Source organism: Prosthecobacter algae (genome assembly GCF_039542385.1).
Taxonomy (GTDB): Bacteria; Verrucomicrobiota; Verrucomicrobiia; order Verrucomicrobiales; family Verrucomicrobiaceae; genus Prosthecobacter; species Prosthecobacter algae.
Window position 1 is genome coordinate 1 of sequence record NZ_BAABIA010000013.1, and the last position, 109,575, is coordinate 109,575.

The window sequence follows — 109,575 nt, forward strand, 5'->3', positions numbered from 1 at the left end:
CCTGGTAAGGTGACTTACCTGGGGGCCTTGAACAACACGGTTTCGCGCACGCTCACGGTGAGTGTATCAGACGGCAGCCTGAGCACCTCCACCACCAGCACGATCCATTTGGCACCGGTGAATGATGTACCTACGGACATCGCCGTCACGCCTTCAAACGTTCCAGAAAATAATGAGCCAAACGTCGTTGTGGGCACCCTCAGCACCACCGACCCAGATGTGGGGGATACCTTCTCCTACAGCCTTGTGACAGGTGCTGGCGATACGGACAATGGCAGCTTCTTCATCGTCGGAAACATCCTGCGGATCACTCCCGGGGTGGACTTTGAAACCAAGCCTTCTTACTCGATCCGGGTGCGTTCTACAGAGGCGAGCACTGCTTTTATTGAAAAGGCTCTAACCATCAACGTCAGAGACTTGCTGGAACAAGAGATTGCCTATGACGACTTCCGCAGGCCTAGCGACTCGGGCAATGGCTGGTCCACCAACTGGAGTGTGGCTAATCCAGCCGTGGCCAATCTGGTCTATCCGCCTTTGAATTCGGGCGGACAGGCGGCAGGCAGCGGTGCGGGGCAGAGATTCCGTACCTTGGGTGTGGCCCAGACGACTGGGGTGGTCTATGTCTCTGCGCTGCTGAAAGGCGGCGGCTACTGCAACATTGCACTTTTTGATAACAGCCTGGAAAAAGTCTCCTTTGGGGTGGTCTATGATCCTCTGCGGGGAACGTTCAATCCCAACTTTGGCTTGTTCGATGAAACGCGACGATTCGAAGGAGGGGCAGCGATGGTTCCAACCGCCGTGCCTATCGATTCGGCGACCCATTTGATCCTTGCTCGTGTGGATTTAGATCTCAATACCGTGGAAATGTGGCTGGATCCGAATCTGGCTTTGCCTCTGGGAGCGCCGAACTGCACCAGCCGCGCTGGGGTGGCGTCCGGTGGTAACTACGACTTTAACCGAGTGCGGCTCGAAGTGACAGGCACGGCAGTGATGGACGAACCACGCATCATGGCCGGAGATCGCCGGTTTGTGGCAGAGCGTGTGACGAGTGCGTCTATCGCTTCCCCTAGCGTGACCAATGTGAAAAATACCCGGGCCACCCTGGGCGGCGATATCTCTCAGACGGGCGGCACGGCCATCCTGGAACGTGGCGTGGTCTATTCGGCCACCGCCGTCAACAGCAACCCGGAAGTGGGTGGAACCGGTGTTTTCCAGGCCACGGCCAGCGGCACCTCCACAGGCACGTTTACGGTCAATGTGGCGGGCTTGGTCGCGGGTACCAATTACAGATTTAAGGCCTACGCACGCAATGCCATCGGCACGACTTACACCTTAACGACGGGCAGCTTCCAAACGCTTTCCGTGCCTGAATCGATCCCCGGCGACAGCGGTGATGTGATCAGCAATAGCTTAGCCACCGGCGCTGATGGAACATCCACCATCGGCAACTACGGTGTGCTGCGTCGCGGAGGTTTCTTGGCCGAAAATGGTGTGTTTGCCTACCCAGGTTATCTGCTGATGGGTAGCGGCAGCCCTCCGGTCACCACCGCAAACAATTCTGGCATCTGGAAAGTGCAGGGGGGAAATCCTCTCCTGGTCGCCCGCACGGGCACCACAGTGCCTGACGTGCCCGGCGCTTTGTTTGCCACGGTGCCAGAGGTGCCTGGGCTGAGCGAATCTGGCGATGTTTCGATGCTCTCCACCTTGGTTATTGGCAGCGGTGGCGTCACCACGGCGAATGATACAGGTCTGTGGAGTGAAATCGGCGGTGGCGGCCTGCGCCTGCTGCTGCGTGAAGATGACAACATTCCCTCGTTGCCAGGCGTCAAAGTGGGCTCATTTGCCTCTGGCGTGTATGCCACTGCCAGGACTGGAGCCAGCACGGGCGAAGCGGTCTTCTCCGTCACTTACAAAGGAGCCAGCACCAAAACGGCCCTGCTGCGCACCAGCGTCAGCGGTGCTACCACCACCGTCAGTGTGGTGGCGCAGGAAGGCGAGGTCGCTCCTGGTGCCTCACCTGCTGCGAACTATGTGAGTGTGGCTGGTAGCTACAGCGACCCAGGGCGCATGGATGCGCAGGGCAACTTCGTGTATGCAGCCCTGACCACCCCCGGCAACAAAGAAGGTATTTGGTATCAGCCCGTGACTGGCGGCACCCCTAACAAAGTGTTCTTTGCAGGTGAAACGGCTCCTGGCACAGGCGGTGCCACCTTCGCCCGTCTGCAGCGCCCGTCCATGGGCAGCAATGGATTCATCAGCTTCCGCGCCACACTGAACCGCGATGGTGACAATGCCGCCAATGCCCGTAACGACGGTATTTGGAATGGCAGTGCATCGAATCCGGCCAGCTTCACCTGCGTGCTGCGCCGTGGAGATGGCGTGGCGAAAGTGTCGAACCTGCCGGTGGGCAGCTTGGTGGGGAACCCGTGGGGCGGCTGGCTGACCAACAGCAACCTGGGAGCCTGGAGAGCCTGGCTGGACGTGGATGGAGATGGCATCAGCTCGACAGCGGATGGAGACGTGAATGCGATCTTTGCGAACTTGTCAGGAGCGATGCAACTGGCTGTGAAAGTGGGCGATGCGGCCCCGGGAACCGCCGGAGCGAGCTTCAGTGGATTTGACCTACCGATGGTGGGAGGCAACAACCAGTATGCAATCCTGGGGAACCTCACGGGAGGTGACACGGTGACAGGGAATAACCAAGGACTGTGGAAGAGCGGCCCGAATGGAGGAGCGCTGACGCTGGCGATCCGAAAAGGCGCGACCATCACGACCACGGAAGGCCCGAAAGTGGTGACGAAGATCGACGTACCGGGATCCAACCAGACGGACCGCCGCTGGGAACAGCCGGTGATGGACAGCGCAGGCCGGATGGTGGTGTACGTGACGTTTGCCGATGGCAGCACGAGTCAGGTGATCATCCCCTAACGACTAGAATGTCAAAAGGCGCGGCCTTCACGGGTCGCGCCTTTTTTTGTGCAGCGAAGGCTCACTCTGAAAACAGCAGCCATGAGGGTGACTCGGGCCAGGGGCGCGAAAGCAGAATTTGGGCCATTTGGACCGAAGTTAATGCGAATTTGTATTTTGTTGACGATTTACGCTTGTCTTCTCGCTCGAAAACACCTTTCATTGTGTAGGATAAAGAGAAACTAAGCGTCAGTGATAGCTGTCATACCGATGAAAATTCGTAACGTCTCGTTGAAAATGTTGTTCATCATGGCCGTTTCTTATGGCCCGTCACCTCTTCCGCTGGTCGCTCAGACAGCGGAGATGAAGCCTAGGGGCGGTGAACTGGAATTGAAGGCGGAGCGCCTGCCTTAGCAGCTCGTCGGCACGCGCTGGGCCAGCTTCACAGCATGGGGAATGGCCCCGATGACAAAACTGAGGCATTCGACGGCTCCCTGGGGTTTGCCCGGGAGGGCGATGACGAGGGCACGATCCACAATCGCCGCCAAGCTGCGGCTGAGGATAGCATTGGGTGTGATGTCGATGGAGCGCATGCGCATGAGTTCACCAAAGCCGGGGATTTCCACCCGCATGATGCCGCGAATGGCCTCCGGGGTGACATCGCGTACATCCACGCCGGTGCCACCGGTGGTGAGAATGAGGCCACAGCCCTGGGTATTGAGGGAACGGATGGCGGACTGGATGCGCTCCAGGTCATCTGGAACGATGACTTCACCCACGACCTGCCAGCCATAGCCCTCGGACGCTTGGCGCAGGGCGGGGCCGCCGAGGTCTTCATAAACGCCTTGGCTTGCGCGATCGGAGACAGTGATGATGCCGACGGGGATGCTGGACATGGGAGAAATCAGGGGAGGGGAGTTTTGGTTTTGGAAAGAAGGCCGATGTCGGTGATCTGCATGGTTTTATCCACGGCCTTGCACATGTCATAAATGGTGAGGGCGGCGATGCTGACGGCGGTGAGGGCCTCCATTTCCACCCCGGTGGCGGCGGTGGTCTTGACGGTGGCGGTGATGTGCACGGCCTGGGCCTGGAGATCAAAATCCACCGCGACTTTGCTGAGGGGAATCTGGTGGCAGAGTGGGATGAGGTGCTGGGTCTGCTTGGCGGCCTGAATAGCGGCGATGCGGGCCACGGCGAGGACATCGCCCTTTTTGAGGCCGTTTTCCTGGATCAGCCGCAGGGTTTCGGGCAGCAGGAGGATGCGGCCTGTGGCGACGGCTTCGCGCAGGCAGGGCGTTTTGTCAGAGATGTCCACCATGCTGGCTTTTCCAGCATCGTCCAGGTGTGTGAGGGAGGGCATACTTTGATGATGGCAAGACATTGTCCTGTGCTCAAATGGAACTCTCGGGGGCTGGAGTAGATAGAGCGGCCTGGCCTGGGCCGTAATTTGCTATCATGGCCCCCGCTTTTGAAAATCGCTTGAATCGCCGCCTCATGCTTCAGCGCTCAGCGGCGGGTTTTGGTGCCCTCGCGCTGCGCGGTCTCCTGAGTGCCAGCGAGACAGCCGATCCGCTGGCGGCCAAGAAGCCACATTTCCCGGCGCGGGCTAAGCGGGTGATCTTCCTCTTCATGAAAGGCGGGCCGTCTCATGTGGACACCTTTGATCCGAAACCTTTGTTAGACCGGGATCATGGCAAGCCGCTGCCCTTTGCCCTGCCAAGGGTGACCTTTGCGAAAACCAGCACGCTGCTGAAGTCGCCCTGGAAGTTTAAAAACTATGGCGAAAGTGGCCTGCCCGTGAGCGACCTCTTCCCGCATGTGGCGAAGTGTGTGGATGATCTCTGCATCATGCGCTCCCTGCATGGGACGAATCCGGCCCATGGTGGTGCGCTGCTGAAACTGCACACCGGGAGTGACACCTTTGTGCGCCCGAGCCTGGGCGCCTGGGTGAGCTATGGACTGGGGACGGAAAATTCGGACCTGCCCGCCTTTGTCACCATCTGCCCCACCCTGGCGCATGGTGGCGTGAACAATTGGGGCTCGGCCTTTCTGCCTGCCTGGGCTCAGGGGACGCCGATGGGCAATGCGAGCGTGCCTGCGGACCAGGCGGTGGTGCGCCACATTCACAGCCCGCTGAAGGTGCCGGAGTTGCAACGTTTGCAGTTAGACCTGGCCAGCCGCATGAATCGTCAGCACCTTGGCAGCACGGGCGAGCACGCGGACCTAGAGGCGCGGATCAACTCCTTTGAACTGGCCTTCCGCATGCAGTCGGCCATGCCGGAGCTGCAAGACATCGGCGGTGAAACGGAGGCCACGCTCAAGCTGTATGGCCTGGATGATCCGGTGACGCAGAATTTTGGTCGCCAGTGCCTGATGGCCCGCCGCTTTGCGGAACGCGGGGTGCGTTTCATCCAGGTGACGCATAGCGATGCGAATGTGCAGTGGGACCAGCATGGAGATCTTTTCAAAGGCCACACGAAGAACGCGGCGGAGGTGGACAAGCCCATCGCCGGGCTGCTGCATGACCTGAAGTCACGCGGCCTGCTGGAGGATACCCTGGTGGTCTGGGGCGGAGAGTTCGGCCGCACGCCGGTGGCGCAAGGTGGCGACGGGCGCGACCACAACCCCGAAGGCTTCACCATGTGGATGGCGGGCGGCGGGGTGAAGGGCGGCATGGCCTATGGTTCCACGGATGACTACGGCTATTTCGCTACGGAGAACAAAGTCCACATCCACGATTTCCACGCCACCATCCTGCACATCCTGGGGCTGGATCACGAGAAGCTGACCTACCGCTATGCGGGCCGCGACTTCCGCCTGACGGATGTGCATGGGCATGTGGTGAAGGATATTTTGGCCTGATGGGGGAGGGGCATTTGAGAACTCCCGAAGTGGGTTCGTGAGGACTTTGTGCGTCGCGGCGAAAGCCTCGCGATGAATGGTCCGTTTGTTCCCGGCCATGTCTCCTAACCAACGCCTCGTTTCCCTGGATGCCTTCCGGGGTTTTATCATGCTGCTGATGGCCTCTTCGGGCTTTGGGCTGGCGCAGATGGCCAAGGCGAATCCGGAGTCCTGGTGGTGGCAGCAGATCGGCTACCAGGTGTCGCATGTGGAGTGGGTGGGCTGCGCGCTGTGGGATCTTATCCAGCCGGCGTTCATGTTCATGGTGGGGGTGGCGGTGCCGTTGTCGCTTCTCCGCCGCAAGCAGGACGGGCAGGGGTTCTTTGGCCGTTTTGCCCATGCGCTGCTGCGGGCGTTGGTGCTCATTTTGTTAGGCGTGTTGCTTTCGACGAAGGTGGGGGATCCGCAGACAAACTGGATCTTTCCCAATGTCCTGGCGCAGATCGGCCTGGGGTATGTGTTCCTGTTTGTGCTGGCCTCTCTGGGCTGGGAGTATTGTGCGGCGGCGGTGGTCATCCTTTTGGTGGGGGACTGGTACTGGTTTTTCCAGCATCCGCTGCCTGCAGCGGGATTCGACTTTGCGGCGGTGGGGGCCAGGCCCGAAGATCTGATGGACGGACGTTTTGCCCAGTGGAGCAAGCACCTGAATGTGGCGGCAGACTTTGACCGCTGGCTGCTGAACCTTTTCCCGAGAACGGAGCCTTTCATCACCAATGCGGGCGGCTACACGACGATGAACTTTGTGCCTGCGCTGGCGACGATGCTGATGGGGGCGATCACGGGTGAGCGGCTGCTGCGGAGCCCAAAGACGCATGGGCAAAAGGCGGCCATCTTGCTGACGGCGGGCATCGTGTGCCTGCTCATCGGAACGGTGCTGGACATTGTGGCGGTGCCCATGGTGAAGCGTATCTGGACGCCTTCGTGGGGGATGTTCAGCGGCGGCTGGGTCTTCCTGATGCTGTCGTTCTTTTACTGGCTGGTGGAGGTGGCGGGTCAGAGAAAGATCGTCTTCCCGCTCGTGGTGGTGGGGATGAACAGCCTCTTCATCTACGTGATGCACAGTCTGGCCGCAGGGTGGATCCGCGATGCCATTAAAACTCACGCAGGAGCCGGGTTTTTCAGCGGAGCCTGGGCACCGGTGATCGAGCGGTGCAGCGTGTTGGCGGTGCTTTGGTTGCTGTGCTTTTGGTTATACCGCCAGCGTGCCTTTCTGCGTGTCTAAACAAAAACGGCGGTCTGAACCTGGGTTCAGACCGCCGCTGGAAAGCAGGGTCAATGAATCGGTGAGGTGTCGTAGACCTTCACCTGGTCAAAGAACGGTTTGCAGACGTCCACGAAGTGAAGGTGCTTGGGGCATTCCTTCTGGTAGAATTCATGGTCCTGCAGGTTTTTGAAGTGCAGGGTGAGGGAGTAGTTGAAGCTGTGGTCGGTGACGGGCCGCTCCTCGGTGGGGGCGGGTTTGCCGACGAAGCCGTGCTCCAGGTAATCAATGGTCTTGAGGGCGATGAGCTCGTTCTCAAAGGTTTCGACCTGCTCGGCGCTCAGGTCCTTTTTCAGCCAGAAATAGACGTTGTGAATCATGGTGGTGGCATGATGGCACTCCGGGAGGGTGGCCGTCAATAAGCAAGCGCCTTTAGTTCAGGACTTGTCGGCTGTCTTGGCCGCAGGCTCAGGCGGCAGCTTTTCAAAAACCGTCAGCTTGGCCAAGCCATAATAATAACCAAAGACACTGCCCAGCAGGAGAAGAAACGCCACCATGGGCCAGAAGCCTGGAAGCCAGGGCGGGGAAAGACGGCGGCGGCGTGACATGGCTGGCAATGATGGCGAGGAGAGGGAAAGGGAAAGCGAAAAATGCGGGCAGAGCCTGAAGGCTAACGGAAGAGAGCGCCGAGTTTTTTGCCCAGCAGCAGGGCCGCACCGACGATGGTGATGGTGAGGAAGATCATGGCCCAGACCCCGAGGGCGGAGGCGAGGCTGGGGCCATTGCCCAGACCCATGACCAGGAAGTAGATGGCCTTGGTGATGGGAAAGTGGGAGGACTGCTGCGCGAGAATCATCGAGTCGCTGACCTCCAGCATGGCAAAGGCAAAGGCGAGCAGTCCGCCCGCGAGGAGATTCGGAGCGACCAGGGGTAGCGTGATGCGCCAGAGGGCACGCTCCGGCGTGGCCCCGAGGTTTTGCGCGGCCTCCTCCAGGGCGGGGCTGACCTGCTGAAAGCCGGCGGAGGCGGAGCGCACGATGTAGGGCAGGCGACGCACGGCATAGGCGATGACGAGAATGAGGAATGGATCCTCGCCCAGGATGAGCCAATCGAACTGCCGGCCAGGTCGGGTCATGGCCAGATAACCAAAGGCCATCACGACACCCGGCACCGCCAGCGGCAGCATGGCCATGGCATCCAAAAGCTGCCGACCCCAGAGGCGCGTGCGCACATTCACATAGGCCACGCCGATGCCCAGCACCAAGGCGAAGCCGATGGCGAAGACGGAGTACTTCAGGCTGTTGGCGATGGAGCTCAAGGTGAGCTCATGCCCCAGGGCCTGATGAAAATGGTCCAGCGTGTAGGCCTGGGGCAGCACGGTGGCGTACCAGTCATCGGCAAAGCTGAGGAGCACGACACCGAGATGCGGCATCACGGCCAGGAAGGTGACGAAGGCAAAGGCTGCCGTGCAAAGCAGGCCGATGCCGAGAGGCAGGCGAACGGTCTCCCGTGCTGTGGTGGCACGGCCACCCCCGGTGGAACTGGCACGGCCAAAGAACAGTTTGCTGAGGGTGTAAATCAGCGTGCTGAAAACCAGCATGACCACCACAAGGGCATAAGGGAAGGGATTGTCACTGAGGTCATTCAGCGAGCGGAAAATCTGCACGGCAGTGACGCGGTCGTAATCAAACACCAGGGGCACGCCCAGTTCTGTAAAGGCCCAGATGAAAACAATGGTGCCGCCAGCAAAGATGCCCGGCATGATGAGGGGCACGGTGATGCGCCAAAAGCGCTGCCAAGGCGGGCAGCCGAGACTGGCCCCGGCCTCCTCCATGGCGGGGTCGAGATTCGCCAGCACGGCGGCGATGTTCAGGTAAAGAATGGGGTAGAGATGCAGCACCTCCATGACCACAATGCCCAGCATCTGTCCCTCGCCCAGCCAGTCGGTGGGGCGCTGGGCATTCATGAGGCCTAACTGAATGAGCATGGAATTTAGCGCCCCGGCCTGCCCGAGGATGGCCTTGATGCCGATGGCCCCGACGAAAGGTGGCAGCACCATGGGTGTGAGCACCAGGCTGTTGAGCAGGGTCTTTCCAGGAAAGTCATAGCGCACAAACATCATGGCCAGAGGCATGGAGATGACCAGGCAGCCCAGCGTGGTCCAGATGGCGATGATGAAGGAATTGACCAGCCCTTCGCGATAGAGCGGATTGAGAAACACCTCCGTAATGAACTCCAGCGTGAAGCGGTGGTCAGGCGTCTCAAAGGCCAGCTTCACCGTCGTCCAGATGGGATAGATAAAAAAGCAGCCGAAGAAGACGGCCATGATGCCAAACACAAGGAGGGCGAGGGAGCGGGACATCGGGAAAAGGCAGGGTGCTCGTGGATGGAATGACGCTATTCCCCTTTGCGGGCCAGGGTGTGGGCGAGCTCGTAATTGTTGCGGAAGGTGTCGCCCAGGGCGCGGGCGAGCCTTGTTTCGGCGACCTTGTCGCGGGAGCGGACAACCTTGGTGATGTCCCCCACGGCGAGGTCATAACGGATGCTGGTGAGCTCCTGGAACACCTCGGTGGCGCGCGGCGGCTGCTGGCGTGTGATGAGGGTGTGCCAGGCTTTCCGCTGTTCCTGATGTGTGTCCACACACATCACGCGGATGAGGAAACGCAGCGTGCTGAAGGCGGAGGCCGTCCACTCCGGGTGATAGGTGAAGGCCTTGGCCTTTTCATAAGGCATCTCGGCGGCATCGCTCATCAGCAGCAAGTTTTCAGGCTTATAAAAATCCTTTCGGGCGGCGAGGCGACGCAGGGCGCTGCGGGTAGGGCCGCCCGGTGTTCCGCTGCGGTAGGCCCAGATCTTTTGCCCGGCATCGCTGAGGACGAACTCGATGAAGGCCGTGGCCAGCCCGGCCTCCGGGGCACCCCGGAACATGGCGATGGGGTCCACACTCACCGAACTGCCGCCCACAGGCATGATGAAACCGATGCGGGAACTGCCATCCGGACGGCGGGTTTCCTCCTCGGTGGAGCGGCCATAGTAGTCAATGCACATGCCGGCTGCGGCATCGCCACGGGCGACGTCCAGAGGGATCTTGCTGGAGCTGTCGCTGAAGTAGCGGGCATTCGCGCTGATGCGCTGGATGAGGTTCAGCCCACGGGTCCACCCCTCCCGCACTCCGGCGGCCTCAATGTCCTGGGGCGTTTTGAGTTGGCCTGGGTTCTGGGTGAGGCGGGCGATGGCTTCCTGCATCTCCTGCTGGATGAGCATTTCAAAGGCCTTCGTCACCGTGGCGCTGCGCCCTGGATCTGCGAGGGCGAGCTGGCCATAGAGGCGGGGATCTGCCAGGTCGCGCCACTGGGCAGGGTCCTTCTCGATGCCAAGACGGCGCAGCACATCGCGGTTGAAGACGATGCCAAAGCTGGACAGGCAGCAGGCGATCCACCGGTCCTTGCCATCGCGAAAAGGTTCTCCGCTGACCATCTCGGGGATACCCTCGTCACCGAACCAGGCCGGGTGTTTTTGCCGCAGGGCGGCGATGCCAGTGCCGGGGCCGTTTTGGGCCACCAGGGTGCCTGATTCGGCCTGGATCTGAAAGTCATACGCGCCGCCTCCGAAGAACACATCCAGCCCCACGCCCGTATCGGACTTCAGAAAAGCCTGCCGTGCGGCGTCACTGGCCGGGGCCTTGGGGTTCATGAAATTTTGGGCGATGGCAGGTGTCCACGTTTGGCCGAGGGCCTGAGTCCAATGAAGCTGAAAGGCGGCACTGAACTCGGACTTCAGCATCACGGCAATCTCGGAGGTGCCGCCGGGCACACGCCAGTCCACGGCGACAGTTTCACCGGTTGTCTCTTTCCAATGGCGGACGAAGGCTTGGCCGAATTCGGCCCGCAGGCGCTCGGGATGCGGGGTGATGATGACGAGCTTGCGCTCTGCTTTCGATGAAGCGGTGGACTGGCCGGGCTTCAGCAAAAAGGGGCCGAGCAAGGTGACAAGCAGGGCACTAACGATGGCGATTTCTTTGCACCAGCGTCGGAGAAAAGATGGAGCGGCGGCTTCAGACATCGTCCCTCATCCAAGCGGAAGGCGGGGCAAACGGCAACTCGGCATTCTCCTGGTGGCCATCTTTTTCGCGCCGTGACAGGTCTGTCACGGTCATGCGATTGCAAAAAAGCCGTGTTTTCGTCATCGCCACCGTGCTGGAAAACCGCATAATGATCCCTATGCCCGCCCCTGATAATCAGCACGATATTGACATCGCCAAGGTCACCCAGCGTGCCAAGGACATCGAGGACAAGCTGCCCAAGCTGCGCCAATGGATGGAGCAGGGGCAGGTGATCCTTTCGATGGTGAAGGACTACTGGGCTGGCAACTACCGCGAGGTGCCCTACTGGGCCATCAGCGCGGGGGCTTTGTCCTTGCTTTATGTGCTGAATCCGGCGGATGTGATACCGGACATGATCCTGGGTGTGGGCTATCTGGATGATGCCACGGTGGTGGCCTTTTGCCTCAAGCTCATCGAACGAGAGCTGGTGAAGTATAAGGAATGGCAGGCCGCTCGGAAACCTTCCCCACCTGCCAAGGCGGGGAAGGTCATTGATGTCTGACTTTAGTCAGCGGCGGCGGGCATCAGATCCCGGCTGACCTGACGGGCCTCCGGTTCCAGCGTTTCCTTCAGGGCCTTGTAGTGGCTGCCGAGGCGGGTGCGGGTGAGCTTGCCAAAGTAGCGAACCTTGCGCAGCAACTTCTCTGTCTCGGAGGAATTGGCCGCCGTGCCTTTCATCAGCGAGCCTGCATAGGCAAGCGTTGTGGACCAGACAAAGAGCTCTGCGCCGATGTCTACGATGCGGCCTAACAAGATCTGCCGACGTTCAAGTGCCGGACCATTGAGCACCATGGCGTGGAAGAGGGTGCGGGCCAGCTTGTGGCTTTCCCGGGCGATGGCGTTCATGTCGCGGCGGAGCTGCGGGTGCAGGTGATGGGCGGCATGGCCTGCCCCACCTGGCAGCCACATGCGTGGGTACCAGGTGGCGTAGGTTCGGCCTGCGCGGAGGGCGGCCATCGCTCTCTGTTTCAGCGGCAGGGTGGAGTTCACCACTTCGGCACCGATTTTCAGGTGCGGATCCAGTACCTCGCGGGCGATGAAGAGGCGCATGATTTCGCTGCTGCCTTCAAAGATGGTGTTGATGCGGCAGTCGCGGAAAAGGCGCTCCACCGGGTCGGGTCTTTCGCCACGTTCACGGAGGGAATCAGCCGTTTCATAACCACGGCCACCACGGATCTGCATGGTGTCATCTACGATGGCCCAGGCGCGCTCGCTGCCCCAGAGTTTGGCGATGGCGGCCTCCAGTCGCACATCTGCATGTTTGTCGCGGTCCACCAGGGCGGAGACGTAGCGCACCATGGCCTCCATGGCGAAGCTGTCGGCAGCCATGCGAGCCAGCTTGTCCGCGATGGCAGCATGTTTGCCCACGGGCTGGCCCCACTGCACGCGCTCCGCAGCCCAGCGGCTGGAGATTTCTACACAGCGTTTGGCCAGGCCGGTGCAGGCGGCAGGCAGGGTGATGCGTCCGGTGTTCAGGGTAGTGAGGGCCACCTTCAGGCCACGGCCTTCACCTCCCAGGATGTTGGCGCGTGGCACTCGCACGTTATGAAAATGGACCACGCCATTGTAGAGCGCGCGCAGGCCCATGAAGTGGCAGCGGTGGACGATCTCCACCCCTGGCCATGAGGTTTCGACAATGAAGGCGCTGGTGGCATGCGGCTTCTCCGGAGTGGGAGTGCGGGCCATCACAACGATGATGCCGGCCTTGAGGCTGTTCGTGCACCACAGCTTCTCGCCATTTAGCAGGAAGTGGTCTTCTCCATCCGGTGTCGCCACGGTGGACATGCGGGCAGGGTCGCTGCCCACATTGTTTTCTGTCAGGGCAAAGGCGCTGATGATGCCGCTGGCGCACAGAGGTAGATACTTCGACTTCTGCTCCTCCGTGCCGAACAAAATGAGCGGCTGCGGAGCACCGATGGACTGGTGGGCGGAAAGCAGGGCTGCCAAGTTCCCGCATTCACCACCGAGCAGCATGGCACTGCGGGAGTAGTTGGTCTGGGAGAGTCCCAGGCCGCCGTACTTGGTGGGGATCTTGATGCCGAAGGCCCCGAGGTGGGCCAGTTCATCCAGCAGGGTTTCGGGGATCTCTCCCGTGCGGTCGATTTCGTCAGGATCGGCATGCTCATCCAACACCTTTTTCAGGCGGGAGAGGAAGGCATCGCCCTGATCATGATCCTCCACCGACTGTTCTGGGAAGGGGAGAAGTTTGTCGAAATCCGGTGTGCCGAAAAACAGACCTGCGGCGAGGCCAGCGTTGTTGCGTTCATCACGCGCAGCCTCGGCCATTTCGAGCGCCGCCTTTTGGCCAGCGGACATTTTTGACATGTCAATGAGGGCTGCGGGGGGAGGGGTGAGTTCGGTTTTCATAAGGAGGGTGGGCTGAGGTTTCGGGTGGGATGTTCCATCATTGGTTAGGTCTTAGGTATGGCGTCGGGCTCAAAGGCATTGGGCTCGGGCGTGCTGTGCTGGAGCATGCGCAGCTCCACGGCGGCGTTGTCTTCGCCCAGATCATGCATCCAGGACAGCGGCCCGCCGCGGAAGGGCGGGTAGCCGGTGCCCAGGATCATGGCTAGATCAATGTCGGAGGGGTCGCGGGTGAGGCCTTCCTTGGCGCAGCGTGCGGCCTCATTGGCCAGCAGCAGGGCAAGGCGGTGCTGCACGTGCTCGACCACGGCCGGGTCATGGATGACGGGGCATTTTTTGCGCCCGCCTGTGCCGTGCGTGTAGAAACCCTGGCCGGACTTTTTGCCCAGCTTGCCTTCGGCGACCATGCGCTCCAGCAGGGGAGAGGATTGCAGCCTGTCCGGGAAGGCGGCGCAGAGCGTGTGGCCGACGTGGACGGCGACATCCAGGCCGATCTCATCCAGCAGGCGCAAGGGGCCCATGGGCATGCCAAACTCCAGCATGGCTTCGTCAATCGTCTCCGCTGGGATGCTGCTGGCATGCAGGCGCACGGCCTCCATGAGGTAGGGCATGAGGATGCGGTTCACCACAAAGCCGGGGCTGTCCTTCACCACCACGGGTACCTTGCCCAGCTTCTGCACAAAGGCCACGGCGGTGGCGATGACATCGTCGGAGGTGTGGTGGGTGATGATCACCTCCACCAGCGGCATGCGATGCACGGGATTGAAGAAGTGCAGGCCGATGACGCGTTCAGGATGCGGCAGGGTTTCTGCCAGTTCCGTGATGGAAAGGGCGGAGGTGTTGGTGGCCAGAATGGTGTCGGGACCGCTGCGCGCGGCGAGATCGGCAAAGATCTTTTTTTTCAGCCCCATGTCCTCCGTGGCGGCCTCGATGACGATGGGGTAGTGGCTCAGGGGCACACGGGTGTGCTCGGGCTTCAGGCGATCCAGCGTATCATGATGGTCACGGCGGGTGATGGCTCGGCGCTTCAGGCCTTCATTGAGGAGATCATGCACACGGTGCATGCCACGGGCCAGAGCATCCATGCTGACATCCTGCATGAGGACCTGATTGCCACGGCTGGCGACCCAGTGGGCGATGCCTGCGCCCATCACGCCGGCACCGATGACGGCCACGTCATGCACATGCAGGGCGATGCCGCGAGGGAAGGGTTTTTTGGAGGCCTCCTCTTTGCGGAAGAACAGGTCGATGAGATGCTCCGTCTGTGGAGTCAGGGCGAGGTCCAGAATGGCATGGCGTTCCAATTCGAGGGCCTTGTCCAAGGGCAGCACCGCAGCCTCTGTCGCGACCTCAATGGCACGCAAGGGGGCCTGATAAAGGCCGCGTGTTTTTTCCATGACCTGACCGCGCACCCGGTGGGCCAGGGCATTGCGGATGCCGGGCAATTTCCAGAAGCTGTGGCTGATAGGTGGCTCGCGCTCAGGCAGTCCGGAGGCCAGCATTTCGAGGGCGGCTTTTTCGAGCTGTTCACGAGGCACGACTTTGTCCACCAAGCCGTTGCGTTTGGCGGCGGAGGGTTTCAGCAGCTTGCCCGTGATGATCATTTCCAGGGCCGCAGGCAGGCCGAGCAGGCGCGGCAGGCGGGTGGAGCCGCCCCAGGCGGGGATGAGGCCGATCTGGGTTTCCGGTAGGCCGAGGCGTGTGGACTCGGCATCGCTGGCGATGCGGGCATCGCAGGCCAGGGTGAGCTCCAGCCCGCCGCCGAGGCAGGCCCCGTGAATGAGGGCGATCTTTGGCTGGGGCAGGGCGGCAAGGCGGTTGAACACATCTTGGCCTAACGAAATGAGCGTCTCCACCCGGCGGATGGGGGAGCTGCGCACGGCCTTGAGATCGGCCCCAGCGATGAAGATCTTGTCCTTGCCAGAGCGGATGACGAGGGCCTTGACGGAGCTGTCGCGATGGAGGCTCTCCAGGCAGAGGTCAAACTCGCGCAGAGTGGATTCGTTCCAGACGTTGGCTGCGCTGCCCTGCATGTCGAAGGTGATCCAGGCGGTGCCGTTTTCATCCACCGTCAGCCGGAAATGGCAGAGGGACTGGATGCGGCCGGTGACCGTGGGCGGCTTGGGGAAAAAGGCATCTTTCTCCGCCGCGAGGGTGTCGAGCAGATGAGTATTCATAATCGTGGTGGGTTTGAAGGTTCATGAGTTAAACTCGTTCCAGGATGGCTGCGCCGCCCTGGCCCCCGCCGATGCAGAGGCTGACGAGCGCGTGGCGACCCTTGCTTTCATGGAGCTGATCCAGCGCGGTGAGCACCAGACGTGCCCCGGTGGCACCCACGGGATGACCGAGGGCGATGGCACCGCCACGAGGGTTCAGCACCTCGTCGGGGATTTCTCCCAGCGGGGCTTCCAGCCCGGCACGGCGCGCACTGGCGGGGTCCTTGAGGCATTGCAGCACGGCCAGCACCTGGGCGGCGAAGGCTTCGTTGATTTCGACATGGTCCATGTCACTAAGCTTTTGGTTAGTCCGGTGCAAGACGGCATCCATGGCGCGGACAGGGCCCAGGCCCATGCGGCGAGGATCACAGCCGGTATAGGCATAGTCCACCAGGCGACCCAGAGGCTGCCAGCCGTGGCGTTTCACAGCTTCCTCGCTGGCCACCAAAAGGGCCACGGCCCCATCGGTGATCTGGCTGGAGTTGCCGGCTGTGACGGTGCCGTGATGGCGGTCAAACAAGGGTTTCAGACGGGCCAGTTTTTCCAGGCTGCTGTCATCGCGCACCCCATTGTCAGCGAGCACAGGCTCCACACCCCGCCCCATGATATAGAGGGGGGATGTTTCCGCCTGCAGACGGGTGGCTGCGGCGAGGGCGCGCTGATGGCTGCGCAGGGCAAAGGCATCCTGCATTTCCCGGTTGATCTTGTATTCGCGGGCGAGCAGCTCTGCCGTCTCGCCCATGTTCATCTCCACCACAGGGTCCGTGAGGGCCAGTTGCAGGCCGATGATGGGGGCGAAGTCCGCAGGGCGGAAGGCAGTCATGGCGCCGAGCTTTTGCCCCAGGCTGCGTGCCTTGCCAAGAAGGCCAAATTTGTCCGCCGCGCGGCGTGAGAAATAGAGCGGCGTGTTCGACATGCTTTCGGTGCCGCCGACGATGAAGACCTCCCCATGACCGCCGCACATTTTGGCATGGGCGGTGGTCAGGGCCTCAAGGCCGGAGGCGCAGTTGCGATGCACAGTCATCGCGGGCCGGGCCTCGGTTAAACCGGCACGCAGGGCGATGACGCGGGCGATGTTTTGCGCGTGGGCTGGCTGGCCCACACAGCCAAAGATGGTCTCATCTACCGCCTGGGGATCCAGACCGGTACGGGCCAGCAGGGCGGAGACGGCAGCCTTGCCAAGGTCCACCGCATCCAGCCCGGCAAGGCTGCTGCCAGCCCGGGTAAAGGGGGTGCGGATGGCGGAGATGATGTAGAGCGGTTTCATGAAAGGTGATGGGAGAAGGATTTCAAAAAGGGACGAGGCCGATAGGCCCTAGTGCGTGGTCAGGCTGGTCTGGGCAGGCTGCGGGTTCTTGCGCTTATCGAGGATCTTGACCTCCTTGAGCAACCTGCCCACACCGAGCCGTTCGCGGAGGTCGGGCAGGTCGTGGAAGCAAATGGAGTTAGGATGTATTTCCGTGACTTCGGCGAAGCGGCGGTGAATGCGATGCTTCAGGTCTTCGAGGTTCATGCCCGCCTCGGGGGCCACGTGCAGCACCAGTTCGTCCACGTCATGCGGGTCGTTGTTGTGCTTGGCCAGCTCGATCTGCCAAGCGGCGACACCCTTCTGGTCATCGAGCAGGTGCTCGAGGATGTTGAAGTTGACGAGGGTGCCTTTGAGCTTGTCGAGAGTCAGTTCGCGGATCTCGCTGACGCGGCTGATGGGGCCTAGCAGGCGTGGGCAGGTGCGGCCGCAGTGCGGGCAGCGTTCCCAGGTTAGGCCACCTTCGGCAATGTCACCGGTGCGGTAGCGTAGCACCACGGTGCCACGTGCATCCAGCGGGGTGAAGACGATTTCACCGGGGTACCCGGCAGGCACAGGTTTGCCCGTGCGTGGATCCACCAGTTCCATGTAGGCGAGGTCCGGGCTGAGGTGGAAACCGCTGGCGCCGTTTTCAGCCGGGCACTCAGGGAAGGCCATCTTGGCCTCGGTAAAGCCATAGGTGCTGATGACATGCACCTCATCCCCGCCTAGATCATGCACCAGATCCACCAGGCGCGCGCGCAGCCCTTCGGCCACCTTTTCGCCACCGAGGACGACACGCTTGATGTTAGGCCAGTGTTTGCCCTCCTCCACAGCCTGGCGCAGCAGGTGGTAGATGAAGGTGGGCATGCCGATGAGGACATCGGGCTGGATCTTGTCCATGAGGTTCATGTTGCCCTCCGTGCCCAGCGTCTTGCCGCCACCGGTGCTCACCATGAAGGTGCCAAAACTCTGGCCCGCATGGTGCGTCTGCCAGAAGGCCAAGTGAGGGGCGAAAGGGAAGGCATTGATGTGGCGGAAATCCCGCTGGGAGCGCCCGCACTCCATGAGGCGGCGGCCAGCCGTGTCCAGGTTGGCCAGGTCGTGTTTGGTAAAAAGGAAGGGCACGGGATCTGAGGAGCGGCCCGTGGTGCTGGTGAGCATGATGGGGCGGAACTCGTGCTCCAAGGCCTCCTTGGCGGCGGTGCGACCGTGCAGCAGGGCATTCATGATGACACCCCATTCGCGGCGCAGTTCGGCCTCGGCAGGCATTAGCACAAATTCGCGCTGCTGGTCGCGGGGCACGGTGAGGTCACCCTTGCTGGTGAAGGGGGCATTGGCCCAGTCATCGAATGAACGGATGTCATTCGGGTGGAGGTCATGTTCCTTGAACAGGCGCTGGTAATGCGCGCTGTAGGGCAGGACACGATGGGTCAGGTAGTCACGGAGACGACGCAACTGCCATTGCTGCCAGAGCTCAGGCGGCGCAGAGTCCCACGCAGGGGGTGTGGACAGGATTTTCATGGTTGTACTCTTGGTTAGGTGTTGATTTTCCGGTCAGCGCCAGCAGGCGCGGGAGGGCTTCCTCCGCCGCACGGCGACCCGCGCGGATGTAGCGGTCGAAATTTTCAAAGTCGAACCACGTGCTTTCGCAGAAGAAGGGATGGATCACGACATCGGCGTAGCGGCACTCCTTTTCAGCGAGGCCTAGCTGGGCGCACATGAGGGACCTGCGGAAAGTGTCCATCACGTTGCCGTAGGCCAGCAGGTTGATGGGCCTGAGCATGGCGTTCAGAAAGCGCAGCAGGGGGTTCTTTTTGGTGGTGGGTGGGACGAAGGCGGTGTCCTTGCAGTGCAGGATGTCCTGGGTGTTGGGCAGCACATTGACGGCGATGACGGCATCCAGCTTGAAGCGTTCCCGCAGTAAGGTCACGGGCAGGGGTTCCGCCGCACCGCCATCGGTGAATCGGCGGCCCTCGATGTGCACGGGGGCGCAGACACCGGGGATGGCGGCACTGGCGTGGACGGCGACACCCACCGGGCCGCTGTCGAAGACATGGGCAGCCATGGTATCCAGATCGGTGGCCACGACGAGGAGGGGTTTTTCCAGTTCGGCAAAGGTGCGGGCACCCAGGGAGCGCTCCAAATGGCCGCGAATTTTGTTCCCACGGATCAGGCCGGTGGTAGGGGGGAAGATGGGGTCCAATAGCCGAAGCAGGGTGCGGCGATCCTTGATCTCTCGGGCCAGGGATTCCAGGTCCAGGGTGTTAAAGCCAGCCGCGTGCAGGGCACCGACATAGGCCCCCATGCTGGTGCCAGCAATGGCGGCGATGGGGATGTGATTTTCCTCCAGCACCTGCAGCACACCCACATGGGCGAGACCACGGGCACCGCCGCCGGAGAGTGCGAGACCGATGCGGGGCTGGTCCTGCCGGGGCAGGGTGGTGGAGCCACCGGCCATGCCGGGATCTTCCGCATTTCGCATCCATCCGGGGGGAGATGGATTCAAGTTGGGGTTCATATAGGTTACCTCCTTCTTGCTATTTTTGACGGAGGCTGCTGCTGAACTGTTCAACCAGAGGGCGCAAATATAGGTCACTTTAAAAGGCATCCATTCTTTGCGAAAAGACGTACATTGCGCCACATCCCCACCATGCTAAAATTGCGTTCCATCCAAGAGCTTTCCCTGGTGCCCGGTCCTGTGGCCCTGGCCATCGGAGTGTTTGATGGGGTGCACCTCGGCCACCAGGAAGTCATCCGTGCGGCGCAGGAACATGCCGCCCAGCACCAAGGGCAGGCGATCGTGATGAGCTTTGACCCGCACCCCCTCAGCGTGCTGCGGCCCGAGGCCCAGCCGAAGCGGCTGTGCGGCGACCGCCAGCGTGCCCGGCTGCTGGCGGCCATGGGGGTGTCTGGCACGCTGATGTGCCCCTTTACCCGAGAGGTGGCAGAGACCTCGGCAGAGGATTTTGTGAACTCATTGGTTCAGGCTTGTCGGCCGCTGGGCTGCATCTCGGTGGGCTACACCTGGAGCTTTGGCAGGAACCGCAGCGGCAACATCCACTCCCTCATGGACCTGGGGCAGCGGCATGATTTTGCCGTCTATGGCGTGCCTCCCATCCGCCGTGACGGACAGGTGGTGAGCAGCACGCTGATCCGCGATGCTGTGGCCGTGGGCGATCTGGGCCGCGCCAGTGATATGTTGGGTAGAACATACTCTTTGTTAGGTGTGGTGATGGAGGGCAGGAAGCTGGCGCGCCAGCTTGGATTTCCCACCGCCAATGTGCAGCCGGAGGCCGAAGTGCTGCCGCCCTATGGCGTGTATGCGGTGGAGGCCTGTGTGGATGGCGAGTGGCTGCCGGGCATCGCCAATCTCGGCGTGCGCCCCACGGTGGAGCAGGAAGGCGTGCGGCCCTCGCTGGAGGTGAACCTTTTTGACTGGAGCGGTGACCTTTATGGCCAGGACCTGGAAGTGCGGCTGAAGGCCTTTGTGCGGCCCGAGCAGAAGTTTGCGGGTGTGGAGGCGTTGCGCCTTCAGATCGCCCAGGATGTGGAGCAGGCGCGCCTACTTCTTTCTGCCTGAGACCTTGCGCTGCGGATTCAGCGTCATCACGATGGGCCGGTGGTCGCTGGCTTTGTCAAAATCTGCCGCCGTGTGGATGTAGGTGCCTTTGGCCTCCACATAAGGACGCAGGTTGCGGCTAACAAAAAGGTAGTCAAGGCGGCCATACACATCCGCCGCGTCCCAGAAATGGGTCCACACCAAGCCATGCTTATCCTTTAGGTAGAGATCGATCATGTGACCGGGGCTGGAGCGCGAGCCGATGATCTCACTGATGGCGGGTTCATTGCGATGCTCGTTGAAGTCGCCGTAGCTCACGACTTTGGCCTGCGGCTGCGCTTCAAAGATGCGGTCCAGGTGGCGGCGCAGGAGGTGGGCCTCATTCCGCCGCATCAGGGATTCGTCGGCCTCCGGGATGGCGCGTTTGGACTTCAGGTGCACACCTAGGCAGCGGACTTCAAAACCGCCGCCCACATCCACGGTGGCATCCAGGATGCCCCGCTGCATGGGAAAGGTCTCGGCCCCCATCTGATAGCTGAGTTCCCGCTGGGAGTTCCGGGCCGTGATGGGAAAGCGGGAGAGCAAACCCAGGCTGCGGGAGGTATCGCCACCGGTGCAATGTTCCAGGTGTGGCAGATCCAGCCCTTCTTGGCTGAGCCGTGACTGGAGATCTTTGAGGTCTTCCAGGCTGCCGATTTCGCAGATGCCAAGAATGTCTGGCCGGATGTCCTTTAAAAAGGCCACCACTTTGGCCTTCTCCGATTCCGGTTTGGGTGAAAGCGGGCTGTCCTTTTCCCCAAAGGACCGCTGCATCAGCAGCCAGTTTTTGAGGTTGTAGGAACAAAAAACGACCGGTCCAGCCGTTTCCTGGGCCAGTGCCGGAAAGCAGGCGACCAGCAGGCAAAAGAAAACGGCGGGAACGAATCCCCGCCGTTTCATGGTGATTAAAGAGGCGTCCATCGGGCAGCCTCAGGCAAATCAGACGTCTTGGGTGGAAGACACTGGCTGGCGCTTCTCGACCGTCTGAGGGATGGTTGGGCGCTGCACTTCTTCCTGGGCGTTGGTGAGCTCGTGCTCGAATTCTTCGCGGGCTTTTTTGAACTCGCCCATGCTCTTGCCCAGGCTGCGGGCGAAAGTCGGGAGCTTTTTGGCTCCGAAAAGGACGAGAACGAGGATGGCGATGATGATCAGCTCAGGCGTGCCGAGGGGACCAAAGGCGGTGAAAAGGTGATGGGTGTTCATGGCTAAGGATAGTTACGTTTGAATCAGCGACGGTGCAAGCCGACCTTTTCTCCACGTGGGTGGCGGGTTGCACAACTAGGCGGACGATTTGGGGGAAAGTCCGTTCAGGTGTTGTCATCGCTCGTTATGTGGGCTTTATTTCAAATCCGCTCAAAAAATATTCCGTAATTCCCATTTCATTTCCCCCCACGCAATGATCTCCGTCCAAGACCTCACCAAGCATTATGCCGGACGCATGGCGGTGGATCACATCTCCTTTGAGGTGCAGCCGGGTGAGATTGTGGGTTTTCTGGGGCCCAACGGGGCTGGCAAATCCACCACGATGCGAGTGCTGACGGGTTTCATGCCGCCCTCCTCCGGCCAGGTGACAGTGAATGGTTACGATGTCTTCCGCCAGTCGCTGGAGGTGCGCCGTTCCATCGGGTACATGCCGGAAATGGCCCCCCTTTACACCGACATGAAGGTGAAGGAATACCTGCGTTTTCGCGGGGAACTCAAGGGCCTGCGTGGACGGGATATGCGCCGCCGCGTGGGCGAAGTGATGGATCTGTGCTCCGTGGCGGATGTGCGCCGCCGCTTGATCGGCAACCTCTCCAAAGGCTACCGCCAGCGTGTGGCCCTGGCGGATGCGCTTTTGCACGAGCCGCCTCTGCTGATCCTGGATGAACCGACCAGTGGCCTGGACCCCGTGCAGATCCGCCAGGTGCGGGAACTGCTGGCCAGCCTCCGCCCCAAGCATACCATCCTGCTTTCCACCCACATCCTGCAGGAGGTGGAGCAGATCTGCGACCGCGTGATCATGATCCATCATGGCCGCCTGCTGGCCAATGACACCCCGCTGAACCTCACCAAAAAGCTGCGCGCCCTGACGCAGGTGTTCGTGGAAGTGGAAGGGCAGGGGGATGTGGCCGCCGGACTGGAGTCCCTGACGGCGGTGCGCAAGGTCATCGAAGATTCCAAAGATGGCACGTGGACGCGCTACACCCTGCGGGTGGAGCCTGGGCACGATGTGCGCGAGGCGGTGATGAACCTGGCTGCGGCCAAAAACTGGAAGCTGCGGGAACTGCACCGCCAGTTGCCCAGCCTGGAGGATGTCTTTGTGGAACTGGCAGCCTCTGAACCTGTGAAATCCTGACCCCCGCCTGACCGACACGATGAGAATTTTCTGGGTGCTGCTGAAAAAAGAACTGCGCGCGTTTTTCGTGTCGCCGATGGCCTACATCGTCCTGGCCTTGATCATGGTGCTAAACGGCTTTTGCCTGCGCGCCGCACTTTCCCTGCTGGAAAGTGCCCCCAGCGAAGGTTCCATCGTCACCTGGACCTTTGATGCCATCTGGTTTTGGCTGTCCTACTTCTTTGTCTTCCCGCTGCTGACCATGAGGCTTTTCTCTGAGGAGAAAAAGATGGGCACCTTTGAAACGCTCTTCACCGCCCCGGTCCGGGCCTGGCAGGTGGTGTGGGCCAAATATCTCGCCGCAGTCGTCATTTACTGCGTGCTGTGGGTGCCGAGCTACCTGAACTTTGAGCTGCTGGACTGGATCACCGTGGGTCAGATCGAGATGCCACCTGGCGCGATTAAAGGCAGCTACCTCATCCTTTTTGCCATGGGCCTGTTCAATCTGGCCATGGGCTGCCTGGCCTCCGCCCTGACCTCAAACCAGATCATCGCGGCGGTCATGTCCTTCACGGCCAGCCTTTTGCATTTCCTGGTGGGCCTGTTCATCAGCGTCATCGGGCGCCAGGTGAATGAGACCTTTGTGGACATCACCAACTATTTCGCCAGCCGGGAGCACATCCGCACCTTCACCAGCGGTCTCATTGATACCCGGCCCCTGGTTTATTACTCCAGCCTGGCCCTCCTTTTCCTCGCCCTCACACATCAGGTGGTGGAATTCCGCCGCTGGAGGTCCTGAGCCGCGTCGCAGACGATCCCCTTTGCCCTTTTGCCGCAATGCCTGACACCCCGCCAGACTCCAGCCCCCCGCCCAAGCCCTCTCTGCCCAAGAGATGGGGCATCGGCCTGAACGTGGTCCTGCAGGTGATTCTGGTGCTGGCCATCTTCTTTGGCGTGAATCGCCTCAGCTACCGCTACCATGCCCGCTGGGATCTCAGTCCGCAGCAGAGCTTTACCCTGAGTTCGGCCACGCTGAACTATGTGAGCAAGCTGCCCAAGGACGTTTTCATTGCCAATGTCTTTGCCCGCGATTCAAAGATCTTCCCCGATGTGCAGGCCCTTCTGGAAGAGTACCGCATCAATGGCCGTGGTCGTGTCAAACTGCGCTCCATCGACCCCCTGCGGGACATCGAACGCGCCGAGGAACTGAAGGCTGAGACAGGCTTGGCGCTGGACCAAAACGGCATCGTCATCCGGGTGGGCAGCCGCACCCGCTTCATCCGTGAAGAGGAATTGGTGATCCGCGAGACCGGCAACCAAGCGGTGCGGGCCATCAAGGAATTCCGTGGCGAAGACGCCGTCACCTCGGCCATGATCAACCTGATCGAAGGCGGCGAACGCAAATTTTATCTCGTCCTGGGCAAAGGTGCCCGCACGGAGACGGCACTGACGGATGTGATGGCTGCCCTAGGCGGGCTGGGCCGTCAGCAGAATTTCCAGCTTCTGCCGCTGAACTTGGCAGACATCAGCCGCGTCCCGGAGGATGCCGACGGGCTGCTTCTCATCGGTCTGCGCTACGATCTTTCCGAGCGTGAGGTGGAGATGCTGAAAGCCTACTGGGAGAGCAAGCGGGCCGGACTTTTGGTGATGCTGGATCCGGCCGGTGAAACCCCTCGCCTGCATGCTTTCCTCGGCATCAATGGAGTTACGCCGCGCGAGGACCGCGTCCTCTATGCGGAGAGCACCGGTACGGGTACCCGCAAAGAATTTTCCGTGCAGGCCATTTTTGACAACGAGTCCTCCATCACCCAGCCGCTGGCCGCCTCCACCGTCACCATGCCGGGCCAGTCGCAGTCTCTGGACGTGCGTTTTGATGATGAGTATCTGCTGAATCAAAACATCACCGTTCGTGCCCTCATCGGGGCTTCAGACCGCTACTGGGGGGAGAAAAACTACCTCGAGGAGCTCCCTCTCGTGGATGAGGAAGATACCAAGGCCCCCATTTTCCTGGCGGCCTCGGTGGAGCGAGGCAGCGTGGCCGATGAACGTCTGCGAATGGATACCTGCCGCATGGTCGTGGTCGGTAATGCATCCATGCTGGACAAAAAGACCGCCCTGGGGGTCAACCGTGATTTTGTGGCCGGCTGCCTGAATTGGATCCTGAACCGGGAGAAACTTAGCGGTGCCCCGCCGAAGCAAAAGCACAGCTACCGCATCCAGCTCAATCCTCGGCAGAATGAGCTGATTTTCTGGATCACCACCATCGCCATGCCGGGCCTTGTTCTCGGTCTGGGCATGATGGTCTGGGCCTCCCGCCGCGCCGCCTGACACCACCACCATGCACCCGCGTACCACGGCTTTTTTGCTGCTTCTTGTTGTCGCCCTTGGCGCTGTCATCCTCGGGGTCGAACGTTACCTGCCCTCCACCCGTGAGCTTCGGGAAATGAAGAAGGGCCCGGTGAAGTTCAACAAGAGCGAGGTGACCCAGTTTGAGATTGATTCCAGCGGCGGCGATGGCGTCTCCCTGGCTCGTGACAAAGGCATCTGGTGGGTGCGCCGACCCTTCAATGACCATGCCGATCCTGATAAGGTGACCAAGCTGCTAGATGAACTTCTGTCCATTGGCTGGATTGAGCGCGTGCATCGTGCGGAATTTGACGAGGCAGGCTGGGCCAAGACGGCCCTGGATCAGCCCCGGCAAAAGCTACGGCTGATGGTGGGCAGCGATACCGTGCTGGAAGTCTGGCTGGGCTCCGCCGCCGCGATTGAGGGCAGCCATTATTTGGCCGTGCAAAAGTCAAACGACAGCGAGGAGACCGCCTATTACGTGGCCAAGACCACCCTCCCGGACCTGCTCAAACCCACGCCGAAGGACTGGCGGGACAGCAAGCTGGTGCGCTTGGCGGCAGAGCAGGTGACTGGGATCAAGCTCGTCCAGGAAGGCGGGCAGATTGAGCTGGTCCGCGTGCCTGGAAAGGCAGGCTGGATTTTGGCCAAGCCGCTGAGCACCCGTGGCAGCAAGGAGAAGATCGGCGAACTGCTTTCCACCCTCCTCAATCTAGAGATCAAAGATGCGGTGGAAGTCACCACGGGGGCGGCCACCGCCATCGAGGGCGGCACCGCCACGGCGGCCATCAATGGCCAGCCGCTGAAGATCACCCTCACGGCCCAGCAGGATGAAACCACCATCCAGACAGAGATCACCATCACCAAGCCCCAGCCGGATTCGCTGGAGACAAAGGCCACTGTCAGCCACCGCCGCCCGATCTTTACCGTGCTTTCCAAATCGCTGGCGGATCTGTGGTCCCAGCCCAATGACCTGCGCGATCGCATGCTGGCCCGCATCGAGACGGAGGCCGTCGCTGCGGTCCGTATTGATTCGCAGGTGTTTGCCCCGGTGTTGCTGGAAAAGAAACAGGAGTCCTGGTTCCTGCGCCGCCACAACAAGCTGGAGCCTGCCAATGGCGACCGTGTGGCGCGTCTGTTTGAGGCTCTGAACTCCCACCCCATCCGCAGTTATGCCTCAGACTCCGCCGCCAATCTCGCCGGTTACGGCCTGGACAAGCCCTTTTTGACCCTCACGTTCAGTTCGGCCGATGGCCGGGCGATGAAGCTCTTTTTTGGGGCCAATGCAGAGCGCACGGAGTTTTTTGCCAAGTATGAGGCCGAGCCCAGTGTTTACCAGATTGATGCCTCGCTGCTGCCCAGCATTCCGCAGGATGGCATCAAGTGGAAGGGGCTGGGGGCCATACGCTTCACCCAGTTTGCCCTGCGGAAAATCAGCCTCGCCATGGGCACCCAGCCGCCTGTGGAGCTTTCTTATGACCCCACCACCGCGCAGTGGACCGGCGCACGCGCGGGCCGGGACATCACGGCCATGATTGATCGCGTGAAGGCCGACCGGCTGGCCGGATCGCTGGCGAAATTCAATGTTCAGGACTGGTCTGCCGATGCCACCAATGCCATCCAGGCGCTGAAGACACCGGCGCTGCGGGTGGTGGTGACGCTGGGCGAGCCCGGGACGAACACCGGGCCAACCCGGGACATCGAGATGAACTTTTCACCCACACAGCCCGACATGGATACCGCCCTGTATTTTGGCCAGGTGGACAAAGGGCCAGACGTTTTCTACGTCACCCGTTCGTCGCTGCTGGAACTGCTGGCTCCCGTGTTCAAGTCCGAATAGCGGAAAAAACCTGTCCCCACTTGGTTTGCATCCGCAGTTGCGCACACGCACGTTGGTTCTACGTTCTGCGCCCTTTTTTATCGGCCTGCCGCAGGCCAAACCAACCCCATGAGCACCCACGTCAAACTCTACATCCCTGGTCCCGTCGAAGTCAGCCCCGCTACCTTCGCGGCCATGTCCCAGCCCATGATGGGCCACCGTGGCAAAGGCTTCCAGGATCTGTATGCGGAGATCCAGCCGATGCTGCAGACTCTCTTTGGCACCCAACAGCAGGTCTTTCTCAGCACCTCCTCCGCCTGGGGCGTGATGGAAGGCTCCATCCGCAACCTGGTGAAAAAGAAAGTCCTCAACTGCTGCAACGGCGCGTTTTCTGACAAGTGGCTGGATGTCTCCAAGCGCTGTGGCAAGCAGGCAGAAGCCTACCAGGTGGAATGGGGCCAGCCCATCCTGGCCGAAGAGATCGACAAGCGTCTCGCCACCGGTGAGTTCGATGCCGTCACCTTCATCCACAATGAGACCTCCACAGGTGTGCTCAGCCCCCTGACAGAGATCGCCGCCCTGAAGAAAAAATATCCGGATGTCATGTTCATCACGGACTCCGTTTCCGGCTTCACCACCCTGCCGGTGAACTTCGACGAACTGGGCATTGATGTCCTGCTGACCGGCAGCCAGAAAGCCTTCGCTCTGCCTCCAGGGCTGGCTCTCTTCACCGCATCCGAAGCGGCCATGGCCCGCGCTGCCACGGTGGAAGACCGCGGCTACTACTTCGACTTCATCGAGTTCAAGGCCAATGGCGAGAAGAGCATGACGCCGAGCACTCCGTGCATCAGCCTCATCTATGGCCTGCGCCATCAGCTCAAGGCCATGTTTGCCGAAGGCCTGGAAAACCGTTACGCCCGCCACGCCCGCCTCAACGGCATGGTGCATGACTGGGTGCGCCGAAACGGCTTCGAATTCTTCGCGCCAGAAGGCTACCGTTCCAAGTCGCTGACCTGCGTGGCCAACAACAAGGAGATTGATGTCGCCGCCTTCATCGGCCTGCTGAAGAAGAATCACAGCCTCATCATTGATGGCGGCTACGGGAAGCTGAAGGGCAAGACCTTCCGCATCTCCAACATGGGTGATGAGACCGATGAAAGCATTGGTGCCGTTATCGCCGCTCTCGATGACAGCCTTGCCAAGCTGTAATCTGCGTTAAACTCTTTCGTGGCCGGCGGTTTTCTGAAATAAAGATCAGATCATCGCTGGCCATTTTTGCACCGACTTGCCGCCATGTCTTTCAAGCCTCCTGGTCAATGTACCGCCTGCGGTGAATGGGTGCCCCGTGGAGCCGTGGCCTGCGATGATTGCGGGGCCTGTGCCAAATCGGGGTGGAAGGAGAACCGGGAAGTCTATGACGGGCTCGACCTGCCGGATGACGACGACTTCGACTACGATGAATTTGTCAGCCGGGAATTCGGTGCCGCCAAACCGAGGCGCGGCATGAACCGCGAACTTTTCTGGCGCTGGGTGGCCGCGATTGTCTTGGCCGTGATGGTGCTGGGCTATCTGGTGGCGGCGTTTTGAAACTTGCTCACAATGGGTGGAGAATCTGACTGCCCATGCCACGAATCCCCTGGGTTGTGCTCTGGTGAAGATGATTGTAAAAGAGGGCCAGCTTCGCATGTCCCCCGATCTCTCCTCCATCGCCCTCATTGCCGGGAACGGCATTTACCCAGAGACATTTGTCAAAGCCGCACGCCGGGCCGGGGTGCAGCGCCTGGTGGTGGCGGCTTTTGTGAATGAGACGAAGCCGGAACTCGCAGAGATGGTGGATGCCATCGAGTGGTTCCGTGTGGGGCAGCTCAGTAAAATGATATCATTCTTTGTTAGGCAAGGGGTGAAGCAGACGGTCATGGTGGGGCAGATCGCCCCAAAGAACCTCTTTGACCTACGGCCAGACCTGCGGCTGCTGATGATGCTGGCGCGGCTGAAGCAGCGGAATGCGGAGACACTTTTTGGTGCCATCAGCGATGAGATGACCAAGGATGGTATTCACCTGCTGCCTGCCACCACCTTCCTGGAAGATCTCATGCCTGCCCGTGGCCATGTGGCAGGGCCAGCCATCAAGAAACGCCGCTGGGAAGATGCGGACTATGGATTCACGATTGCCAAGGAGAGCAGCCGGCTGGACATCGGCCAGACCGTGGTGGTGAAAAACGGCACCGTGCTGGCGGTGGAGGCCTTTGAGGGGACGAACGAGGCCGTGAAGCGTGGCGGGGCCATGGGCAAAGGCGGAGCCACGATGGTGAAAGTCTCCAAACCCAATCAGGACATGCGCTTTGATGTACCAGTTATCGGCCCGGACACCATTCGAACAGCGGCGGAGGCCGGGGTGGACTTGATTGCCGTGGAAGCAGGGAAAACCTTGTTGTTAGGCCTGGAAGAACTTCGCCAGGAATGCCAACAAAGGAAGGTGAGCGTGATCGCTTTGTAGGACTCCCAGAGGGTTTCCTGAGCGGAATTTTCTAAAAAGAGCGGTAAAGTCTTGATTTATCAGGGTAAAACCGGAAAAAATGAGCGCTTCCCGCTGTGGCGGGTCAAAAACCGAGTTCTTCTTAACCAACCCCATATGTTACTCACAGCCCTCAAAGTAAAACTGGCCGCCATGGTCGCCGTCGCCGGTCTCAACACCGACGAAATGGACAAGCCTAGCGACGCCTTCCAGGCCGTCCTCAAACAGCTTGAAGCCGACCAGAAAGCCGCCTCTGAAAAGCCCGGTTCAGGACCCGACGTCAACGCCTCTTTCAACACTGCTCTGGCCAAGGTCAATGAACTGGCCAAAGCCGGTGACAAAGACGCACTGTATGCGCTCGCCCATTGGGGCGTGCTGAGCAACAGCAACGTCAACGAGATCGTCGAGCTGTACCGCAAGGCAGCCGCCCTCGGTCAGGTGCTCGCCAAGGCCGAACTGGCCCAGGTGCTCCTCCAGGCCGCCCAGCAGGATCCTGAACGTCTGGCCGAAGCCGTGAAGCTCATCCAGGAAGCTGAAGCCGCCAACAACAAGGTGGCCCGCCGCCTTCTGGCCAATCTCCACCTCTCCGGCATTGGCGGTGTGGAAAAGAGCGTGGCCAAGGCCAAGGCCCTGCTGGAAAAAGGCAGCGCTGAAGGCGATGGCGAAGCCACTCTGGGCCTCAGCCAGCTCTATGCAGCCGGCGTGGACGGTCTGCCGAAGGATGAAGCCAAGTCCCTGGAATACCTCATTAAAGCCACCGAGCAGAAAAATGCCGTGGCCATGAGCACCTACGCAGCCCGCCTTTTTGATGGCGATCCTGTCGTCGAAGGCAGCAAGCAGTTGGTAAAGAAAGACCCTGAAGCCGCCCTCAAAATGTTTGAGGACGCCGCCGCGACTGGTTTCGCCGCTGCTAACCGCCTCCTGGGCGCAATCTATGAAAGCGGTCTGGGTGGCAAGACCCGCGACCTGAAAAAGGCCGTGGAATACTTCACCAAGGCTGCCAACGCCAACGATGCCCAGGCCCTCTTCCGCCTCGGCAACTACTTCGAAGCCGGCCTCAATGAAGGTGAAGGCGAGAAGGCTGTCTCCGTGGTGCAGCAGAATGCCAAGAGCGCTCTGGACCTTTACCGTCTGGCTGCCCAGAACGGCCTTTCCGAAGCCTTCTTCAACGTGGGTGTGTATTATGAAACCGGCACTGTGGTGGACAAGGATCCTGAAAAGGCTTTCACCTTCCAGCTTCGCGCTGCGAATTCCGGCCTGCCCCAGGCCCAGCACCGCGTGGCCACCTATTACCAGAATGGCACCGGCGTTGAGCAGGATCTCGTCGCCGCCATGGGCTGGTATCAGCGTGCCGCTGGTTCCAACTTTGCACTGAGCCAGATCGCTCTGGGACAGATGTATGAAATCGGTGCGGGCACCCGTGCAGATCCAGCCGCTGCCGCACAGATGTACACCAATGCTGCCGAGCAGGGCGCACCGATGGCGATGCTTCGCCTCGCTAGCCTCAACGAGCGTGGTCTGGGCACTGCCAAGAACGAGCCTAACCTCGCTCAGGCACTGGCCTACGCCAAGCTGGCCATGGACGCATCCAACAAGGCTGAACTGGCCGTCAAATACCATGACGAACTGAAGGCCAAGATGACCGCAGCTCAGATCTCTGAAGCGACTAAGCTGTATGAGAGCAAGAAAAAGGCGGCCGCAGCTCCAGCCACGCCAGCTAAGCCCGCTGGTTCCGGCAAAAAGTAATTGAAAAAAAGAGCAAAATCAACTTGCCAACATTAGCGCAAACGCTAAGCTCCGGCTCCCCAAACCAGGGGAGCCGGTTTTCTTTTCCGGGGCATTAGCTCAGTTGGTAGAGCGCCTGCATGGCATGCAGGAGGTCAGCGGTTCGAACCCGCTATGCTCCACCAAAAGGTGGTACATTAATAAACCGCCTTTTACTCCACGGCCAGTGCACTGCATCACCCCTCTTTATTTGCATTGTGCAGCTTCATGGCCGATAGAGCCATCCTGACTCCCCAACTAAAAAAATTGTGAGCGAAACGAGACATTCCGAGCCCAAGAAAAAAGCGTCCCTGCTGAGCCGCCTGAAGACAGGCATCAAAAAAGCCATTGGGCTGGGCGATAAAAAGAAGACACCGCAGGCTCCTGAAAAGGCCGAGCCTCACCGCATCGCCAAGATGTTTCCCCATGAGCCATCGGCTCCTGAGGGCAAGACGGGTGAACGCCGCCGCGAACGCGATGGCCCTCGTCGTGAAAGGGGCCCACGCCCTGAGCGCAGTGGTGAAGAGCGCGGCCCGCGCCCGCCACGTGCCGAGCGTCCTGAAGGCCAGGGAGACCGTCCGCCACGTGAAGGCGATCGCCCTCCCCGCCGTGAACGCCCCGAAAGAGGTGACCGTCCAGAACGCGGCGGCGAACGCCCTCGCCGTGGTGAACGCCCCGCCCGTGAACGCGATGCTGGCGACTCCAAGCCCCGCGAAAACTTTGCTGCGCTGCCACCACCGCCTGCACCCCCTGTGCCGGAAGGTCCTTTCCCAGAAGCTTTCCAGGTCCTTGGCCTCAGTGATGCCGTCCTCGCGGCCATTCGTGAGACGGGTTATGAAAAGCCCACCCAGATCCAGGAACGTGCGATTCCTGTCGTGCTTGAAGGCAAGGATGTCGTCGGTGCTTCCCAGACCGGGACTGGCAAGACGGCTGCTTTTGCCCTGCCTACCCTGACCCGCCTCGGTGCTCCTGGCGGCTTCCGCTGCCTAGTGCTGGAACCGACCCGCGAACTGGCCGCCCAGGTGGTCGAGCAGTTTGAAAAATACGGCAAACATACCGGCTTGCGTGTGCTTTTGGTCCACGGCGGTGTTGGTTATGAAAAACAGCGCAGAGGCCTGCAGGAAGGCGTGGATGTGGTGGTGGCCACTCCAGGTCGTTTGCTCGATTTCATGCAGGATGGCACGGCCAATCTGAACAACCTGGAAGTGCTGATCCTCGATGAAGTGGACCGCATGCTGGACATGGGCTTCCTGCCCGATGTGCGCCGCATCGTGGAGCGCACACCCAAGTCGCGTCAGACCCTGTTCTTCTCGGCCACCATGCCGCCCCAGATCCAGACGTTGGCGGAGTTTGCCCTGAAGGATCCGGTGAGCATTGAGATCGGTATCCGTTTCTCCCCTGCGGAGACGGTGAGCCATTACATGTATCCTGTGGCGAGCGATCAGCGCCAGGAACTGCTGCTGGCGATTCTGAAGCAGACTCACATTGACAGTCTCATGATCTTCACCCGCACGAAGGCGCAGGCAGATCAGATCTATGCGGCAGTGAAGGAACAGGGCACTTACAAAGTGGCTGTGATGCACTCCGACATTCGTCAGAGCGAACGCGAACGCGCTCTCAAAGGCTTCCGTGATGGTGAGTTTGAAGTCATCGTGGCAACGGACCTCGCGGCCCGTGGTCTGGATGTCAGCGGCGTCACCCACGTCATCAACTACATGGTGCCGGAGAACTCCGAAGACTACGTGCACCGCATCGGTCGTACCGGCCGTGCCCAGAAAGAAGGCGATGCCTACACCATGTTTAGCGCTGAGGAACTGCCCTACGTGGCCAGCATCGAACGCCTCATCAGCCAGAAGATCGAGCGCAAGAAGCTGGAAGGCTTCAGCTACAAATACACGACCGTGCTGGATGAAGAGGACAAGGCTCGCGCCATCCTTCATGGCCGTGGCAAGAAGAAGCGGAGGTAGTCTGCTTTCTTCCCAGGCGCGCCTCTTCCGGTGAAGACCGCGCTTGCATCATCGGTGGCTGGTGCGAATGCCTCCCGCCGATGTTCGCCCATCTGACACGACTTCGAGAATCCGCCACGGTGGCCCATGTGCTGCCGCTGGCGGTTTTTATGTTGTTAAACAGTGTCCCCGGCTGGTTCCGCATCGAGAACCCCGAGCTGCCCTGGTATCGGCAGGCACCTGAGCACTGGCTTTACCCCGTGCAGACGTTTTTGACGGGGGGCCTGCTCCTCTTTTTTGCGCGTCACTATCGGCTGGCACCGTGGCGTGGTTTGGGACTGGCTGCGGTGCTTGGCATCATGGGCATTGTCTTGTGGGTGGCTCCGGCCTGGCTGCATGAGCGGTTGGTAGCTTCAGGCACCCCTTTACCCAGTTGGGCAGAGTGGCTAGGCGTGGTGGAGCGGAAAGAGGGCTTTAATCCCGAAGTGCTCAGTGCCTGGCCAGCGTGGCAAGGGGCCTCCATCGGCATGCGCTTTGTCCGCATGGTCGTGGTGGTGCCGTTGATCGAAGAGATCTTCTGGCGGAGCTTCCTTATGCGCTACGTCGGGGCAGGGGAGCGTGACTGGCAGCAGGTGCCGTTTGGGCTGCACTCCTGGCGGGTCTTTGGTGTGGTGACAGTGCTGGTGATGCTGGCGCACAATCCGGTGGATTACCTGGGCGCGTTTGTCTGGGGTTCGCTGATGTATTTCGTGGCTGTGCGGACGAAAAGCCTGGGGGCCTGTGTTTTCATGCACGCGGTGGGAAATTTGGCCCTGGGGCTTTACGTATGCCAGACCCGCCAGTGGGGTTTTTGGTAATTCTGCCATAAGACTTGCCACCGGGGGCTAAATGTTAAAAGCTCGCGCCCCAATTCATGAGTCAGCCTGCCGCGCCCCAAGAAATCACCCGCCTGCGGGACCTGTCCTCGCACCAAAAAAAGTCAGGTCTCGCCGCCTGGCTCGGCTGGCTGTTCGATGGCCTGGACATGCACATCTACACGCTAGTGGCCACGCCTTTTGTCGCGGCCCTGCTGATGAAGGATGGCATTGCGGCCCCCTCGGGTGAAGTGGATACGAAGGCTTCCATCATCCAGGCTGCCTTCCTCGTGGGTTGGGCGCTGGGCGGCGGGGTTTTCGGCTGGATCGGTGATCGCCTGGGCCGCAGCCGCACGCTGGTGCTGACCATTCTTTTCTATGCGGGCTTTACCGGCCTCTCCTACTTCTGCACCGAGTGGTGGCACCTGCTGATCTGCCGTTTCCTGTCCGCCCTGGGCATCGGCGGTGAGTGGGCCGTGGGGGCCTCCCTGCTGTCTGAAACTTGGCCGAAGAAATGGCGGCCCTGGATTGCGGCCACGCTGCAAACGGCCGTCAATATGGGGGTGCTGCTGGCCTGTCTGGCCGGATGGCTGCTGAAGGATGATGAAAGCCATCGCACCATCTTCCTGGTCGGCATTTTGCCAGCCTTGCTGACTCTGTGGATCCGCAAGGCTGTGCCTGAAACGGAGGAGTGGGAGGAAGCCCGCAAGGGGACCAAACCGCCGCGCATTGGAGAGCTCTTTGGCAAAAAGGTGGCCGGGACGACGTGGCGCGTGATGATCATTTGTGCGGTGTCCCTCACGGCGCACTGGGCCTTCATGTTCTGGCAGCAGAGCCTCATCCGCGCCCTGCCCGAGGTCAAAAATCTCACGGGGCCGGAGCAAACGAACGCGGTGGTGGTGGCGCTGATGTACATCATGGTGGGCTCCATCATCGGCAACTATGTGGCCGGAGCAGCGGCGAAGATCATGGGTTATCGCCGGGCCATCACGCTGATGCTGCTGGCCTATGGGATCTGTATGTTGACGGCCTTTTCGCAGACATGGACGCACCAGCAGATGCTCTGGTGGTATGCCGTCATTGGTTTGTGCCAGGGCGTCTTCGGCCTCTTCACCATGTGCCTGCCGCCGCTCTTCCCCACGCTGTTGCGCACCACCGGGGCGGGTTTCTGTTACAACATTGGCCGCATCGTCGCCGCCGCAGGCACCGTGATGTTCAAGCTCTACGTCCCGGTGGGCGACTATCGTCTTGCGCTTTACTATGCCGGCCTGCTCTTCATTCCCGCTGCCGCCATCGCGCTGCTGCTGCCGGAGGAGGAGTGAGGTGGAGATTGATTTTTGGGATTGAGTGACTAGGTTCTCCCTATGCCTGTGACTTTGGACACTCTCTACGCCTCCGCACGCGGGCTGCCTGTCATGGATCAGGGGCAACTGGTCTCGTTGCTGTTGGCCGATCTCTCCACGGGCTTGGTCGAAACTCAAGACGCCGAACTGGAAGCGATAGCGGATGAGCGTGAGGCCGAAATGGACACGGATCCGACTGCCACACTTTCCCATGAGGGCATGATGCATTTCATCAACAGTCGCCGTCGGTGAAGGTTGTTTATCACAGGCTTGTGCAGGCCGATCTTGATCAGGCCTGGCACTACTATGAGGAGGCCTCCTCTGGCTTGGGTGATCAGTTTTTCAAAGAGTTTTTGGAGATGATTGCGGCCATTCAGCGGCACCCTCAGCGCTGGGGTTTTGCCAGCCGAGGGCGTCGTCTGGCCCAGTTCAAACGCTTCCCATACAAAATGCTGTACCGCGTGGAGGCTGAGCGGATTAAAGTGCTCGTCGTAAAGCATCAAAAGCGTCGTCCTTCGTATGGAGATGGACGTCACTGATTTTCCGCTGACTTCTCTTCTGCCACCTCATGTTCAAACTCCTCCTTCATCTTCTCTTCGGCAGCGTCTTCGTCTATGCCGGAGCTGTGAAGGCTTGGGATCCGGGGTTGTTTTTGATGGATGTGCGCAGCTTTGATCTGCTGCCAGATCCGTATGCGGCTTGGTTGGCCATGTTTCTGCCCTGGCTGGAGATCTTCTCCGGCTTGGCGGTGATCACGGGTGTCTTGCGCAAGGGAGGTCTGTTGGTCTTGAATGCCAGCCTGCTGGCCTTTCTGGTGGCCATTGGCATCTCCTGGTATCGGGGCATCGACATCCAGTGCGGCTGCTTCGGCAGCAGCGAGGCCAGCAGCAACTATGTGGAACTCATCGTTCGCGATGTGGTCCTGCTGGCCCTGGGGCTTTATCTGCAAATGAAAGGTGGCCAGAAGATCACTTCGCCGCCTTCTTCTTCGCCGGTGGTTTGACCTCCACGCCGGCGGCTTCCATGACGATTTTTTGGAAGGCATCGCGGGGTTTGCCACTATCGGGAACGAGGACGTTTTGCACTAGGAAGACAGTGACGATCTGGCGCTCCGCATCCACCCAGCCATTGGTGGCGAAGGCACCGCCGTGGCCAAAGCTGCCCACGGGCATGGCCCCGCACACGCGTTGGTCCTGGCGGTTCACCTGCCAGCCAAAGGCATAGGGCAGTGGCCGACCACCGGCAGAGGTCGGCGTGGTCATTTCTTGAATGGATTTGGCGGACAGCAGGCGCACGCCTTCCAGTTCACCTCCGGCGGCGATCAGGGCATAAAAGCGGCCCATATCCGCAGCGGTGGAAAACAGGCCTCCGCCCGGCTCCGGCGTGCGATGGACCTCGGCATCGCTGGTGACAAAGGGATTGTAGGCGCGCTGCAACTCATGCGTGTCCTCATTCATCGTGTAGGTACCGGGAATGCGGGCGCGCAGAGTGTCATCCGGATAAAAGTCGGTGTCCTTCATGCCCAGGGGCTCAAAGATGCGCGTGCGCAGAAAGTCGGCGTAGCCCATGCCTGATGCGATCTCGACGATGCGACCAGTCACCGTGGGGCCAAAGCCGTACTCGTAGTCACTGCCGGGCTGAAAGGCCAGGGGTGCTTTGAGCAGCTCGTTCACATAAGCCTTCAGGGACGAGGCACCGTCCGTCGCCTTGCGCGGTGGGAAGGCGATGCCTGCCGTATGGCTCAGCAGGTGCCGCAGGGTGATGGCTTTCTCCGGGGTCGTGCCATCGGCCAGCTTGGCTTCACCCAGGGCAGGCAGCCATTTGGAGGCTGGTTCATCCAGCGACAGCTTGCCCTCTTCCACCAGGATCATGACGGCAGTCGCGTTGATGGACTTGGTCATGGAGGCGATCCAGAACAACGCATCTTTGCCCATGGCCTTGCCCTGGGAGATATTGGCCAGCCCAACAGCTTCGTGATGCACCACCTTCCCCTTTTCCATCACCAGCGTGACGATGCCTGCGGCTTGTTTGGCCTTCACTGCTTGTTCCATGGCAGGCTTGATGGCGTCAAGCTTGGGGGTGTCGAGAGCTGGGAGGAGGCTGGGGAAGAGGGCGATGGAGACTAGAAGGAGGGAGCGGAGCATGGGGTAAGAACGTGGAGGAAGAACAGGCTGTTACAGGGATGCCCATTCAGGGTGAAACTTTCGGTTATTCAGGCTTCTGATGGAAGCTGTCTGCGGCTTTGAGCCACTGCGACAATTCACGGGTACAAAGCTCGATGTTGACTGAACTATTGAGCACCCAAAGGCAGTTTTTGGAGCTGTCCAACCAGGCGCTGCTGCCAAGCGGTGTGCTTAGACCATAGCCTTTCAGCACGGTCTGCGTTGAAGCCATAAAAGGCTGGATCTTGCCAGCCGAAATGAGGTGTTTTGACAATGATTTGGTTTGATCTTTGGTTAGGTGGAAGGCTTTCAACTGCAGAGAGTTGCCTCCTTCGTCTATTTTGGTCGTCTGACTGTCTCTTAGCTGTTTGATCATTTCTTCGGCCTCACTTTCCTCGATTCTTGTCTCCAGCATGCTGAGAGCGACCGGATAATGAACCACCAGTAAAGCGCGTTTGTTCGGCAAGTATTCTGCATAGCATCCCGCTGGAAAGATGAGGCCGTGTCGCTCCAAGTCACTTTCGACAGCATGCCATTGATCGGGATCGGCCTTGGTCTTGGCAAACCAATGCTGGTGCAGGGAATCACTCAAAAGCCAAAGTTGATAGCGAGTCGGGCGGTCTTTGAGTGTGGGATCACGGAAGGCGATCAAAAAGTCTTCGTTGCTGATATTGACCACCATTTGTGCCTCGTCGCAGAGCTGCTTTAAGACGCTGGCTGCAGTCTGCCCTTTTTCCCGGCAGACCAAGGACACCGTCTTTCCTGTGACTTCGTTGGAAACAAACAAAGAAGGCCTCAAGCCCTCTTTCGAGCAAAAATTTGCCCAAAGGTTTAGAGCCTCAGTGACGGGCATCTTGTTCACCTCAAATGAAGACATGGGTAGGGTCTGAATTTTGGTGACCTGTGAAGAGCCGGGAACGGGGCGACGAAAAACAGGCTTCTCATGGTCTCGTTGTTCTAGCATCCTTTTTTGGTATGCCTTCCAGTCAGCATCCGAATGGAAAGGATCGAGACCCCTCAGATCATTGTTAGGCACCACAAATGCCAGGATCAGATAGAGAGAGGCTAAAAAGCTAGGGTGTGGGCGAATCAGCATTAAAACCAACCTACCTTTTTTGAAACCCTGCTGTCCAGGTCTTGGTTTATGTGAAATCTGAATATCGGCTGATAGGCAGCATAAAAAGAGGTGTCACTGCTGAGCAATGACACCTCCTTGAATGTATAAACTGAGTTCTACCTTTGGCTACTTCCGCACCTCGTTCACGAACTCTTCCATGAGGTCCATGGCTTTGACGATGAGCTCTGGGGCGGTGGCGTAGCAGCAGCGGACGAAGCCTTCACCGGCGGCGCCAAAGGCGGTGCCGGGGACGACGGCGACGCTCTTTTTCTCGAGCAGGCCGATGGCGAATTCCTTGCTGGTGAGGCCGGTGCTGCGGATCTCCGGGAAGACGTAGAACGCCCCGCCGGGATTGAAGCAGTGCAGGCCCATGCCATTGAGGCGGCTAACGATGACATTGCGGCGCTGCTCGTAGCTTTGACGCATGTCTTCATAGGCACTGGCACCCATTTTCAGGGCTTCGATGCCGGCCACCTGGCTGAGGATGGGGGCGCAGAGCATGCAGTACTGGTGCACCTTCATCATGGCCTCGATGAGCGGGGCGGGGGCGCAGGCATAACCGAGACGCCAGCCCGTCATGGCAAAGGCCTTGCTGAAGCCGTGCAGGAGCACAGTGCGCTCGCGCATGCCGGGATACTCGACAATGCTCTTGTGCTGCTGGTTGTCGTAGAGTAGCTCGCAGTAGATCTCGTCGGTGAAGACTAACAAATCATGCTTCACGGCCAGGGCGGCGATCTTCTCCAGCTCCTCGGGCGGCATGACGCCGCCGGTGGGGTTGGTGGGAAAGTTCAGGGCAATGACCTTGGTCTTCGGCGTGATGGCTTTCTCCACATCCGCCGCCATGAGGGCGAATTTGTTTTCCTCCCGCGTCTCGACGACCACGGGCACGCCGTAGGCCATCTTGATGCTGGGGGAGTAGGAGACGTAGCAAGGCTCGTGATAGATGACTTCGTCGCCGGGGTTCAGCATCGCGCGGAAGGCGATGTCGAGGGCTTCGGAGACGCCGACGGTGACCAGGATCTCTTTTTTGGGATCGTAGCTCGTGCGGAACTGGTTCTCCACGTAACCGCTGATGGCGATGCGCAGGGATTCCAGCCCGAGGTTGGAGGTGTAGCTGGTCTGTCCCTTTTCCAGCGAGCGGATGGCTGCTTCGCGGATGGGCCAGGGGGTGGGTTTGTCCGGCTCACCGACACCCAGCGAAATCACATCGCTGCGGCCGATGACCAGCTCGAAAAAGTCCCGGATGCCAGAGCGCGGGAGTTCGCGGATCTGGGTCGAAATTTTGCTGTTGTAATCCATTTGGTTGGGCCTCTCAGACTAAGGTCATGGACTGACGGGCAGACGTTCTTCGTCGTCCCCGGAATTCGCGAGGAATCCGGACTGCTTGTAGGCCTTCAACTGGAAGTGGGTGGCCGTGGAGAGCACACCGCCGAGGGTGCTCAGTTTTTCCGCCACAAAGTTCGCCACATCGAGGAGGTCCTTGCCCTCAACGAGCACGGCGAGGTCATAGCCGCCGCTCATGAGGAAGCACTCACGCACCTGGTCGAATTTGGCAATGCGCTTCGCCAGACGGTCAAAGCCGCCTTCGCGCTCGGGGGTGATGCGCACCTCGATCAGAGCCGTGACGCCGCGATGGCCAGCCTTGTGTTTGTCCACAACCGCGTTGTAACCCAGGATCGTCTTGTCCGCCTCGGCCGCTCGCATCCTGCGCACGACTTCGTCTTCAGTGAGGCCCAGAATTTGGGCCAGCTCGCTGGTGGAGCGGTTTGAATTGATTTGGAGGAGTTGAATCAGGGGATCCATGGGAAGCGCAATTTAACGCACCTCTGATATCCTGCACAAAGTTTGTTTAACTTCTCACGGTTGCTTACTGGCAGCACGCGGTGGAGTGGGCCGGTAGCAGCAGCACCACCAGGGCGGGGGCTGCGACGGCGATGTCTGCCCAGACGCGAAAGGCCTCCGGCGACAGGCGGTGGCGGTTTTGCCAGACGATCTCTGTGGCGATGAGCCCTGCGCCGATGGCGAGGCTGAGGGGCAGCAGGGTGGCGGGCAGGTAGTCCAGCGGGATTGCCAAAAGCGCCACAAGGCAGAGGGCGATGGAGCCGCGCAGGGTGCTCTGGGCGCGGCGGCGGTTTTCCTCAGAGTTGGCTTCACGGGCATTGATGGTGGCCAGATTGCTGATGAAAAGCAGGCCCAGGAGGATCAGTTGCACCCAGTTTTCAGGGCCCTCGCTGCCCAGGGTGTGAAAACGGGTCCAGGTGGTGCAGCCGAAGGCAAAGAGCAGCCCGGCGGCGAGCTCCTTGCGGAAGTAATTTTCCAGATTTTCATGCCAGCGCAGGCTGATGAGGATGAGGGTGCCGGTGGCGATGAGCAGCGAGATGGTCACCCGCACGGAAAGCGGGATGGGCAGGGCATTGATGAAGAACAGGAGAAGCAGGATGCCAGCCTGCAGCAGCCAGCGGCGCACGCGGATGCTGGTGACGGAGTAGAGCACCAGGTAAAGTGCGATGGGCAGCACCTGGGTGAGGGAGTGGGCCAGCAGGCCGGAGGGCACCACCCAAAGGGCCAGCCACAGCAGATAGGCCGTGCCTGTGGGGATGACACCCAGCACCAGCGGCCAGCGAAACCGGCGGTAAAACAGGTGGCGCATGCTCAGTGCCGCCTCGGGCACGCCCCAGGCATCCAGCACGCGGTCTGCCAGGTAGATAAGCCACACGGCGAGGCCCAGGCCGGGGAGAACCCCAGGCATGAGGGCCAGGTCATCCATCCGGGCCAGCGCCGCCAGCCACAGCATGGCCACCAGCGGGGCCTCCAGGCTGAGCGTGTGCGGCCACAGCCAGGCGGGGGTGCGTGGGGAAGGGGAGGGATGAGTGGACGCAGCAGGCAAGGGGAGACATGAAGGCTGCTGGCGACGGATTGCAAACAGAGAGACTTTTCCGTTTTCATTTTGCCATTCCTCCTCTTCCATCCCCCCTCCGACATGCCGTACCCGCTTTCCATCGCCATCATCTCCAAAAATGAGGAGGCCAATCTGCGCCGCTGCCTGGCCAGTGCGGTGGGGCTGGCGGAGGAGATCGTGATCGTGGACAGTGGCAGTACCGATGGCACAGCCGCCGTGGCGGCGGAGTTTGGCGCACGCTTTGCCCACCAGGAGTGGCTGGGTTTTTCCGCGCAAAAAAACCTGTGCAACAGCTTCTGCACCCAGCCCTGGATCCTGGCCCTGGACTGTGATGAAGAGCTGTCGCCCGAGCTGCTGGCCTCCATCCGAGCCTTTTTTGACCAGGGAGATGCTGGTCGTTTTGACGCGGCCTGGATGGCGCGGCGGGTTTGGTTCCTGGGCCGCTGGATCCGCCATGGCGACTGGTACCCGGACAAAAAAGTGCGCCTCTTTCGCCGCGACAAAGGCCGCTGGGAAGGCCACGCCAATAGCCAGGTGCATGAGCGCCTGGTGGTGGATGGCCCCCACACCACGCTGAAGGGGGATCTCTACCACTACTCCTTCACCGATATGGCACACTACCTGGACAAACATGTGGTTTACACGGATGTCTTTGCCGATCATGAAAAGGCCTCTGGCCGCGGCTGGTCCGTGGTGGCCGTGGCCTTCCGGCCCTGGTGGCGCTTTGTCCGCGCTTACATTTTTCGGCGCGGGTTTCTGGATGGGTTTCCTGGATTTTGGATCGCGGTGGCCACGGCTTTTTTCACCTTCATGCGCTACAGCCGGGCCTATGAGGCGAAGGTGAGCCGCAAGGCGAGAGATCAGAAAGTCTGTTAAAAAGTTTGTTAGAATGTGCGCTGGGAGTGATACCTGGAAGCCCCTTCAGGGATTCTCTTGAGTGAGGGCTGTCGTTTGGGCCGCCTGCCAGGATTTCTGACCTATGAAAACGCTGCCTCTTCCAACGTCTGTTTTGGAATCACTCGAACCTCGGCTAGCTCCGGCCGGCATTGTGAATATCACCGTTTCTGGAGGCGTGCTGACGCTGACTGGGGACGCAAGTGCGAACAACATCGAGGTGGTGGATACGGGTTTTGGCGCCTGGACCATCAGCGGCGTAGGCACACAGTTCACTCTGAATGGCACGGGGGCGCCTTTCAGCTCCACCACGATTGCCGTGCAAAATTCGATCAAGGCCAACCTGGGCGGTGACAATGACAACCTGCAACTGAACGGCCTGGAAATGAGAGGCACCGTTTCCATCCTTGGCGGAGATGGCAACGATACGCTGAGCCTGTTCCAATGCAGCACGTTGGGGGCCGTCACCTTCGATGGGGGCAACGCCAACGATGACCTCAGCATCGCCGAAGGATTCCACGGCGGCATCACCTTCAAAGGTGGCATCGGGGTGGATACGGTGACGCTGGTGGACTCCACCTTCACCAAAGCGCTGAACCTGAATTTCGGTTCAGGCAACAGCGCCTTCAGCCTTTCTGGTGACACGACACTGCATGGCGGTCTGGCCATCCTGGCCACTGGCATTGCCGGTGATAGTCACAACTATGATGTCTCCAACACCGAACTTATCATCGAGGGATCTGTTTCCATCAAGGCCACGGGGGCTGGCGCGATGAGCCTGCGTCTGGGCAACTTCGTCACCGATAGCATCCGTGTGGCCGGAGGGTTCGCGGTGACAGGCGGCAAGGGGGCGGATTCCGTCATCTTTTCACGGGAGGTGATGATCGGCGGTGCGTTCGCATTCAATGCGGGCGCAGGTGGCAATGGCATCTCATCTTTCGATGTTTCACTGCTGACCTTGGGCAGCTTCAGTTACACAGGCACCACGGGCACCGATGCCCTCAGCCTGACCTCCTCGGGTGGGCAGATCGCCATAGCGAAAGGATTGACGGTCAAGGCGGGTGACGGCTTCAACAGCCTGAATGTCATGGCTCCGTCCGTCACCATTGGCGGGGCTGTCAATCTCGCTGGTGGCGGCGGCGGGGACAGTTTTGCTATCGGCGGTGACTTTGCCTCCATCAACGGAGCTCTCACCTTCAAGCTCGGCAATGGCTACAACACAGGCACTTTTAACCCCGTCGTCGGCAGGGTGGGCAATGTCAGCTACACTGGCGGGACCGCCGAAGATCTTCTGGATATCGGAAAGTTTGACGGAACCTCCACGGCGATCACCGTGCTGGGCAATATCACCAGCGTCATGGGAACGGGCAATGCAGACCTGTCCATCCGCGATGCCTCGGTCCTTGGAAGCATCCTGCACTCCAGCAATGCCACAGTGACCGATAATTTTTACATCCGGGAATCCTATGTCCAGGGCAAGGTGACGGGCAACCTTTTGGGGTCCGCAGGGGCCTATGTCCAGGTGCAGGATAGCATTCTTGACATGGCCTACTCAGTGTCCACCGGAGCCGGTGGGGATGAAGTGGTGCTGGATACGGTCGCTGGCAGCAAAGTCTCCATCTTCAGGGGCGCGGTGAAGATCCTCCTCGGGGCAGGTGATGACATCGTGACCGCTGGGGGGACCGGTGCGGCGGTTAACCGGGGCAGCTTCTTTGAAAGCACCATCCTGATTGATGGCGGGGCGGACAATGACATCGCCAATCTCGAGACCGGTTATTTCAATAGCTTTGCCTTCCCGCTCCAGACGGTGGCGGTGGAGACGGTGAACTGACCTTCGTCTGCACGCATGCTTTCCTGGCGCTCCGGTTTTCCGGAGCGCTTTTTTGTTACAGTCCTGCTTCTAAAGCACTTGCTCTGCGGGCCGCCCATCCCACCATCCGGGGTGCTCTCCCGCCACATTCTCTGTTTCTGTGCTCCTCTATTGCTCCTCGCTAGCTGCATCGGCCCGCCCAAGGCCCCGCGGGTGCGCGAGCCCGCATGGACCTGGCCCGGCCTGACGGAGCGGCGCGTGAGCGTGAATCTGGAGCGTGCGGCGGAGGCCTGGGATGCGATGCAAGATCCACGTGCCAGCCGCCAGGAAAAGCAGCAGGCCGAGGCCGCCTATGAGCGTGCGCTGGGCTTCATGCTGAAGGACTGGGCGCGCGGGGAACTGCCGCGTGATTGGGAAACCGGAACCGTTTTTGAAGGCAAGAAAGGCAGCTATGCGGTGAACCTGCAGCCGGGACCTGGAAATCCCCTGGAGGTGTCGCCCGCGAGCCTAGACCGCCTCATCCTGGCGGATAGGGTGCGCATCTCACGGGATTGTGAACCGGTCATCGAGCCTGGGCTGGGCGTGCCTGTTGTCGGGCAGGTGCTGCATTCGGAAGAACTGGCCGCGAAGTACCCGATGATGCCGCTGAACGGCGCGCAACTGACGCTGACGGCGGTGCTGGAATTTGACCCGCCCCAGGCCGACCAGCCGCGTGCCTGCCACCTGCATTTTTACAATCCTCTGCGCCAGCCCAAAGCGACCGTGGCCGGGCGCAGCACCACGCTGGCGGCGAACTACACGGCCTCGAAGGAGCTGGCGCTCAACGATGGTTTCCTACGCCGTTTTTCCCTCACCGGCCTGCTGTTTCCAGACAAGGTGCTGGACGATGCCGAGCTTTATCGCCTGGAGATTTATGATCCCAACCGCATCCCCGTGGTCTTCGTGCATGGGCTGATGTCAGACCCCCACATCTGGTACAACACGATCAACGCCATCTACTCCGATCCTGAACTGCGGGCGCACTACCAGCCCTGGTACTTCCTTTACCCCTCCGGCATGGCCGTGCCCGCCACCTCCTGGCAGCTCCGTCAATCGCTGGAACAGGCCCGCGCGAGGCTGGACCCGGAGGGCGATGACCCTGGCATGAACCGCATGGTCATGGTGGGCCACAGCATGGGCGGCCTGCTCAGCCGGATGCAGACCATCGACAGCGGCGATGGCCTGTGGAACGCCTACTTCAACTGCGAGGCGGAAAAGCTCATGGTTTCCAAGTCCACCCTGCAACGGCTGAAGGAAACGCTGCGCTTTGAAAAGCAGCCTTACATCAAGCGGCTCATCTTCATCGCCGTGCCGCATAAGGGCAGCTCCATGGCAGATCGCGGCATCGTCTCGCGCCTCTCCACCCTCATTCGTCTGCCCACAGATTCCATGGTGCTGGCGAAGGAGATCGTCACCGGGAACATAGATTCCCTCACCCCGCAGATGCGGGACTGGGGCACCTTTGGGTTCGTCAGCCTGGGCACGCTGTCGCCCCGGCACCCTTATTTGAAGGCGCTGAACGCACAGCCCATTCCGGTGCCGCATCACAGCATCGTCGGCCAGTTTGGCAAAGGCCCGCTGGAGGACAGCAGCGATCGAGTCGTACCCTACACGAGTTCCCACCTCGCCACCGGGACCGAGGTGGTGGTGCCCTACTGGCATGGCTGCGTGGAAAAACCCGAGGTCATCGCCGAGGTGAAACGCCGCCTGAAACAGCACCTGCGCGAAAGCGGCAAGCTGTGAGCGAATGCGAGGCTGCCTCCAGAAACCATTGCCAACGCCCGCAAACGACTGCAAACAACGGCCAACCCTGCTTTTCCTCCCCCCCCTCACCGCATGTTTACCACCGGCCAAAAAGTCGTCTGCATCAACGATCAATTCGAGCCCTGGGTCTATGACCTCTACCGCGCCCTGCCCAAAAAAGGCCGCGCCTACACCATCCGGTCCATTTCCGTGGGGCGCTCGAATCCGAAGTTCAGCGTCAATGACGATGCGGAGCTGAAGCTGACCGATGCCGAATTCGACATCCTGGTGCTGCTGAAGGAACTGCAAAATCCCGAAGACCCGCACTCCTCCGTGAAGCAGGAACTCGGCTTCCGGTCCGAGCGCTTCGCCCCGCTGGAAGAAGACAGCGAGGAAGTGGAAGACGAAGCCGAAGAACTCATCGGCGCAGGTGCCGCCACCAAAGGCTGGTAACTTTTAGCCCTCTCTTTTTGTATGCTGAAAGTCTATGCCTATCAGGGCTGCTCCACCTGCAAGAATGCCCTCAAGTGGCTGAAGGCCCAGGGCATCGCCCATCAGGAAATCGCCATCCGCGAGACCCCGCCGACGGTGCCCGAACTGCGCTCCATGCTCGCCGCCAAAGGCGATGACCTCCGCCCCCTTTTCAACACCTCCGGCCAGGACTACCGCGCCCTCGGCATGAAGGACAAACTGCCCACCCTGTCCACGGACGAAGCCCTCTCCATGCTCGCGGAGAACGGCAATCTCGTGAAACGCCCCTTCGCGCTGGATGAGACGGCGGGTGTGTATTTGGTCGGTTTTAAGGAGGCGGAGTGGGGGATGGCGTTGAAGACATAACAGAACCTTTAATTCGATGACCCTCGAAACCTTGCAATCCTGGTATGCGGCCCATTGTAACGGAGACTGGGAACATTCATACGGAGTCCAGATCACCACTCTCGATAACCCCGGCTGGCTGGTTACCATAGACCTTACAGGCACAGATCTTGAGCACCTGACCTGTAGCCACAACGAGGACCGTTCCGAATCGGATTGGATGACCTGCAGTGTCGAGAACAAAAAGTTTACAGGATGTGGTGACGTGAATTCTTTGCGCCGGATTCTGGATTTTTTTGGCAGCCTTATCGCCGGAAAGAACCGCCCAACTCAACCGAGTCCCGGACTATGAACACGAAAGCCAAACTGACTCTCGCTATTATGCTGATGCTCGTCTTGCTGCCTGCGTCTTGGATTACATACTCACGCCATGCAGCAAGGGTTTATCTTTCTGATGGCGACACGAGTTTAAAGGATATTGGCTTCTTCCCAGCTTCGGGTGAGATGTATGCTGAGGGGGTTGGATTCGTTGACTCTACACTCTATTATCAGGCGAGTGTCACACCAGAAGAAGTTACCTGGCTTGACCGTATCCCGGCTGTGACCTCCATTGAGGCTCCACCATCGAGTCCATTGTGGTGGCGCTTAGCCCTTTGGTGGCATGGTCGCTCATCAAGCATCAGATACTTCCGCACAGCCGAGAAGTGGCCTTGTATTTACGCCTACAGCAAAGAGGCTGGCATCATATTCGGAACGGTGGAGTATGATTAGCGCAATGAACACCCTCCACGGAAATCTAAAAAAGTAAGGAGAACGGTCTACCTGCTTTTTTAAACCCACTTTCTCTGGGTTCCGCTTGCTGCGCAGACCTCAGATCACTTTGCCAGCGGCCCAATATTCAGCGCTTTGTCGGCAGGAATGTTGGGCAGGGGAGGGACGGGGGGCGGCGAGGTGGAATCATCAGGCTTTCAAAGCCCACTTTCAGCTCCACATCGCGGTTTTTAGGCATCGTGTATTTGTAGAACTTCGGGATGTACAGCACGGGGCCGCTGTTTTGGATGAATCCCCATCGGCGCAGCGATTCGGCACCGCTGGAAGGTTTCTCGGCACCCTAGGGTGTCCAGGGTTCGAGGGTGGAAGGCTGGCGGCACCAAGCGTTGGGCTTGGGTTTGCCCTTGTAGTCCGGTGGATACTTCGGGCGGTCCCAGTCCATCACCCCGCCATTCGGCACGGCAGCGGCGATTCGCGGGTCAAACGCGGCGGCGAAAAGTGTGATGTGCCCACCATAGGACCAGCCCGTGCAGCCGATGCCCTGGGGGTTCACATAGGGCAGGGACTCCAGGTAGTCCACCGACCGCATCACATCCCAGATGCACTTGCCGATGATGGACCAGGCATCGTCGGCCATGATGTCCGGGTAGCGCTTGTAAAACTGCCGGGTGTCCAGCGGACGTTGTCCGGGCTCGATGCGGTCGCCATCGCCCACCAGGTCAATGCTCAGGGTGACATAGCCCTGCCGGGCAAGCAGCAAGCCCGAGGCGCGCCCTCCGGCAAGGTAAGCCTGCATGGCCTCAGGGTCATTCGGATCGGGCAGGCCATTGTTATACCGTGGGTCCTGACCCACCAAATCGGGCCGACCGACAAAGCCGGTTTTCGGTTCGGAGGCAAAACGTCCCGCCACACCCGCAGGGCTGCTTTTCCCCGCGCCATAGGTGGTGCTGTGCAAGCAGATGACGACAGGTGCCTTGAGGCCCTTTTTCTCATAGGCGTCCGTCGCGCTCTCCGGCACCAGCAGCCAGCCGTAAATCCAGATGTCCGACTGCGATCCACCACAATCGTCCACTTCCGAGCGGAACTTCACTTTGTAGCGCGTGATGTCCCCGGCCTGCACCGGATAATTGGGATCAGTCGCTGAAGCAGGAAGGATTTCCGTGGAGAGGATTTGCGCGTCCAGCGGCGGTTTGGTGGTGGGAAAGGGACCCAGGATTTTCAGCCATTCCGCCTCCAGCTGTTTCCTTTTGGCGGGCCATTTATCCCCGGCATCCAGCGCGGGGTTCGGCGGCGGTGGCGCATCCGCTTTTGCGGCCTGCGGGAGGAATGAACTCACCACGAGAGCGAGAAAGCAGAGGAAAGGCCTTTTCATGAAATCAGAGGCGAATGGTTGATTGCAGGAGCTTGGATCCAGTCTGGCTGTTGGGTGGGAGAATGTGTCACTCAGCATAAGGGCTGTGATGGGAGGAGAAAAGAACAGGTTATGGTTTAGCGCTTGCCATTAGCACCCGAAATGGAGTGTGAATCATGCTGCCATGAAAAAAGCTCTTTTATGTGTCTTCCTGTTCTTCACTTCTATTCGAGGCAGTGTCGCAACCTATCTTGAGCTGGTAGAAGCTGGCCAAATGGATCTCACACTGGATCGGACAGGCGTGATGCATGGCATTGTGAGTGAAATTTCAGCCTATGGCCTCTTTGGGGCCTGTGTGGTGCGTGAGGTTCGTCCGGTGGTTTTTACGGCGGTGTACTTAGAAGAGGCAGTTTTTGAATACGCTTTATGTCATGTGATTATTGAACTTACTCTCAAAGAGGACCTTCAAAAGGCTGGGGAATCTCGACAAGAATATCTTATCCTCGTTTGCAGGGACAAGTATCGACAAGACAGTCTTTGGGAACTGCGAACCCGAACGGGGGATTACAGCTCCAAGTTTAGCAATGTGGGGGTATTGCCACTAGAAAAGGGATCAACGAACCTGCAACCACTGTGGGAGTTTCTGGTGCACTGGGATGTTTTGGAGGGGTTTCGGAAACCGCCGACTAAAAAAGAATCCGTTGGGCTTTGCTTCAAAGTGTACAAGGAAATTTATGCCCAGATTCTCAAGGGAACAGCAGAGAAGGACTTTTTTAACTACATCAAAGATCATTTTCCAGATGTGAGCCTTCCTCAATAAGTTGGTGGAAAGAAGGCGATGACGCGGTGTGGTCCTCAGACTCCGAGGGCGGCTGGGGGGCTAAGGGAGAGGCTCGTCAACTAAGACGGAGAACACCGCATCCTCCACATGCAGCCCCGCCTCGGCACAAATCATTCAAACGCGATCTGGCGCTGCAATCCGATAGACAAGTTCCGGGTGGCACGTTACAACGGGCCATTCTCCAACCATGAAAGCACGTTTCCTCATTCCTGCCTTTGCCGCGCTGGCCTTCGCCGTCTCCGCTGCTGAACCTGTCCAGATTTTTAATGGCAAAGACCTCACGGGCTGGGAGGGGAACAAGGACCTCTGGAGTGTGCAGGAGGGGACCATCACGGGCATCACGCCACCGGACCCGGCGGACCCGACCAAGGGCATCATCAAGCACAACACCTTCCTCGTCTGGAAAGGCGGCACGGTGGGAGACTTTGAGCTAACCTTCAAATATCGCATCGAGAAGGGCAATTCCGGCGTGCAGTATCGCAGCAAGGAACTCGCCGCCGGTGCCTTTGGCCCGGTGCTCAGCGGTTACCAGGCCGACTTTGAAGCGGGCAAGAAATACAGCGGCATCCTCTATGAGGAAAAGGGCCGTGGCATCCTGGCCCTGCGCGGGGAAAAGACGGTGATCAAGCCGGCGGCTGACGGTGGCAAAAAGACCGTGGTCGAAAAAGCCGGCACGGTGGGCGATAGCGAGGCGATCCAGGCCAGCATCAAAAGCGAAGACTGGAACGAGTACAAAATCGTCGCCAAGGGCAACCACGTGCAGCATTTCATCAATGGTCAGCAGACCATCGACGTGACGGATGAAGACGCCGCCAATGCACCGAAGGAAGGCCTGCTGGGTCTGCAGATCCACCAGGGTCCGCCGATGAAGGTGCAGTTCAAGGATTTCAACCTGGTCCCCCTGAAGTAGGCATTGCCTATGCTGCCGGGCTGTCTTTAATCTACCGCCATGTCCACACGCCCCCATTTGGTCAGAGCCGCGCTTCTCCTCCTGGTGACCTTGGTGCTTTCCTGCACCGCTGCCCAGGCCCAGAATGAATACATCATCTGTTCTGGCGGCCCGGCTTTGAGAAAGTGGGAGGACCTGCGCCAGCCCGCGCAGCAGCATGACCGCTGGTGGGGAAACTTCGTCCGCCCGGCCCGTGTGCGTATGCAGGAACTGCAGCGCACCCAGCCGAAGGGCACCATCATCACCTGGCTGGTGTATCGGGATGCCTACCTGCGCCGTGCGGGGGAGGATCGCGATCCGCTGACCAGCCACGTGGAGTCGGTGCAGAGCACCTATGGCATCAATCTGGTGTGGTTCCGCACGAAGGAAGACGTGATCAATTACATCAACCGGGGCGGCGGTTCCGTGTCCCGTGCCCGCAGCAAGATCTCGGGTTTCGAGTTCTTCGGCCACTCGAACAAGTATTGTTTCCTGTTTGATTACAGCTCCGACGTGTATGCGGCCTCCACCACGTGGCTGCATGAAAACGACCTGCCAAGGCTGAACCGCAGCGCCTTTGCCCGTGGGGCCTACTGCCAGAGCTGGGGCTGCCACACGGGGGAAAGCATGAGCCGGGCCTGGAAGAAGGCCACCGGGGCACCGATGATCGGCGCGATCGGCAAGACGGACTACTCCTTCATGCACCTGCGCGGCTGGAAGGTGGCGCTGGGGCAGGGCGGACGCTGGACGCAGTAGTGCCTGGGCAGATTTCGGGCAACGGAGGCGGAAATCCCAAATTCGTTTTGCCCTCGCGGCGGTTTCGTGGCAAAGGCGTCACAGCATTTAGCGCATGAACTACGCCGACCTCCATCGCATCTACCACCAGCCTTTTTTTGACCTCATCAAGCAGGCCCGTGCCGTCCATGAAGAGCATTGGACCGGCAACGAGGTGCAGCTTTGCACCCTCCTGAGCATCAAGACCGGTGGTTGCAGTGAAGACTGCGGTTACTGTGCCCAGAGCGCCCGCTACAGCACAGGTGTGCAGGCGGAGAAGCTGATGGAGAAGGCCGATGTCATGGAGCGCGCACGGGCAGCCCGGGCCAGTGGCTCCACCCGCTTTTGCATGGGCGCGGCCTGGAAGGGCGTGCGTGTGGGCACCCAGAAGTTTGACCAGGTGGTGGACATCGTGAAAGACGTGGCCACCCTGGGCATGGAAGTGTGCGTGACCCTGGGCCAACTTGGCGCTGAAGAAGCCGCCGTTCTGAAGGAAGCCGGCGTCACCGCCTACAACCACAACATTGACACGAGTCCGGAACACTACCCGAACATCGTCAGCACCCACACCTTTGAAGACCGCCTCAGCACCATCCGCCATGCGCAGGATGCGGGCATGTCCGTCTGCGCTGGTGGCATCCTCGGCCTGGGCGAAACCATCGAGGACCGCCTGAAAATGCTGGAAGTGCTCAGCAACTTCAATCCGCATCCAGAGAGCGTGCCGATCAATGCCCTGATGCCCATGAAGGGCACCCCGCTGGGCGGCAATGTGCAGGTGGATAGCTTCTCGCTCGTGCGCATGATCGCCGTCACCCGCATCGCCATCCCGCGTGCAAAGGTGCGCCTCAGCGCAGGTCGCACGAATCTGAGCCGCGAAGCCCAGGCCCTGGCCTTCTTTGCCGGTGCCAACTCTATCTTCTACGGTGACAAGCTGCTGACCGCGGCGAATCCGCAGGCTGAGGAAGATCTGGCGCTCATCCAGGCACTGGGCCTCAGCGCCCAGCAGCCGAACCCCGACATGAGCGCCCCGGTGGCAGACGAAGTGCGGGAACTGGCCCCGGCCTGCCACGTCACTTGTGGTGCGTGATCACGCTTTTCATCGCACTGTCATGAAACATGAGAGGCCTTCCTTCGAGAAGGCCTTTTTTGTAGGCTGCGCCCAGAGTCCTCAAATCGCCGTTTGGCAGGCAGAAAAATCCACGCTTCAAGATCAACTCGCCCTCGCCTTTCTGGCCAGATTGTGAGAAAGGGCGGGCCTCATGAACATCGCCCTTTCCGAATTGGCTGAACTTTTGGGAGGTCAACTTCTCACTGGCAGTCCAGACACCCGCATCACCGGCTTCGCTTCTCTTAAAGAAGCCGCAGCCGGGGACCTGAGCTTTTTTTATGATGCCCGTTATCGGGATAAGCTGGCGGCCACCCATGCCACAGCGGTACTGGTGCCCAAGGGGCTGGAGGGCTGCCCGGAGAAGGTGGCCTGCATCGCGGTAGAGGATCCTTCCCGCGCCTTTGAAAAAGTGGTGGATACCTATGGCTTCCACGCAGCGGCTTTTGAGGCAGGCATTCATCCTCGTGCCGTCATTGCGGAAGGTGTGAAGGCGGACCTCAGCAAGATCTCCGTGGCAGCCTGTGCGGTGATCGAAACCGGGGCCGAAATTGGCGATGGGGCGGAAATTGGTGCGGGCTGTTTTGTCGGTCGCAATGCCGTTATCGGCGCTGGGACGAAGCTGTTTGCGAATGTGACCGTGCATGAGGCCTGCGAACTGGGCGAGCGTGTGATCCTGCACTCCGGCGTGGTCATTGGTGCGGATGGTTTCGGCTACGAATTTGAAAAAGGCCGTCATCGCAAAGTGCGTCAGGCGGGCATTGTACAGATCGACAACGATGTGGAAATCGGTGCCGGGACCATGGTGGACCGCGCTCGTTTTGGCCGCACCTGGATCGGTGAAGGCACAAAGATTGATAACCTGGTGCAGATCGGTCACAACGTGGTCATCGGGAAGCATTGCATCCTCGTCGCCGGCACGGCCATTGCAGGCAGTGCGATCATTGGCGACTACGTCGTCATTGCCGCGCAGTCCGGCGTGGCGGGGCATGTGAGTGTGGGCTCCTTTGTGACCTTGGGCGGGCGCAGTGGGGTGACGAAAGACATCCCTGCGGGCAAGGCCACCTACATGGGCTTCCCGGCGGTGCCGGTGATGGATGAACGCCGCCGTCTGGCCAGCATCAATCGCCTGCCGCATCTCTCCGCCCGTGTGAAGGCCCTGGAGAAAGACGGTGCCGAGGAAGAAAGTTGATCCCCAATGGGGCGAAGCTGCGAGGCCCTGACGGTTATTGATACGAATGTGCCGGATGTGGCCTCGTGGAACGAGGACGTCACATCCTGGCACAGGCGCTGCTTAACAGTTGGTTAACCCCCCAACTGTCACACTCGCGAAAGCGGCCATTCCGGCTCAGGGATGTCCACGGTCACGAGGGACGGAAAGGGAACCCACCGTGACCCATGAAGCGCCTTTTTTTGACCCTGCTGATGAGTTTTTCCGTGCCCTCTTTGGGGCAGCTCGTCTTTGACGGCAATACCGGATTAAACGGAGTGCAAAACGGGGCTGGCGTGTGGGATACTGGCACGGCGAACTGGTGGAACCCGACGCTCCTCTCTAACACCACCTGGAATGATGGGCTGGCCCAATTTGGCAGTTCCTCCAGTGCCGTGGGCGGCACCATCACGGTCAACTCGGCCATCAATGCGACAGGTCTGGATTTCCTGCCACTGAGCGCCGCTCCCACCACCACGAACCAAGCCTATCATTTCAGTGGCACCGGATCGCTAAACCTCACCGGACCCGCGCCGATCATCAACATCGGTAATTTGAGCACCTCAGGGAGTAGCACAGCCGTCTCGGCGGTGAACTTTTTACTGCCCGTGAATGCCAACAATCTGACAATTCAGAAAAGCAGTGGCACGACGACTGGCTTCGTTCGCTTCACGGCGAACAACACCGGCCTCACGGGTCTGCTGACGTTGAAGGGGGATGCGGGCGGGATCTTTCTAGGCTTCGGTTCCCAGACCATTTTCCCCAATCTTACCGCGGTGGTGGTGGAGTCCAACTCGGTGGCGCAACTGTTAGGCACGGATGTTACTTACAATGTGCCTTTTCGCATTGCCGGCGGTGGCGGCACGACCAACTGGGGGGCCATCCGCATGGACTCCAGCGTGACCCTCGCAGGTGGTGTGGCCCTCATTGGTGATGCGCGCATCCACACGCACACCAACGTCATCAATTCCTTCATCACCTCGCCGATCACGGAGATGGGCGGCAGCTACTCCTTCACCCGCACAGCGCTGCTGCCCACCACCGCCACGGCGGCACTTTCCATGACCTACACGGCGGCAAATACCTACACGGGGTCGACGAACTTTGGCCGTGCCGTGGTGCCTGCTTTCCCCACCTTTCCAGTCTCGGCAGAGGGGGGACTTAACGTGCTCGATTTTGCTGCGGCGGGCGCACCCGCTTCAAACATCTTCTACAATGGGGTCACCCCGGGGGCGCTGAATCTCTTCGGCGGTCACGCGCTGACCACGGTGATGCGGCTGCGAGGCAAGGCTGGCGAAACCAGCAGCCAGACCTTTGGCGATGTGACGGTGGCGCAAAACCGCTCTGAGATCGAACTCATCTCTGGGGCAGGGGGCACCATGAATCTGGCCCTGGGAGCACTGGGCCGCACGGGCAACGGCGTGCTTTCCATCAAGGAACCTGTTTCTGGCAGCATCACGACGACGGTGCCCACCCCTTTCCTAGGGGCCTGGGCCACCTTCACCAGTGCCAGCGGCAGCAGCTCCTGGGCAGCCGCGCCGACGGGCACGCTCACGGGTTTCACCGGCGATACAGTGCATGCTACGGGCACCGTCCAGGCCGATGCCCCGGCGGCGAACCTGCAAGTAGGCAATGCTTCCACCCAGGCGGTGACCTTTGGCCCCGGCACAACGAACCTGAACACCGTATCCATGACGGATACCTGGTTAGGCCGTTCTCTGGACATGGGTGCTGGGCAGACCCTGCGGCTGGGGGCTGTGGGCGGCTTTCAGGCGGTCAGCGGTGCCTATGGACTTACGGTGAACGGGGGGAAGCTGACAGCAGGTGGGGCGGATAACACGGTGGGGCAGGTGATCCTAACCAACTTTTCCACATCGGATATGACCGTGAATTCTGTCATTGAAAACAATGGAACCGGAGCTGTGAGTGTGCTGCTGAACGGCCCCGGCAAGACGGTGCTGGCAGGGGCCAATAGCTACACGGGCCAGACGACGGTGAACAGTGGCAGCCTGGAGATCCGCCACGGTACGGCCCTGGGCACTGGGGCAGGTTACACCCAGGTCCTCACCGGGGCTTCGCTGCTGCTTTCTGGTGGCATCAGCACGGCGGAGCAAATCATTCTTTCAGGCCGTGGTGTGGACCTGGCCGGGGCATTGCGGAATGTCAGCGGCACCAATACCGTCACCACGCAGATGGTGGCCATCACGAATACGCGCATTCATTCGGATGCGGGGGAGTTGATCCTGAGTCCCGCAGGCGGTGCGACGGCGGTTTCCATCTCCGCCGCCACAGTGCCCATCACCTTTGGTGGCGCAGGCAACATCACGGTGACCGGGCGGGTCAATACCACCACCTCTTCTTCAGCCATCACCAAGGAGGGAACCGGCACCTTGGTCCTGGGGGGAGATAACATCTTTTCGGGCACGGTGACGATCTCGGCAGGCACGCTGCGCATCACGCATAACAATGCGTTAGGCACCGTGGGAACGGGCGCGACGACGACGGTGAGCAGCGGGGCTGCCCTGGAGTTGAGCGGTGGAATCACTACGCCTGAAAGCATGAACGTCAGCGGGACGGGGGTGGGGAATCAGGGTGCGATCCGCAGCGTGAGCGGTAGCAACACGATGTCTGGAACGGTGACTTTGGGGGCCAACCTGCGCCTCCAGGCCGAGTCCGGCAGCACGCTGAACTTCGATGTGGCCAGCGGGAACTCGATCCTGCATTCCGGCACGGCCAGTATCTCAGTCACCTTTGCTGGCAATGGCACCATCAATGTGGCAGATCCCATCGCCAAGACAAGCACAGGCACGCTGGGCGTGACCAAGAGCGGCAATGGCAGCGCAAACATTCGCGGGGCCAGTCCTACGGTGAATGGCAGCATCACGGCAAATGGCGGCATTTTGAATCTGGACTTTGCCAACGCCCCAGTGGCCTCGGTGGACAATCTTTTGGGTTCGGGCGTGCCTGCCATTTTCAGCGGCGGGGTGCTGCAGGTGACGGGCCGCAGCGGCGGTACGGTGGGCCAGGCTTTTGGCGCGGTGACCGTCAGTCCCGGCAGCGGTGAACTGCGGGTGGTGCAAAACGGCGGGACGAATGTGAATGTGGCCCTGGGAGCCATCAGCCGTCCCTCCGCCGCAGCCATGCTGCGTTTCACCCCCGGCAGCAGCGGTGCGCTGACCACCACGGGCGGGGCGGACAATGCGGTGCTGACCAGTGACAGCATGGCCTTTGCCACCGTGGGTGCCAGCGACTGGGCCGCCACGGGCGTCTTGAGCGGTGGTGTGCGCAGCATTGTGGGCCTCTCCAGCATCGCTGGTGGTTATACGAATACTTCAGGAGGGGCACTTGCAGGCCACGCCGATGTGACCACGGCGACCGTGAGTGTGCCGGATAACCTAACCACAAGCACGGTGCGCTTTAATACAGCGGGTGGCAGCGCGGTGACGATTGCTGCGGGGAAGATTCTCTCGACAGGAGGCATCCTCGTCGGGGAGGGGGCCGGAGCCACCGATGTGACCCTCAGCGGCGGCATCCTGCGCAGCAGCTCCACCAACATCTCTTCTTCTGTGGCAGATCTGATGGTAATCCAGAACAACACGGCGGCGGGTTTGATCATCAGTTCCGTCATTGCCAACAATGCCACCGCCAGTTCCACCACGGGCTTTACTAAAACGGGTCCGGGCACGGTGTATCTCGATACGGTTTCCCACACTTACACGGGCACCACACGGGTGGTGAATGGGATGCTCCATCTGCGCTCGGGCAACATTTCGGCCAGCTCGGAAGTGACCCTGGGGGCGGGCAGCACCAGTGGGGTGCTGAAGCTGGGTAGCGGCAGCACGGCCGTCTCATTGGCAGTGGACTGGCTGCGCACGGATGGCACCGGCACGGGCAATGCCGTGGTGGGCGGTGCCACGGCGTACTCCACTTTCACCCTGGATAACAACACCGTGGCCAGTGACTTCCGTGCAGGCATGCTCGGCGGGACCGGGGTGAATGAAGATAACTTAAACTTCCGCCTCACCACAGGCGGTTCGCTGGTGGCGACTCTCGGGCCTGCCAATACTTACAAAGGCAAGACGACCATGCTGGCCGGGGTCATTGAAGCCACCCTGCTGGCGAATGCCGGGCTGCCCAGCTCCCTGGGACGTGGCGATCAGAATGCGGAATCCGCCATCATTGACATGACCGGGGCCACGGTGACTGGAGCAACTGTGCAGGCTGTCTCAACATTGCGTTACATCGGCAGTGTGGATTCCGTGACGGACCGCATCATTCGCATCACCAATTCGGATGTGATCGGCGATACTTTTTCCGTCTTGGCGAATCTGGAAAACAACGGCACAGGCACGGTGAAGTTCACCAGTCAGTTCCTTTCAGAAGGCAGCAATACAGCGCCACGCACGCTGCGCCTGGGCGGCACCCAGGTCGGCGCGAATGAGATCGCCGGCATCAGCAATGCCTCTGTCGCAACGACGAGCCTTGAAAAATATGGCACCGGCTCATGGACCATCACTGGCGACAGCCCGCACACGGGCAGCACCACCGTGAGCAATGGCCTGCTCCAGCTTGGCAATGGCGGCACGACAGGCAGTGTGGCCAGCACAGAGATTTTTCTGAGTGCCCCCACCGCGATCCTCAGCACCAAACGCAGCGACACCCTCACGATGCCGCAGGCCATCACGGGCACGGGCACTCTGCGGATTGACAACACCACGACGGGTGTCACTCGCCTAACCAGTGATGCCAATGCCTATGCCAATACGGTGGTGCAAAGCGGCAGCCTTTTGGCCAATAATGTTGCTTCCCTCAGCTCGGCTACTGGCACGGGACCGGTCTTGGTCAATCCAGGGGCGACTCTCGGCGGCACTGGGCGCATGGCCCCGGCATTGAACAACTCCATCACGATTGTGGCAGGCACGCTGAGCGTGGGGGACTTCACCTTATCGAGTCCAACGGCGGCGGATCTAATCCTGACCACCAGTGGCACTGGCAGCCTGTCCTTGCAGGCGGGTTCCGTCTTTGCCTTTGATCTTTTCAGTGGCGCGGGTTTGGGCGACAACACGCTGACGAGCACGGCGGCAGACCTGGCGGTGATCCTGGGCCGGGTCAGCCTCGGCACGGACATCACCCTGCGGGTCAGCAATCCGAACGGGATGACGGGTTTTGCCGCAAATGATTCCTGGAAAATCTTCGACTGGTCAGGCCTTACAGAGCCTGTCAGCGGCAGCTTTACAGCTATGGATCTGCCAACTTTGAGCGGTGGCCTGACCTGGGATCTCAGCGAGCTTTACACCGGTGGCATCCTCAGCATCGCCCTGGTGCCTGAGCCTTCACGGCTGGTGCTGGTGATGCTCGGTTTTGCGGCTTTGTTGGTTAGGCGTCGGCGGGTTGCCTGATCAGGGCGGCTTTTGCAGCCCTGCGTGGTCGGCATGTTTCCCAAAGACACAGCAGCCAGCCTGAGACAAGCAGGTAAAGCATGAAGCCTGAGTTGAGGCGAAGAGTGTCTGGGCCGGATTCGGAAGTGGCCTGTTGCAGAAGTTTCGGGCCCAAATGATACAGTGCCATAGAAAGGGCGATGATGCCTGTCATGAGCACCAGGGTGACGAGGCGTGTACGCCTTTCCATCCAGATGTAGACCGCTGCGGCATACACCACTAGGCAGGGAAGAACAGGTGTCACCAGAGCCAGTGAGACCGCCCAAGTCGGGGAACCGGATCGAGATGACCAGGGACTCATCATGAACATCATCAACCAAAAGCCCAAAGCTGTCATGGCGCAGGGGGCAATGATGAGGATCGTCACGGCCGACTTCCAGGCCACAACAGGGTAGGGCAGGTGGGGAGGACTTGGAGAACGGTGAGGCATGGTGTGCTACTTTTTTTGCGGAACAACCAGTTCCCAGATGCCCTGCACATGCTCCCAACGGCGGATGGCCAGATCCACCAGGAAGAGGAACAGCAGGGTGAGGATGAGTGAGGGCCAGAGCTCAATGTACTGCACCGCACGGGTCTGGCTGAGATCGGGCACCTGGCCGGGCTGCAGCACCTTGCCACCGGTGATTTGCGTGGCCTGCTGGAGGAGGGATTCATTGACGGTGCCCAGGCTGGCCTCGCTGCCGGGATTGTGGACAAGACCTGCCGAGACCATCTCGGCCCCGCTTTGGGCGCGGATGAGGTAGACGCCGGGTTGGTCGGGGCGAAAGCTGCCTTCGTACCTGCCGGGGCCCGTTTGGCCTAACGAAAGGTTTTGCACGGGCTTCAAAGGGGCACCCAGGGCGTCTGCCGCCACAAAGAAGACTTCCGCCTGCACACGGGCATCATTGGCACGGGTGCCTGCATCTTCTTCCAGGTCCACTTGCAGCAGGGCATCATCCCCGCGCATCTCGGTGGCCAGATCCATGTGGCGGCCCTGCGGCGGGCGGGCGGTCTCGCGGAGGAGCTGCGACCAGAAGCGGCTGAAGTCCGGCCAGCGCACGATCCACAGGGAGGCCCAGCGGCTTTTCGCATCGCTGGTGAAGGCGGTCACCTTGCCCAGGCCAAAGCGCCAGTGCGCCAGCAGCGGATCGCCCATGTCGGTCAGCAGGGGGACCTGGGCGGTGGATTTGCGGATGGTTTTGACGTAGCCCAGCAAGTCTGGCGAGGTCCATTTGTCAAAGCCGGCCAGCATGGGGTGCTTTTCCACCAAGTTTGGGATGAAAGGTTCCTCGCGCATCATGCGGCCCGTGTGCATCAGGGTGTCCTGGGTGAAGATGCGGGTGATGCTGGCGGCATCCGTGGTGGTGTAGGACTGGCCGCCACCGCTGCTGGCGATGGCTTGCAGCAGGGCCACATGCGACCCTTCACCGATGGAGACGGTGGAAATGGTGATGCCCTCGCCACGGCACTGGGAGGCCATGGCCTCATAACCCGTGCCGGAGGTCTGGCCATCGGTGAGGATGATCATGTGCTTCACCTTGGCCTTCACCCGCCGCAGGGCATCGCGGGCCTGCTCCAAGGCGGGCTGCAGATTCGTGCCGCCGCCTGAGGCCACGGAGGAAATCTGTCCCGCGATGGTGGCGGTGGAGGTCAGCCGGGTCATCGGGGCCACCACATGGGCCTCGCTATCGAAGGCATAAATGCCGATGAAGTCATTCCGCCCAAGCACCTCGGCGGTGGCGATGGAGGCGCTTTTGGCCATCTCCAGCTTTTCACCCGCCATGGAGCCGGACCGATCCATGACGATGGCCACGGCGGCGCTTTGTTTTTCCTCTTCATCGGGCGCTTTCAGCCTAACGGGAAGGATGTCATCAATGGGCGTCTTGTAGAAACCACCGAGGCCGAAGCTGTTGGGCCCGCCGAGCATGAGAAAGCCGCCGCCCAGCTTGTCCACATAATCACGCATCGCATTCATGGCCCCTTCGCCGATCTGGTGGGCGGGCACGTCGCTGAGGATGATGCCGTCGTAACCGGAGAGTTGATCGAGCGTGCTGGGGATGTTGCCCGGCTGGCGGAGATCCAACTCGATGCCTTCTTTGGCCATGGCCTGCTGGAGGTAGGCGGCCTCGCCCGTTTCGCTGTCCAGGTAAAGCAGGCGCAGGCGGCCGCGCACATCCACCAGGGTCAGGGCGCTGTTGTTGGCCGGGATGGAATCCGCCGCGATGCCTTCCAGCACGGCGCGATATTTGAAGGTGTCGCGTGTTCCCGGGGTGCGGGTGAAGGTTTCCGCCAGGGGCTGTCCAGGCCTCAGGGTCACGGGCCGTTGCTCCACCTGAATGCCATTTTCGAAAAGCTTCAGCGTGCCCTGCGTCTCCAGGGTGGACTCCAGGTGGGCGGTGAGTTTCAGCGTCGCACCTTCATTCAGGCGGTTACGGCTGGCCACCAGCTCGCGCACTCGGGCATCGGGCTTGCGCGGCCCTGCCACTGGCAGCGCATGGATGCGCACGCCCGAGACACTGGCCTGGCGCGCCGCCTCCAGCAGACGACCACGAGTTTCATGCCCGTCGCCAATGAGCACGATGTCGCGGCTGGCCCCGGCGGGGAAAAGCGCCTGCGCATAGTCCACGGCGGCGCTGTAGTGGCTGTCGCCTCCGTGGGTGGTGAGAAAGGTGGCCACGTCCGGCTTCGGGCCTTCGGGCAGCAGGGCAGGCTCATCACCCAGCAGCACCACAAAGCTTTCCGCCTCTGCGCCCAGGCTCCCTTGCAGACGGCGTGCCTCCGCGAGGCCTTTTTCGATCCCTTCCGCCCCCATGCTCTGGCTGGCATCCAGGATGATGCCCAGGGCCTTTTTGCCCGTTTGGGAAACCCGCGCTGGACCGGCCAGGGCTGCGAGTGCCAGCAGGATGCCCACCGCCCGCACCACCAGCAGCAGCCGCTTCCGCAGGCCCTCCATGGGGTGCGCGGACTGGCTTTCAAACCACAGCAGCAAAGCCAGGGCGGGCAGGGCCAGCAGCAAGAGTTTCGGTGATTCCCAATCCATGTGTATCTAACGTGAATGCTAGGGGGGAATGAGACACTTCCAAGCAGCAAGTACAGGCAGATGAGGGAATAAGCTTGGGCGGGTTCCCTGCTTGCCCAAGCCTGCCGGGACGGTTTATTCTCGGCCCATGCACATTCCCTCCCTCATCGAATCCAAACGCGAAGGGGGCGAACTGTCGCGTGAGCAGATCTCTGGCCTCATCACGGCCTTCACCCGAGGGGACATGCCGGACTACCAGATGAGCGCCCTGGCGATGGCCATCTTTTTCAAAGGCATGACCGGGGCGGAAACGACCGCGCTGACGGAGGCCATGCTGCACAGCGGCTCCGTCCTGCAATGGCCTGCGGATGCACCCATGCGGGTGGACAAGCACTCCACCGGCGGCATTGGCGACAAGACCTCCCTCGTCCTCGCCCCCTTGCTGGCCTGCGATGGTGTGTGGGTGCCCATGATCTCCGGGCGCGGCCTGGGCATCACCGGCGGTACTTTGGATAAGCTGGATTCCATCCCCGGCTTCCGCACCCAGTTCAGCGAATCCGAAATCTACAAGACCCTGCCCATCACCGGCTGCCTCATGGTGGGCCAGACGGCGAACATTTGCCCGGCAGATAAGAAACTCTACGCCCTGCGCGATGTCACCGGCACGGTGCAGAGCATCCCGCTCATCACCGCCAGCATCCTTTGCAAAAAGCTGGCCGAGGGGCTGAACCGGCTGATCCTGGATGTGAAGTATGGCAGCGGGGCCTTCATGAAGACGGAGGCCCAGGCCCATGAGCTGGCGCAGAGCATGGTCACCGTCGGGCGGTCGCTGGGGGTGCGGTCCAGTGTCCGGCTCAGCCGCATGGATGAGGCCACGGGCGAGTCTGCGGGGAATGCCCTGGAAGTCATCGAATGCGTGCGTTGTCTCCAGGGCCAGGGGCCACCAGATTTGGAAGCCATCGTCTTGGACCTTGCGTGTGCCGTTTCCATCTCCCCTCGGGCGGAGCTGGCGCGCATGCTGCGGGACGGGCGGGCCTGGGCGAAGTTTCAGCACATGGTGGAGGTCCAGGGCGGCCAGGTGGACAGCCTGGAGCGGCTGCACCTCATCCACCGTGCCCCGGTCATTCATGAAATGAAGGCCCCAGCCAGCGGCAGGCTGGCGAAGCTGGATGCGGGCACTCTGGGCCGTGCCGTGCTGGAGCTCGGCGCCGGGCGGGCCAAGGCCAGCGATCCGGTGGACCCCGCCGTGGGGGTGGACCAGATGCGCAAAGTGGGGCAGGAAATCCGTGCTGGCGAGGTGCTGCTGCGCATCCATGCCCGCAGCCAGGCCGCAGCGGAGGCGGCGGAAAAAGCCATCCTGGCAGGGCTGGTGGTGGAGTGAGCAGGGGGCCCTTCTCGAAAATGAGGGACGGCCCCCCGTCCCAGTTGGAGAAATCATTCGCCCTGAACGCTTTGTGTTCTATGCTGACTAACCCCTAATGCACACGGAGTACGATATCCAATACGCCCTGGAAAACACCCAGGTGCTGCACGAGCCCGACCGCCGGATAGACACCTTTGGTTCCACCCAGTTTGAGTTTCAACTGGTGACCGAACTCATGGACAGCGTGAACACCACCCGTGTCCGCCAGGGCAAACTGACGGCTGAAAAGCCCCTCATCCTGCGTCCCGATCCTGCGGCGATCGCCGACTTTGATTTTGACGGTTTTGGTCCTCAAGGTGACGCCTTTGGCGAGTTCCTGAAGGAAAACCTGCACCGTCTGGCCATTCTGAAATATGGCTTCAAGTTCAAAATGGACGACATGACCGAGGAACTCGTCCACGAGCCCATGGAGGCCGTCTGCGGCAAGCTCCTGGAGGAGATCCGCGTTTCCGGCAACCCCATGCGCGCAGTGATTTCCGGCGTGGATGACACCTGGGAAATCTGCCTGCTGAAATTCACGGTGGAAATGATCGAGAAGTCCCAAAAAATCAATCTTTTCGACTTTAAGCGTCGCGGCCTCCTCGGCTAGGCGCATTCTCATCCCCTATGGCCAAGGCGCAGCTCAAGCTTCTGCTCTTCCTCATCGTCCTGGGTGTCACGCTGGGCAGCATGGCTGCGGCCTATTACATCTACGACAAGATCTTGCGTCCGGACAAACGCATCCAGGCGGAGATCGCCACCATCAAGAAAAGCGATCTGCCGCCCGTCGATCCAGGGGCCAAGCGCTTCAATGCCGCCATCGACTTGATCAAAGCCGGCCGCATCGAGGAGGGGCGCGACGGCCTCTTCAAGCTAGTGAACCAGTTCCCCGCCTCCCCCACCTGTGTGGAGGCCAAGCGCATCATCGGCGAGATCAATCTGGACCAGCTTTTCGCCTCGGAATCCAAGGCGGGAAAGAAGGACTACATCGTCCAGCCAGGAGATTCCCTGGCCCTCATTGCTAACAAGCAGGGCACCACCCTGGACATGCTCATCCGCCTCAATGGCCTCATGGGCACCGTCCTCCAGCCAGGGGATCACCTGGCCATCCTGCCGCTGGATTTTAGCATTCGGGTGGATATGTCTGAAAAGACCGTCTCCCTCTGGCGCAAGGTGGGGGAAAAGGAGTTTTTCTTCAAAGAGTACCTCGCTAGCGACATCCGCCTGCCCACTGGCCTGCGAGTACCTGTTGAAAATGGAATGGAAATCAAAGGCAAGGCCGCCATGCTCGATGGCAAGGCCATTCTTTCCACCGACCCACGCTACACCGAGGCAGAAAAGTGGCTGCCCGGTAGCCGTGGCGTCCGCACGGACATTTTGCTGCGCACTCCGCCGCCTGCCAAACCGGCCCCCGCCGCTGGCACCGCTGCCCCGGCACCGGGCGTCCCCGAACTGGACGACACCCCGGAACCCGGTGTTTTTCTCGCCCGAGAAGACCTCGAAGAAATGTTTGCCCTGGTCCGCAACGGCTCCAAACTCTACTTCATCCGTTAATTGCCCCTTTTTACATGAAACACGTCCTGGAATTCGAAAAGCCCGTCGTCAAACTCCGCGAAGAGATCGAAGAGGCCAAAAAGAAATTCGCGTCCAAGCCCAGCGACAAGCTGGCTGGCCAGATCTCTGACATGGAAAAGAAGGCCGAAACCCTTCTGCGTGACATCCACAACAACCTCAATCCCTGGCAGCGCGTGCAAATCTCCCGTCACACCAACCGGCCCTTCATGCTGGATTACGTGAAGCACTGCTGCGAAGATTTCACCGAATTGCATGGCGACCGCCATATCGGTGATGACCAGGCCATGCCTGCAGGTCTCGCCACCTGGGGCGGTAAAAAAGTAGTCATCATCGGCCACCAGAAAGGCCGTGATACCAAGGAGAACCTCCTTCGCAACTTTGGCAGCGCCCATCCCGAAGGCTACCGCAAGGCCCTCCGCCTCATGCGCATGGCCGAGAAATTTGGCCTGCCTATCGTCACTCTCATTGATACTCCCGGGGCCTTCCCAGGCATCGGCGCGGAAGAGCGCAACATCGCCGAAGCCATCGCTTTCAACCTTCGTGAAATGATGCTCCTGCGCACCCCCATCGTCGCCGTCGTCATCGGTGAAGGCGGTTCCGGCGGTGCCCTGGGCATCGGCGTGGCCGACAAGGTGCTCATGATGGAAAACGCCTATTACAGCGTCATCAGCCCCGAAGGATGCGCCGCCATCCTTTGGAAGCACCGCGAGCACGCCCCCGAGGCCGCCTCTGCCCTGAAGCTCAGCGCCCAGGATCTGTCCAAGCTCGGCATCATCGACGGCATCGTCCCGGAACCTGCCGGTGGTGCCCACAATGACCACTACGTGGCCGCTATGGCCCTGAAGGACGCGGTGTTGAATGCCATCGCCGATCTCGAAAAACTCAGCACCCCAGATCTCCTCGAAGGCCGTTACCAGAAATTCCGCGCCCTCGGCAAATACACGGAGAACTGATCCGCCGCACGCGACGGTTTCTTTGAAGGGACGGCAGAAATGCCGTCCCTTTTTGGTGTCGTTTTGCCTAACAAATAATGAAACAGTATTTCGGAGGTGGTGCAAAAAAGTGCCCGAGGCAACTCGCGTGCAGGGTTCACAGCACCGCCAGCACCTGGGCCAGATGCTCTTCGGGTTTCACTTTCGGAAACACGGCTTTGATCTTGCCATCGGGCCCGATGACAAAGGTGGTCCGTTCCGTGCCCATGTACTTTTTGCCATACATGCTTTTCTCCACCCACACGCCATAGGCATTGACGATGGCCTGATCTTCATCGCTGAGGATGGGGAAGGGGAGGGCGTGTTTCTGGATGAACTTTTCGTGGCTCTTCACGCTGTCGATGCTCACGCCAAAGACCTTCGCCTTGGTGCTGATGTCTGCCCAGCCATCGCGCAGGGCGCAGGCCTGCTTGGTGCAGCCGGGCGTGTCGTCCTTCGGGTAAAAGTAGAGGACAACGGTTTCGCCCTTGAGGTCGCTGAGTTTGACTTTCGCCCCAGGGGCGTAGTCACCACCGACGACGGCAGCATGAAAGGCGGGGGCTTTGGAACCGGGAGTGAGTATGGAGGCCATGCGGGTGAAAACGGATCGGGCATTCGTCGAGATGCGAAAAAAGACAGGGCAGTCGGCTGCCCGATGGCCAACAGGGCGCGCGAATCCTGCGGTTTTGCTCGCGTTTTCTGCGCATTTCTCCCGGCTGCCAGGCACCTTGACCGTTGCACACCGGGGCAGGCGCGTCTAGCTCTGGAGGGTCCAGAAATCATCCCGACATGTCCTCCAAGCCCACCATCATCTACACGAAGACAGACGAAGCTCCCGCTCTCGCCACCTACTCCCTGCTGCCGATCGTTGAAGCCTTCACCCAGTCCTCCGGCATCGCGGTGGAAACTCGGGACATCTCTCTGGCGGGCCGCATCCTGGCCAATTTCCCAGACTGCCTGACGCCTGACCAGCAGATCCCGGATGAACTGGCCTACCTGGGCAAGCTCTGCGTGGCCCCTGAGGCGAATATCATCAAGCTGCCGAACATCTCCGCCTCCGTGCCCCAGCTCAAGGCGGCTGTGGCCGAGCTGCAGGGCCAGGGCTACAAGCTCCCCGACTATCCTGAAAATCCCCAGACGGATGCCGACAAAGAAATCAAGGCCCGCTATGCCAAGGTGATGGGCAGCGCGGTGAACCCTGTGCTGCGTGAGGGTAACTCCGACCGCCGTGCGCCGAAGGCTGTGAAGGAATACGCCCGCAAAAATCCTCATTCCATGGGCAAGTGGAGCACCGCCTCGAAGACCAGCGTGGGCACGATGGGGCAGAACGATTTCTTCTCCAATGAGAAGTCCGTCGTGGTGGCTGAGGCCACCGATGTGAAGATCGAGTTCGTCGGCAAAGACGGCAGCACCAAGGTCCTGAAGGCTTGCACCCCTCTGAAGGCGGGCGAGATCCTGGACGGCACCTTCCTCAGCAAGAAGGCCCTGCTGGCTTTCCTGGAGGCGCAGATCGCCAAGGCCAAGGCCGATGGCGTGCTTTTCTCCCTGCACATGAAGGCCACCATGATGAAGGTCAGCGACCCCATCATCTTCGGCCACGCTGTGCGAGTGTTCTTCAAGGACGTCGTCAGCAAACACGCCGCCGCTTTGACCGAACTGGGCGTGGACTTTAACAACGGCTTTGGCGACCTCATCGCCAAGCTGGACAAGCTGCCTGCCGACAAGAAGGCCGAGATTGAGGCCGACATCCAGGCTGCCTATGCCAATGGCCCCGCCATCGCCATGGTGAACTCGGACAAAGGCATCACCAACCTACACGTGCCGAGCGACGTGATCGTGGACGCTTCCATGCCGGCCATGATCCGCACCTCCGGCCAGATGTGGAATGCCGCAGGCAAACCGCAGGACACCCTCGCGGTGATCCCGGATAGCTGCTACGCCGGTGTCTATCAGACCGTCATTGATTTCTGCCGCACCACCGGTGCCCTGGATCCCAAGACCATGGGCACGGTACCAAACGTCGGCCTCATGGCCCAGGCCGCTGAGGAGTACGGCTCCCACAACAAGACCTTCGAAGTCCCTGCCGACGGCACCGTGAAGGTGACCGATAGCGCTGGCAATGTTCTCTTCTCCCACGAAGTCGAGGCGGGCGACATCTGGCGTGCCTGCCAGACCAAAGATGCCCCCGTGCAGGACTGGGTGAAGCTGGCCGTCAACCGTGCCCGCGCCACCAGTTCCCCCGCCATCTTCTGGCTGGACGAAAAGCGCGCTCACGATGCCCAGATCATCGCCAAGGTGAAACAGTACCTGGCCAACCACGACACCACCGGGCTGGACATCCGCATCCTCCCGCCCGCCCAGGCCTGCCAGTTCAGTCTGGAGCGCATCAAGGCCGGCCAGGACACCATCTCCGTCACCGGCAACGTGCTGCGTGACTACCTCACCGACCTCTTCCCGATCCTCGAACTCGGCACCAGCGCCAAGATGCTCTCCATCGTCCCGCTGATGAATGGCGGCGGTCTGTTTGAAACCGGTGCCGGTGGCTCCGCGCCGAAGCATGTGCAGCAGTTCCTCGAAGAAAACTACCTGCGCTGGGATTCCCTGGGCGAGTTCCTCGCCCTCGCTGTCTCCCTGGAACACCTCAGCGAAACCTGCAAAAACCCCAAGGCCAAAGTGCTGGCGGATACTCTGGACGCCGCCACCGGCAAGTTCCTCGACTTCGACCGCTCCCCAGGTCGCAAGCTGGGCACCATTGACAACCGTGGCAGCCACTTTTACCTCGCCCTCTACTGGGCCCAGGCCCTGGCCGAACAATCGGCTGACGCAGAACTTCAAGCCCAGTTCAAACCCATCGCCGAAGAGCTCACCGCCAACGAAGCCAAGATCGTTGAAGAACTCATCGCCGTTCAGGGCAAGGCCGTGGACATCGGCGGTTACTTCAAGCCGAACGACCAGAAAGCCAGCGAAGCCCTGCGCCCCAGCATCACACTGAACGACATCCTGGCCAAGCTGTAAGCCTTGCCTTTGAGGGCCTTGATTGCGCCTTTCATCAAGAAACCCGTCGCCCGCAAGGCGGCGGGTTTTTTGTGATCTGTTCGCGGCTTCGGCCATGGCGTTATGGCCCACAAAAAAGAGGATTGCGCCTGTCCTTTTAGACTCAGTTCGTTCGTCATGACATTGAAGCGGGGGGCTTGCTAAACGGTCACTGTGACCTGAGGCATCCTCGCCTAACTAAAAATCCAACAAGAAAGAAACACGGCAATGAGAGTCATGGTCATGATCAAGGCAACGAAGAACTCTGAAGCTGGCGTGATGCCAGGTGAGGAGCTGCTGACGGCGATGGGCAAGTTCAATGAAGAACTGGTGGCCGCTGGGGTGATGCTGGCAGGCGACGGCCTGCACCCCAGCCAGAAGGGCAAACGGGTGAAGTTTTCCGGTGGAAAGCGGACCATCATCGACGGTCCCTTTGCGGAGACGAAGGAACTGATCGCCGGTTACTGGATCTGGCAGGTGAAGTCCATGGTCGAGGCTTTGGAGTGGATGAAGCGCTGCCCGGATCCCATGCCAGGCGAAGAGTCCGATGTGGAGCTACGCCCCCTGTTTGAGATGGAAGATTTCGGCGAGGAACTGACCCCGGAACTGCGCGAACAGGAAGACCGCCTCCGCACCGAACTGGAACGCCAGCAGGGGGTGTGAAGTGCGCTGGGAGATTTCCTGCGGCCAAAAGAAGAACATTTGCCATGATAGTCTCATTTGATACTATCATGGCATGAGGCCCCCTTTTGAAATCACTCCCCGCGCGGCCAGCCTGCTGGCGGAGGTTGAGCGGCTGCTAGGAAGGTACGAAGGGGCCCAGGTGGCTCCCGCAGGGCCCATGCTGCGCCGTTCGATGCGGGTGCGGACGATCCAGGCCAGCCTGGAAATCGAGGGAAATACCTTGTCGGAAGAACAGGTGACCGCAGTGCTGGAAGGCAAACGTGTGCTGGCACCAGAAAGGGATCTGCGAGAGGTCCAGAATGCCATCCGTTGCTATGACAAGCTGCACCGGTGGAAGCCAGCTTCGACCAAGCATCTTCTGGAAGCGCATCAGGTGATGATGGCGGGGCTGGTGCAGCGGCCGGGAGCTTGGCGCAGCCGGGGCGTGGGCATTGCCAAAGGGAATCTGATCGCGCATGTGGCTCCCCCTGCGGATCGCGTGGCAGGGTTGATGAATTCATTGTTTGAGTGGATGAAAGCGGAGACGCAAGTGCCCGCGCCTGTTCTGGCTGCCATTTGCCACTATGAGATGGAGTTCATTCACCCCTTCGAAGATGGCAATGGCCGTCTGGGGCGTCTTTGGCACAGCCTCATTTTATTTCATCATCACCCCGTCTTTGCGCAGGTGCCCATCGAGTCTGCCATTCGCGATCGTCAGGCGGACTACTATGCCGTTCTGGGCTTGTGCGATAAGGCCGGGAAGTCATCGCTCTTTATCGAATTTTCTTTGGAACTGACGCTCGCGGCCCTTACCTCCATGGTCATCTCTCCACAGTCTCGCACTCGCATGTCCGGTGTAGAGCGGATGTCTGTGGCACGGGGCCTGATGGGGGTGCAGGCCTTTTCTCGCAAAGATTACCTGGGCCATTTCCCTGGCTTGTCTCCGGCGACGGCCAGCCGAGATCTTCAGCAGGCAGTTGACGAGGGCACTTTGAAAAAGACCGGAGACAAGGCCACGGCAAGGTACCGCTTTTAATGCCCTGCCCGAGCCAATCGATGGGCCGAGAGGGAATAAAGTGCTCCCCACGCACTCCTAAAACCATGCAATTTCCTTTTCGCGTGGGTTCACGTGCTCATGCCGGGGCCGCGATGGCCCTGCTCGGTCTTTTGGGTCTAACCGGATGTGTGACTCCAAATCACCGCACCCCAGACCCCGTGGTGGATGCGATGTCGCGGGACCGCACCGTGCAACTGCAGATCTTTCTCGATGCCCAGCGCTTCGGCCCTGGGGTGGTGGATGGCCACCCGGGTGAATTCACCAGCAAGGCCCTGGCGCTTTACCGGGAATCCCAGGGCCTGCCGCCGCAGGTGACTCCAGATGTCAGCGGCATCGCCCCCTACACCACCTATGCCGTCACGGCAGATGATCTGGGCCGCCTGGGAGCAATGGCGCGGGAGCCTGCGGAACAGGCCCAGCAGAAGACACTCCCCTACACGAGCCTTGCAGAGCTCATCGCCGAGCGTTTTCATACCACCGTGGCCTTCGTCGCCGAGCTGAATCCTGGCCGCCAGGTGGATGCGCTGACGGTGGGGGAGGTGATCCGCGTGCCCAATATTCAGCGGCCCTTCCGCGTGGATGCCTACCCCTCCAGCTATTCCAAGCTGGCTGCCTCTGCGACGGAATCACGGCGCGTGGTGGTGGATACCCGGCTGCGCATGCTGCGGGTGACGGAGGGGGCTCGTCTGCTGGCCGCCTTTCCCCTGACACCGGGCTCGGACGAGCACCCGGCACCGCTGGGAGAATGGAAGATCACCGGTGCGGTGCCCTGGCCCTGGTACCGCTACGATGAAGGCGTGCTGAAGCGCGGTGAGCGCACCGAAACCTTTTACAACCTGCCGCCCGGGCCGAACAGTCCCGTAGGCGTCTTGTGGACGGGGCTGAACCGTCCCGGCGTGGGCATTCACGGCACCGCTTTCCCCGAGACGATTGGCCGCTCCGGCAGCCACGGCTGCATCCGTCTGTCCAATTGGGATGCGGCCACCTTTTACACGCTGGTTCATAAGGGCATGGCCGTTACCATTCAGTGATGGGCCTTGCCCGTCTGGGAACTGGGGATTTATAGAGGGAATCAGGTCCTTGCTTGCGTCCCGCGCTGCCCGGTTCTAAAACGGCGTCCATACCATCCATGATCCTCGATACCCTCGAAAACGCCGCCCGTTACGAAGTCCTGTCCCCACGCTTTGCACAGGCATTTGCCTACCTGCGGGGAGTGGATGGCACGCAGGAGCTGGGCCGGGTGGACATTGCCGGCGATGACGTTTTTGCCATCGTCCAGACCTACACCACCAAGCCGCAGGAAAAGGCCCTGTTTGAGGCCCACCGGAAGTACATCGACGTGCAGTTCATTCATTCCGGGCGCGAAACCATTCTCTGGGCACCTTTGGCCACCATGAAGGAAGAGACACGGGCCTACACCCCGGAGAAAGAGGCCGCGCTGTGGAAGCTGGTGCCGGATGTCACCCCGCTGCACCTCAGCGCAGGCCATTTTGCCATCCTTTACCCAGAAGATGCCCACGCACCCTGCGTGGAGTGGGACGCCCCCAGCGAAGTCTTCAAGGTCGTGGTGAAGGTGGCCGTGGACTGAACCGCCAGGGAGCCTGCTGCCCTCTTTTTGCCTCCCAATCGCCGAGAAAAAAGAGCGAATAAAAGGCCCGTGCAGAGCCCGCAAAAGCGGCGAAAAAGACCGAGAAGTTTTTTTCGGGTTAAATAATCCTTTGCACCCTGCCAAACTCCGCTACTTTGCGCGCCCTTTTCCCCGACCAAATGGAACCCCCAAAGAACATCCTCCGACTCGGCCTGCCGAATGGCAGTCTCCAGGAGCCGACGCTTGAACTCCTGAAGCGCGCCGGGTTCCATGTGGTGGTTTCTTCCCGCTCTTATCGCCCCACCGTGGATGACAAGCAGCTCGAGCTGCGCCTCCTGCGCGCCCAGGAAATCGGCCGTTATGTCGATCATGGTTTCCTGGACTGCGGCATCACTGGCAAGGATTGGATCGCTGAGAACAAGGCCGACATCGAAGTCCTGGCCGAGTTCAATTACAGCCGCGCCACCTCCAATGCCACTCGCTGGGTGCTCGTGGTGCCTGAAGATTCCCCCATCCAGTCCGTCAAGGACCTGGAAGGCAAGCGCATCGCCACGGAAGCTGTGGGCCTGACCCAGACCTACCTGGAAAAGAACGGCGTCAAAGCCGAAGTCGAATTTAGCTGGGGTGCCACGGAAGTGAAGGTACCGGAACTGGTGGATGCCATCGTGGACATCACCGAGACCGGCAGTTCCCTCCGCGCCAACAAGCTACGGATCGTGGACACCCTGATGGAGAGCTATCCTCAGTTCGTGTCCAGCAAAGCGGCCTTCCAGGATGAATGGAAGCGCCAGAAGATGGAAACGCTCGTCCTGCTGCTGAAAGGCGCACTCGAGGCTCGCGACAAGGTCGGCCTCAAGATGAACGTGCCATCCTCCGCCCTGAAGGAGGTTGTCGCCAGCCTGCCTGCAGAGCGTTCCCCCACCATTTCTCAGCTCGCCAATGCGGACTGGGTTGCCGTCGAGACGGTCATTGCGGAATCCGTCGTGCGGGAGATCATCCCGCGGCTCAAATCTCTCGGTGCCGAGGGCATCGTGGAATATCCGCTAAACAAAGTCATCCCCTAGGATGACGCAAGAACACAGGAGAACACAGACATGGGATCGCTGAAAAAGCGCAGAAAGACGAAGATCAACAAGCACAAGCGCAAGAAGCGCATGCGCGCGAACCGTCACAAGAAGCGTTTGCGCTATAAGTCCTAAGCGCTAGCCTCGGTCACATGATGTGCCACCGTTCTGCGAAGAGAAACGCTCGATTCGCCGACGGGGGCACCATGTCCCGTAGCCGCCGCCGACTTCGAGTCTGCCTGCTCGGTCTGCTGACCCCGCTCTTCGGAGAGGGGAGCACAGGCCGCGAGCAGGCAGACTTGTCTTTCCCAGCCCTCACCAGCCCTCCAGCGCTGCACCTGCAGCGGGAAGGTGAGCGCGTGGCCGAGGCCCTGGCCCATTACACCAGCGCCCTCCAGTTTGAAAACTCCGGCAAGCTCCGCGAGGCGCTGGATCATTACCTGGCCGCCCTGGCCGTGGACCCCGCCAATCCGGACCTGGCCATGCACACGGCCGAGCTGGCCTACAGCTTCAAAGGCCGCAAGGAGGCCCTGGCCATTTTGCAAAAAGCCGTGCAGGACAGCCCGGACATCCCGGCGCCTTACCTGAACCTGGCCCGCTTTTGCGCCACCTACGCCCCGGACGATCCTTTTGAAAACGACCGCGCCCGGCAGACGCTGGAGACCGCCCTGCAAAAGTTCCCGCAAAAGGCCGAGGTTTATGGTTTCGCCGCCATCACCTACCTCACCCAGGGCCTTCGCAAGGATGCCATCGCCATCCTGGACAAAGCTCTCCGTCTGGAGATGCCCGACCCCGCCTTTTGGCTGACCCTGGGCCGCACCGCCCAGCAAATTTGGCCGCTGGCCCAGAGCGAAATGCGTGAGGAGCACGTGGCCCGGGTGAATGCCTTTTATGCCAAGGCCCTGCGCCACGCCCCCGGTGTGAAGCATGAGTCCGTGCAGCTCGAGGTCGCCCAATATTATCTGCTCAGCAATCAGCTCCCGGAAGCACGGGACCTGTGCGAAAAAATGGTGGCCCAAAATGGCCACCTGCCCGCACGCAAGCTCCTACATCGCCTCTACGATGCCTTTGGTGAAAAGGACAAGGCCCTGGCTCAACTGATCGAAATCGTGAAGGCCGATCCCAAGGATGTCGAGCAACGCCGCCAATTGGCCAGCGCCTATGAATCGCGCGACGATTTTGCCAAGGCCGTCCCTCATCTGGAGGCTGCCATCCAGATCGGCGGCGGGGAGGGGGAGGACTATCTGTACCTGGGCGAGCTGCTGCTGCGGGCTCAGCTTTTTGACAAGGTCATCCAGCTCAGCCAGCGCAGCGTGAAGCTGTTTCCAGACCAGGCCATGTTTTACGTCCAGGCCGCCCTGGCCCAGCGGTCACTCCAGCGCTGGGACAAAGCCATCGAGGCTTTTGAATCCGCCGACAAGATGGCCGAAAGCGGGCAGGGGGAGCTCATCAACCACCGCTTTTACTTCCAGTACGGCATCACCCTGGAACGCGGCGGCCGCCCGGATGACGCGGGCCGGATCTTTGAAAAATCCATCACCCTCACCCCGAAGGACGAGGCGGAATCTGCCGCCAACACGATGAACTACCTCGGCTACATGTGGTTGGAGCTCGACCGCCACCTGGACAAGGCCGGCGAGCTCATCCGCAAAGCCAACGAGCTGGAGCCGGACAACGCCGCCTATGTGGACAGCCTGGGCTGGTGGTATTTCAAAAAAGGTGACTATCCGAATGCGGTCAAAGAACTCCAGCGCGCCATCTCCCTCCTGGCGGAACTGCAGCCGGACGATGCCGAAATCATCGAGCATCTGGGCCAGGTTTACCTGAAAATGGACGACCTGGAAAAGGCCCGCGAGCAGTTTGAAAAAGCCCGCGCCCTCCAGCCCACCGATCCCCGCGTGCAAAAGCGCCTCCTCGAAGGCCTGAAGAAAACCGGCGTCGCCCCCTGAGGCCTAAAAAGCCGCAGCCCGTAGCTGCCCGCGCCAGCGGGTGGCCAGCGTCGAAATGTCTCGCCCGCTCGAGCTTCCCAAAACCCCACGCCCTGGCGGGCGCAGCTACACCCCGAAGCCTGTAGCTGCCCGCGCTAGCGGGTGGCCAGCGCCGAAAGGTCTCGCCCGCTCGAGCCCCCAACCCCCACGCCCTGGCGGGCGCAGCTACAGCTCGTAGCTGCCCGCGCCAGCGGGTGGCCTGCGTCGAAAGTTCTCCACCCCTTCGAGCTTCCCTCCCCAAACCCCACGCCCTGGCGGGCGCAGCTACACCCCGTAGCTGCCCGCGCCAGCGGGTGGCCTTCCCGCAGCCGCGAAGCGTCTTGGACTGCGCCAGTCCTCTGGCGCTTTCGAAAAGGTCTCACGCCTCCGTTCGCCCTGGAGCGCGGGCGTCCCGCCTGCCGTTTCACGCGTCTCGCGGGAAACCGTTCTCCCCACCCCGCAGCTCATGTCAGGCACCCCGCAGCAGCCACCTCGGTTCACGGTCTTCGGCGGGACGCCGAACACAGCACGCGAGACGCGTGCGCTCCATCTCAATCCCCACGCCCACATTGCCACACTTCCTGTTAATCCTGTCCATCTTGTCAATCCTGTAAAAACCGCCCCCATTCCACCACCGATCCCCGTCCGCCCCAAGCGTCCCCCAAGGAGCGGGACTTGCCAAGTCCCGGCCTTTGAACCTCCGCACCTCTCACACCACGTCTCCCCAAAGAATGGCAAAAAGAGATTGGGCAAAAGATAGGGCAATCCCCCCGCCTAACAACGGATGCAGCATTCATCGGACGCATCCTCATTCACCCCGCCTTCCCAAACCACGGGACTTGGCAAGTCCCGCTCCTTGGGCTGGGCCATCGCGGGCCACAGACCTTTTCAAAGCTCCCCTCCTGTCAATCCTGCCAATCCTGGAATCCTGTCTAAATTCCCCGTCAATCTTCCCGAATCACACGTTAGGCAAGTTCATCACCTGGATGCGCTTTCACCAGCCTAACAAAAGATGCTGCAAGAGTCTATTCCTCCGCAGCCAGGGCATGGGCCTGCAGGTCTTCCAGGTTCACCCACTCGATGGCGGAGGAATGCGTGGCCTCCAGGCAGACTTTTGGGGCCACCCCGGCATCAAAGGCCTCTTGCCAGCGGGTCACGCACAGGCACCAGCGGTCGCCGGGTTTCAGGCCGGGGAAGTCCCATTGCGGGGCCGGGGAGCTGAGGTCATTGCCGCGCTCCCGGGAGAACTTCAAAAACTCTTCCGTCACCTGCACGCAGACGGTGTGCAGGCCCACATCCCCCGCGCCTGTGCGGCAGTAGCCATCGCGGTAAAAGCCGGTCATGGGCTGGCGGCAGCAGCATTGGAGGTCTTGGCCGAGGACGTTGGTAGGCATGGTAAAGAAAGGAAGAGGGGGTTGGGGCTGCCGTCACATGGCCTGGGCGCAGGCAGCGAAGACGGGGCGGGTTACTTGCTGTCCCAGATGAAGTGCTCCAGGCGGATGCGGGTGGCCAGCTCTTTCGCCTCAGCGGCGCGGTCACCGGAGGAGGCGGCCAGCTTTTCTGCCAGACGGGCGGCGGCTTCCCATTCTTTGGCGGCTTCCAGAAGCTCGATGCCGAAAAAGCCAGCCCGGTAGTACCAGCGGAATTCGGCCGGGTTAGCCGGGCCGGTAAAGCCGCTGGCCTGGACCACGTTGTAGCAGGCTTCGAGGGCCTCATTGGTCCGTCCCGCCGCGTTCAGCACCGCCGCCAGCGTGTAGCCCGCACGGGCGCTCCACAGGTAGGTCAGGTCATCCTCACGCAGGAGTTGGCGCAGCGTGGTCACGGCCTTGTCCAGTTGGGGCGGGTCGGTTTTTCCCAGCAGCATCAGGATCTCCGCCCGCTCGCAGGTGAGGGAGCGGTGCATGTCTTCGGGCAGGTTTTTCTCCGTCAGCAGACTGTCCAGCAGCTTCAGGGCCTCAGCCTCCTGGCCCGCGCGGCGTTTGGCCAGGGCCTGCTGCTGGCGGGCAGGGATGCTCAGGGGGCCGCCCCGCTCGGCGAGCTGCTGCCACAGGTCGATGGCAGACTCCCGGCCCTCATCGCTCATCATGGAGATAGCGGCCATGCCGGCAAAGTAGAGGGCGGTATCCGCATAGGCGGAGGTGGCGTACTTCTGGGCCACCAGCTCAAATTCGGTGCGTGCGGAGGCGAAGTTTTCCAGGCGGTAAAAGGCATCGGCGATTTTCATCCGCACGGAGGCCGCCTGGGCAGCCTCGGGCCATTTGAGGAGGAAATCGTTTCCGGCCACCGTCAAGGCTTTCAGTTGGCCCTGCTTGTCCAGCATCCACAGACGGGTGATGGCGATCTGCTGGAGCTGGCCTTCCGTGGCCCCAGGCAGCGCAGCGGCGGCGTTCAGACTGTTTTCACTGGCCGCAAAGTCCGTCGGGATCTGTCCCAGCAGGGTCTCCGCCAAGGCGATGTGGGCCTGCACGAGGCGGGGATGACCGCTGTGCTTTTGAATGAAGGCACGTAAGGCCTCAGCGGCGGCAGGCTGGCCACGTGCAGCTAAGTCCAGCGCCTGGTCCAATTCCAGATCTGCCGCCGTATCGCCCGTTTTGACCGTGGTGGCGGCCCCTGCGCTGACGATTTCCAACTGGCTGAGGAGGCTCTGATACAGCACGGCCTCCCCGGCCCGCAGGGCGGCCACCCCGGCATTGTAGAGCGCGGCCCGGCGTTCCGCCAGCGTCACAGCCACATTGGCGGCTGCCTGGAAAAGAGTGGCCGCCTGCGCATAGTCGCTGCGGGTGTAGGCAGTGCCGGCGGTGACAAAATCCACCATGGCCGACTGCCCTGCGCCGTAGCGCTGCCGCCACTGATTGGCCAGGGCGGTCACTCGAGCGTCCGCCTTCAGCGCCCCATACGTTTCCAGGGCAAGACGCATGGCCTCGGCCCCCTGGGGGTGCCCGTGGTGGAGCTGTACCATCGCCTCCAGCAGGCCCAGGCCTTCCATCATCCGCTTCTGGCTCAGCAGCCAGCGGGACATCAGCAGCATGGCGTGGCCACGAAAGGTCTGGGTGGAGGCCAGGGGCTGCAAGGCTTGGCGCTGCACCGTATTGCCCTCCGTGATCCAGCGCAGGGCGGCATCTGGTGGCAGTACATGCAGGGGATCGGACTCGATCGCCCGTGCCAGCAGGTCAAAGGCCTCGCTCCACAGCAGGCTGTCCGTCGTGTTGTCCAGAAATTGGACGAGGGCCTCGATGCACTCGGCGGGTCGGGCCTGGCGCAGGCGGGTTTCGGCCAGCAGCACCGCCGCCGCATGGTGTACCCGCTCCCCGCCGCCGGAGGAGGCCACCAGCCCGGTCAGGGCAGTCTCGGCCTCGGCATAGCGGGCCAGTTCCACCAGGGCACGGGCGCGCAGCAGGCTGGCCGTGGGGTCGGCCTCATTGGCGGACAGCTTGGCCAGATCGTCCAGGGCAGGCTGAAAGTTGCCGGAATTCAGATCCAGCTCATCCATCATCAGGCGGGCCCGGCGGGCCGTCTCCGGGGTGGCGGCGCGGCGCAGCATCACCAGCAGCTCGCGGGCCGGGGTCGTCTGTTGGAGGGCCAGCCACACCTGGGCCAGCAGCAGCTTTTCCTGGCTGGTGGCCTCCTCGCTTTGCAGGCGATCTTCCAACAACTGGCGTGCGGCATCCAGCTCCCCCGCCACCACATGGGCCTGGGCCTGCCAGAAAGGTTTGTTCGGCACCTGCTCCGCAGCCAGCAGGGCCAGGGCGGCCCGGCCATCCTTCGCCCGCACCCAGGACTCCACCGCCAGACCTGCCAGGGTCTGGCGGTCCGTGCGGCTCCAGCCTTTTTGCTCCAGCAGGCGCGTCGCCTTGGTAGCGGCGACACCGGGCAGACCATCGCTGAGGGCCTGGTGGGCCAGGCGGTATTCGTTGTTGTCCTGCAATTCCTCCGCCAGCAGCGGCAGCGTGCTGACCCAGCAGAGGGCCTGGAGGCAGAGGAAATATCGTCGGGCGCGGAACATGCAGCCCCACGCTAGAGCAGGTGTGGCCAGTTTGCCAATGCGTTCCACCAGGGAAAGCACTGGCATGAAAGGTGGCGGTGGTTACTCGTCCAGGCCACGTTTGATCTTGTAGCGCAGGAAGGCGGCGTGGGCAGGCGCAGCCGTGAAGGGCGCGGCCTCCAGGCGGCGGCGGATGTCCTCGATCTCCGCATAGGCCACGGCCTGGGCGGCAGGCTGGTAAGCCCCATAGTTCACGATGCGCAGCAGGCGGTCCACATACTCGCTCTGCAGGGCCTGCCGCAGGCTGCCGGGGCCGGTGGCGGGATCATTGAGAAAGATGGCGTCCGTCAGGCGGTCCATCACCTGGGTCAGGGGCAGCTCATTGCCGTAAAGGGCGCTGTCCAGGATGCGGCGCTGGGTATCGGTGTGCAGCAGGTGGTCTAACAAAGACTTCTGCAAAAGGCCCACGCGGTCATGCAGACGGGGGTCCTCATCTTCCTTGCGGAAGTTAAAGCCGCGCCGCTGCTGCTGGAGGTGGGCCACCAGATCCGCCGGCACATTCCAGGCATCTGGGGCAAAGGCGTATTTCGCCAGGGCGTCCAGTGCAGCTTCTTGCTTGGCCTTTTCCACAGGTGTGTAGGGCTTCTTGTCCGGGGCCTGCCCCACAAAGGCGCGCTCCACATACACCCCGCCGACATAGCGTGACATGGAGACGAGCGCATCCGCCGATTCCCGCGTCAGGGTCACATAGGCCTGGGTCAGGCTCTGCCAGCTTTCGCCCTTGCGGGGCTCCTTGGTCAGCAGATCCGCCAGCCGCGCCTTCACCAGATCACAACGCTGGATACCGTAGGTGATCGGGTCGCCGCTCATGTCATAGATCATGGCGCGGGGATCGATACCCTTGCCCACCCGGCGCATGTCATCCGCATCATTGCCAAAGGCGAGCTCCGGCTGGTGGGAGCGGGAGGCGATTTTCTGCAGCCGCTTGTGTTCTTCCGACGGATCTTCCAGCGATTCGCTGTAGCCATAATCAATGGCCCAGTGGTCATACGGGCCGGGTTTGGTGATGTAGTATTCCCCCTGCGGCACGCCCTGCGGCGCGATGTTCGCCGGCATGTAGTCCATGACGGATCCCGTCAGTCCGGTCTTGGAGGTGATCTCCTTTTTGTGGATTTCATTCGCATCATAAAGATGGCTGGCGCGGAAGTTGTGGTTCAGCCCCAGAGTGTGGCCCACCTCATGGAGGATGAGCTTGATGAGGGCCTCGCGGGTCAGGTCCTTCATCTCCGTGTCACTGGCCCCGCGCAGGCGCAGCGCCGCACTGCCAAACAGCAGCCCCTGCTGGGCAAACTGGCCGTCCTGGCACAGGTGGGGATCTTTGCCCTGGAAGGTCGGTGCCTCCTTGTCTTCCGGCGTGGCCAGCCCCAGCTCCGTGAACACGCGCTGGCTGCGCAGGCGGTTGGTCAGGAAGCTGAACTCCAGCATGATGTCCGCACCCAGGATCTGCCCGGTGCGCGGGTTCACAAAGCTGGGGCCGTAACCGCCAAAGGGAGGATTGGGGGAAGAGGTCCAGCGCAGCACGTTGTAGTTGATGTCGCCCGCATCCCAGGTGGCGTTGTCAGGCTGTTGCTTCACCACGATGGCGTCCTTGAAACCTGCCGTTTCAAACGCTTGGTTCCAGCGCAGCGTCGCCTCGCGGATGAGGTCGCGCAATTCCACAGGCGTGGTGTTTTCGATCCAGAAGACGATGGGCTGCACAGGTTCGCTCAGCGCGGTGCCGGGCTTTTGTTTCACCAGGTTCCAGCGGTGGATGACATCGCGGAAGGGCGTGGGCTCCATGCTGGTCATGTCTGTCACCTGGGTGCTGAAATAGCCGATGCGTGCATCATCAAAGCGCGGTTTGAAATCATTCACCGGCATGCGGATGAGATTGTGCTGCACCCGGATGCTCACATAGCGCGGGTCCGTGATTTCATCCGCCGTCATCTTGCCGTCATTGGCCCAGGAAGGGGAGGTGTTTTCATAAACGTACTCCACCTGGATGGCCGTGTTGTCCTGATAACCATTGATGCGGTTCAGCTTCGTCTTGGTTTCAGAAAGCCTGCCCAGCACCGCCTTGCTGGAATCGCCGCTGGAGGGGTACTTCACCATCAGCAGGCTCTCGCGCAGAAACAGGTTCGTGGCGGAGATGAGGTAACCGTTCGCATCCTCGGCCACCACCGGCTCGCTGGAAAGGATGGCGTGGGAGGTGTTGGCCTTGGCTGCGCGGGCCAGGGGGCTCTGCGGATCAAAATAAAACGCGGTGTTTTCGGCGATGAACTCGATGCGGTCAAAGGTGCGGCCAATGCGGAAGATGCGCTCGCTGCCATACTGGCCGCGGTTGTGCCCGGCCTGGACCACCCCATCCATTGTCTGGTTGAAGTAGATGAACTCCGGCCCGATCTGGTCCTTCTTCACATACAGGTGCAGGGTGCCCTTTTCCCGGTCCAGGTAGAACTCAAACAGGCCCGTCACATGATGATGGCCCTTGGTGACTTCCGCCAGGGTCTTTTTCTTCACCGGCACCGCAGCCGTAGGGGGCGGGGTGGGCTTTGCGGGCTCCTCCGGTTTCTTTTCAGGCTCAGGCTTCTTCTCCGGCTCCGGTTTCGGGTCCGGTTTGGGGTCCGGCTTCGGATCGGGTTTGGGTTCCGGTTTGCCCGGGACAGGTGTGGGCGGTGCCGGCTTCGGGGCCGGTTCAGCAGCAAAGACGAGACCCGTCAGGCAGACTAGGGAGAGCGAAAGCAGGCGCATGGTGGGATGGAACGCACCAGCCTACCCCAGTCTTGGGCCGGGAATGCAAAATGTGTGTTCAGCCCAACCGCGCCTGTTCGATGAACTCGGCCACCAGTGCCAGGTCTTTGATGCCGGGGGCGGACTCCACGCCGCTGGCCACATCCACCCCGGCGGGTCGGGTTTGCTGCACGGCCTCACGCACATTGGCGGGGGTGAGGCCTCCGGAAAGGATGATCTTCTTCTCCGGGAACTCGTGCTGGGCGATCACGGCCAGCTCCCAGGGAAAAGTTTCCCCCGCGCCGCCATAAAGGCCCGGATTGTAGGCATCCAGCAAAATCGTTTCGCAGGGATACTCGCCGATCTGGGCCAGGGATTCCCGATTTTTCACCTGCAGGGCCTTGATGACGTGGGCCCCCGTCTCCAGCAGGCGCGCCACCTCGGCGGGGGATTCGTCCCCGTGCAGTTGCAGGATGTGCACCAGCGCCTCCTGGGTCAGTTGGTCCAGCAGTTCGCGCTCAGGATTCACCATCACCGCGATGAGGCAGGTGTCTGCATGGAGGGAGGGCAGCCACAGGGCGGCCTCGCCCACGGGGAGATAGCGCTTGGATTTCGGCCAAAAATTGATCCCCAGAGCATCGGCCCCCAGGCTGATGATGTCGCGGGCCTGCTGTTCCTGGGTGATGCCGCAGATTTTGACGGCGGGCGTGGAAGTGGCTTCAGGGAACATTCGGGGGCGGGGCAGGGGGGCTGAGAATAGGGGGCAGGGGCGGCAGCGTGTCTGGCAGCAGGCCCGTCGTCAGGGACAGCAGCAAATCCAGCTTGGGAGGATACGGCAGCACACCGCGAACGCGTGCACTTCGTGTCAAATTCGGGTGCGTGGCACTGTCCTCCCCGCGCACCATGAAGATCACCGGTGGGGCGGTGTGGCTGCCGGGATGGGCCAGCGGATAGGCCCGGCTGAGCAGGCTGTCCAGCAGGATGCCGCTCATGTCCGGCAGTGTCAGGGCGAAGATAAAAAGCTGGTAAGGCCGGCTCAGCGCCATCTCGAAGGCCCGTTCGGCCGAGGGGGTCTCATCTACCTGACAACCGCGAAAGGACACCAGCGCTTCCCGGATCAAACGGCGAAATGGCAGGCTCTCCTCCGCCAGCAGGACGCGCAGCGGGGCAGAAGCCGTGGGTAAAGAACTTTCCATTATCGAGAAGCAGGTTAAGATTCTCAGGTTTACAATCTCAATCAAGAGGCATAAATCATGCTGAGGAGGTTCATGTGCATTTTGCGCGAGCCTCGCGCCAGCCTGGGCACTACGCAACGACATGACTGAACTGATTTCAAAAGGAGGACCTCTGGTATGGCTCTTGATGGCCTGCATGGGGTTTTCCATCGCCATTTTCCTGGAGCGGCTCGCCTACTACCACCGCGTGAGCATGAACATCGGGGAATTCCTGGCCGGCCTGGCTGCCCTGATTCGCAAGCGCAACTACGCTGAAGCTTTGCAGGAAGCCCTCGCCACCCGCGTCCCGGCAGGCCGTGTCATCCACGCCGCCCTGCTGCGCCACCATGCGCCGCGCGATCAACTGAAGGAGATCGTCCAGGAAGCTGGCCAACTGGAAGTGCCCCGCCTGGAGCGCTACCTCGGCATCCTCAATGCCATCGCCCACGTCGGCCCCCTCGTCGGTCTGCTGGGCACCGTCATCGGCCTGCTCGACAGCTTTACCAACCTTTCCTCTGCCAACGGCGTCACCACCCCGGCTGAAGTTGCCCGGGGTGTTTACCAGAGCCTCATCACCTCCGCCCTCGGCCTCGTGGTCGCCATTCCTGCCTACCTCTGCTACGCCTTCCTCAGCGCCCGCTCCCGCTCCATCATGCATGACCTCGAGCGTGCTGGGGTGGAGATCGTCAACCTCATCGAAGACGCCAAGTCCACCGACAACATCGTGGAATTCCGCCAGGCTGCCGTGGAGGACACGGCGCATTCCCAGGTGAAAGGCCGCTCGCGCGGTCAGCGCGGCTGAGTTAAGATCACGCGGCACCCCACCTGCCAACGATGAAGCTCGAAAGCCATTTGCCGAGGCAAAGTCCCTGGCTCTACATCACGCCGCTGCTGAATGCCATTCTGCTGCTGCTGGTGTATTATTTGTTCAGCAGCGGTTTTGTCATTCAGTCCGGCATCACGGTGGAAAAGCCGCGTTCCTCCAGCCGCCTCACGGGTTTCGATCGCGCGCACATCATCACCATCGCCCCCGGCAATGAGGTGCCCATGTACTTCGATGGTCGCCGGGTCAATTTTGAAGAGCTCACCCAGCGCCTTGTGGATGGTCGGGCAGGGGAGCGCCGCGTCATCATCCACCATGATCGCCAGGCCCCCAGCGGCCGCGTGGTGGAGGTCATCAATCTGGCGCAGGAGCTCGGCTTCGAAGCCGCCCTTTCCACCACCCCCACGCCCGCGCCCCTGGTGCCATGAAGCACGAACGCGCCCTCATCTTTGACTGGGATTCGCACGATGGCAGCATCGTCCGCATGGGGCTGGCCCTCCTGGTCACCCTCGCCGCCCTGGTGGGCATGTTCATCGTCTTTCGCGTGGTCACGCCTGAGTCACGGCCGGTGGATGTTCGCCCCCAGCGTGTGCTCCTGCTGAACCCGAACGAGCCTGCCGAGCGCGCTCTCATTCATCAGGCCATGGACCGTAGCTTTGGCCTGCTGCCCTCAGAGACCTCCATCACCGGCCCGCTGAAGTCCCTGCGGATGCCTTCCTACTCTCCCAGTTATGCCAAACATGAGCTGCGGCTGAAGCCCGTGCCCTCCGGCCTCGCCGCCAGCAGCCAGGTACGCCCCTTTGCCCTGGACATGGATGTGCTGCCACCGCTGCCCGCCGCCCAGCCCCGGACGGCCGATGCCCCACCTGCTGCGCCCTCCGTCCTCCGCGCCGTCCCGGAAGGCCCCGTGGCCGCCCGCGCTCCCGCCCGGCTGGACATCCCCGGTGTGCCCCTGGCAGACATCACCCGCCCTCGTTTCCAGATCGCCATTGGCCGTCTCGGCCAGGTCATCGTGGCCCTGCCACTCAGCGCCTCCGATGATGTGGAGATTAACCAAAAGCTCCACCACGCCATCACCCAGATGCGCTTTGCGCCGGCGGACAAGGAAATGGAGTGGGGCCAGGTCTCCTTCCGTTGGGAGGTGAAGGCCCCATGATCGGCATCGGTCTCGCCCAGCTCATCATGCTGGTCATGCTCATCGGTGTCTCCAGCGTCTGCGCCCTCTGGTTTTACACCTTCTGGAGCGAACGCCGCCGCGAGTTGAAACGCCGCCGCATCGCCATCCTCTGCCGCATCTGTGGCTGCACCTACGCCATCCCAAAAAAGGGCAGCAGCATCACCGTCTGCCCCTCCTGCGGCAGCAAAAACGAACGCGGCGGCCTGCCTCCCATTTAGAGGAAGGGGACAGCTCTTCGCCAAAGACGGGTCTTTGCGCCCCTAACAAAAAAGACCCGGCCTCCGGGGGCCGGGTCTTCGCGAAATCCTTCTCCTCAGCCAGCTTATCGCTGGATCAGGTTTTCATTGTTCTCGAGCTGGAATCGCTCTTCCTTGATGGTCTCCGCGCTGCCATCCATCCGCACCACGCAGCGGGTCTGGCCTGCATAGGGTTCCGTGGCCAGGACGATGGCTCTGCTGGGCGCATCGGCGGTCAGCGTCGCATCGTAAAGCCACACTGGGGTGCCGCCTTCGCGGTTCAGCAGTTCCGCTCCATTTGGCAGGTCGCTCAGCGTCGGGGGCAGCGCACCGTTGTGTTCCGCCGCGTAGGCCCGCAGGGCCAGCACGATCTCGCGACCTTGGGTGGAAGCCTTCATCTGGTTGGCCTTCACGCTCATCAGGTTAAACGTCGGCACCGCCAGCGAAGAGAGGATGGAGAGAGTGGTGATGGAGGTCAGCACCGAGGTGTCGCTCAGCGGGAAGGCCAAGTTCGCCAGGCCTAGCGTGCCATCCGGCAGGTTGGCCATGCAGCCCGCCTGGCCGTGGCCCAGGTAGGGTGTCAGAAAGTCCAGCCCCTTGTTCACCATGTCCTTCATGGACTGCGGCTCGGTGGAAACTTCCATGCCCTGTCTTGCCAGGCTCTGCAGCGTCTTCAGCAGCACCGGGGACAGATACACCGCTGCGTTGCCCTCCTGGGGCATGCCCGTCCACGCGGTCTTGAATTCCGCATCGGTGGTCAGCAGTTCCTTGCCTTCCAGCGCCTTCTTCAGAAAGCTGGCCCGCGTGGCCAGCATCAGCCGGTCCGCCTTGCTGTCAAAGCGCAGCATCGGCTGGAAATCCATCGGCGCAGGGCCCACGGCTGCCTTGAAAGTGATGGTCAGCACCCCGTCCTTGTCCACCACCTCCACAGGGATGGCAGGATTGCTCAGCATCGGCAAAAACTGCTGCTTCAGCGGCTCCAGCAGCCAGCCCAGGCGATCCGCCACCAGCAGGGCATCCAGGCCCGGCACCGGCACTTCGGCCCCCGGCAGCGGCAGTTGCTGGTCTGGATACACCTGGATGAACAGGCCCAGGCGGGCATCCAGTTTTTCGATGAGTTCACGCTTGGTGATCCCCAGCATCGGCACCGGCTCATTCAGCGGGGCCTCCACATTCGCACGCCCCTGCTCAGGCATCATGGCGATGAAGCTGGCCAGGGAATCCTTCGCCACCGACTTCAGGTGCAGCGGGATTTCCAGCGCCAGATCCGTGCCCTTCGGGGCCGTTTGCAGGATCATGAAAGGCTCCGCTGGGCCGCCATTCAGTGTCATCAGGCCCTTGCGCCCATCTGGAGTCAGGGCAAACGAGCGGGAGTGGTACAGCCCCGAGTCCATGCGGCGCGAGCTGGATCCCAGCGCCTTCACATTGTCCAGGCCGAAATCCTGGAACAGCTTCACAAACGAAAAGCTCGTCGGCAGCTCCTTGCGCTGCTCCGGCGGCAGGTTCTTGACGGCATCGTCCAGCATCATCGCGATGGCTTCCATCAGCCCGGCCTTGTCCGCATAGTTAAAGGAAGAGCCGCCCACTTCCAGGTGCGAGGCCACCTTCATGAAATAGGGCGAGGCATGGCTGGTGATCAGCGGCACGCTGGGCACTGCCGGTGTGGTCGATGCCACCGGGGCGGCGGCTTGCGGGGCTTTGTTGCACTGGGCCAGCAGGCATACTGCGGCGAGGCTGAGGAGCGGTGTTCGTTTCATGCGGGAGTGTGGACTGACTAATGAATGCCCTTATCCTTCCCTCGGAGTTACAGAAAGTAGAATTTTCTGCTAAATTTCCATCCGCACCTTTTTTACAGCCCCAGCTCTAGCTGCGCCACCGGGGCAAAGCTGCGCCGATGTTCCGGGCAGGCCCCCAGCCGCTTCAGCGCCTCCTGGTGCCGGGGCGTCGGGTAGCCCTTGTGAATCTCAAAGCCGTAGCCCGGATACTTCACCGCCATCTCCACCATCAGCCGGTCGCGGCTCACCTTCGCAATGATGCTTGCCGCTGCGATGGAGTAGCTCAGGCTGTCGCCCTTCACCAGCGCCACATGCGGCACCGGAAAGTCGCGCACCGGCTTGCCATCAATCAGCGCCGCGCAGGGCCGAGGATCCAGCGCCAGCGCACAGCGGCGCATGCCCAGCCACGTGGCCTGCAGGATGTTGATGCGGTCGATCTCCGCCACCCCGATCATCTCGCAATGCCAGCGGATCAGCGGATTGCCCGTGATCTCCTCATACAGCCGCTCGCGTTTCTCATGCGAGAGCTGCTTGGAATCATTCAGCCACGGGTGCTCAAAGTCTTCCGGCAAAATCACCGCCGCCACGGAGACCGGGCCCGCCAACGGTCCGCGCCCTGCCTCATCAATGCCCGCAATCCACCGGTGGCCGGCGGCCCGGAGGCGGTTTTCGTGATCGAGCGTGGGCATGGGATAGCGTGGGAACTCCCGCCTTATGCCAAACAGATCAGGAAAAGTCAAAATGTGGTGACTATGCCGTGCAAAGCCGCCTTCCTCGCACGGTATCCTCTTTCCATGAGAAACCTTCTCCTCGCCTTTGGTCTCCTCGCCTCGGCCCTCAGTGCCCAGACACCCGCGCCCACCTCCACCATCAAGGCGGGCTTTGCGGAGCGGGACATCACCCCCGGCATCGGCATGGAGCAGCCCGGCGGTTATGGCAAATCCTACCACCTGACATTCCACGATGCCTGCAAGGTGCGCGTCGCCCTCTTTGACGATGGCAAAAAGAAGGTCGCCCTCATCGGGCTGGATACCCTCGTCGTGCCGCGCCAGGTGGTGCTGGATGCCCGCGCTCGCATTGAAAAAGAGCTCGGCATCCCTGGCGATTGCGTCATGGTCGGTGCCTCCCATTCCCACTCCTCCGGCCCCGTGGGCATGGTGCTGCCGGGCGAATATGATGCCGCCTCAGACCTGGTGAAAAAGCTCGCCTATGAGGAGTCCTCCTGCGCCGATGCCGGCTTCCTCCTCCGCGTCACCCATGAGATCGTCGAAGGCGTCCGCGCCGCCTCCCTGGCCCGTGTGCCCGCCCAGCTCAGCTTCGGCTTCGGCCATGAGGACAAGGTGGCCTTCAACCGCCGCCTGCGCATGAAAAACGGCCAGAGCTGGAGCCACCCCGGCCCCGGCAATGCCGACATCATCGAATACGCCGGGCCCATTGACCCGCAGGTCGGCGTCATCGGTGCCTGGGATATGCAGGGCCAGCTCCTCGGCGTCATGGTCAATTACGCCTGCCATGCCACCACCAACCCCGGCGGCATCTCGGCCAACTGGATCTACTACCTGGAAAAAACCATTCAAGGTGCTCTCGGTTCCAAAGCCCCCGTCGTCTTCATGCAGGGTGCCTGTGGCGATGTGACCCAGGTGGACAACCTTAGCACCGCCCGCCGCCCCGGTCCGGAGGAGTGGGCACAGCTCGTCGGGGGCCGTGTCGGGGCCGAGGCCCTGAAAGTCCTCTTCACCAGCCCGCGCGGCACCGCCGCCGTGCTGGACAGCCGCCAGAAAGTGCTCTCCATCCCCCGCCGCAAGCCCGCCCCTGAACGCGTGAAAAAGAGCCTCGAAATCGTCCAGGCAGGCAAGCCTAAGGGCGACACCTCCGGCTGGATCTTTGCCAAGGAAATCGTCATGCTCGACCACCTCTGCCAGGTCACTCCCAAGGTGGACACCGAAGTGCAGGTTATCCAGGTCGGCCCCGCCGCCTTCGTCAGCAACCCGGCCGAATACTTCGTCCAGTTCGGACTCGACATCAAAAAAGGCAGCCCCTTTCCCTTCACCTTCCCGGTGGAGCTGGCCAACGGCATCGTTGGTTATGTCCCCACCGAGGAAGCCTTCGGCCCTCACGGCGGCGGATATGAAACCCGCCTCACCGCTTACAGCAATCTGGAGATCACCGCCGGTCGCCAGATGGCCGAAACCGGCATCGCCCTCACCCGCGAGATGACCCCCACCCCCGCCCCCGAAGCCCCCAAAGCCATCTTCGGCAAACCCTGGACCTACGGCAACGTCCCGCCGGAACTGGAGTAGGTACCGTTAAACATCATTGGTTAGACCCGCGCAGCAGGCGGCCCAAAAGTAGCCCGCACAGTCCCTGTGCGGAAAGCCGCGCCGAATGCAAACAGATCAGCGAGCTAATAAACCCACATGCCCCCCGTCTTGATCACACCTCCAGTCAACCCACCACGCGAAGCGTCCTGGAGTGCGGTGGGAAGCGCTCAAGCGCCACACCGCTCCTTGCGGCGACTCCAGGTGCCCTCCACCCAACCGCCCCGAGCGTAGCCGCTTGAACGGTAGCCCGCACAGTCCCTGTGCGGAAAGCAACGCCGAATGCAAACAGATCAACGAGCTAAAAAGCCGCATTCCCCAAACCCCGCAGCCAAAAGGTAGCCCGCACAGTCCCTGTGCGGAAAGCCACGCCGAACGCTAACAGATCAACGAGCTAATAAAACCGCACGCCCCAAGCCCCGCAGCCAAAAGGTAGCCCGCACAGTCCCTGTGCGGAAAGCCGCGCCGAAAGCAAACAGATCAACGAGCTAGCAAAACCGCATGCCCCAAATCCCGATCATCCACACCGTGTGTGGAGAAGGGATCGCCTGGGACGTCGCACTAGGGCAGAGGCATTTCTTGAGTCACGATGGGCAGGGGCGGCGGCAGGATGTGGCGGCTCTTCAGGTGAGCGCGGAACTGGGCCAGCGTGGTGCTGCCTGCGGCGATGGCCACCAAATAGGGGGCGTATTGCTGGATCGCGGTGACGGCGTGGCCGACAGCGTCGATCGCGATCTCTGGGGGGAGATCGGGTGGGGAGGTCAGCAGGCCGCACTGGAGGTAACAGACGCCCTGTTCCACATCCAACCCGTAGGAGCAGACGGGCAAGAGGCGATTGATGATGAAAACGGCCTGCATGAAGTCGGGCATCCGCTCCGCCGGGATCTGGAAGGGCAGGAGGGCGGAGCCGTGGAGGAGCTCCACCACGGTGGGCTCTTGCGGGCTGTAACCCTGCGTGGCGAGCAGTTCCGTAAGGCTGGTGAAACTGAGGGTGATGATCTGCTCGCCCTGCCACACATCCGCGACGACGGCCACCGTCTCCACGCTCACGCCGGGCTGGGCCGGGGTGTGGATCACGGGTTCGTCAGATTCGGTAGTGAGGATGGCGGCGAGGCGGCCGAGGCCGGTGGTAGGAGTCGACATGCGGGTGGTGGGAGAAAGGGTCTGAAGCTAGAGTGAAACGGGGCGAAAACGGGGGGCCGTGGGGTCACTTCATGCGCACGTGGTTGCGCAGGGAATCCTGGCCCGCCTTTTGCACATTTTTATCCGCGTGCATCTGGGAGTTCACCACTCGCACAATGTCCGCATCCTTCATCCCCAGTTGCCGCGCCAGCTTCACGCTGGCGGCCTCTTCAGGCAGGTCTGCTGCGATGATGCCGTGGCCATTGCGCTGCCCGGCGGCCTGGAGGCAGTCTTCTTTGAGGCGGTTGGCAAAGGCCTCAGCCGCAGCGCCGCTGTCGCGGGTGATTTTCTTGATCCCGCAGCACCTTTGCAGCTCTTTCATGGTAAGGATGTCAGGGGCCGCATTGCCCGGAGGCATGAGGCCGTGCTTGTCCGAGAATTTTTGCAGGGAGATGATGGTTTTCACATCGCTGGTGGTGAGGGTCACTTCGCGTGCGGAATTCATCTTGGCTCGCACGGAGTCTCCTTTGTGGACGGCATTCGAGTCCAGCACGATGCCGCGTTTGCGCTCTTGGTAACAATTGGTTAGGCCTTGATGCACGGCCTGGAGATTGGCCTTCACACTATCGGTGACAAATTTACCCAATTTCCCAGCCGCCTCGATCCCGGCCCCGGCGACTTTGGCATTCACGGCGAGATAGGCGGCCCCGGCCCCTGCAATGACGGCGGTGGCGTGGCCGACTTTGGTGTCGTTGTACTTCGTCTGGGCTTGGGACATAATCTCGCCTGGGGAGGGGAGCGACCTGAGCGCTTGGCCGGCGGACTTGACCAGATCGGCGGCTTTATCCATCACGGCATTCACCTTCATCCCCGCTTCGATGACCATCTGGTTATTCTCCAGGTCATTGTTGATGCGGTTTTTCAGCTTACCCACGAAGTACTTGTCCTTTTCGTTATCCACGGTTTCGAGAAGGGCCTGTTTGTATTCCTTGTTTTCCAGCTTGGTAATGTTGGGCAATTCCTTCATCCCGTACTTCTCCAGCTTGGAGAGGGCTTTCTCGGTATCGGCAACACTTTGCTTCATGCTTTTGCTGTGCGCGTGACGGCCCACATCGTAAACGACGACCCCCACGGAGGCTCCCGTGGCCACAAGACCCGCACCGGTGGCGACAGCGCCCGTCGCGGTGGCTACGATGGCGGCGGGGGCGGCCCCAGCGCCAAAGGTGCCGGCCCCCATGGCCCCAGCGACGACAGCGGCGGACCCCGCCACAACGGTGGCTCCACCGGCCACAGCGGCACTGGCCCCCGCGACTGCGGCTAGGGTGTGGTGCACCTGGTTTTTAGTCTGTTTCATCTCCACGCGTTTGGCGACGGCGGCCAGGGCATCCTCCCCACTCAGGTAAGCGGCGCTCCGGGCATCGTGGGCATTCTTTTTCACGTCTCCTGCCTTGTGCGCCATCAGGCCCTCCCGCACGGCGGTGGCCGTGCCGGTGACCACGCGCGTAGCCCCCAGGGGGATATTCACCGCTCCGCCCACCATGCCCACGGCACTCACGGCCGTGGCCCCTGCATCCGCCGCGACGACTCCCACCTTCGTCGCATTCACCGCCAGATTCGCCCCCGCATCCACCGTCGCCCGCAGCTTGTCCCCACCGTCCATCAGGTGCTGCCCGCGTGTGTTGCGCAGGGAGGTGGCCAGGTCGGCCTGAATTTGCGTCGCATGCAGCGTCTGGATTTCGGGGGACGCCAGAGTGTTATTAATGTCGTCGTTGATCCTATCCATGCGCAGTCGCACCTCCGCCAGCTTATCCGCCACTTGGTCAGCGGCCACGCCCAGTCGGCTGGGATTGTCCACGAGCAGCTTTTCCGTGATCCGTGCCTCCTGCAGCTTGGTGGAGCAGTAGTCCAGGTGCTCGATCTTCTCGGCCACTTTCGGGTCCTTTTCCAGCTTGGCCAGATCCTTCTTCAAGGCTTTGGCATCCCACATCTTGCGTTCGTCGGCCATCCACTTCAGATCCATGACGGCAGCAAAAGCCAGCGAGCCCGCGCTCCCCGCACTCCCGCCTAACGGAGTGAGCACTGGCGGTAGGGAAGAGGAGGCAGAGGAGTCAGCGGCTTTCATGACCTCCTGGGTTAGTCTTTTAAGAGAGGAGTGTGACGAGATAATGGGCAACATTTCCGAGAATCACAAAAAACGTGCCCCAGAGCCGCAGCCAAAAGGTAGCCCGCACAGTCCCTGTGCGGAAAGCCGCGCCGAAAGCGAACAGATCAACGAGCTAACAAAGCCACATTCCTGGAACGCCGCAGCCAAAAGGTAGCCCGCACAGTCCCTGTGCGGAAAACCACGCCGAACGCGAACAGATCAACGAGCTAACAAAACCGCACGCCCCTAACCCCCCCGTCATCAGTGCACCTCCACTCAACCCACTGCGCGAAGCGTCCCGGAGTGCGGTGGGAAGCACTCAAGCGCCACACCGCTCCTTGCGGCGACCCCAGGTGCCCTCCACCCATCCGCCCCGAGCGTGCAACGAACAACCCACATCCCCAGAACAGGATGCCAGCGACATTCCCGCACTGATTATGGTTGGAGTAAGCCTGTCTTTGACGGCCTGAATTTTCATGTCCTGTGAATCCTGCAAATCTTGTTAATCCTGTCTAAATTGCCCCGATGGCTTCTCCCATCATCGCCAGCTTCACGATGAACGGTTCATTCCCTTCAATCATCCCACCTTGACGGCACGCTCCTTGCACCCAGGTTGTCCCCATGAACCGGCGCGGTCTCCTCACTGCCATGCTTGCGACGGCGCTGCCGTTGCGGGCGGCCTTGGGGGAGCGGCGGTTGGGCCTGGCGATCGCCTCCTACTCCCACCGCTGGCGCGGGAAGTACTCCAGCTTCAAGGTGCCGCCTTTTGCCCACGCCCTGGATGTGATGGACCACATTCGCGGCCTGGGATTCGGTTCCCTCCAAATTGGTGTCGAAGGCTGGACGCTGGACTTGGCCAAACAGGTCCGGCAGACCTGCGAATCCTACGACATGGCCATCGAAGGCAGTGTGAAACTGCCCGCAAACGCAGGCGATGTGGGCCGCTTTGAGCGGGAACTGCGCACCGCCCGCGAGGCCGGGGCCATGGTCTTTCGTACGGCCCTGGGCGGCAGGCGTTATGAGGTCTTGGCGCGCCGGGCCGACTTCGAAGCCTGGAAGGTAGCCGCGCTGAAATCCATCACCCTGGCCGAGCCCGTGGCGCGCCGACTGCAGGTGCAGATCGGCATCGAAAATCACAAGGACTGGGAGCTACAGGAACTGGTGGCGGCGTTAAAAGCCGTGGCCAGCGAGCACATCGGCGCCTGTGTGGATACCGGCAATAGCCTTGCCCTGCTGGAAGATCCGCTGGCGGTCGTCGAGGCCCTAGCCCCCTACGCCGTCACCGTGCATCTGAAGGACATCGCCGTGCGCGACGATGAAGATGGCTTTCAGATGCGCGAGGTGCCGCTGGGGCAGGGCAGCCTAGACCTGCCACGCATGATCAGCCTCCTGCTCGCCGCGCGCCCCGGCCTGCGCTTCCACCTGGAGCTGATGACCCGCGACCCGCTGGAAATTCCCTGCCTCAAGGAAACCTACTGGGCCACCTTTCCCGACAAGCCGGGCCGCGACCTCGCCCGCACCCTGACCTGGGTCCGCGAACACCGCACCGCCACTTTGCCCAGGCTCGGTGAACTCTCGCAGCTCGCCCTGCTGACGCTGGAAGAAGAAAACATCGTCAAGTCCATGGCCACCGCCACCAAGATCCTGGGCTTCAAATAGCCCCCGCCTGGAAACGTAGGCTGGATGTGTTCGGCGCAAAGGCAGCCCGAAGCCCGCAAGCCACCCCTTTCTTTTGCTCGCCATCGTCATCGGTAAATGATAGAATACACCATTCGTTTTGACGCTGGCATGACCACTCCCTTTCACCGCTTGTTTCTGGGACTCCGCGTGTCCTTTTTTGCATCCGCAAACGAACCCGCGTTCCGCTTCAAAAATCCCCATGGGGAGACCATGGGGAAGGAAATCCCCATCCCATCCCCATCGCAAGTCGTTGGTCCATCGTGGGTTAGGAGGCTTCACCCCCAAATGGGGAAAAAACTGCGTCTCCCCATTCCCCCCATCATGGGGTTTCCCCCACGCGCTGTTTTTTCCTGGGCAGACGATGTTTGCCTGCCTTCCCCCGCAATCTGCGTTGACTCCGCGTCCGATAAGTACATGAGATGATTTCCGCCCACGCCGTGCCTGCCTCATCCTCCATCCTTTCCCTTTCCACCTGCTGGAACAGTCATCGCCACACCGAGGGTCGCGAGCTGGCTGCCGAGGCGCGGGAGCTGGGCTTTGAATGGATCGAGATCAGCCACGGCACCAAGATCTCTCTCCTGCCCGGATTGCTGGAGGCCGTGGCCGCAGGCGAGATCAAGGTCAGCAGCCTGCACAACTTCTGCCCGCCGCCGGTGGAGGTGATGATGGATGCGCCGGATGTGTACGAGTTCACTTCTGAAAAGGCCTGGGAACGCGAGCGCGCCATCTCCCTGACCAAGAAGACCCTGGCCATGGCGGCCCGCTTTGGCACGGACCGCGTGGTGATTCATCTGGGCTGCGCCAAGGTACGATCCCTCACGGAAAAGCTGGAGGCGATGACCCTCGCCGGGCAGCTTTATTCACGAGACTACTGCAACCTGAAGCTGGATCTCGTGGCGCAACGGGATAAGGCCAGCGCACGGGCCCTCGACCATGTGCGTGCGGCCCTGACGGAGCTGCTGCCCCTTTGTGAAAAGGAAGGCGTGAAGCTGGGCATCGAGACCCGCAGCCACTACGAGCAGATCCCAAATCAACGCGAGATGGTGGCGCTGCTGGCCGAATATGCGGACTGCCCCTGGGTGGGTTCCTGGCATGACTTCGGTCACGTGCAGCGTCAGGCAAATCTGGCCCTGGTGGATCATGCTCTCTATTTGTCGCAAACTGCTAGCCGTCTGCTCGGTTGCCATGTGCATGACGTGCTTTGGCCGAAGAAAGATCACCGCGCACCGCTGAGTACAGGCGGCGTCGCTTTGGCTGAATTGCTGCCTTTGGTGCCTGCGGGCGTGCCTTTGGTGTGGGAACTCAGCCCCGGAAACAGGCGGCAGGATGTGGTGCAGGCGCTGGCCTTGTGGCGTGAGACGTTTCCGGCCTAACGAAAAAGATTTATACGGGATTGTGAAAAAGCACGTGGGCCTTGGCGTTGGTTTGTACATGAAACGCATGCGTCCTTTCGCTCTGCTCAGCCTCCTCCTCATCACCGCGTCCGCCCAGGCCGCCGGGGATGCCACCTCCGCCGCCCGTGCCATCGACGCCCTGCTGGAGAAAGACTGGAAGAAGAGCAACGTCAAAGGCAACCCTGAGGTGGACGACAACACCTTTGTCCGCCGCATCTATCTGGACATCACGGGCCGCATCCCCACCACCCGCGAGGCGGAGACCTTCCTGAGTTCCCAGGCCCCGGACAAGCGCGCCAAGCTCATCGATCATCTTCTCGCCACCGAAGGCTACGTGCAGCACTCCTACAACTACTGGGCCGATGTGCTGCGCACGCAGACCAATGGCAACCAGACTGGTGCCATCACCGGCGCGGCCTATTCTAACTTCATCAAGGAGAGCCTGCGCAAGAACAAGCCCTATGACCAGTTCGTTCGCGACATGGTCGCCGCCCAGGGCGAGGCCTGGGACAATGGGGCCATCGGCTATTACATGCGCGATCGCGGCATGCCGCTGGACAACATGGCCAACACGGCCCGTGTCTTCCTGGGCACCCGTGTGGAGTGCGCCCAGTGCCATAACCATCCGTTCGACAAATGGACGCAGATGCAGTTCTTCCAGATGGCCGCCTTCACCTATCCGGTGCAGACCAATGACTATTACGGCGGCAGTTCTGAAGGCGCACGCCAGATGCTGCGCGACCGGGAAAAGGCCGCCCGCGACAAGTTCGTGATGCCGGTCATGAACAAGAAGATGACCGCCGAAGAGCGGGCACGGGCCAAGCGTGATGCCGAGCAGATCGGCAAACAGGCCCGTCTGGCCGGCGAGGCCGTGCGCAAGGAGAACCGCTATGTGGAAGAGGCGCTCACCGATGTGCGCAACCTCATGCGCTACACCTCGGTGAACTACCAAGACACCCGCAAGCTGACCCTCCCGCACGACTATCAATACAGCGATGCCAAGCCGCGCTCCCGTGTGGAGCCCGCCACCATGTTTGGCCATGCCGCTGAGGTGAAACCCGGCGAGACCCAGCTCCAGGCTTACGCCCGCTGGATGGCCTCCAAGGACAATGACCGCTTTAACAAGGTCATCGCCAACCGCCTGTGGAAGCGCGTGTTTGGCCTGGCCCTCATCGAGCCTTTGGATGAGATCATGGACTCCACGGTGCCGATGAACCCAGAACTCCAGGCCCACCTGGAAAAGCTGATCGTGTCCCTGAACTATGACATGAAGGCCTACCTGCGGGTGCTTTACAACACCAGCGCTTATCAGCGCCAGGTCACCCGCGAGGAGATCGCCCCTGGTATCGTCTATCACTTCACCGGCCCCATCCTGCGCCGCATGACGGCAGAGCAGATGTGGGATTCGTTCGTGACGCTGATCAACCCCAACCCTGACATGCCGAACGAGCCCCTGCGCGAGGCTTTCAACAACCGTATCTTGGGAGCCAAGAAGATCAGCGATTCCATGGAAGCCCTGACACCTGAACAAGTGCTGGCAGGGGCAGAGAAGTCCGGCAAGAAGTACAAGGAGCAGGCCGAGACCGTCCGCGACCTGCAGACGAAGATCTCTGAAGCCCGGGCCAAGGAAGACAAAGAAACGGTCACCAAGCTCCGTGACCAGCTTTCCAAGCTCCAGCGCGAGACCCGCACCTCGGTGAACCAGAACCTCATCCTGCCCGGCATGAAGAAGCTGGCCTCCGACCTCGGCGTGGTGCCTGCGGTGCTCCAGCCCGGTGGCAAAGACGGCGCCCAGGTGGTGGCTGCCAGCGGCGGCATGGACATGATGATGATGGCCTCCATGGCCGATGGCGATGTGAAGGACAAGATCTTCCTCCCTGGCTATGACACCCCTCGCAAATCCCGCGAAGAGGAAAAGGCCGCCCAGGCCGCCCGCGAGGAAGTCTGGAAAGAGGAGGCCAACTTCTACGGCCTACCCGAGAAACAGCAGCGCGACTACTTCCGCGCCCGTGCGGAGCAGATCCGCAACTGGGTCCGTTCCGCCGAGCTGGAAAGCCCCGCCCCGCGTGGCCACTACCTGCGTGAGTTTGGCCAGAGCGACCGCGAGTCCATCGAGAACGCCAACCACGAGGCCAGCGTGCCCCAGGCCCTGGCCATGATGAACGGCCAGCTCATGCCGCAGATCCTGCACCGCCACAGCCAGCTCATGCTCACCGTGGCCAAGGCCCAGTATCCGGATGACAAGGTGGAGGCCATCTATAAGACGGTGCTCTCCCGCAAGCCGACCGTGAAGGAAAAGGAAGTGTGGATGAAGGCCCAGGAACAGGGGCTGACCACCATCGAAGACCTCGTCTTCTCCCTCCTGAACACCCAGCAGTTCATTTTCATTCAGTAATCCAGCCTCTTCAGCCACCCTTTAGCCGCCTACCCGTATGCGCCAAGAACTCACCCAAAAACTCCTCCGCTCCGGTGAAATCAGCCGCCGCGACTTCGCTGCCAAGACCGCCTCCTCCCTCCTCGGGGTGGGCCTCCTGGGCAGCTACATGAACGGCAAGTCCTACGGAGCTTTTGAAAACTCCTCGAAGCTGAAGCAGGTGGCCACGGCGAAAAACGTGATCTACCTCTACATGTCCGGCGGCCAGAGCCACATGGACACCTGGGATCCGAAGGAAGGCGTGGAAACCGCCGGGCCGACGAAGCCGATCAAGACCAGTGCCGACGGGGTGCGCATCTCCGAATACCTGCCGCTGAGCGCCCAGCAGATGCACCACGCTTGCGTCATCAACAGCCTCACCTCCACCCAGGGCGCGCATGAGCAGGGGAACTACATGATGCACACCAGCTATGACCTGCGTGGCACCATCCGCCACCCGGCCATGGGCGCGTGGCTGAACGTCTTCCAGGGCGGCGGCAACAGCACCCTGCCTAACTTCGTTTTCATCGGCAACGACAGCCGCCACCCCGGCTCCGGCTTTTTCCCTGCCCAGTTCAGCCCGCTTTACGTCAACAATCCTGAGAACGGCCTCAAGAACGTCAAGCTGCAGCCCGGCCTCACCGAGGACCGCTTTGTGAAGCGCATGAACCTGGCCGATGAACTGGACCAGGACTTCCGCAGCACCTTCCAGCACCGCAATGTGAAGGCGTATAGCGACATGTATGACAATGCCATGTCCATGATGAAGTCCGAAGACCTGAAAGCCTTCGACCTCACCGAGGAGCCTGAGGACCTGCGCAAGGCCTATGGCAAAGAAGCCTTTGGCCAGGGCTGCCTGCTGGCCCGCCGTCTGGTGGAGCGCGGCGTGCGCTTCGTGGAGGTGAGCCTGGGCGGCTGGGACACCCATGCGGCCAACTTCGTGCGCGTGCCTGAACTCTGCGACACCCTGGACAAGGGCCTCGCCACCCTGCTGCAGGATCTCAATGCCCGGGGCCTGCTGAAGGACACCCTGGTGGTCCTGACCTCCGAATTCGGCCGCACGCCGGACATCAACCAGAACGTCGGCCGCGACCACTATCCGAAAGCCTTCTCTGCCGTGCTGGCAGGGGGCGGCATCGCCGGGGGCATGACCTATGGCAAAACCGACAAGGAAGGCCGCGAAGTGGCCGAGAACAAGGTGCAGATCGCCGATTTCAACGCCACCATCGCCTATGCGCTGGGCCTGCCGCTGGATCAGGTGATTTACAGCCCCAGCAAGCGCCCCTTCACGATTGCTGACAAAGGACAGCCCATCACCAGCGTCTTTGCCTAAAAGTCTTTTTTCAGGATGCCCTGTGTTAGAAGCCAATCCCAAAAGGATTGGCTTTTTTCTTGCTTTAACGCCTTCTCCACAGCCGCTGTGAAGAAACTGTTGTCAACCGAGCTTTTTCGGCTTTTTCCCGCTACCGCTTTTGGCCGCAAAAGTTACCAAAAAATAATGTTGGTTAGACTGAAATGTTGGCACGGTTCTCGATATTGCATTTTGCCTGAAATGAAACTTTGGGTTTACAGCCTGCATTTCGAAGCGGGGGCGAAGAGGCCATTTTGCCTCCGGGGAGATACTACACAGGGGTTAATAGGTCTTTGGGGAATGGTGTGTAAGTCGTTGATGATGAATGGATTGAGTGCTTGTGATGTCTTTAGTGAGGTCTAAAGGCGGTGGAAAAGCGGGAAACTGCATCGGTGACGGATTCGTTTCGTTCCTCTATGGCGAAATGCCTGTTCCACGCCTGATAGCAGGCTGAAAAGACGCTTAAATCCTATTCATTCAGGGGGTGATTGAGGCGGGGTGAAAAAACGGGGGTTTTAGCTGTTGTTTGTGGATTGTGAATAAGCTGTGAATTGATGGGATTAACAGCGCCTGGTTTTGGGGAAAAGTGGGCGGTTGCTCTTGGGGCAATTCTCCCCAGATTGTTCACACTCAACCATGAAACGCTGGCGCATCGCAGGGATTAATTTTGAACATTTTCACATGGGCGACCTGCTGCGGCAGTCGTTCGGGCACCCCTCGGCGGAGATCGTGGGCATCTGCGATGAGCAGCCGGAGCGAATGACGGAGGCGGCGGCGAATTTCGGGCTGGGGGCGGATCAGGTCTTCACAGACTACCGTGCCTGCCTGGAGGCGACGAAGCCGGACATCGTGGTGCTGTGCCCGGCGGCTTCCCGGCACGGGGAGTGGGTGGCCAAGGTGGCCCCCTATGGGGTGCACATTTTGATGGAGAAGCCCTTTGCAGCCTCGCTGGCAGAGGCGGATGCGATGGTGGCGGCGATGCAGCCGACGGGGAAGGTGCTGGCGGTGAACTGGCCGCTGGTATGGGATGCGGGGCAGCAGACGGCGCATCGGCTGATCCAGGAAGGGCTGATCGGCGAGGTGCGGGAATTCCATCATCATGGGGGCAACCGGGGGCCGCTGTGCCATGGGGCGGACAAGGCGGAGCACGAGCCGACGGCGGAGGAAAAGGCGGCGAGCTGGTTTTACAGTCGGGAGCAGGGTGGGGGATCGCTGCTGGACTACATGGGCTACGGGGCCACGCTGGGGACCTGGCATCTGGGCAGCCAGGTGCCGCAGGAGGTGACCTGCACCTGGGACCACCCGAACGGGCTGGAGGTGGATGAGCACAGCGTGACGGTGATCCGCTACGCCAAGGGGCTGAGCAAGACGGAGACCCGCTGGGGGACTTTCACGGATCCCTGGACGCACCAGCCGCAGCCGAAGTGCGGTTTTATCCTGCGGGGGTCTGCGGGCACGATCTCCTGCTACGACTATGAGAAGACGCTGTGGGTGCAGACCCGGGCGCGGCCAGAGGGGTATGCGGTGCCGGTGGATGTGATCTCCGCGCCGAACCGGAACCCGATTGAGCACCTGATCCATTCCCTGGAGACGGGGGCCCCGTTGATCGGGCCGCTGACGCTGGAGGTGAGCCGCATCGGCCAGCAGATCGTGGACACGGCGTATCAAAGTGCGCAGCAAAAGCGCACACTGCCTCTGCTGGGTTGATTCCTGGATGACCTTCTGCCATTGCTACGCCCAATGATCCACCCGACCGCCCTGATCCATCCTTCTGCCCAAATTGATCCGACTGCGGAGATTGGCCCTTATGTGATTGTGGATGGCCCGGCAAAGATCGCGGCGGGCTGCCGGATCGAGGCCCAGGCCCAGATCGTCGGGCATGTGGAAATGGGGGCAGGCACGGTGATCGGCCGGGCGGCGATCATTGGCGGAGATCCCCAGGACCTGGGATTCAAGCCGGAGACAGAGTCGGGGGTGATCCTCGGTGCAGGCAATGTTCTGCGCGAGCATGTGACAGTGCACCGGGCGAGCAAGGCGGGGGCTTTCACCCGCATGGGCGATGGCAATTTTCTCATGGCCGGGGCGCATCTGGCGCATGATGTGGTGATGGGGGACAAAAACATCCTGGCCAATGCCTGCCTGCTGGCGGGGCACATCACGGTGGGCAGCCATACTTTCATCGGGGGGGGGGCGGTGTTCCACCAGTTCATGCGCATCGGCGATTACTGCGTGGTGCAGGGCAATGGCGGGTTTGGCAAGGACATCCCGCACTACTGCGCGGCGCACCGGATCAACCGGCTGATGGGGCTGAACGTCATCGGTCTGCGCAGGCAGGGCTTCAGCAAGGAGCAGCGGGCGGAGATCAAGGAACTGTTCAAAATGCTGTTCGTCTCGGGGCTGAATCTGTCCCAGGCGGTGGCGGTGGCTCGTGGGCGGGAATGGACCCCGGCGGCGCAGCGGCTGCTGGATTTTGTCGCCACGCCGAGCAAGCGTGGGATCTGCGCGGTGCGTGCGGGTGGTGGCAGTGAAGAATGATTCTGCCGGGTGGGATTTTTCCCCTGCTTTTTCTTGTCACCCTTGGGGCGGTGGCCTATTGAATGCTCCTGCCGGGTCTGACTCTTCCGTTTTTTGTTGTTCCTGGCTGTTTCTCCCAATCTCTCTGGCATCATGACATTCTCCCGACTGTGCGTCGTTCTCGGCTTTGCAGCTCTGATGGTCGCCCCTGGCTTGCGCGCCCAGGCTGTGCTCGACTCTCTGACGAGCAACCTTAACATTGAGGGTCTGGACACGACCTACGACCCGGAGACGGGACTGGCGACTGCGAAAGGCGATGTACGCATCAGCTACACGGATGTGGAGATCCGCTGCGGCACGGCGAGCTACAATGCGACCACGGGCGAAATCATTGCCCGCGACGGCGTGGTGATCTGGAAGGCGGGCACGACCTACCGGGGTGAAAACATCATTTACAATGCGAACTCCGGCGAACTGAGCGGGGATGGGGTGCGCAGCTCCATGCCCATGGAGATGGGGACGTTCTTTTACGAGACGGACAAGTTTGAGACAGAGACGAAGCTGATCCAGAAGCTGGAAGGCGGCGACACCTACTTCACCACGCATGACGTGCAGAACCCGAACTTCCGCCTGCGGGCGCGCAAGATCACCATCTATCCTGGCGACCGCGTGGTGATGCGGAATGTGACGGTGATCGCCGGAGATACGCCAATCTTTTACTTTCCCTTCATCTCCCAGCCGCTGGCGGAGGAAGTGGGCTACCGTTTCACACCGGGCTTTCAGAGCCGCTGGGGTGGATTCCTCCTGGCGCAGTATGGGGTGATCCACGGGGACCACACGTTGGCGAAGTATCGTCTGGATCTGCGTTCCTCCCGTGGTGTGGGTGTGGGGGCTGATTTCCTGTCCCTGCGGCACAAGGACAACCGCAAGAACTTCGGCAACCTGAAGCTGTATTACCTGCGTGATTCTGACCCGACCAACAACCGCACGGGCGAGGAACGCGGTCCGGTGGGTGAAGATCGTTACCGCATCAATTTCCAGCACCGCATCTACCTGCCTGGGCCGGAGAAGAGCACCTGGTACCTGGACTTTGACATCAACAAGGTCTCGGATGCGCATTTCTATGAAGACTTCTTCTTCAATGACTTCCGTGAAACACCCGAGCCGGAAAACCAGGTCTCGCTGGTGCACACGGACCCAGCCTATGTGGCGACGCTGATGGCGCGCTTCCAGGCGAATGACTTTTACTCGGTGGGCACGCGCCTGCCGGAATTGGCGATTGACTGGACCCGCCGCCAGCTTTGGCATACCGGGATTTATCACCAGGGGACTTTCAGCGCGGGCATCCTGAAGGATGAGCTGGGCGATGAACAGGAGGAGGATTTCAGCAAACTGATCCGTGACGGTCGTGTGGAACTCACCGGTGGTGCGGCTTTGGATCCGGACAGCCGCCGTCGCTATCAGTCCTTTCTGGGACTTGACCCGAGTGGTGGCCTGAGTGCGGCAGATCTGAGCCGGGGTATTGACCTCTTCTCCGCCGTGCTGGAAGGTGCCGGGTATGCACGCGTGCACACTTACCAGGAGTTGCTCTATCCGAAGACGTTCCTCGGCTGGTTGAATGTGACTCCGCGCATTGGCGGTGGGTTGACCCACTATTCCGACATTGAGGGGGACGCGTATTCGAATCTTTCCGACGCCACGCGGACGATCTTCCATGCGGGATTGGATGTGTCGTTCAAGCTGAGCAAAACGTGGAGTGATTTCCAGAAGCCTGAGTGGGGCCTGAATGGGTTGCGCCACGTGCTACAGCCGTATGTGAACCTGTCTTACCTGGATGTGGGAGATTCCCAGATGGAAGGCCTCCAACTGGTGGATCGGCTGTCGCCGACGACGCGCCCGCGTTCGATTGATGTGCCGCTGTTTACCGCTGTGGACAGTCTGGAATCCTGGAACATCGCCCGAATCGGGATGCGCAACCTGTTGCAGACCAAGCGTGACTACACGACCACGAACAACGGCAATTTCTACACGGCCTCCAGCGAGGAGACGCAGACCTACACCTGGGCTGGGCTGAACACCTATGTGGACCTTTTCATGAAGGATCCTGAGTTCGATCGCAGCCTGTCGAACCTTTACAATGAGCTGTTCTGGCGTCCGGTGCCGTGGCTCAATTTCTGGATGGATGCGCAGATCCCGCTGGAAAGCGGTCGCGGTAGCTTCACCGAACTGAACCAGGGCGTGACCTTCATGCCAGCGCGGAACATGCAGTTGACGCTGGGCCACCAGTATGTGAGCGACAGCCCCTACTTTGCGGATTCCAGCCTGGTGTTCTCCCGCATCTACACCCGCCTGACGGATAACTGGGGCTTCTCCATGAACCACATCTTTGAAATGGATGACGGCACGATGGAGTTCCAGAGCTACAGCGTGACGCGCGATCTTTCGAGCTGGGTGGCCTCCGTGGGGGCGATGGTGCGCGATAACCGCGATGGCCTGTCTGACTTCGGCGTGCTGTTCTCGCTGACGCTGAAGGATTTCCCGCAGTTGAGCATCCCGCTGGACATCGACCCGAATCCTTCGGGCCGTGGCGGCAACCAGTAGCGCAGTTTGACCTTGAGAGTGAAGGCCCCAAGGGCACAGTGTGCGGAGCCGTCAGGGCTGGAAGCGCGGTTTCGGGGCCCTGGGGCTGCTGGCTGCGGCCTCTGCGACGACTCCCACCTTTACACATGAAGCTTACCATCATCGGTTCCGGTTACGTCGGACTTACCACAGGGGCCTGCTTTGCCGAAGCGGGGCACCACGTGGTGTGTGTGGACAATGACGAGGCGAAGGTGGCCTCGCTGCTGGCCGGTGAGATCCCGATCTTTGAGCCGGGGCTGGAGGCGCTGGTGAAGAAGAACGTCTCGGCCAAGCGGCTGCGCTTTACCTCCTCGACGGAAGAAGGGGTGGACCATGGCGAGGTGCTTTTCATCGCGGTGCCGACTCCGCCGCAGGCGGATGGCAGTGTGGACCTGAGCTTCATGGAGAAGGTGGCGCGTGAGATCGCGCAGTATCTGACGAGCTACCGGGTGATCGTGGACAAAAGCACGGTGCCGGTGAAGACGGGGGAGCGGGTGGCGCACACCATCCGCCGCCATGCGAAGCCGGGCGTGGAATTCGATGTGGTGAGCAATCCGGAATTCCTGCGTGAGGGCAGTGCGGTGGCGGACCTGATGAAGCCGGACCGGATCGTCATCGGCGGTAACAGTGACCGTGCGCTGGCGCTGATGCAGAAGATCTATGAGCCTTTCATGGCCCCGGTGCTGGTGACGGACATCAACAGTGCGGAGCTGATCAAGCATGCGGCGAACAGCTTCCTGGCGCTGAAGATCAGCTACATCAATGCGCTGGCGGAGATCTGCGAGATCAGCGGGGCGGATGTGCTGAAGGTGGCGGAGGGCATCGGTGCGGATAAACGCATCGGCCGCAGCTTCCTGAATGCGGGCCTGGGCTATGGTGGGTCCTGCTTTCCGAAAGACATCGCGGCCTTCATCGCGATCAGCGAGCAACTGGGCCTGCCCTTCAATTTGCTGAAGGAGGTGCAGAGCATCAATAACCGGCAGATCGACCGGTTTCTGGATGCCATCCGCGAGGCGCTATGGGTGCTGAAGGACAAAAAGATCGCCGTGTGGGGGCTGAGCTTCAAGCCGAACACGGACGATGTGCGCTGCTCTGTCGCGATGACGCTGGTGGAGCGGCTGGTGGCTGAAGGGGCAGTGGTGAGTGCGTATGATCCGAAGGCGATGGACAAGGCGCGCGAGCTGCCGGTGGCCGCCCAGATCCGCCTGACTGAGAGCGCGCTGGAGGCGGCGAAAGAGGCCGAGGTGCTGATCATCGCCACGGAGTGGCCCGAGTTTGCCTCGGTGGATCTGGCCGCGCTGCGCGAGACGATGCACACGCCTTTGATTTTTGACGGACGCAATCTGCTGGACCCTGCGGCAGTGCGTGATTTCGGCTTTCAGTATCGCGGCATCGGCCGGGGTGTGGTGGCTGAGCGCGGCTAGAACGCCGTTTTTGTCCCGTTGATGTGACTGATTTTTTTCCCTTCTGAATCCCTGAAAACCACCCATTCATCCTCCCCTTCGACCAGCGTTCGCAACCATGCGCTGGATGTCCTGACCGATTGGCAAAAATCTGGCCGGTTTGCCACTGAGCTCCTCGATGAGCGTGTGCGCCGTGCCGTGCTTTCGCCGCCGAATGCGGCCTTTCTGCATGACATTGTTTTCACCACGCTGAGGAACCTGAGCCTGCTGGATTTCTGGGCGGACCAGATGACGGAGGGCAAGCACCTGGACCACCGCACGCGGTGGCTGCTGCGCATCGGCCTGTGCCAGCTTTTGCTGCTGGGCGTGCCTTCGCATGCGGCGGTGAATGAGACGGTGGCTGCGGCGGGCCGATCCGGCGCGCTGGTGAATGCGGTGCTGCGGCGTGCGGGCCGTGAGGAGGCGAAGCTGCATGCGATGGTGGAGGGGCTGCCGCTGGCGGTGCGCTACTCCCACCCGGAATTCATGGTGCGCCGCTGGATCAAGATCATGGGCAAGGCCAAGGCGGAGGCGCTGTGCCAGTGGAACCAGGAGCCGCCCCACACCTATGTGCGGCTGAATGCGCTGAATGAGGAGGCGGCTGAACGCCTGGCGAAGATGCCGGAGCTGACGGACGTGGGCGAAGGCTTTTACCAATGTGAAACGGCGCCGCGTGAGGCCCTGAAGCACGGGCTTTGCTATGCGCAGGACCCGAGCACGGCGCATGCCCCGCGCATGCTTTCGCCAAAGCCGGGGGAGATGGTGCTGGATGCGTGCGCGGCCCCGGGTGGCAAGACGGCGCTGCTGGCGGAGATCATGTGCAATGAGGGTCGCATCTTTGCCTGCGACTCTTCCCCGATCCGCCTGACGCGGCTGCGTGAGAACCTGACGCGGCTGAAGGTGCGCATCGCGCAGGTGCATACGTTTGATCTTTTGGGCGATGCGCCGCCGCCGTTTGGCGATGTGCTGTTTGACCGCATCCTGCTGGATGTGCCTTGCTCGAACTCCGGGGTGATGCGGCGCCGCATCGATGTGCGGTGGCGTTTGCAGGAGGAGGAATTCGCGGTGCTGGCGGAGACGCAGCGGCGGATTGTGGAGTCGGCCCTGCGGTTTTTGAAGCCGGGCGGTTCGCTGGTTTACAGCACGTGCAGCATTGATCCGGAGGAGAACCAGGGGGTGATCAAAGCCATCCTGGAGGCGCATCCGGAGCTGGAAATGATCGAGAGTCGGCTGAGTTTCCCGCCGAAGGAGCAGACGGACGGTGCCTTTGCGGCGCGACTGGTGAAGAAGGCATGAGTGAGGCGGCACAGACCCAGCGGGCGGACAAGTGGCTGCACCATGTGCGCCTCTTTAAGACGCGCAGCCTGGCGACGGCGGCCTGTGCGAAGGGGAATGTGACGGTGGATGGGCAGCCGGTGAAGCCGGCGCGGGATTTGCGTGCGGGGGATGTGCTGGAGGTGGTGCGCGGGGACCTGCGACTGCGGGTGCAGGTGCTGGCCTTTGCGCCCCGGCGGCTGAGTGCGCCGCAGGTGGCGGAGTTTTACGAGAACCAGACGCCGCTGGAGTGGATCCAGAAGGCGGCGGAACTGCGCCGACAGAAGTCGCTGGAGACGCCGCCGGAGCACGAGATGCTGACGAAACCGAATAAGCAGCAGATGCGGCAACTGCGCGAGTGGCACGAGCAGAATCACTCGATGTGAGGGGGGCGGGGGGATCGGGGAGTTTTGGACAGGATTGCAGGATTCACAGGAGGGGAGCTTTGAAAAGGTCTGCGGCCCGCGATGGCCCAGCCCAAGGAGCGGGACTTGCCAAGTCCCGTGGTTTGGGAATTGCCGATGGGGTGGATGAGGATGCGTCCTTTGGATGCTGCATCCGTTGTTAGGCCAGGTGATTGCTCTATCTTTTGCCCAATCTCTTTTTGCCATTCTTTGGGGAGACGTGGCGTGAGATGTGCGGAGGTTCAAAGGCCGGGACTTGGCAAGTCCCGCTCCTTGGGGGTGTTTGGGGCGGACGGGGATCGGGGGTGGAGGAATGGGGGCTTTTTTACAGGATTAACAGGAAGTGTGGCAAGGGGGTGGACGACCGGGTTTTAGATGGAGCGCACGCGTCTCGCGTGCTGTGTTCGGCGTCTCGCCGAAGACCGTGAACCGAGGTGGCTGCTGCGGGGTGCCTGACATGAGCTGCGGGGTGGGAGAACGGTTTCCCGCGAGACGCGTGAAACGGCAGGCGGGACGCCCGCGCTCCAGGGCGAACGGAGGCGTGAGACCTTTTCGAAAGCGCCAGAGGACTGGCGCAGTCCAGGACGCTTCGCGGCGGTGTGGCTGCGCCCGCCAGGGCGTGGGGGTTGGGGAAGCTCGAGGTGTGGAGAGCTTTCGAGGCGGGCCACCCGCTGGCGCGGGCAGCTACGAATGAGAATGAGCTTTCGAAAAGGCCTGGGGTCACGAGAGGGCCAGCCCCAGGAGCGGGACTTGCCAAGTCCCGTGGTTTGGGGGGGCGTATGGCCGTAGGATGTTGGGTGAAGGGTGGGGTTGCTTCGCCTAACAAGAAGGGTGTTTATTTGGGGTTCATTTTTCACCCCCTGTCTTTTGGCCATTTTCGGTGGCGTGAGGGGGCGGACGGAAGGAGTCAGGGACGCTGCGCGTCCGGTGGGTTTAGGATGCGGGCAAGTGCGAAGCCGCGAAGCGAATCTCCGCGTTCCTCTCGGGGGCGGTGGGGAGGTTCGGGGATGATGGGGGCGGACGGGGGATTCCGGCGTCCTTTCAGGACGCGACCTTGATTGGCATCGTTGGTTAGGTTGGGGGATCCGGTGGTTCTCGGTGGCTGCGCCCCCTTCACCACCGGCTACGTTCCGGGCTCCCTCCGGGAGCGAAGGCTGGGGGCGGGGTGTGAGGGTGTGAGGAGGTTCA

The 109,575-nt window shown here is 61.0% G+C and carries 90 protein-coding genes and 1 tRNA gene; 60 read left to right on the forward strand and 31 right to left on the reverse strand.

The window, feature by feature from the left end; translation table 11 throughout:
- A partial coding sequence (locus ABEB25_RS22895) for a DUF7453 family protein (RefSeq protein ID WP_345738783.1) occupies positions 1-2,928 on the forward strand: 2,928 nt, incomplete at its 5' end.
- A 389-nt stretch (positions 2,929-3,317) separates the two neighbouring features.
- On the opposite strand, the gene ABEB25_RS22900 is transcribed toward ABEB25_RS22895, so the two are convergent.
- Positions 3,318-3,803 carry a MogA/MoaB family molybdenum cofactor biosynthesis protein gene (locus ABEB25_RS22900; RefSeq protein ID WP_345738784.1) on the reverse strand — a complete coding sequence of 162 codons (486 nt, stop codon included), beginning with the start codon at positions 3,801-3,803 and terminating at the stop codon, positions 3,318-3,320.
- Between the two features lie 8 nt (positions 3,804-3,811).
- The gene (gene moaC, locus ABEB25_RS22905) at positions 3,812-4,267 is read right to left on the reverse strand and encodes a cyclic pyranopterin monophosphate synthase MoaC (RefSeq protein ID WP_345738785.1); all 456 of its coding nucleotides are present in this window, start codon (positions 4,265-4,267) and stop codon (positions 3,812-3,814) included.
- 134 nt (positions 4,268-4,401) lie between these two features.
- Here moaC and ABEB25_RS22910 point away from each other — a divergent pair, with 134 nt between their 5' ends.
- Both ABEB25_RS22910 and ABEB25_RS22915 read left to right on the forward strand, forming a co-directional pair.
- Complete coding sequence (locus tag ABEB25_RS22910; RefSeq protein ID WP_425572121.1) at positions 4,402-5,769, forward strand: DUF1501 domain-containing protein; 1,368 nt, start codon at positions 4,402-4,404, stop codon at positions 5,767-5,769.
- Between the two features lie 97 nt (positions 5,770-5,866).
- Entirely contained in the window at positions 5,867-7,030 is a 1,164-nt protein-coding gene (locus ABEB25_RS22915) for an acyltransferase family protein (protein ID WP_345738787.1), read from the forward strand.
- Positions 7,031-7,080: 50 nt separating this feature from the next.
- On the opposite strand, the gene ABEB25_RS22920 is transcribed toward ABEB25_RS22915, so the two are convergent.
- From ABEB25_RS22920 to ABEB25_RS22935, 4 genes are all read right to left on the reverse strand, one after another.
- The gene (locus ABEB25_RS22920) at positions 7,081-7,389 is read right to left on the reverse strand and encodes a Dabb family protein (protein WP_345738788.1); all 309 of its coding nucleotides are present in this window, start codon (positions 7,387-7,389) and stop codon (positions 7,081-7,083) included.
- Between the two features lie 57 nt (positions 7,390-7,446).
- Entirely contained in the window at positions 7,447-7,617 is a 171-nt protein-coding gene (locus ABEB25_RS22925; RefSeq protein WP_345738790.1) for a hypothetical protein, read from the reverse strand.
- A 62-nt stretch (positions 7,618-7,679) separates the two neighbouring features.
- A complete protein-coding gene (locus tag ABEB25_RS22930; RefSeq protein WP_345738792.1) occupies positions 7,680-9,371 on the reverse strand; it encodes an ABC transporter permease in 1,692 nt (563 codons plus the stop codon).
- A gap of 35 nt (positions 9,372-9,406) precedes the next feature.
- Positions 9,407-11,071, reverse strand: coding sequence for an ABC transporter substrate-binding protein (locus ABEB25_RS22935; protein ID WP_345738793.1), 1,665 nt, complete (start codon positions 11,069-11,071; stop codon positions 9,407-9,409).
- 92 nt (positions 11,072-11,163) lie between these two features.
- Between ABEB25_RS22935 and ABEB25_RS22940 the strand changes: the two genes are divergently transcribed.
- A complete protein-coding gene (locus ABEB25_RS22940; RefSeq protein WP_345738794.1) occupies positions 11,164-11,613 on the forward strand; it encodes a YkvA family protein in 450 nt (149 codons plus the stop codon).
- Between the two features lie 2 nt (positions 11,614-11,615).
- Here ABEB25_RS22940 and ABEB25_RS22945 read toward each other — a convergent pair whose 3' ends face one another.
- The 5 genes from ABEB25_RS22945 to ABEB25_RS22965 are packed head-to-tail and all read right to left on the reverse strand — an operon-like array spanning position 11,616 to position 19,497.
- Positions 11,616-13,478 carry an acyl-CoA dehydrogenase family protein gene (locus ABEB25_RS22945; protein WP_345738795.1) on the reverse strand — a complete coding sequence of 621 codons (1,863 nt, stop codon included), beginning with the start codon at positions 13,476-13,478 and terminating at the stop codon, positions 11,616-11,618.
- A 44-nt stretch (positions 13,479-13,522) separates the two neighbouring features.
- Positions 13,523-15,652 (reverse strand): 3-hydroxyacyl-CoA dehydrogenase NAD-binding domain-containing protein, encoded by a 2,130-nt coding sequence (locus tag ABEB25_RS22950; protein ID WP_345738796.1) that lies wholly within the window; start codon positions 15,650-15,652, stop codon positions 13,523-13,525.
- A gap of 28 nt (positions 15,653-15,680) precedes the next feature.
- Positions 15,681-16,958, reverse strand: coding sequence for a thiolase family protein (locus ABEB25_RS22955; RefSeq protein ID WP_345738797.1), 1,278 nt, complete (start codon positions 16,956-16,958; stop codon positions 15,681-15,683).
- A 48-nt stretch (positions 16,959-17,006) separates the two neighbouring features.
- The gene (locus ABEB25_RS22960) at positions 17,007-18,500 is read right to left on the reverse strand and encodes a phenylacetate--CoA ligase family protein (protein WP_345738798.1); all 1,494 of its coding nucleotides are present in this window, start codon (positions 18,498-18,500) and stop codon (positions 17,007-17,009) included.
- The gene (locus ABEB25_RS22965; RefSeq protein WP_345738799.1) at positions 18,454-19,497 is read right to left on the reverse strand and encodes a patatin-like phospholipase family protein; all 1,044 of its coding nucleotides are present in this window, start codon (positions 19,495-19,497) and stop codon (positions 18,454-18,456) included. Before ABEB25_RS22965 ends, ABEB25_RS22960 begins: the two co-directional genes overlap by 47 nt.
- A 132-nt stretch (positions 19,498-19,629) precedes the next feature.
- Here ABEB25_RS22965 and ABEB25_RS22970 point away from each other — a divergent pair, with 132 nt between their 5' ends.
- Positions 19,630-20,559 carry a bifunctional riboflavin kinase/FAD synthetase gene (locus tag ABEB25_RS22970; RefSeq protein WP_345738800.1) on the forward strand — a complete coding sequence of 310 codons (930 nt, stop codon included), beginning with the start codon at positions 19,630-19,632 and terminating at the stop codon, positions 20,557-20,559.
- On the opposite strand, the gene ABEB25_RS22975 is transcribed toward ABEB25_RS22970, so the two are convergent.
- Together ABEB25_RS22975 and ABEB25_RS22980 are read right to left on the reverse strand one after the other, a co-directional pair.
- Positions 20,542-21,498 carry an endonuclease/exonuclease/phosphatase family protein gene (locus ABEB25_RS22975; RefSeq protein WP_345738801.1) on the reverse strand — a complete coding sequence of 319 codons (957 nt, stop codon included), beginning with the start codon at positions 21,496-21,498 and terminating at the stop codon, positions 20,542-20,544. The two genes, ABEB25_RS22970 and ABEB25_RS22975, sit on opposite strands and share 18 nt — an antisense overlap.
- Positions 21,499-21,516: 18 nt before the next feature.
- Positions 21,517-21,780 (reverse strand): Sec-independent protein translocase subunit TatA/TatB, encoded by a 264-nt coding sequence (locus ABEB25_RS22980; protein WP_345738802.1) that lies wholly within the window; start codon positions 21,778-21,780, stop codon positions 21,517-21,519.
- Between the two features lie 193 nt (positions 21,781-21,973).
- Between ABEB25_RS22980 and ABEB25_RS22985 the strand changes: the two genes are divergently transcribed.
- The 15 genes from ABEB25_RS22985 (at position 21,974) to ABEB25_RS23055 (ending at position 36,484) form a co-directional block, all read left to right on the forward strand.
- Positions 21,974-22,915 (forward strand): ABC transporter ATP-binding protein, encoded by a 942-nt coding sequence (locus ABEB25_RS22985; protein ID WP_345738803.1) that lies wholly within the window; start codon positions 21,974-21,976, stop codon positions 22,913-22,915.
- 19 nt (positions 22,916-22,934) lie between these two features.
- On the forward strand, positions 22,935-23,693 hold the full coding sequence (locus ABEB25_RS22990; protein ID WP_345738804.1) for an ABC transporter permease: 759 nt from the start codon (positions 22,935-22,937) through the stop codon (positions 23,691-23,693).
- Between the two features lie 38 nt (positions 23,694-23,731).
- Positions 23,732-25,222, forward strand: coding sequence for a DUF7088 domain-containing protein (locus ABEB25_RS22995; protein WP_345738805.1), 1,491 nt, complete (start codon positions 23,732-23,734; stop codon positions 25,220-25,222).
- Between the two features lie 10 nt (positions 25,223-25,232).
- Positions 25,233-27,080, forward strand: a complete 1,848-nt coding sequence (locus ABEB25_RS23000) for a DUF4340 domain-containing protein (RefSeq protein ID WP_345738806.1) — start codon at positions 25,233-25,235, stop codon at positions 27,078-27,080.
- 108 nt (positions 27,081-27,188) lie between these two features.
- Entirely contained in the window at positions 27,189-28,268 is a 1,080-nt protein-coding gene (locus ABEB25_RS23005; RefSeq protein ID WP_345738807.1) for a pyridoxal-phosphate-dependent aminotransferase family protein, read from the forward strand.
- Positions 28,269-28,352: 84 nt separating this feature from the next.
- A complete protein-coding gene (locus ABEB25_RS23010) occupies positions 28,353-28,646 on the forward strand; it encodes a zinc ribbon domain-containing protein (protein WP_345738808.1) in 294 nt (97 codons plus the stop codon).
- Positions 28,647-28,743: 97 nt separating this feature from the next.
- A complete protein-coding gene (locus ABEB25_RS23015; RefSeq protein ID WP_345738809.1) occupies positions 28,744-29,556 on the forward strand; it encodes an LpxI family protein in 813 nt (270 codons plus the stop codon).
- A 135-nt stretch (positions 29,557-29,691) separates the two neighbouring features.
- Positions 29,692-31,320 (forward strand): tetratricopeptide repeat protein, encoded by a 1,629-nt coding sequence (locus ABEB25_RS23020; protein ID WP_345738810.1) that lies wholly within the window; start codon positions 29,692-29,694, stop codon positions 31,318-31,320.
- 88 nt (positions 31,321-31,408) lie between these two features.
- A tRNA-Ala gene (locus tag ABEB25_RS23025) sits at positions 31,409-31,484 on the forward strand.
- Positions 31,485-31,607: 123 nt separating this feature from the next.
- Entirely contained in the window at positions 31,608-33,305 is a 1,698-nt protein-coding gene (locus ABEB25_RS23030; protein ID WP_345738811.1) for a DEAD/DEAH box helicase, read from the forward strand.
- A gap of 80 nt (positions 33,306-33,385) precedes the next feature.
- Complete coding sequence (locus tag ABEB25_RS23035; RefSeq protein ID WP_345738812.1) at positions 33,386-34,141, forward strand: CAAX prenyl protease-related protein; 756 nt, start codon at positions 33,386-33,388, stop codon at positions 34,139-34,141.
- Positions 34,142-34,197: 56 nt separating this feature from the next.
- Positions 34,198-35,460 (forward strand): MFS transporter, encoded by a 1,263-nt coding sequence (locus ABEB25_RS23040; protein WP_345738813.1) that lies wholly within the window; start codon positions 34,198-34,200, stop codon positions 35,458-35,460.
- 42 nt (positions 35,461-35,502) lie between these two features.
- Positions 35,503-35,733, forward strand: coding sequence for an addiction module protein (locus tag ABEB25_RS23045; RefSeq protein ID WP_345738814.1), 231 nt, complete (start codon positions 35,503-35,505; stop codon positions 35,731-35,733).
- A complete protein-coding gene (locus ABEB25_RS23050) occupies positions 35,730-36,020 on the forward strand; it encodes a type II toxin-antitoxin system RelE/ParE family toxin (protein WP_345738815.1) in 291 nt (96 codons plus the stop codon). The genes ABEB25_RS23045 and ABEB25_RS23050 overlap by 4 nt, the downstream gene beginning before the upstream one ends.
- Positions 36,021-36,049: 29 nt before the next feature.
- A complete protein-coding gene (locus tag ABEB25_RS23055) occupies positions 36,050-36,484 on the forward strand; it encodes a MauE/DoxX family redox-associated membrane protein (protein WP_345738816.1) in 435 nt (144 codons plus the stop codon).
- Here the strand turns inward: ABEB25_RS23055 and ABEB25_RS23060 are convergent.
- From ABEB25_RS23060 to ABEB25_RS23080, 5 genes are all read right to left on the reverse strand, one after another.
- Positions 36,450-37,625, reverse strand: coding sequence for a serine hydrolase domain-containing protein (locus ABEB25_RS23060; protein WP_345738817.1), 1,176 nt, complete (start codon positions 37,623-37,625; stop codon positions 36,450-36,452). The genes ABEB25_RS23055 and ABEB25_RS23060 overlap by 35 nt on opposite strands.
- Positions 37,626-37,689: 64 nt before the next feature.
- Positions 37,690-38,739 (reverse strand): hypothetical protein, encoded by a 1,050-nt coding sequence (locus ABEB25_RS23065; RefSeq protein WP_345738818.1) that lies wholly within the window; start codon positions 38,737-38,739, stop codon positions 37,690-37,692.
- 147 nt (positions 38,740-38,886) lie between these two features.
- The gene (locus tag ABEB25_RS23070) at positions 38,887-40,059 is read right to left on the reverse strand and encodes a pyridoxal phosphate-dependent aminotransferase (RefSeq protein ID WP_345738819.1); all 1,173 of its coding nucleotides are present in this window, start codon (positions 40,057-40,059) and stop codon (positions 38,887-38,889) included.
- 24 nt (positions 40,060-40,083) lie between these two features.
- Positions 40,084-40,563: an Lrp/AsnC family transcriptional regulator gene (locus tag ABEB25_RS23075; protein ID WP_345738820.1), complete on the reverse strand. Its 480-nt coding sequence runs from the start codon at positions 40,561-40,563 to the stop codon at positions 40,084-40,086.
- Between the two features lie 64 nt (positions 40,564-40,627).
- Complete coding sequence (locus tag ABEB25_RS23080) at positions 40,628-41,647, reverse strand: hypothetical protein (RefSeq protein WP_345738821.1); 1,020 nt, start codon at positions 41,645-41,647, stop codon at positions 40,628-40,630.
- Positions 41,648-41,740: 93 nt separating this feature from the next.
- Here ABEB25_RS23080 and ABEB25_RS23085 point away from each other — a divergent pair, with 93 nt between their 5' ends.
- The 7 genes from ABEB25_RS23085 to ABEB25_RS23115 all read left to right on the forward strand — a co-directional run bounded on the left by ABEB25_RS23085 (position 41,741) and on the right by ABEB25_RS23115 (position 47,732).
- Positions 41,741-42,535 carry a glycosyltransferase family 2 protein gene (locus ABEB25_RS23085; RefSeq protein WP_345738822.1) on the forward strand — a complete coding sequence of 265 codons (795 nt, stop codon included), beginning with the start codon at positions 41,741-41,743 and terminating at the stop codon, positions 42,533-42,535.
- A gap of 103 nt (positions 42,536-42,638) precedes the next feature.
- Positions 42,639-44,384 carry a beta strand repeat-containing protein gene (locus tag ABEB25_RS23090; protein WP_345738823.1) on the forward strand — a complete coding sequence of 582 codons (1,746 nt, stop codon included), beginning with the start codon at positions 42,639-42,641 and terminating at the stop codon, positions 44,382-44,384.
- Between the two features lie 15 nt (positions 44,385-44,399).
- The gene (locus tag ABEB25_RS23095; protein WP_345738824.1) at positions 44,400-46,145 is read left to right on the forward strand and encodes an esterase/lipase family protein; all 1,746 of its coding nucleotides are present in this window, start codon (positions 44,400-44,402) and stop codon (positions 46,143-46,145) included.
- A 93-nt stretch (positions 46,146-46,238) separates the two neighbouring features.
- Positions 46,239-46,598, forward strand: coding sequence for a hypothetical protein (locus ABEB25_RS23100; protein ID WP_184206905.1), 360 nt, complete (start codon positions 46,239-46,241; stop codon positions 46,596-46,598).
- 21 nt (positions 46,599-46,619) lie between these two features.
- Complete coding sequence (locus tag ABEB25_RS23105; RefSeq protein WP_345738825.1) at positions 46,620-46,982, forward strand: arsenate reductase family protein; 363 nt, start codon at positions 46,620-46,622, stop codon at positions 46,980-46,982.
- A 16-nt stretch (positions 46,983-46,998) separates the two neighbouring features.
- Positions 46,999-47,313 carry an immunity 53 family protein gene (locus ABEB25_RS23110; RefSeq protein WP_345738826.1) on the forward strand — a complete coding sequence of 105 codons (315 nt, stop codon included), beginning with the start codon at positions 46,999-47,001 and terminating at the stop codon, positions 47,311-47,313.
- Positions 47,310-47,732, forward strand: coding sequence for a hypothetical protein (locus tag ABEB25_RS23115; protein WP_345738827.1), 423 nt, complete (start codon positions 47,310-47,312; stop codon positions 47,730-47,732). Before ABEB25_RS23110 ends, ABEB25_RS23115 begins: the two co-directional genes overlap by 4 nt.
- Positions 47,733-48,072: 340 nt before the next feature.
- Here the strand turns inward: ABEB25_RS23115 and ABEB25_RS23120 are convergent, their stop codons facing one another.
- Complete coding sequence (locus tag ABEB25_RS23120; protein ID WP_345738828.1) at positions 48,073-49,104, reverse strand: alpha/beta hydrolase family protein; 1,032 nt, start codon at positions 49,102-49,104, stop codon at positions 48,073-48,075.
- A 163-nt stretch (positions 49,105-49,267) separates the two neighbouring features.
- Here ABEB25_RS23120 and ABEB25_RS23125 point away from each other — a divergent pair, with 163 nt between their 5' ends.
- From ABEB25_RS23125 to ABEB25_RS23150, 6 genes are all read left to right on the forward strand, one after another.
- Entirely contained in the window at positions 49,268-49,903 is a 636-nt protein-coding gene (locus tag ABEB25_RS23125) for a hypothetical protein (RefSeq protein WP_345738829.1), read from the forward strand.
- A gap of 208 nt (positions 49,904-50,111) precedes the next feature.
- Positions 50,112-50,834: a 3-keto-disaccharide hydrolase gene (locus tag ABEB25_RS23130; protein WP_345738830.1), complete on the forward strand. Its 723-nt coding sequence runs from the start codon at positions 50,112-50,114 to the stop codon at positions 50,832-50,834.
- Positions 50,835-50,873: 39 nt separating this feature from the next.
- Positions 50,874-51,608, forward strand: a complete 735-nt coding sequence (locus tag ABEB25_RS23135; RefSeq protein WP_345738831.1) for a hypothetical protein — start codon at positions 50,874-50,876, stop codon at positions 51,606-51,608.
- A 94-nt stretch (positions 51,609-51,702) separates the two neighbouring features.
- Positions 51,703-52,713, forward strand: a complete 1,011-nt coding sequence (gene bioB / locus ABEB25_RS23140) for a biotin synthase BioB (protein ID WP_345738832.1) — start codon at positions 51,703-51,705, stop codon at positions 52,711-52,713.
- Between the two features lie 172 nt (positions 52,714-52,885).
- Positions 52,886-53,923 carry a UDP-3-O-(3-hydroxymyristoyl)glucosamine N-acyltransferase gene (lpxD, locus tag ABEB25_RS23145; protein ID WP_345738833.1) on the forward strand — a complete coding sequence of 346 codons (1,038 nt, stop codon included), beginning with the start codon at positions 52,886-52,888 and terminating at the stop codon, positions 53,921-53,923.
- 206 nt (positions 53,924-54,129) lie between these two features.
- On the forward strand, positions 54,130-59,340 hold the full coding sequence (locus ABEB25_RS23150) for a beta strand repeat-containing protein (RefSeq protein ID WP_345738834.1): 5,211 nt from the start codon (positions 54,130-54,132) through the stop codon (positions 59,338-59,340).
- Here the strand turns inward: ABEB25_RS23150 and ABEB25_RS23155 are convergent.
- Together ABEB25_RS23155 and ABEB25_RS23160 are read right to left on the reverse strand one after the other, a co-directional pair.
- Positions 59,318-59,809 (reverse strand): hypothetical protein, encoded by a 492-nt coding sequence (locus tag ABEB25_RS23155; protein ID WP_345738835.1) that lies wholly within the window; start codon positions 59,807-59,809, stop codon positions 59,318-59,320. The genes ABEB25_RS23150 and ABEB25_RS23155 overlap by 23 nt on opposite strands.
- Positions 59,810-59,815: 6 nt before the next feature.
- On the reverse strand, positions 59,816-62,398 hold the full coding sequence (locus tag ABEB25_RS23160; RefSeq protein ID WP_345738836.1) for a VWA domain-containing protein: 2,583 nt from the start codon (positions 62,396-62,398) through the stop codon (positions 59,816-59,818).
- Positions 62,399-62,525: 127 nt separating this feature from the next.
- Here ABEB25_RS23160 and ABEB25_RS23165 point away from each other — a divergent pair, with 127 nt between their 5' ends.
- The 4 genes from ABEB25_RS23165 to ABEB25_RS23180 all read left to right on the forward strand — a co-directional run bounded on the left by ABEB25_RS23165 (position 62,526) and on the right by ABEB25_RS23180 (position 66,307).
- Entirely contained in the window at positions 62,526-63,758 is a 1,233-nt protein-coding gene (locus ABEB25_RS23165; RefSeq protein ID WP_345738837.1) for a thymidine phosphorylase, read from the forward strand.
- A gap of 97 nt (positions 63,759-63,855) precedes the next feature.
- Complete coding sequence (locus ABEB25_RS23170) at positions 63,856-64,389, forward strand: hypothetical protein (protein ID WP_345738838.1); 534 nt, start codon at positions 63,856-63,858, stop codon at positions 64,387-64,389.
- A 17-nt stretch (positions 64,390-64,406) separates the two neighbouring features.
- A complete protein-coding gene (locus ABEB25_RS23175) occupies positions 64,407-65,333 on the forward strand; it encodes a LysM peptidoglycan-binding domain-containing protein (protein WP_345738839.1) in 927 nt (308 codons plus the stop codon).
- A gap of 14 nt (positions 65,334-65,347) precedes the next feature.
- A complete protein-coding gene (locus ABEB25_RS23180) occupies positions 65,348-66,307 on the forward strand; it encodes an acetyl-CoA carboxylase carboxyltransferase subunit alpha (protein ID WP_345738840.1) in 960 nt (319 codons plus the stop codon).
- Between the two features lie 136 nt (positions 66,308-66,443).
- Here the strand turns inward: ABEB25_RS23180 and bcp are convergent, their stop codons facing one another.
- Entirely contained in the window at positions 66,444-66,917 is a 474-nt protein-coding gene (gene bcp, locus ABEB25_RS23185) for a thioredoxin-dependent thiol peroxidase (RefSeq protein ID WP_345738841.1), read from the reverse strand.
- A gap of 197 nt (positions 66,918-67,114) precedes the next feature.
- Between bcp and ABEB25_RS23190 the strand changes: the two genes are divergently transcribed.
- The 8 genes from ABEB25_RS23190 (at position 67,115) to ABEB25_RS23225 (ending at position 75,679) form a co-directional block, all read left to right on the forward strand.
- Entirely contained in the window at positions 67,115-69,340 is a 2,226-nt protein-coding gene (locus ABEB25_RS23190) for an NADP-dependent isocitrate dehydrogenase (protein WP_345738842.1), read from the forward strand.
- Between the two features lie 246 nt (positions 69,341-69,586).
- Positions 69,587-70,021: a YciI family protein gene (locus tag ABEB25_RS23195; protein ID WP_345738843.1), complete on the forward strand. Its 435-nt coding sequence runs from the start codon at positions 69,587-69,589 to the stop codon at positions 70,019-70,021.
- Between the two features lie 73 nt (positions 70,022-70,094).
- Positions 70,095-71,057 carry a Fic family protein gene (locus tag ABEB25_RS23200; protein WP_345738844.1) on the forward strand — a complete coding sequence of 321 codons (963 nt, stop codon included), beginning with the start codon at positions 70,095-70,097 and terminating at the stop codon, positions 71,055-71,057.
- Positions 71,058-71,122: 65 nt separating this feature from the next.
- Positions 71,123-72,109: a L,D-transpeptidase gene (locus ABEB25_RS23205; RefSeq protein ID WP_345738845.1), complete on the forward strand. Its 987-nt coding sequence runs from the start codon at positions 71,123-71,125 to the stop codon at positions 72,107-72,109.
- Between the two features lie 98 nt (positions 72,110-72,207).
- Positions 72,208-72,666, forward strand: a complete 459-nt coding sequence (locus ABEB25_RS23210; RefSeq protein ID WP_345738846.1) for a NanQ anomerase/TabA/YiaL family protein — start codon at positions 72,208-72,210, stop codon at positions 72,664-72,666.
- 179 nt (positions 72,667-72,845) lie between these two features.
- The gene (gene hisG / locus ABEB25_RS23215) at positions 72,846-73,730 is read left to right on the forward strand and encodes an ATP phosphoribosyltransferase (RefSeq protein ID WP_345738847.1); all 885 of its coding nucleotides are present in this window, start codon (positions 72,846-72,848) and stop codon (positions 73,728-73,730) included.
- Between the two features lie 30 nt (positions 73,731-73,760).
- The gene (locus ABEB25_RS23220; protein ID WP_133796641.1) at positions 73,761-73,865 is read left to right on the forward strand and encodes an AURKAIP1/COX24 domain-containing protein; all 105 of its coding nucleotides are present in this window, start codon (positions 73,761-73,763) and stop codon (positions 73,863-73,865) included.
- A gap of 71 nt (positions 73,866-73,936) precedes the next feature.
- Positions 73,937-75,679, forward strand: a complete 1,743-nt coding sequence (locus tag ABEB25_RS23225; protein WP_345738848.1) for a tetratricopeptide repeat protein — start codon at positions 73,937-73,939, stop codon at positions 75,677-75,679.
- 1,043 nt (positions 75,680-76,722) lie between these two features.
- Here ABEB25_RS23225 and ABEB25_RS23230 read toward each other — a convergent pair.
- The 5 genes from ABEB25_RS23230 to ABEB25_RS23250 all read right to left on the reverse strand — a co-directional run bounded on the left by ABEB25_RS23230 (position 76,723) and on the right by ABEB25_RS23250 (position 83,644).
- Positions 76,723-77,091 carry a DUF2237 family protein gene (locus tag ABEB25_RS23230; RefSeq protein WP_345738849.1) on the reverse strand — a complete coding sequence of 123 codons (369 nt, stop codon included), beginning with the start codon at positions 77,089-77,091 and terminating at the stop codon, positions 76,723-76,725.
- A gap of 71 nt (positions 77,092-77,162) precedes the next feature.
- Complete coding sequence (locus ABEB25_RS23235; RefSeq protein WP_345738850.1) at positions 77,163-79,766, reverse strand: hypothetical protein; 2,604 nt, start codon at positions 79,764-79,766, stop codon at positions 77,163-77,165.
- Positions 79,767-79,781: 15 nt separating this feature from the next.
- A complete protein-coding gene (locus tag ABEB25_RS23240; RefSeq protein WP_345738851.1) occupies positions 79,782-82,469 on the reverse strand; it encodes a zinc-dependent metalloprotease in 2,688 nt (895 codons plus the stop codon).
- Positions 82,470-82,527: 58 nt separating this feature from the next.
- A complete protein-coding gene (locus ABEB25_RS23245) occupies positions 82,528-83,178 on the reverse strand; it encodes a phosphoribosylanthranilate isomerase (RefSeq protein ID WP_345738852.1) in 651 nt (216 codons plus the stop codon).
- Complete coding sequence (locus ABEB25_RS23250; RefSeq protein WP_345738853.1) at positions 83,168-83,644, reverse strand: PleD family two-component system response regulator; 477 nt, start codon at positions 83,642-83,644, stop codon at positions 83,168-83,170. The genes ABEB25_RS23245 and ABEB25_RS23250 overlap by 11 nt, the downstream gene beginning before the upstream one ends.
- 175 nt (positions 83,645-83,819) lie before the next feature.
- Here ABEB25_RS23250 and ABEB25_RS23255 point away from each other — a divergent pair, with 175 nt between their 5' ends.
- From ABEB25_RS23255 to ABEB25_RS23270, 4 genes are read left to right on the forward strand one after another with little or no spacing between them, the layout of a single operon-like run.
- Positions 83,820-84,464, forward strand: coding sequence for a MotA/TolQ/ExbB proton channel family protein (locus ABEB25_RS23255; RefSeq protein ID WP_345738854.1), 645 nt, complete (start codon positions 83,820-83,822; stop codon positions 84,462-84,464).
- 32 nt (positions 84,465-84,496) lie between these two features.
- The gene (locus tag ABEB25_RS23260; RefSeq protein WP_345738855.1) at positions 84,497-84,913 is read left to right on the forward strand and encodes a biopolymer transporter ExbD; all 417 of its coding nucleotides are present in this window, start codon (positions 84,497-84,499) and stop codon (positions 84,911-84,913) included.
- Entirely contained in the window at positions 84,910-85,641 is a 732-nt protein-coding gene (locus ABEB25_RS23265; protein WP_345738856.1) for a hypothetical protein, read from the forward strand. The genes ABEB25_RS23260 and ABEB25_RS23265 overlap by 4 nt, the downstream gene beginning before the upstream one ends.
- Positions 85,638-85,880, forward strand: coding sequence for a hypothetical protein (locus ABEB25_RS23270; protein WP_345738857.1), 243 nt, complete (start codon positions 85,638-85,640; stop codon positions 85,878-85,880). The genes ABEB25_RS23265 and ABEB25_RS23270 overlap by 4 nt, the downstream gene beginning before the upstream one ends.
- A 104-nt stretch (positions 85,881-85,984) precedes the next feature.
- Here the strand turns inward: ABEB25_RS23270 and ABEB25_RS23275 are convergent, their stop codons facing one another.
- Together ABEB25_RS23275 and ABEB25_RS23280 are read right to left on the reverse strand one after the other, a co-directional pair.
- Positions 85,985-87,655, reverse strand: a complete 1,671-nt coding sequence (locus tag ABEB25_RS23275) for a hypothetical protein (RefSeq protein WP_345738858.1) — start codon at positions 87,653-87,655, stop codon at positions 85,985-85,987.
- 92 nt (positions 87,656-87,747) lie between these two features.
- On the reverse strand, positions 87,748-88,362 hold the full coding sequence (locus tag ABEB25_RS23280) for a ribonuclease HII (RefSeq protein WP_345738859.1): 615 nt from the start codon (positions 88,360-88,362) through the stop codon (positions 87,748-87,750).
- A 105-nt stretch (positions 88,363-88,467) separates the two neighbouring features.
- On the opposite strand from ABEB25_RS23280, the gene ABEB25_RS23285 reads away from it, so the two are divergent.
- The gene (locus ABEB25_RS23285) at positions 88,468-89,973 is read left to right on the forward strand and encodes a hypothetical protein (RefSeq protein ID WP_345738860.1); all 1,506 of its coding nucleotides are present in this window, start codon (positions 88,468-88,470) and stop codon (positions 89,971-89,973) included.
- A 579-nt stretch (positions 89,974-90,552) separates the two neighbouring features.
- Here the strand turns inward: ABEB25_RS23285 and ABEB25_RS23290 are convergent.
- Positions 90,553-91,134, reverse strand: a complete 582-nt coding sequence (locus tag ABEB25_RS23290; protein ID WP_345738861.1) for a type III secretion system chaperone family protein — start codon at positions 91,132-91,134, stop codon at positions 90,553-90,555.
- 64 nt (positions 91,135-91,198) lie between these two features.
- The gene (locus ABEB25_RS23295; RefSeq protein ID WP_345738862.1) at positions 91,199-93,235 is read right to left on the reverse strand and encodes a hypothetical protein; all 2,037 of its coding nucleotides are present in this window, start codon (positions 93,233-93,235) and stop codon (positions 91,199-91,201) included.
- A 642-nt stretch (positions 93,236-93,877) separates the two neighbouring features.
- Here ABEB25_RS23295 and ABEB25_RS23300 point away from each other — a divergent pair.
- The 10 genes from ABEB25_RS23300 to ABEB25_RS23345 all read left to right on the forward strand — a co-directional run bounded on the left by ABEB25_RS23300 (position 93,878) and on the right by ABEB25_RS23345 (position 108,369).
- Positions 93,878-94,915 carry a sugar phosphate isomerase/epimerase family protein gene (locus ABEB25_RS23300; protein ID WP_345738863.1) on the forward strand — a complete coding sequence of 346 codons (1,038 nt, stop codon included), beginning with the start codon at positions 93,878-93,880 and terminating at the stop codon, positions 94,913-94,915.
- 440 nt (positions 94,916-95,355) lie between these two features.
- The gene (locus ABEB25_RS23305) at positions 95,356-96,309 is read left to right on the forward strand and encodes a sugar phosphate isomerase/epimerase family protein (protein ID WP_345738864.1); all 954 of its coding nucleotides are present in this window, start codon (positions 95,356-95,358) and stop codon (positions 96,307-96,309) included.
- A gap of 67 nt (positions 96,310-96,376) precedes the next feature.
- Positions 96,377-98,725 (forward strand): DUF1549 domain-containing protein, encoded by a 2,349-nt coding sequence (locus ABEB25_RS23310; RefSeq protein ID WP_345738865.1) that lies wholly within the window; start codon positions 96,377-96,379, stop codon positions 98,723-98,725.
- A 37-nt stretch (positions 98,726-98,762) separates the two neighbouring features.
- Positions 98,763-100,076 (forward strand): DUF1501 domain-containing protein, encoded by a 1,314-nt coding sequence (locus ABEB25_RS23315; RefSeq protein WP_345738866.1) that lies wholly within the window; start codon positions 98,763-98,765, stop codon positions 100,074-100,076.
- Positions 100,077-100,730: 654 nt separating this feature from the next.
- The gene (locus tag ABEB25_RS23320; protein ID WP_345738867.1) at positions 100,731-101,801 is read left to right on the forward strand and encodes a Gfo/Idh/MocA family protein; all 1,071 of its coding nucleotides are present in this window, start codon (positions 100,731-100,733) and stop codon (positions 101,799-101,801) included.
- Between the two features lie 33 nt (positions 101,802-101,834).
- A complete protein-coding gene (lpxA, locus tag ABEB25_RS23325; RefSeq protein ID WP_345738868.1) occupies positions 101,835-102,629 on the forward strand; it encodes an acyl-ACP--UDP-N-acetylglucosamine O-acyltransferase in 795 nt (264 codons plus the stop codon).
- A gap of 132 nt (positions 102,630-102,761) precedes the next feature.
- Positions 102,762-105,209 (forward strand): LPS-assembly protein LptD, encoded by a 2,448-nt coding sequence (locus ABEB25_RS23330; RefSeq protein ID WP_345738869.1) that lies wholly within the window; start codon positions 102,762-102,764, stop codon positions 105,207-105,209.
- Positions 105,210-105,334: 125 nt separating this feature from the next.
- Entirely contained in the window at positions 105,335-106,651 is a 1,317-nt protein-coding gene (locus ABEB25_RS23335; RefSeq protein WP_345738870.1) for a UDP-glucose dehydrogenase family protein, read from the forward strand.
- 51 nt (positions 106,652-106,702) lie between these two features.
- The gene (rsmB, locus tag ABEB25_RS23340; protein WP_345738872.1) at positions 106,703-107,965 is read left to right on the forward strand and encodes a 16S rRNA (cytosine(967)-C(5))-methyltransferase RsmB; all 1,263 of its coding nucleotides are present in this window, start codon (positions 106,703-106,705) and stop codon (positions 107,963-107,965) included.
- Positions 107,962-108,369 carry an RNA-binding S4 domain-containing protein gene (locus ABEB25_RS23345; RefSeq protein WP_345738871.1) on the forward strand — a complete coding sequence of 136 codons (408 nt, stop codon included), beginning with the start codon at positions 107,962-107,964 and terminating at the stop codon, positions 108,367-108,369. The genes rsmB and ABEB25_RS23345 overlap by 4 nt, the downstream gene beginning before the upstream one ends.
- The last annotated feature ends 1,206 nt before the right edge of the window (positions 108,370-109,575 follow it).

Excerpts from the sequence above, each read along its gene's own strand:
- ABEB25_RS22940 (WP_345738794.1), top strand. The coding sequence starts at position 11,164 with ATGCGATTGCAAAAAAGCCGTGTTTTCGTCATCGCCACCGTGCTGGAA.
- ABEB25_RS23110 (WP_345738826.1), top strand. The coding sequence starts at position 46,999 with ATGACCCTCGAAACCTTGCAATCCTGGTATGCGGCCCATTGTAACGGA.
- ABEB25_RS23295 (WP_345738862.1), bottom strand. The coding sequence starts at position 93,235 with ATGAAAGCCGCTGACTCCTCTGCCTCCTCTTCCCTACCGCCAGTGCTC.
- ABEB25_RS23240 (WP_345738851.1), bottom strand. The coding sequence starts at position 82,469 with ATGCGCCTGCTTTCGCTCTCCCTAGTCTGCCTGACGGGTCTCGTCTTT.
- ABEB25_RS22960 (WP_345738798.1), bottom strand. The coding sequence starts at position 18,500 with ATGAAAATCCTGTCCACACCCCCTGCGTGGGACTCTGCGCCGCCTGAG.
- ABEB25_RS23255 (WP_345738854.1), top strand. The coding sequence starts at position 83,820 with ATGGGGTTTTCCATCGCCATTTTCCTGGAGCGGCTCGCCTACTACCAC.
- ABEB25_RS23100 (WP_184206905.1), top strand. The coding sequence starts at position 46,239 with ATGTTTACCACCGGCCAAAAAGTCGTCTGCATCAACGATCAATTCGAG.
- ABEB25_RS23055 (WP_345738816.1), top strand. The coding sequence starts at position 36,050 with ATGTTCAAACTCCTCCTTCATCTTCTCTTCGGCAGCGTCTTCGTCTAT.
- ABEB25_RS23135 (WP_345738831.1), top strand. The coding sequence starts at position 50,874 with ATGTCCACACGCCCCCATTTGGTCAGAGCCGCGCTTCTCCTCCTGGTG.
- ABEB25_RS23020 (WP_345738810.1), top strand. The coding sequence starts at position 29,692 with ATGTTACTCACAGCCCTCAAAGTAAAACTGGCCGCCATGGTCGCCGTC.
- ABEB25_RS23195 (WP_345738843.1), top strand. The coding sequence starts at position 69,587 with ATGAGAGTCATGGTCATGATCAAGGCAACGAAGAACTCTGAAGCTGGC.
- ABEB25_RS23160 (WP_345738836.1), bottom strand. The coding sequence starts at position 62,398 with ATGGATTGGGAATCACCGAAACTCTTGCTGCTGGCCCTGCCCGCCCTG.
- lpxA (WP_345738868.1), top strand. The coding sequence starts at position 101,835 with ATGATCCACCCGACCGCCCTGATCCATCCTTCTGCCCAAATTGATCCG.
- ABEB25_RS22980 (WP_345738802.1), bottom strand. The coding sequence starts at position 21,780 with ATGAACACCCATCACCTTTTCACCGCCTTTGGTCCCCTCGGCACGCCT.
- ABEB25_RS23320 (WP_345738867.1), top strand. The coding sequence starts at position 100,731 with ATGAAACGCTGGCGCATCGCAGGGATTAATTTTGAACATTTTCACATG.
- ABEB25_RS23010 (WP_345738808.1), top strand. The coding sequence starts at position 28,353 with ATGTCTTTCAAGCCTCCTGGTCAATGTACCGCCTGCGGTGAATGGGTG.
- ABEB25_RS23220 (WP_133796641.1), top strand. The coding sequence starts at position 73,761 with ATGGGATCGCTGAAAAAGCGCAGAAAGACGAAGATCAACAAGCACAAG.
- ABEB25_RS22935 (WP_345738793.1), bottom strand. The coding sequence starts at position 11,071 with ATGTCTGAAGCCGCCGCTCCATCTTTTCTCCGACGCTGGTGCAAAGAA.
- lpxD (WP_345738833.1), top strand. The coding sequence starts at position 52,886 with ATGAACATCGCCCTTTCCGAATTGGCTGAACTTTTGGGAGGTCAACTT.
- ABEB25_RS23190 (WP_345738842.1), top strand. The coding sequence starts at position 67,115 with ATGTCCTCCAAGCCCACCATCATCTACACGAAGACAGACGAAGCTCCC.
- ABEB25_RS23035 (WP_345738812.1), top strand. The coding sequence starts at position 33,386 with ATGTTCGCCCATCTGACACGACTTCGAGAATCCGCCACGGTGGCCCAT.
- ABEB25_RS22950 (WP_345738796.1), bottom strand. The coding sequence starts at position 15,652 with ATGAATACTCATCTGCTCGACACCCTCGCGGCGGAGAAAGATGCCTTT.
- ABEB25_RS23065 (WP_345738818.1), bottom strand. The coding sequence starts at position 38,739 with ATGCTGATTCGCCCACACCCTAGCTTTTTAGCCTCTCTCTATCTGATC.
- ABEB25_RS23265 (WP_345738856.1), top strand. The coding sequence starts at position 84,910 with ATGAAGCACGAACGCGCCCTCATCTTTGACTGGGATTCGCACGATGGC.
- ABEB25_RS23250 (WP_345738853.1), bottom strand. The coding sequence starts at position 83,644 with ATGGAAAGTTCTTTACCCACGGCTTCTGCCCCGCTGCGCGTCCTGCTG.
- ABEB25_RS23315 (WP_345738866.1), top strand. The coding sequence starts at position 98,763 with ATGCGCCAAGAACTCACCCAAAAACTCCTCCGCTCCGGTGAAATCAGC.
- ABEB25_RS23095 (WP_345738824.1), top strand. The coding sequence starts at position 44,400 with ATGCTTTCCTGGCGCTCCGGTTTTCCGGAGCGCTTTTTTGTTACAGTC.
- ABEB25_RS23060 (WP_345738817.1), bottom strand. The coding sequence starts at position 37,625 with ATGCTCCGCTCCCTCCTTCTAGTCTCCATCGCCCTCTTCCCCAGCCTC.
- ABEB25_RS23165 (WP_345738837.1), top strand. The coding sequence starts at position 62,526 with ATGCACATTCCCTCCCTCATCGAATCCAAACGCGAAGGGGGCGAACTG.
- ABEB25_RS22995 (WP_345738805.1), top strand. The coding sequence starts at position 23,732 with ATGCCTGACACCCCGCCAGACTCCAGCCCCCCGCCCAAGCCCTCTCTG.
- ABEB25_RS22945 (WP_345738795.1), bottom strand. The coding sequence starts at position 13,478 with ATGAAAACCGAACTCACCCCTCCCCCCGCAGCCCTCATTGACATGTCA.
- bioB (WP_345738832.1), top strand. The coding sequence starts at position 51,703 with ATGAACTACGCCGACCTCCATCGCATCTACCACCAGCCTTTTTTTGAC.
- ABEB25_RS23225 (WP_345738848.1), top strand. The coding sequence starts at position 73,937 with ATGTCCCGTAGCCGCCGCCGACTTCGAGTCTGCCTGCTCGGTCTGCTG.
- ABEB25_RS23125 (WP_345738829.1), top strand. The coding sequence starts at position 49,268 with ATGAAAAAAGCTCTTTTATGTGTCTTCCTGTTCTTCACTTCTATTCGA.
- hisG (WP_345738847.1), top strand. The coding sequence starts at position 72,846 with ATGGAACCCCCAAAGAACATCCTCCGACTCGGCCTGCCGAATGGCAGT.
- ABEB25_RS23045 (WP_345738814.1), top strand. The coding sequence starts at position 35,503 with ATGCCTGTGACTTTGGACACTCTCTACGCCTCCGCACGCGGGCTGCCT.
- ABEB25_RS23155 (WP_345738835.1), bottom strand. The coding sequence starts at position 59,809 with ATGCCTCACCGTTCTCCAAGTCCTCCCCACCTGCCCTACCCTGTTGTG.
- ABEB25_RS22985 (WP_345738803.1), top strand. The coding sequence starts at position 21,974 with ATGATCTCCGTCCAAGACCTCACCAAGCATTATGCCGGACGCATGGCG.
- ABEB25_RS22910 (WP_425572121.1), top strand. The coding sequence starts at position 4,402 with ATGCTTCAGCGCTCAGCGGCGGGTTTTGGTGCCCTCGCGCTGCGCGGT.
- ABEB25_RS23105 (WP_345738825.1), top strand. The coding sequence starts at position 46,620 with ATGCTGAAAGTCTATGCCTATCAGGGCTGCTCCACCTGCAAGAATGCC.
- ABEB25_RS22975 (WP_345738801.1), bottom strand. The coding sequence starts at position 21,498 with ATGGACGCCTCTTTAATCACCATGAAACGGCGGGGATTCGTTCCCGCC.
- ABEB25_RS23200 (WP_345738844.1), top strand. The coding sequence starts at position 70,095 with ATGAGGCCCCCTTTTGAAATCACTCCCCGCGCGGCCAGCCTGCTGGCG.
- moaC (WP_345738785.1), bottom strand. The coding sequence starts at position 4,267 with ATGCCCTCCCTCACACACCTGGACGATGCTGGAAAAGCCAGCATGGTG.
- ABEB25_RS23115 (WP_345738827.1), top strand. The coding sequence starts at position 47,310 with ATGAACACGAAAGCCAAACTGACTCTCGCTATTATGCTGATGCTCGTC.
- ABEB25_RS23310 (WP_345738865.1), top strand. The coding sequence starts at position 96,377 with ATGCGTCCTTTCGCTCTGCTCAGCCTCCTCCTCATCACCGCGTCCGCC.
- ABEB25_RS23180 (WP_345738840.1), top strand. The coding sequence starts at position 65,348 with ATGAAACACGTCCTGGAATTCGAAAAGCCCGTCGTCAAACTCCGCGAA.
- ABEB25_RS23345 (WP_345738871.1), top strand. The coding sequence starts at position 107,962 with ATGAGTGAGGCGGCACAGACCCAGCGGGCGGACAAGTGGCTGCACCAT.
- ABEB25_RS23290 (WP_345738861.1), bottom strand. The coding sequence starts at position 91,134 with ATGTCGACTCCTACCACCGGCCTCGGCCGCCTCGCCGCCATCCTCACT.
- ABEB25_RS23015 (WP_345738809.1), top strand. The coding sequence starts at position 28,744 with ATGTCCCCCGATCTCTCCTCCATCGCCCTCATTGCCGGGAACGGCATT.
- ABEB25_RS22955 (WP_345738797.1), bottom strand. The coding sequence starts at position 16,958 with ATGAAACCGCTCTACATCATCTCCGCCATCCGCACCCCCTTTACCCGG.
- ABEB25_RS23150 (WP_345738834.1), top strand. The coding sequence starts at position 54,130 with ATGAAGCGCCTTTTTTTGACCCTGCTGATGAGTTTTTCCGTGCCCTCT.
- ABEB25_RS23170 (WP_345738838.1), top strand. The coding sequence starts at position 63,856 with ATGCACACGGAGTACGATATCCAATACGCCCTGGAAAACACCCAGGTG.
- ABEB25_RS23300 (WP_345738863.1), top strand. The coding sequence starts at position 93,878 with ATGAACCGGCGCGGTCTCCTCACTGCCATGCTTGCGACGGCGCTGCCG.
- ABEB25_RS23260 (WP_345738855.1), top strand. The coding sequence starts at position 84,497 with ATGAAGCTCGAAAGCCATTTGCCGAGGCAAAGTCCCTGGCTCTACATC.
- ABEB25_RS22915 (WP_345738787.1), top strand. The coding sequence starts at position 5,867 with ATGTCTCCTAACCAACGCCTCGTTTCCCTGGATGCCTTCCGGGGTTTT.
- ABEB25_RS23270 (WP_345738857.1), top strand. The coding sequence starts at position 85,638 with ATGATCGGCATCGGTCTCGCCCAGCTCATCATGCTGGTCATGCTCATC.
- ABEB25_RS23040 (WP_345738813.1), top strand. The coding sequence starts at position 34,198 with ATGAGTCAGCCTGCCGCGCCCCAAGAAATCACCCGCCTGCGGGACCTG.
- ABEB25_RS23005 (WP_345738807.1), top strand. The coding sequence starts at position 27,189 with ATGAGCACCCACGTCAAACTCTACATCCCTGGTCCCGTCGAAGTCAGC.
- ABEB25_RS22920 (WP_345738788.1), bottom strand. The coding sequence starts at position 7,389 with ATGATTCACAACGTCTATTTCTGGCTGAAAAAGGACCTGAGCGCCGAG.
- ABEB25_RS23245 (WP_345738852.1), bottom strand. The coding sequence starts at position 83,178 with ATGTTCCCTGAAGCCACTTCCACGCCCGCCGTCAAAATCTGCGGCATC.
- ABEB25_RS23000 (WP_345738806.1), top strand. The coding sequence starts at position 25,233 with ATGCACCCGCGTACCACGGCTTTTTTGCTGCTTCTTGTTGTCGCCCTT.
- ABEB25_RS23210 (WP_345738846.1), top strand. The coding sequence starts at position 72,208 with ATGATCCTCGATACCCTCGAAAACGCCGCCCGTTACGAAGTCCTGTCC.
- ABEB25_RS23275 (WP_345738858.1), bottom strand. The coding sequence starts at position 87,655 with ATGAAACGAACACCGCTCCTCAGCCTCGCCGCAGTATGCCTGCTGGCC.
- ABEB25_RS22900 (WP_345738784.1), bottom strand. The coding sequence starts at position 3,803 with ATGTCCAGCATCCCCGTCGGCATCATCACTGTCTCCGATCGCGCAAGC.
- bcp (WP_345738841.1), bottom strand. The coding sequence starts at position 66,917 with ATGGCCTCCATACTCACTCCCGGTTCCAAAGCCCCCGCCTTTCATGCT.
- ABEB25_RS23335 (WP_345738870.1), top strand. The coding sequence starts at position 105,335 with ATGAAGCTTACCATCATCGGTTCCGGTTACGTCGGACTTACCACAGGG.
- ABEB25_RS23205 (WP_345738845.1), top strand. The coding sequence starts at position 71,123 with ATGCAATTTCCTTTTCGCGTGGGTTCACGTGCTCATGCCGGGGCCGCG.
- ABEB25_RS23280 (WP_345738859.1), bottom strand. The coding sequence starts at position 88,362 with ATGCCCACGCTCGATCACGAAAACCGCCTCCGGGCCGCCGGCCACCGG.
- ABEB25_RS23235 (WP_345738850.1), bottom strand. The coding sequence starts at position 79,766 with ATGCCAGTGCTTTCCCTGGTGGAACGCATTGGCAAACTGGCCACACCT.
- ABEB25_RS23070 (WP_345738819.1), bottom strand. The coding sequence starts at position 40,059 with ATGGATTACAACAGCAAAATTTCGACCCAGATCCGCGAACTCCCGCGC.
- ABEB25_RS23230 (WP_345738849.1), bottom strand. The coding sequence starts at position 77,091 with ATGCCTACCAACGTCCTCGGCCAAGACCTCCAATGCTGCTGCCGCCAG.
- ABEB25_RS22965 (WP_345738799.1), bottom strand. The coding sequence starts at position 19,497 with ATGAACCCCAACTTGAATCCATCTCCCCCCGGATGGATGCGAAATGCG.
- ABEB25_RS23120 (WP_345738828.1), bottom strand. The coding sequence starts at position 49,104 with ATGAAAAGGCCTTTCCTCTGCTTTCTCGCTCTCGTGGTGAGTTCATTC.
- ABEB25_RS22990 (WP_345738804.1), top strand. The coding sequence starts at position 22,935 with ATGAGAATTTTCTGGGTGCTGCTGAAAAAAGAACTGCGCGCGTTTTTC.
- ABEB25_RS22970 (WP_345738800.1), top strand. The coding sequence starts at position 19,630 with ATGCTAAAATTGCGTTCCATCCAAGAGCTTTCCCTGGTGCCCGGTCCT.
- ABEB25_RS23330 (WP_345738869.1), top strand. The coding sequence starts at position 102,762 with ATGACATTCTCCCGACTGTGCGTCGTTCTCGGCTTTGCAGCTCTGATG.
- ABEB25_RS23305 (WP_345738864.1), top strand. The coding sequence starts at position 95,356 with ATGATTTCCGCCCACGCCGTGCCTGCCTCATCCTCCATCCTTTCCCTT.
- ABEB25_RS23130 (WP_345738830.1), top strand. The coding sequence starts at position 50,112 with ATGAAAGCACGTTTCCTCATTCCTGCCTTTGCCGCGCTGGCCTTCGCC.
- ABEB25_RS23085 (WP_345738822.1), top strand. The coding sequence starts at position 41,741 with ATGCCGTACCCGCTTTCCATCGCCATCATCTCCAAAAATGAGGAGGCC.
- ABEB25_RS22930 (WP_345738792.1), bottom strand. The coding sequence starts at position 9,371 with ATGTCCCGCTCCCTCGCCCTCCTTGTGTTTGGCATCATGGCCGTCTTC.
- ABEB25_RS23175 (WP_345738839.1), top strand. The coding sequence starts at position 64,407 with ATGGCCAAGGCGCAGCTCAAGCTTCTGCTCTTCCTCATCGTCCTGGGT.
- ABEB25_RS23075 (WP_345738820.1), bottom strand. The coding sequence starts at position 40,563 with ATGGATCCCCTGATTCAACTCCTCCAAATCAATTCAAACCGCTCCACC.
- ABEB25_RS23285 (WP_345738860.1), top strand. The coding sequence starts at position 88,468 with ATGAGAAACCTTCTCCTCGCCTTTGGTCTCCTCGCCTCGGCCCTCAGT.
- ABEB25_RS23090 (WP_345738823.1), top strand. The coding sequence starts at position 42,639 with ATGAAAACGCTGCCTCTTCCAACGTCTGTTTTGGAATCACTCGAACCT.
- ABEB25_RS22925 (WP_345738790.1), bottom strand. The coding sequence starts at position 7,617 with ATGTCACGCCGCCGCCGTCTTTCCCCGCCCTGGCTTCCAGGCTTCTGG.